The sequence below is a fragment of the Micromonospora sp. SD12 genome (assembly GCF_052068495.1).
Taxonomy (GTDB): Bacteria; Actinomycetota; Actinomycetes; order Mycobacteriales; family Micromonosporaceae; genus Micromonospora; species Micromonospora echinofusca.
This window is the reverse complement of sequence record NZ_JBQHDF010000004.1, coordinates 226,135-341,477: the sequence shown is the minus strand read 5'-3', so window position 1 is coordinate 341,477 and position 115,343 is coordinate 226,135. Positions and strand designations below refer to the sequence as shown.

The window sequence follows — 115,343 nt, the reverse complement described above, 5'->3', positions numbered from 1 at the left end:
GTTGGACATGAAGCTGGTGACCGCGGTCATCAAGCCGTACCAGCTGGACGCGGTGAAGGAGGCCCTGCACGCCCTCGGCGTGGCCGGCCTGACCGTCAGCGAGGTCCAGGGGTACGGGCGGCAGAAGGGGCACACCGAGGTCTACCGGGGTGCCGAGTACACGGTCGAGTTCCTGCCCAAGATCCGGGTGGAGGTGCTCACCGACGAGATGGACGTCGACAAGATCGTGGACGCCGTCGTCGGCGCCGCCCGGACCGGCAAGATCGGCGACGGGAAGGTCTGGGTGACCGCCGTCGAGGAGGTCGTCCGGGTCCGCACCGGCGAGCGCGGCCTCGACGCGCTCTGACCGGGCACCGACCGACATGACCTCGTCGACCAGGAAGGACGCGTCGGCACACACCGGCGGCGCCGGACTCCTGGTCGACGAGGTCGTCGGCGTCGGGGAGGCGGCGCGGGCGGCGCGGGCCGACGCGTACGACCGGTGGTTGCGCGGGCTGCTGCCCCGGCTGCCCGGGGTGGCGCTGATCGCCGTCGGCGGGCTGGGCCGCCGGCAGTGCGCGCCGTACGGCGACCTCGACCTCGTCCTGCTGCACGCCGGGGTGCCCGGCGTGGACGAGCTGGCCGCCTCCGTCTGGTATCCGGTGTGGGACGCCGGACTGCGGCTGGACCACTCCGTCCGGACCGTCGCCGAGGCGCTCTCCGTCGCCCAGGACGACGTGAAGGTGGCCCTCGGGCTGCTCGACGCGCGGCTGGTCGCCGGGGACGCCGCGCTGGCGGACACCCTCGTCCGGACCGCCGTCGACCACTGGCGGCGGACCGCCGTGCGGCAGCTCCCGGCGCTGCGGGAGATCACCGCCGCCCGCTGGGCGGCCCACGGCGAGCTGGCGTTCCTGCTGGAGGGCGACCTGAAGGAGGCGGCCGGCGGGCTGCGTGACGTGGGCATCCTGCGGGCGGTCGCCACCGCCGGGATCACCGACGCGCTGCGCCCCGCCGTCCGCGCCGCGCACCTGCGGCTGCTGGACACCCGCGACGCGCTGCACCGGCAGGTCGGCCGCCGGGTCGACCGCCTGGTCGCGCAGGAGCGCGACGGGGTGGCCGCGCTGCTCGGCCTGCGGCACCTTCCGCCGTCGGACCCCGCGCGGCCGGACACGTCCGACGCTCCGCGTGGGGCCCGGGCCGTCGGGGACGGCGACGCGCTGCTGCGCCGGGTCGCCGGGGACGCCCGGACCGTCAGCCACGCCCTCGACGACGCCTTCCGCGCCGCCGACCGGCTGCGCTCGGGTCGCCGCCGGGGCGCCGACGGGCGGCCGCTGCGCCGACCGGTCGCCCGGGACGTCGTCGAGCACGACGGCGAGCTGGTGCTGGCCCGCACGGCGATCGGAGCGCGCCCCGACCCGAGCCTGTCGCTGCGGGTCGCCGCCGCCGCGGCTGTCACCCGGCTGCCCATCGCGCGGGCCACCTGCGAGTGGCTGGCCGCGTACTGCCCGCCGCTGCCGGCGCCGTGGCCGGCCGAGGCCCGGGCCGCGCTGGTCACCCTGCTCGGCGCCGGTCCCGGCCTGGTGCCGGCCTGGGAGACCTGCGACCGGTACGGGCTGATCGAGGGCTGGCTGCCCGAGTGGACGCGGCTGCGCAGCCTCCCGCAGCACAACCCCGTGCACCGGTTCACCCTCGACCGGCACCTCGTGCAGACCGCGTACGAGGCCAGCCGGCACACCCGCGAGGTGGACCGCCCCGACCTGCTGCTGCTCGGCGGCCTCCTGCACGACGTCGGCAAGGGGCTCCCGGGCGACCACAGCACCGTCGGGGCGCCACTGGCCGAGGCGGTGGCCGCCCGGATCGGCCTGCCCGCCCCGGAGGTGGCGCTGATCGGCACGCTGGTCCGGCTGCACCTGCTCCTGCCCGACGTGGCCACCCGGCGGGACCTCGCCGACCCGGTCACCATCGCGGGCGTGGCCGAACGGGTCGGCGACCCGGCCACGCTGGACCTGCTGCACGCCCTGGTGCGTGCCGACGCCGCCGCCACCGGGCCGGCCGCCTGGTCGCAGTGGAAGGGCCGGCTGGTCGCCGAGCTGGTCGCCCGGGTGCGGACCGCGCTGGACACCGGCGTGCTGCCCGCCCCGCCCGCCCCCGACCCGGCGCTGCTGGCGGGGCCCCTGCCGGTCGTACACCTGACGGCCGACCGGGTGGCGGTGGCCGCGGCGGACCGGCGCGGCCTGCTCGCGACGGTGGCCGGCTGCCTGGCGCTGCACCGGCTGGAGGTGCTCTCCGCCGACGCCTCGACCGTCGACGGCCGGGCCCTGGTCGAGTGCCGGGTGCAGCCCCGCTACGGGCTCGCGCCCGACCCGATCGCCCTCGGCGCCGACCTGCGCCGCGCGGTGAACGGCGACGTCTCGGTCACCCAGCGGCTGCGCGGCCGGGCCCTGGCGGCGCGGGCCGGCGGGGCCGCGCCACGGGTGGTCTGGCACCGGGAGGCGGCCACCGACGCCGTGCTGCTGGAGCTGCGGGCCGCCGACGCGGCCGGCCTGCTCTACCGGGTGACCTGCGCCCTCGACGAGGCCGGCGCCCAGGTGCGCGCGGCCCGCATCTCCACCCTCGGCGGCGACGTCGTCGACGCCTTCTACCTCGTCGGCGGCTGGCCGGCCGAGGCGGACCGGGCCCGGCTGGAGGTCGCGGTGCTGGCGGCGGTGTGAGGAGGGGGCCGGGCTCCGGGGGAGTCCGCCCGGCGTCCGGGCCGGTGTGCGCCGTGGCCCGCGCCGGTCGCCCCGGCTGTGCCCGGCCCGGAGCGGCCGTGCGGCCGGCCGGCTACCCTAGCGGTGGCCGGACACCTCGCCCGGTCGCCGATGTGCCTGCCGGAACACTGACAAACGGGATGTTCGCGTGTTTGACACCTTGAGTGACCGCCTGTCCGGGATCTTCACCAAGCTCCGCGGCAAGGGTCGGCTCACCGACGCCGACATCGACGCCACCGCGCGCGAGATCCGCCTCGCGCTGCTGGAGGCGGACGTCGCGCTGCCGGTGGTCAAGGGCTTCATCGCCAACGTCAAGGAGCGGGCGCGCGGCTCCGAGGTCTCCCAGGCGCTCAACCCGGCGCAGCAGATCATCAAGATCGTCAACGAGGAGCTGATCAACGTCCTCGGTGGCGAGGGGCGGCGGCTCCAGTTCGCCAAGCAGCCGCCGACGGTGATCATGCTCGCCGGCCTCCAGGGTTCCGGCAAGACCACCCTCGCCGGCAAGCTGGCCCGCTGGCTCAAGGCCCAGGGGCACCAGCCGCTGCTGGTCGCCGCCGACCTCCAGCGCCCCAACGCCGTCGGGCAGCTCCAGGTGCTCGGTGGCCGCGCCGGCGTCGAGGTGTACGCCCCCGAGCCCGGCAACGGCACCGGCGACCCGGTGCAGGTGGCCCGCGCCTCGATCGAGCACGCGAAGCGGGCCGCCCGGGACATCGTCATCGTCGACACCGCCGGCCGGCTCGGCATCGACGCCGAGATGATGCAGCAGGCCGCCGACATCCGCGACGCCGTCGACCCCGACGAGGTCATCTTCGTCATCGACGCCATGGTGGGTCAGGACGCGGTACGCACCGCCGAGGCGTTCCGCGACGGCGTGGGCATCACCGGCGTGGTCCTCTCCAAGCTCGACGGCGACGCCCGCGGTGGCGCCGCGCTGTCGGTGCGGGAGGTCACCGGGCAGCCGATCCTCTTCGCCTCCACCGGCGAGAAGCTGGAGGACTTCGACGTCTTCCACCCCGACCGGATGGCCAGCCGGATCCTCGGCATGGGCGACGTCCTCACTCTGATCGAGCAGGCCGAGCAGGCCTTCGACACCGATCAGAAGGAGAAGATGACCGCCAAGCTGATGGGCGGTGAGCAGTTCACCCTGGAGGACTTCCTCGACCAGCTCATCGCGGTCCGGCGGATGGGTCCCATCGCCAACGTGCTGGCCATGATGCCCGGCATGGGGCAGATGAAGGACCAGCTCGCCGAGGTCGACGACAAGCACTTCGACCGGGTCACCGCGATCATCCGGTCGATGACCCCCGCCGAGCGCACCAACCCGAAGATCATCAACGGCTCGCGCCGGGCCCGCATCGCCAACGGCTCCGGCGTCACGGTGATGGACGTCAACCAGTTGCTCAACCGCTTCGCCGAGGCGCAGAAGATGATGAAGCAGATGGGCGGCATGATGGGCCTGCCGGGCGGCGGCCGGCGCAAGGCCACCAAGTCGCCGAAGAACAAGCGCAAGGGCACCAAGGGCGGCAACCGGCCGCGCGCCGGGGCGGGCGCCGGGATGCCGGGCGGCTTCCCCGGCGGTATGCCGCAGCTCCCGCCGGGCATGGACCCGAACGACCTGGCCGCCGGCCAGGGCCTTCCGCCGGGCTTCAAGCTGCCGAAGATCGACTTCAACAAGCTCGGCAAGGGCGGCGACGGCCGGCCCCGCTGAGATGTGTCGCTGACCGCGGGTGACATGATCCGGCGAGTACGAGGCGGTGACCCACACCGAGGACCTCTTCGTCACCGAGCGGCCCCGGAAGGTCTCCGTCGACCTGCCCGCGCTGACGGCACGGCGGGCCGGGTTGCTCGACCGCGCCGGGGACTGAGCGCCCCGCGGTACACACGGGCGGGGCCCGGCCGTCACCGGCTGGGCCCCGTTTCTCGTACGACCGTCAGGACAGCAGGTCCGGCCGGTCGGTGACGCGCAGCGCGTTCACGATCGGCACGCTGTAACCCTTGTGCGTCACGAACCGCACGTTGAGCTGGCCGTCGATCACCCGCACCGTGTACGTCCGGCTCAGCGCGGCGTAGCTGCCCACCTCACCGGCCACGTCCAGCGACGGCAGCACCTCCTGGCCCTCGATCAGCACGTCGAAGACCCGGCGGTCCGGGTACTGCCGCTTCACCTCGGCGAAGTCCAGCTCCACCGTGTAGTAGCCGTCCGCGAGACCGTCGACGCGGTACTCGTACATTCCCTCCCGCTGGCTGGCGAAGCGGGCCGGGTCGTTGGTGCCGGTGATCGGGGTGCTGGTCGTCCGGCGGCTGGAGGTGCCGAGGTAGCCGGCGCCGCCGGCGGTCCAGGCCCGGTCCGGCGACCAGGTCTGGCCCTCGACGTCGGCCCGGGCCGACGTCGCGCCGGCGTCGATCGCCAGGGTGGTGCGCGGCACCACCAGGGTGACCGGGACGTCCAGCACGGGCTGGCGCCCGCTGGCCGAGGAGATCCGCAGCTTGGCCTGGTGGAAGCTGCCGGGGGCCAGGCCGGCGGTGCTGGTCGCCACGCCGACGGTGTGCCGGCCGCCGCTGCCCAGGGTGACGGTGGCACCCGACAGGCCGAGCCAGCTGACGTCCTGCGGCGTGCCGTCGGAGTTCAGCTCGGTGACCGTGACGTCGGTGCCGAGCACCCCCGTGTTGCTGAGGGTGATCTGTCGGCTCCGGGTCTGCTCGGCCCCCGAGACGACGGTCAGCTCGCTCGTCGGGGTGCCGACGCGTGCGGTGCGCAGCGCCGCCGAACGGACCTCGGCCGCGCCGGCCTGCACCGCCACGGAGCCCGACGCCGCCTCGTAGTGCTGCTTGTCGATGGTGAACTCGACCGTGCCGGCGGGGGCCTGGATCAGGTACGTGCCGTCGGCCTCCGTGGTCTGGGTGGCCGTCGCGTCGCCCACCCGGGCGGTCACGGTGGCCCCGGCGACCGGGCGCCCGTCGTTGGCGTCGGTGACCACACCGGAGAGCACCCCGCTGCGGGTGGTGCGGAACGTGATCGCCGTGCCGTCGGCGACCGCCTGGGCGTTGTACGAGTACTCGAAGCCGACGGTGCCGTCGACGTTCTCCAGGCCGATCGTCGCGCCGGTGCCGGTCTCCGCGCCGTCGCCGTCGATGTCGGCGTACCGGTAGGTGATCGAGCCGTCCTCACCGATGGCGGCGCTGAAGGTCAGCCGCATCGACCGGTCGGCGAAGATCGACACGTTGCGCCACTCCACGACGAAGGTGCGGCGCGGCGCGGCACCCGTGACGGCCGTGTAGACCCCCGAGTCCTCCTCCACGTAGAGGTCGTCCCAGAACGGGAAGAGCGCGAGGTCGGGGTTGGTGGTGTTCGGCAGGGCGGTGTTGAGGCGGCTGGTCGACGAGGTGCCGAAGCCGAGCACGCCGTTGGTGCTCACCCACGCCTGCCGGTAGGAGTTGCCGTAGAGCGGGACCCGGAAGGGCAGCGTGACGGGGACGGACCTGTTGTCACCGGTCAACGTCTCCAGCAGCTGGGTGCCGGCGACGAACGAGCCGCCGGCCGGGCCGCAGGCGTACCCGAAGGAGTCGACCCGGTCGGGCAGGGTGACGTCCAGGACGGTGTCCGCGCCGACCTGCGCCGACCTGGTCACCTCGTCCGAGCAGCGGTACGTGTGCGCGAAGCGGACGTCGTACGTGCCGTGCGGCACCGTCACCCGGTAGCGGCCGTCGGCGTCGGCGGTGGCGGTGAGCGGGGTGCCGAGGACGGCGACGGTGGCGCCGCCGGCCGTGCCGTTCGAGGTGCGCACCGTGCCGCTGAGCGTGGCCGAGGGGGCCGCCTCGAGGGCGACGTCCGCGTCGGCCGTCTGGTTCTCGGTGATCGTCACCGAGGCCGTTGCCGTGGTGTAGCCGAACTTGCTCACCGAGACCGTGTAGCTGCCCACCATCAGCCGGTCGAGCGCGTACGAGCCGTCGGCGCCGGTGCTGGTGACGCGGGTCATCGGGCCGGTGACCGTCACGTCCGCCCCGGCCAGCGGGTTGCCGCCGGAGGTGACCCGACCGCCCAGCGCGCCGAGGGCGCCCCGGGGGGTGGCGTCGACCGCCGCGTACGCGTCGAGCCGGCCCTCGCCGAAGACGTTGTTGTCGTCGACGGTGCCGCCGCAGGTGAGCGCGTCGACGTCGATCGCGGTGTCGTCGAGGATGCGCTTGGTCTCGGCGACGTCACCCTGCAGGGCCGGCGAGGCCGACCACATCAGGGCCACGGTCGCCGCGGTGTGCGGGGAGGCCATCGACGTGCCGCTGAGCGCCGAGTAGCCGCCCGGCACCGAGGAGCGGACGTTGGCGCCCGGCGCGGCGATGTTCGGCTTGATGTCGCCGTTCTCGCCGGTGCCCCGGCTGGAGAAGCTGGCGATCGCGTTGTTCACGTCGAACGCGCCGGAGCTGTAGCTGATCGTGTACGACCCGGGGCTGCCCGAGGTGTTGCAGCTCGGGCCGCTGTTGCCGTTGGAGAAGGCCGGGAAGATGCCGGCGGCCACCCACGACGAGACGATCTCGGTGTACCACGGGTCGTAGGCGCTGGAGCCCCAGGAGTTGTTCACGACGTCCGGGGCGAGGTCGGGGCGCGGGTTGGCGCCGTTGAGGTCGGTGGGGGCGACGATCCACTGGCCGGAGGCGAGCAGCGACGCCCGCGAGCAGCCGCTGGTCTCGCAGCCCTTGGCGGCGATCCACCGGGCGCCCGGGGCCACGCCGATCACGTTGGCGCCGTCCGAGCCGACCATCGTGCCCATGGTGTGCGTGCCGTGGTTGTTGTTGTCGCACGGGGCGTCGGTGGGGCAGACGTCGGCCGGGTCGAACCAGTTGTAGTTGTGGTCGAGGGTGCCGTCACCGTTGCGTCCCCGGTAGCTGGCCGCCACGGCGGGGTGGGTGACGTCGACGCCGCTGTCGATGTTGGCGACCACGATGCCCTCGCCGCGCACGTTCAGCTCGTTCCAGACCCGCGGCGCGTTGATCCGGTCGATGTTCCACTCGGTGGCGTTGGTGGTGGGGACGGTCTCGCCGGGCAGCGGCTTCGGGATCTCGACCGGGTCGTCGGCGAGGATCTCGGCGACGTCGGTGCGTACGGCGAGGTCTCCGAGCAACTCGGCGTCGCCGGTCACCCTGATGGCGTTGACCAGCCAGAACGGGGTGAACTCCGCGCCCTTGCGGGTCAGCATGGCGCGCAGGCCGGCCTGGCTGCGCTCGGCGTGGGCGGTCTTGGTGCGGTGCACGTGAGCGGCCTTCTCCGTCTTGCCGCGCAGGCTGGCCGCGCCGGACAGGTCGGCCTTGCTGTCCAGGAAGACCCAGTAGCTGGCCCTGCTCTCGCGGGCGAGCCGGGTGGTGACCTTCCTGTCGACCTTCGCGGCCACCGCCCTGACCTTCGTGTCGGCGGAGTCCGGTGCGGCGGCGGCCGGTGCCGCGGCGCCGATCGGCAGGGTGAGGCCGACCGCCAGGCCGACCGCGGCCATTCGCCATCGTCGTGGTGACACTGTCCCGACGCTCCTTTTGGGTGAGGCGACACTGTGGACGCCCGTGTCCGGGCGCCTGGGAGCATCCTGGTGACGAAGGATCTCTTCATCAAGACATGCGTAAATAAAGAAATCTGTCAATCAACCGTTCGTGTCACCCGGTGGCGAGAGGACTACGCAGCGGAGTCGGGGGTCGCCGCGCCGGGTGGGGCCGGGCGCGGCCGGCGGACCGGCGCATCCGCTGCACCCGGGCGTCCCCGGCCCGTGCCGACCGGGAAGAATGGCGGGCGGACCGCCCCCTTTGCGCGCAGACGGAGGACGCATGGCCTGGCACGTACGCGGCGTGGTGCTGCCCGACGACGAGGTCCGTGACCTGTGGCTGGTCGGCGACCGGGTCACCTTCACCCCGGTCCCCGGCGCGGAGACGATCGCCGACGGCGGGTTCGTGCTGCCCGGCCTGATCGACGCGCACTGCCACATCGGCATCGCCCGCGGCGGCGCCCCGGTCACCTCGCTCGACCAGGCCCGCGAGCTGGCCCGCGTCGATCGCGACGCCGGGGTCCTCGCCATCCGCGACGCCGGGTCGCCGTACCCGTACCCCGAACTCGACGACGAGCCCGACCTGCCGCGGCTGGCCCGCGCCGGCCGGCACGTCGCGCCGCCGAAGCGCTACCTGCGCGACATCGGCGTCGAGGTGGGGGCGGCGGAGGTGGCGGCGACGGTGACCGCGCAGGCGCGCGCCGGCAACGGCTGGGTGAAGCTGGTCGGCGACTGGATCGACCGGGGGGTCGGCGACCTGGCCCCGGCGTGGGACGCCGACACCATGACGGCCGCCGTCCAGGCCGCGCACGCCGCCGGGGTACGCGCCGCCGTGCACACCTTCTCCGAGTCGGCCGTGGAGATCATGGTGCGCGCCGGGGTGGACTCGGTGGAGCACGGCACGGGCCTGAGCCTGGACCTGATCGACGAGATGGCCCGCCGGGGCACCGCCCTGGTCCCCACGATGATCAACATCCGGACGTTCGGCGGGATCGCCGAGCAGGCCCGGGAGAAGTTCCCCGGCTACGCCGAGCACATGCTCGCCCTGCGCGACCGCTTCCCCGAGGTGGTCCGTTCGGCGCACGAGGCCGGCGTGCCGATCTACGTGGGCACCGACGCCGGCGGCGGCATCGACCACGGCCTCGCCGCGGAGGAGATGCTGCTGCTGCACGAGCAGGCCGGCATGTCCACCACGGAGGTGCTCGCCGCCGCGTCCTGGCGGGCCCGCGAGTGGCTCGGCTTCCCCGGGCTGGTCGAGGGCGGCCTGGCGGACCTCGTCGTCTACGCCGAGGATCCGCGCGCCGACCTGCGTGCCGTACGCAGCCCCGCCCGCATCGTGCTGCGCGGCCGCGTCGTGCGCTGACCCCGACGGCCGGTCAGCCGGTCCCGTCGCCCCGGGTGACCGCGTGCACGAGCAGGAACACCGCCAGGTCGGCGAGGGCGGCGGCCGTCTGCGCGACGGGGGCGCCGGGCAGGACGATGTGGCTGATCACCAACCGGACGACCGAGTCCGTGGCGAAGGCGACCGCGTCCCGGTCGGCGCCCGGCAGCACGCGGTCGGCCCACTCCAGCAGCACCTCGGTGGCCTCGGTCAGGACCAGCTCCGACCGGGTGGTGAGGTAGGGCAGCAGCTCGTCCGAGCCGCCCCGGGTGCTGGTCAGCACGGCCTTGATCAGCGGGTCGTTGGCCGCCTCCGCGAGGGTGTGCGAGATGGTGGCGTGCGCGGCGGCCCGTACGTCGTCGCCGTGCGCGTTCAGCAGGGCGCGTACGGCGCCCACGAACCGGTCGACCTCCCACCGGGCGAGCGCCTCGGCCAGCCCCGCCTTGGTGCCGAACTCGTTGTAGACCGTCTGCCGGCTCACTCCCGCCGCGCGCGCGACGGCACCCATCCGGACGCCGTCCCAGCCAGTCGCGATGGTCAACGCCCGGGCTGCCTCGACGATCGCCTCCCGCGAACGGGTGCCCTCCCTCACCTCACCCATGGTGGTCGAATCCTACGACCCGCCACACCGGCCGGCACGGCGGACACCGGCGACGTCGCGCCCGATGGCGTCGTCCCTTCGGCCGACGCATAGGATGTGCGGTCATGGCACGCGTGCTCACTCCCCGTGCGGAGGACTTTCCCCGCTGGTACCAGGACCTGATCGCCAAGGCGAAGCTGGCCGACAACGGCCCGGTCCGGGGGACCATGGTCATCCGACCGGCCGGCTACGCCATCTGGGAGCGGATGCAGGCCGAGATGGACGCCCGGATCAAGGCGGCGGGCGCGGAGAACGCGTACTTCCCGCTCTTCATCCCCGAGAGCTACCTCAAGCGCGAGGCGGAGCACGTCGAGGGCTTCTCGCCGGAACTCGCGGTCGTCACCCACGGCGGCGGCAAGCAGCTCGCCGAGCCTGTGGTGGTGCGCCCCACCAGCGAGACCGTCATCGGCGAGTTCATGGCCAAGTGGATCGACTCCTACCGGGACCTGCCGCTGCTGCTCAACCAGTGGGCCAACGTGGTCCGCTGGGAGCTGCGCCCCCGGATCTTCCTGCGCACCAGCGAGTTCCTCTGGCAGGAGGGGCACACCGCGCACGCCACCCGGTCCGACGCCCGCGCCTACGCGCGCCGGATCCTGCACGAGGCGTACGAGGACCTGATGGTCAACGTGCTCGGCATCCCGGTGGTCGTCGGCCTGAAGACGGCCCGGGAGCGCTTCGCCGGGGCCACCGCCACCTACACCTGCGAAGGCATGATGGGTGACGGCAAGGCCCTCCAGCTCGGCACGAGCCACGAGCTGGGGCAGAACTTCGCCAAGGCCTTCGACATCAGCTACTCCTCCGCCGAGGGCGGCCGGGAACACGCCTGGACGACCTCCTGGGGCACCTCCACCCGCATGCTCGGTGGCCTGATCATGTGCCACGGCGACGACAACGGGCTGCGCGTGCCGCCGAAGCTGGCGCCCGTGCAGGCGTACGTCATGGTGGTCAAGGACGGCGAGGGCGTCGGTGAGGCCGCGAAGAAGCTCTCCGACGCGCTGCGCGACGCCGGGGTCCGGGTCGCGCTCGACGACCGCACCGACACCCCGTTCGGCCGCCGGGCCGTCGACGCCGAGCTGCGCGGCTATCCCGTACGCGTCGAGGTCGGCCCCCGCGACCTGGCCGCCGGCAACGCGGTCGTGGTCCGGCGCACCGACGGCTCGAAGTCCCCGACGCCGGTGGCCGACGTGGTGACCGCCGTGCTGGCCGCCCTCGACGCCGACCAGCGGGCCCTGCACGACCAGGCGCTGGCCCACCGGAAGTCCCGCACCGTCGAGGTGTCGACCCTCGCCAAGGCGATCGAGGCGGCGGCCACCGGCTGGGCCATGGTGCCGTGGTCGGCGGTCGGCGTGCAGGGCGAGGCGGAGGCGAACGGCCAGGGCGTCACCGTGCGCTGCCTGCTGCGCGCCGACGGCTCGGTGCCCGACTCCGAGGACGAGCCCGACCTGGTCGCCATCCTGGCCCGCGCCTACTGACCGACCCGTACGCCGCACGGCCGGTCCCGCCTCGCGGGGCCGGCCGTGCGCGTTCCGGCGCCCGCGGGTCGACGGGGCGGGAGCCCGCCGGGCGCCGGTAGGGTCGGGGCGTGAGATTCGAACCTGGGCGGCTGATCGTGCACCGCAACGTGCGGCGGGGCCGGATCGGCTGGGCCCGCACCGCGCGGGTGGTCAGCGACGACGACCGGGGCCTGCTGCTCTGGGTGCCCCGCGACGCGCCGGTCGCGAGCGAGGTCACCGAGGCCGGGCTGGGCATGCGGGCGGTGCCGTTCACCGAGTGGATCTCCTCGTCGTACGGGCTGGTCACAGGCCGGTGGGACGGCCCGTCCGTGCTGAAGTTCCTGCCCGCCGAAGCCGCCCATTCGGTGTGGTGGTTCCGCGACGCGCACGACCGTTTCGCCACCTGGTACGTCAACCTGGAGGAGCCCGGGGTGCGCTGGGACGACGGCGCGCTCGCCGGCGTCGACATGGTGGACCAGGACCTCGACGTGCTGGTCCGCCCGGACCGCAGCTGGGAGTGGAAGGACGAGGAGGAGTTCGCCGAGCGGCTGGCCTTCCCCGACCACTACTGGGTGCCCGACCCGGACGCGGTGCGGGCCGAGGGCAAGCGGGTGATCGCGCTGGCCGAGGCGGGGGAGTTCCCGTTCGACGGCACCTGGTGCGACTTCACCCCGCCGCCCGACTGGCTGGTCCCCGACGAGTTGCCGCCGGGCTGGGACCGCCCCCCGGTGCGCTGATCCCGCGCCCGCCCGCAGCCGGCGGGCGACTGTGCTTTCGGTCACTTCCGCCGCCGCGCGGGTGACCGGGGGCGGTCCGGTGTGAGAGATCCGGGCCGGATCTGGCAGAATGGCTGGCTGGTATCCGGCGCGCGTCCGGCGCCCTCTAACCCGGGCACGTCGCCAGTCCACCGAGCAGTCTCCGGCCCAACCCCACTGTGCCGGTCGACACTCACCCGTGCACCGCCCGTTCGGGCAGGTGAGATCGCAACAGGAGCGAAACAACTGTGGCCGTAAAGATCCGGCTCCTGCGGATGGGCAAGATCCGCAACCCGCAGTACCGCATCGTCATCGCCGACTCGCGCACCAAGCGCGACGGCCGGGCGATCGAGTTCGTCGGGGTCTACCAGCCGAAGGAAGACCCTTCGGTGATCGAGGTCAAGTCGGAGCGGGTCCAGTACTGGCTGTCCGTCGGCGCCCAGCCGAGCGAGGCGGTGCAGCGGCTGCTGGAGCTGACCGGTGACTGGCAGAAGTTCAAGGGCCTGCCGGCCCCGCCGCCGCTGAAGGTCGCCCCGGAGCGGGTCGACCGCACCGCGGCGTACGAGGCCGAGGCGAAGGCCGCCGCCGGGCTGGCCGAGACCCCGGCCAAGCCGGCCAAGAAGGCCGCCAAGGCGGAGGCTCCGGCCGAGGCGCCGAAGACCGAGGCTCCGGCCGAGGCCCCGGCTGCCGCTGCCGACGCCGGTGAGCAGGCCTGACATGCCTCTGCGTCCGGCCTTGGAGCACCTGGTCAAGGGCATCGTCGACCACCCCGATGACGTACGCGTCCGGATGGTCGACTCCCGTCGGGGCAAGCGGCTGGAAGTCCGCGTGCACCCGGAGGACCTCGGCACGGTGATCGGGCGGTCCGGGCGGACCGCCAAGGCGCTGCGCCAGGTGATCGGCTCCATCGGCGGGCGCGGTGTGCGCGTCGACATCGTCGACTCGTACTGATGCTGCTCATCGTCGGCAGGATCGGTAAGCCGCACGGCATCCGCGGTGAGGTCACCGTGGAGGTGCGGACCGACGAGCCCGAAGCGCGGTTCGCCCCGGGGAAGGTGCTGCGCACCGAGCCCGGGGCGGTCCCGCCGCCGGCCGCGTCCGAGCGCGGGGAGGCCTTCCGGGTGCCCGCCGAACTGGTCGTGGAGTCCGCCCGCTGGCACCAGGGGCGGATGCTGGTCGCGTTCGAGGGCATTCTCGACCGGGACGTCGCCGAGGCGCTGCGCGGCACGCTGATCGGGGTCGACAGCGGCGAGGTCGACGCGCCGGAGGACCCGGAGGAGTTCCACGACCACCAGCTCGTCGGGCTGGCCGTGGTCAACCCCGGCGGCGACCGGCTGGGCGAGGTGGCCCGGATCGAGCACGCCCCCTCCTCCGACCTGCTGGTGCTGCGCCGCCCCGAGGGCGGCACGGCGCTCATCCCGTTCGTCAAGGCGATCGTCCCCGAGGTTGACCTCGCCGGCGGTCGCGTCGTCGTCGACCCGCCGGCCGGTCTGCTCGATCTGTAGAACCGCTGGAGCACCCCCGCATGCGCGTCGACATCGTGTCGATCTTTCCGGAGTACTTCGCCCCGCTCGACCTGTCGCTGATCGGCAGGGCGCGGGCGAACGGCACGCTGCGGCTGGCCGTACACGATCTGCGGATCTGGACCCACGACGTGCACCGCACGGTCGACGACACGCCCTACGGCGGCGGGCCCGGCATGGTGATGCGGCCGGAGCCGTGGGGCGAGGCGCTCGACGCCCTCGCCCCGGCGGAGGTGACCGCGCCCAGGCTGGTGGTGCCGGCGCCGACCGGCGCCCCCTTCACCCAGGCGATGGCGCACGAGCTGGCCGCCGAGCCGCACCTGCTCTTCGCCTGCGGCCGGTACGAGGGCATCGACCAGCGGGTGCTCGACCACGCCGCCACCCGGATGCCGGTGACCGAGGTCTCCCTCGGCGACTACGTCCTCTTCGGCGGGGAGGTGGCCGTGCTGGTGATCCTGGAGGCGGTCACCCGGCTGCTGCCCGGCGTGCTCGGCAACGCGGGCTCGCTGGCCGAGGAGTCGCACGCCCACGGGCTGCTGGAGGCCCCCATGTACACGAAGCCGGCGACCTGGCGCGGGCTGGAGGTGCCGGAGGTGCTCCGCTCCGGTGACCACGGCAGGATCGCCCGCTGGCGGCGCGACGAGGCGCTGACCCGCACCGCGGACCGCCGGCCCGACATGCTCGCGGCGCTGGACCCGGACCGGCTCGACAAGCGGGACGTCGCCGCGCTGGACCGGGCCGGATTTCAGGTGCCGCCGGGGGATGTGGCAAAGTAGGGGGGTTGCCGCAACCGGCCGCGCCGCGGCCGGCTGCGAGGATCCTCGACCGGGGTCGGGTCACCGACCACCACCCGGGGATCAGAATCACCCACCCGCGCACCGATTGACGGTGCGCCGTGAGCCTCACGAGGACGCAGCGATGAACATCCTGGACGCCCTTGACGCCCAGTCGAAGCGCACCGACCTCCCCGACTTCCGTGCCGGTGACACCGTCAAGGTGCACGCCCGGGTCGTCGAGGGCAACCGGTCCCGTGTCCAGATCTTCCAGGGCGTCGTCATCCGCCGCCAGGGTGACGGTCTGCGCGAGACCTTCTCGGTCCGCAAGATCAGCTTCGGTGTCGGTGTCGAGCGCACCTACCCGATCAACAGCCCGGCGATCGACCGGATCGAGGTCGTGACCCGCGGTGACGTGCGCCGGGCCAAGCTCTACTACCTGCGCGAGCTGCGCGGCAAGAAGGCCAAGATCAAGGAGAAGCGCGAGAAGCAGCCCAGCTGACCCTCGCGCTCGCCACGCCGCCCGAGCTGCGCGTATGTCGTACCGACCGGACCGCACTACCCTGGTCGCTACGGGCGCAGCCGGGCGACGTCCCGCCACCACGGCGGAGCGACGGCCACTACCGCCCGGGGAGCCCCGACGGGGTTCCCGGGCGGTAGTGTCATTTCTGCTGACCGGAGAGTGGCGTGGTGCAGACACGTGACGAGGACGGCGCCGTCGACCCGTGGCGACGTCGGGCCCGCCGGCCCCGCCGACAGATGCCCCTCTGGCAGGAGTTGCCGCTGCTGCTCGTCGTCGCGTTCTGCCTTGCGGTGCTGATCCGCACCTTCCTGCTCCAGGCGTTCTTCATCCCCTCCGGCTCGATGGAGGACACCCTCCTCGTCGGCGACCGGGTCCTGGTCAACAAGGTCGTCTACGACGTACGTGACCCGGTGCGGGGCGAGGTCGTCGTCTTCCGGGGCACCGAGCGCTGGGCCCCGCAGGTCGACGAGGAGCCCGAGCCCGGGTTCGCGAGCAAGCTCAGCCGGACCATCGGCGACCTGGTCGGCGTCAGCCGCCCCGGCGAGAAGGACTTCATCAAGCGGGTCATCGGCCTGCCCGGCGACCGGGTGAAGTGCTGCGACGCCGAGGGGCGGGTGCTGGTCAACGGCACCCCGCTCGACGAGTCGTCGTACGTCCTGCGGGACTCGCCGCTCGACATCCCGCCCAACCCCCGCGAGTGCCGCTCCCGGCGCTTCGAGGAGGTCGTGGTCCCGCCCGGGCAGATCTTCGTGATGGGCGACCACCGGATGGTCTCCCAGGACGCCCGCTGCCAGGGGCCGGTGCCGATCGAGAACGTGGTGGGCCGGGCGTTCACGGTGGTCTGGCCGTCGTCGCGGTGGAGCGGCCTGTCAGTGCCCGCGACCTTCGACGACGTCGCCGACCCGCCGGCCGCCTCCACCGGCGCCCCGCCCCCGGTCCGCCCCACGCCGGACGGCGATCTGGTGCTGTTGGCCCCGACCGCTGCCGCGCTCGCCGTTCTCGCGCGTTCCGGACGGTGGCGTCCGGCCGGGCAACGTAGGCTCGTGCCGTGATTGACGAGCAGACCGACAAGCCGCGCAGTTCCTTCTGGAAGGAGCTGCCCATCCTCCTGGGTGTGGCGATCCTGGTCGCGGTGCTGGTGCGTGCCTTCGTGCTGCAGACCTTCTTCATCCCCTCCCCGTCGATGGAGAACACCCTCCAGATCGACGATCGGGTGCTGGTCAACAAGCTGGTCTACGACTTCCGGTCCCCGCACCGGGGCGAGGTGATCGTCTTCAAGGCCCCCCTGGAGTGGAGCGCCAACCCCGACGGCGAGGACTTCATCAAGCGCGTCATCGGCGTCGGCGGCGACCACGTGGTCTGCTGCGACGCGCAGGACCGGCTGGTGATCAACGGCAAGTCGCTGGACGAGCCCTACATCTACCCCGGCGACAAGACCGCCGAGGAGTTCGACATCACCGTCCCGAAGGGCCGGCTCTGGGTGATGGGCGACCACCGCGAGGCCTCGGGCGACTCGCTGGAGCACTGGCAGCAGTCCGGTCAGGACATCACCGTCGCCACGATCCCCGAGGGCGAGGTCGTGGGGCGGGCCTTCACCGTCTTCTGGCCCGTCGGCCGGGCCACCTGGCTGAGCGTGCCCGAGTCGTACGAGGCCATCCCCGAACCATAGGGGCCGCCGGGCGTGGGCGTTGTCGGCGGCGTCTGGCAGGCTGGTGCGGTGACCGTCTACACCCCTCGGCGCGCGGCGCGCGTCCTGCTCGTCGACGCGGCGGGTCGGGTGCTGCTCTTCTGTGGCTCCGACCCGGCCCGCCCCGAGCACGGGCGCTGGTGGTTCACCCCCGGCGGCGGCCTGGACGAGGGGGAGACCTACCCCGAGTGCGCGGCGCGGGAGCTGGCCGAGGAGACCGGGCTGCGGCTGCCGGCGACGGCGTTCGGGGCGCCCGTGCACCGCGACGTGGCGGAGTTCCCCTTCGACGGCGTGTGGTACCGGCAGGAACAGGAGTTCTTCCTGGTGCGGGTGACGGGCCACGAGGTCGACACCGCCGGCTTCAACGACGTCGAGCGGGCCAGCGTCGCCGCGCACCGGTGGTGGCCCCCGGACGAGCTGGTCGCCAGCGGGGAGCGGTACTACCCGCCGGACCTGTCGGCGGTGCTGGCCCGGTCGCTGGCCGCCCCGGCGTCGCCGACGGTCGGGGTGGGCGGGCGCCAGGAGGGCTTCGACGGCCACGAGGACGCGCCGTGCTGACGCCCCCGCGCACCGTGGTGCGCCGCGAGGGCGGGCTCTACGCGCTGGAGCGCGCGTTGCAGCGGCGCGGCTTCCGGCACGTCGCCGGGGCGGACGAGGCGGGTCGCGGCGCGTGCGCCGGGCCGCTGGTCGCCGCCGCCGCGATCCTGCCCGAGGGGCGGCGCGGCGAGATCGACGGGCTGGCCGACTCCAAGCTGCTCACCCCCGCGAGCCGGGAGCGCATCCACGACGAGGTCGTGACCCGCGCGCTCGCGTACGCCGTGGTGGTCGTTCCCGCCGAGGAGGTCGACGAGCGGGGCCTGCACGTGTGCAACCTGGCCGCGATGCGCCGCGCGCTGGCGTCGCTGACGACCCGGCCCGACTACGTGCTGACCGACGGCTTCGGGGTGGACGGCCTCGACGTGCCGGGGCTGGCCGTGTGGAAGGGCGACCGGGTGGCGGCCTGCGTGGCGGCGGCGAGCGTGCTGGCCAAGGTCACCCGGGACCGGATGATGGTCGAGTTGGACGGGGCGTTCCCGGGCTACGGGTTCGCCGAACACAAGGGTTACATCACCGCGGAGCACACCGCGGCGCTGCGGGAGCGGGGGCCGTGCCGGGAGCACCGGTTCTCGTACGTCAACGTGGCGGCGGTGTCCGGTCGCGACGGCGCCCCGCCCCGCGCGCGCCGGCCGGCGGATGCGAGGCGGGACGAGCCGATGGAGCGCTCCTGCCCGCCAGGGGGTACCGTCGGCGTGGCGTTGGGCGAGCAGCCTCGGCCTCCGGCGTCGGTGGGGGAAGATGTGGTCATGGAAGGCGGAGTGCGATGAGCGCGGAAGACCTCGAGAAGTACGAGACCGAGATGGAGCTCCAGCTTTACCGGGAGTACCGCGACATTGTCCGCCAGTTCTCCTACGTGGTGGAGACGGAGCGCCGGTTCTACCTGGCCAACCAGGTCGACCTGCACGTGCGCAACTCCGACGGTGAGGTCTACTTCGAGGTCGAGATGCACGACGCCTGGGTGTGGGACATGTACCGCCCCGCCCGGTTCGTGAAGAACGTCCGGGTGATGACCTTCAAGGACGTCAACGTCGAGGAGCTGGAGAAGCCCGACATCTCGCTGCCCGCCGACTCCGGCTTCGGCGGCTGACCCACCGCCGGCCCCGCCCGACGGTCCCACCGCCGGGCGTACGGCCCCGTCGGCGCCCCCACCGCCGCGCGGCCGTCGTTGCCCTCCGCCCCGGCGGCCGGCCTCAGTCCGACGGCACCACGACCTCGACGCGCTGGACGAGGTTGTTGGCGAAACCGCCCCGGTTCCACCGCTGCTCGACCGGCTGACTGCGGCCGGAGGCGTCGGTGGCACGGGCCCCGAGGACGTGCCTGCCCGGCGTCGCCGTCCACTCGTACCGCCACCGGCACCAGGCGAACTCCCCGCCGACCTGCCCGTCCAGAGTGGCCGGCCGCCAGCTGACCCCGCCGTCGGTGGTCACCTCAACCGAGGCGACGGGGGCGTGGCCCGACCAGGCGCGACCGTCCAGCGTGCACGGACCGGCGCGAAGCACGCGGGTGCGGGACATGAAGTCGGGGAAGCCGGGCGGCCGGACCAGCGCCCGCGGCTCGATCCGGGTCACCGGCACCCCGGGGTCGTCGGCGTCCTCACGCAGCCGGTAGGCCACCGCGTTCTGGTAACCGTCGAACGCCTCGGTGCGTACGTCGATCGCGCGCAGCCACTTGACGTGCGCCATGCCGTACCAGCCGGGCACGATCAGCCGCAGCGGGGCGCCGTGCTGCGGCAGCAGCGGAGTCCCGTTCATCTCGTACGCCAGCAGCACCTCCTCGCGCAGCGCGTCGGCCGCCGGCAGCGCCCGCTGGTAGTCCTGCTCGACGCCGCGCTCCACCCCGTGGTCGGCGCCCGTGAAGACCACGTCCACGGCGTCGGCGGCGATGCCCGCCTCGCGCAGCAGCGGCGCCAGCGGGGTGCCCGTCCACTCGGCGTTGCCGACGGCCTCGACCAGCCACGGCTGACTGACCGGGCGCGGGTGCAGCAGGGCGCGCCCGTTGCCCGCGCACTCCAGCGTCACCCGTCGGGTGACCCGGGGTCGCTCGCGCAGCGCGGCCAGGCCGAGCGTCAGCGGCCGGTCCACCGCGCCGGTCACGGTCAGCGCGTGCGTGTCCGGGTCGAGGTCCGGGATGTCGTAGTGGATGAGCAGGTAGTGCAGGCCGGCCGGGGTCACGTCGTAGCGCAGCGCCTCCAGCGGGATGCCGTGGTTGCGGGCGGCGAGCTGCAACTCCTCGGCGGTGACCCCCTCGCCGGGCTCCGCCACCCGCGAAGGCCCGCTGGCGTCGTCCACAGTGGTCATCGAGGCCTCCCGGGGCCGACGGCGGCGGCTCCGCCGTGCGCCCGTCCCAGCCTAGGGCCGACGCCGCCGCGCCGGGAACGCCGGGTGATTCCCCACGCCGTCACCCGCCGCGCCCTCCGGCTCCGACCGCCTCGCTCCACGGGCTCCGACCGGCGGCCCTCCGGCTCCGACCGTCGTGCTCTGCGGCTCCGCCCGTCGTGCTCGATGGGCTCCGCCGGTCGCTAGCCGAGCAGGGAGGGGTAGCCGCCGGTGTCGTCGGTCGGCGGCTGGTCGGGGCGGTGACGGGCGAAGGCGTCGACCCTGCCCCAGCGGCCGGGAACGTCCAGCAGCGCGATCCGCTGGAAGCTCGGTGGGAGCGCCGCGTCGACGGCGAGGTGCCCCTCGTGCGGGTCGATGCCGAGCATGGCCCGGATGAGGAGCAGGGACGCGCCGCTGGACCACGCCTGGGGGCTGCCGGCGGTGGGGTAGCGGACGGGGTACCGGGTCGTCTGGCGGTCGAAGCCGCCGAAGGCCTCCGGCAGGCGGCCGTGGAAGTAGGTCGCGGCGGCGATGATGCCCTCGGCGATGCGACCGGCCTCGGCGGCGAACCCGTAGCGGCGCAGGCCCCAGGCGATGAACGAGTTGTCGAAGGGCCAGACAGTCCCGTTGTGGTAGCCGAGCGGGTTGTAACGGCCCTGACCCTCGGCGAGGGTGCGTACCCCCCAGCCGGAGAAGAGCGCGGGGCCCATCAGGTGCTCGACGATGCGCGGGGCCCTGTCCGGGGGCACGATGCCGCTCCACAGCAGGTGTCCGATGTTGGAGGACAGGGCGTCCACGGGGGTGCCGTCGTGGTCGAGGGCGAGCGCATAGTAGCCACGCTCGTCGATCCAGAAGTCCCGGTTGAACCGGTCCTTCAGCGCCGCCGCCTCCTGCTCCAGCCGGTCGGCGTACGCGGGGTCGTCCCAGAACGCGCGCGCGAGGCGGGCCGCGCGGACCTTGGCGTCGTACGCGTAGCCCTGCACCTCGCAGGTGGCCCGGGGAAAGCCCGGCAGCCTGCCGTCGGCGTAGGAGACGCCGTCCCAGGAGTCCTTCCAGCACTGGTTCTCCAGGCCCGTGGCGCGGTTGCGTCGTTCGTACCAGACGTAGCCGGTGGAGGTGAGGTCCGCGTACCGGTCGATCCACTCCAGGGCCGCCCGGGCCTCCTTCTCCAACTCCTTGACCAGCGCCCCGTCACCGGTCCACCGCTCGTACTCGTCGAGCAGCACCACGAACAGCGGCGAGGCGTCCACGGTGCCGTAGTACGGCGAGTGGGGCTGCTCCTCGAAGGCGGCCGATTCGCCGTAGCGCAGCTCGTGCAGGATCCGCCCGGGGTCCTCGTCGAGGATGTCGTCCCGGCGACCGCCCTGGAGGAACGCGAGGATGCGCAGCGTCGGCGGGGCCAGCGACGGTGTGACGTGCAGGGTCTGCAGACAGGTCAGCAGGCTGTCCCGGCCGAAGAGGGTCATGAACCAGGGCAGGCCCGCCGCGGGCACGGTGGCGCCGCCGAGGGACAGCGGTGCGAAGCGCAACGCCGCCAGGTCCTCGAGGCTGCGGTGGTACACCTGCCGCAGCGCGCTGTTGTCGGTGTCCAGCCGGGGGGCCTGCGTGACCCACGCGCGTAGGGCGTCCGGCAGGGTCGACTCGTCGGGGCGCATCGCGCGCACCGCCGCGCGCCAGTCGTGGCCGTCGGGACGCAGCACCCGCATCGTCACTCGCAGCTGCGTCGACCACTGCTGTCCGGGCCGCAGCCGGGGCCGGAACCGGACGCCGCGCGCGTCGACGCTGGCCGGCTCACTCGCCGAGACGCACACCTCCCGCCGGAACGTGCCGCGCTGGTAGCCCAGCACCAGTTCGCCGTCACGGACCTCGGAGTAGTAGGTGCCGGCCTTCTCGCGGACGTCGAACTTGATGTCGAAGATGTCGGCGAAGTCGGCGGCCACCTCCAGCCGCACGTCGAGGTCGACGTCGTGCTCGCCGTAGTTGAACACCGTCACCGACTCGGTCAGGTCCGGCCCGATCCGCCGCCGCCGGATCGCCGACACGTCGGCCTGCACGTAGTCGACCTGTCCGCCCGGAACCAGGAAGAACGCCGCCTCGAAGTACTGGCTGTCGTCCACCGACAGCGCGGTCAGCCGCTCGCCGCCGATCGTGAGGATCCAGCGGGACAGGAAGCGCGTGTCGGCGGCGAACAGCCCGGCCGGCGTGGCGGGCGCCGCGTCCACGTCACCGCTGGAGTCCGACACGATGAACGAGTTGCCGTCGATGCACGACACGGTGCCCGCGATGTCCCTCACCTGGCCGCCCCCCGCGTCCGGGGCGCACCGGCCTCGCGCGGCACGGCCGGTGCGGGGAACAGCAGGCCCATCCGCAGCGCCAGGCCGAAGTCGCCGTCGACCATGATCTCGCCGCGCAGGATCGCGGCCAGCCCGTTCAGCTCACCCCGCGCCATGGCGTCCGCGACCTCGGAGGACATGGTGAACACGGCATCGGCGGGACCATCGTCCTGGGAGAGCCGCAGCCTGCCCTGGTCGACGGTCAGCAGCCACTTCCGCACCCGGTCACCGTCGCGGATGTCGAACCGGACGGTGCCGGACATCCGGCAGAGCCGCGGCTCAAACCCCGTGCTCGCCAACTGCTCGAAGAACGCTTCGGTCACCGGAATTCGACCTCCAGCCCCTCTGGCCAGGTGCAGGCGGCGGCATACCCGCCGGGCGAGGGGCTAACCCGCACCGCCCCGACGGGTCGCCGCGGGGCGGCCAAGCGCGTCGAGATCGCCGGCACGCGTGCGGGCCGTCAGTCGACGAACATGAACATCGTCGCGTCGGGCGGCAGGGCCCGGGGTACGTCGAGGAAGCGCTGTGCCCCCACGCCCACGCCGCGCGCCGGAGTGCTGACCGTCCCCGCCGTGAAGCCCTCCCGCTCGAACCAGCCCCGGATGGTCGGGACCAGGTCGGGCTCCCGCCGGTGCCGGGTCCAGACCACCGTGCCGCCGGTCGCGCAGAGCGCCGCGCAGTGCCGCACCGTGGCGCGTACGTCCGCGTCGCTGATGTTGCCGAACACCCCGCAGACCAGCACCAGGTCGGCCGGGACCAGACCGGCGTACGTGTCGGTGCGCGCCGCGTCGCCGGTCACCACCTCCACGGCGGTCAGGCCGGCCGCGCGGACGGCGGACCGGGCCACCTCGGCGTTGCGCGGGTCCCACTCCACCAGTCGGGCCACCACGTCGTCGCGGCGGGGGTGGGCCGCCAGCTCGGGAATCAGGTCACGGCCCTGGCCGGCGCAGAGGCTGATCGCCCGCAGCGGACCGGGCGGGGCCGCGTCGAGCGCCTCCCGCACCCGCAGCCGCACCTCCACGAGCCGGCGGGACAGCGCCGAACCCGCCTCGTCGTAGTCACCGTGCCAGGCGTACCAGTCGCGCGTCACCCGCCGCAGCGTAGCCGCCACCGGCCGTGCCGGCGATCCGTCGTGAGCCTGCCTAGCAGACCGCCCGGCCCTGTGGGGGGCCGTCCACAGGACGACCGTCGTCCACAGGCGACGGTGTCGCCGGTGGCGGGGGCGGGCGGGCGCCGGGCAGGGTGCGCCCATGCGACCTGCCGCCCGTACCGCCGTCGCGCTCTGCGCCGCCCTGCTCTCCCTCGGGCCCGCCGCGCCTGTCCCTCGGCCGCCCGCAGCCGTCGCCCGGCCGCCCGCGCCCGTCGCTCCGCCGCCCGTGCTCGTGGCCCGGCCGCCCGCGCCCGGTTCCTGGCTGTCCACGCCGGTGGTCCGGCCGGTCCCGGCGGCACGGCCGTTCGGTGCGGTCGTGCCGGCCCGTGCGGTGTCGCCCGGGGTGGCGCGGTTCCGGTGGCCGCTCGACGGCGTTCCGCGCCCGGTGCGCCGGTTCGACCCGCCGCCGCGACCGTGGCTGCCCGGGCACCGGGGCGTCGACCTGGCCGCCGCGCCCGGCGCGACCGTGCGGGCCGCCGGCGCCGGCACGGTGCTCTTCGCCGGCCTGGTCGCCGGCCGTCCCGTCGTCACCGTCGGGCACGCCGACGGTCTGCGGACCACCCACGAGCCGGTGTCGCCGGCGGTCCGCCCCGGCGAGACACTGGCGGCCGGGGCACCGCTGGGCGCCCTCCTCGCCGGCCACCCGGGCTGCCCCGCCCCCGCCTGCCTGCACTGGGGGCTGCGGCGCGGCGCCGACTACCTCGATCCGCTGGCCCTGCTCGGCCTGGGACCCGTGCGGCTGCTGCCGCTCGACGGCGCCGACCCGGCCCTCAGCGCTGGGCGAGCAGCGGGGGCAGCCGCACCGAGAGCCGTTCGTACTCGTCCGGGGTGTTGTAGACCTGCGCGCAGAGCCGCAGCCAGCCCCGTCCGTTCCAGGCCATGACGGCGACCTCGGTGGCGAGCCGGTCGGCGATCCGTTCCCGCAGCGCCCGCGCCGCCTCGAACGTGGTGCCGAGGCCCGCCGGCAGCGGCACGATGCGCATGGCGACCCCCGGCCCGCCGGGGTCCGGCAGGTCGGCGGGGGCCACCCCCAGCGCGTCCCCCAGCACCCGCTGGCCGTACGCCGCCAGCGCGGCGTTGTGCCCGCGTACCCGGTCCAGGCCGAGGCTGCGCAGCGTGAACAGGCCCACCGGCGCGGCCAGCCAGCCCGTGTAGTCCTGCGTCGCCGCCCACTCGACCCGGCGGGGAAACCCCGACTCCTGCTCCCACGAGACGGCCAGCGGCTCGATCCGGTCCCGCCACGACGGGGCGACCACCAGCACGGCGGTGCCGCGCGGCGCGTACGCCCACTTGTGCAGGTTGCCCACCCAGAAGTCGGCGCCGACGTCGCTGACCGGCGTCGGCAGCATGCCCGGGGCGTGCGCGGCGTCGACGAGGACCGGAATCCCGTGCTCCCGGGCCACGCCGACGAGCGCGGCGACGGGGAAGAACCGGGCGGTCGCCGAGGCGAGCTGGTCCACGACGAGCAGTCGGGTCCGGCCGGGGCGCAGCCCGGCGCGGACGAGCTGGACGATCTCCTCGTCCGGGGCGGTCAACGGCACGGGCAGCACCCGGGCGACGGCCCCCGTACGCCGGCACTCCCGCGCGATGGAGAGGCCGACCGCGCCGTAGCCGTGGTCCGTGGCGAGCACCTCGTCGCCGGGGCGCAGGCCGAGCGACTGGAGCACCACCGCCACGCCGGTGGTCGCGTTCGAAACCAGGGCGGTGCCGTCGGGGTCGGCACCCAGGAAACCGGCCAGGTGCCGGCGGGCGTGGGCGATCCGGTCGACCAGGCCCTGGGTGAAGAAGCGCAGCGGGTTGGCCTCCATCTCGTCGCGCAGCCGCTGCTGGGCCCGCTGCACCACGAGCGGCACCGCGCCGAAGGAGCCGTGGTTCAGGTGGCTGACCGCCGGGTCGAGCGAGAAGAGCAAACGGGCTGCCACGATCGGCTCGGGCGGCTGCGGCAGGCTCACCCGACGATCGTAGCGACCCGTCGATGTTCCGCCGCCGTTCCGCGGCTGATCCGGGGCCCGGCATCTCCGAACACGGGCAGCCTTGCGCGCCTTCCAGGTCTTCCGCCTGCCAGAGCGCCGCCAGGACTGCGATCAGACCCACCACTTCTCAGACACCTACGCGCGGGGATGGGCCTGGCGGTAGGCGGCGCGGAGCCGCTCCACCGACACGTGCGTGTAGATCTGGGTGCTCGCCAAGGAGGAGTGCCCCAGCAGCTCCTGCACCGCCCGCAGGTCGGCGCCGCCCTCGAGCAGGTGGGTGGCCGCCGAGTGCCGCAGCCCGTGCGGGCTGACCGGAGGCAGGCCGGCGGCCTGCGCGTACCCGCCGACGATCCGCCGTGCCGTCGTCGGGTTGAGCCGTCCGCCGCGGGCACCGAGCAGCAGCGCGTCGCGGGAGCGCGGTGCGGCCAGTGCCGGCCGGCCGTGGCGCAGCCACTCGTCGAGCGCCCGCTGCGCCGGCACCCCGTACGGGACGGCGCGCTCCCGGCCGCCCTTGCCGAACACCCGCACGACCCGGCGCGCGTGGTCGACGTCGGCGACGTCGAGGCCGCACGCCTCGCTGATCCGCACCCCCGTGCCGTAGAGCAGTTCCAGCAGCGCCCGATCGCGCAGCAGCACCGCCTCGGCCGCCCCGTCCGGCGTACGGGACGGATCCGGCGACGCCGGCGACGCGGACCCGGAGCCGTCCTCCCCGGGTGACGTCGGCCGGGGTTCGTCCCGGGTGGGCGGCGTCGGCCCGGGAGCGGCGAGCCGGCCCGGTGCCTCGACCAGGGTGGCAGCCTGGTCGGCGCGCAGCACGGTCGGCAGGTCCCGGTGGGCCCGTGGGCTGGCCAGGGCACCGGCCACGTCGGCGGGGAGCAGCCCGCAGCGGTGCGCCCACGCGCTGAACGTCCGCGCCGAGGCCGCCCGGCGGGCGAGCGTCGTCCGGGCCGCCCCCGTCGTCCGCTGCTTCGCCAGCCAACTGCGCAGCACGGAGAGGTCCAGATCCGGCAACTCGGCGCACCCCATCCGGTGGGCGTGGTCCAGCAGCGACACCACGTCACCGACGTACGCCCGCACGGTGTGGGCGGAACGGTTGCGCACCCCGGCCAGGTGCGCGGCGAAGTCGTCCACCGCATCCCGCATGCCCGGCGGGAGAGCCTCGTGGGCCGCCCGGGTGCCCTTCGCCTCCCGGCTCACCGCGACTCCCTGCCGGGCACCCACCGACCGGCCGGCGCACCTCGCGGCGGCGTCCCGCCCGGTCGAGCGGACGCGGCGGTGCGGGTCGAGGCCGTGACGGCGGTGGACGGCGGATCCTCGGGCGGCACGGGCCCAGCCTACGGACGGCCGGCGGAACCGGCAGGACACCGGGCCGGCGTACCGGGGACGACCCGGGTCGGTGCCGACCTCGCCCCGGGTCGCGCCGTCGGGGTGACGATCTCGGCCGGGTCGCGCGGCCGGGGTGATGGATTGCGCCGGTCGGTGCGCGCAGACTGGTCGTACCGGCGGGCGTGGGCCGTGGTCGTGGTCGCCGCGCGACGGGATCAGGCGCGTCGAAGGGGGACCGGACATGGGGGTGGACGTCGTCCTCTACCGGGCGGTCGGGGCGGGCTCCGGCCGGCACCGCGTCGTGCCGGCCGAGGTGCTGCCCGATCCCGACGACGTGCTGCTGGATCTCGTCCGGCGGGTCCGTGGCGCCGGGCGCACCCCTCTGCTCGACCGGGTGGATCCGGTCGGTGAGCTGGTGGTCCCCGCCGCACAGGTGCCGCAGCTCCTCGCCGAGGTGCGCTGCCTCGCCGAGGTGGCCCGGTCGACGCCGGAGATGACGCACGTGCGCCTACTCGACCGACTGGTGCGGCGCTGCCGGCAGGAGCGCGCGATGGAGATCCGCTTCGAGGGCGACTGACGACGGTTCGTGCTCCGCCCGGCACCTCACGCTCCGTCCGGCGTCGCCGCTCGCCTCGCGGTCTGCTCCCCGGGCGGTGGCGCGAGGGCGTACCCGTCGTCGCGGCGGAGCACCAACGTCAGCTCCTCGAGCATCGACAGCTTCCGCAGCGCGGTACGGACAGGCACTCCCGCCCGCGCGGCGAGGACGTCCACGCCCACCGCGCCCCGGCGGGGCAACGCCTCCACGACGGCCCGCGCGTCGTCGTCGAGCAGGTCGGCCGGCCGCTGGGGGCCACGCGGTACGGGTGCCAGGTCACCGATCCGCCCGACCTCCTCCAGCACCTGCGCGACGCCGGTCACCAGCCGGGCCTTCGGATGCTCCCGCAGCGTCTCGTGGGCGCCGACGGACATCGCCGACGTGACCGGGCCGGGCACCACCATGCTGGGCTTGCCCAGGGCGAGCGCCCGGTGCGTGGTCTGCGTGGCGCCGCTGCGGGCGGCCGCCTCCACCAGCACCGTGCCGAGCGTGCCCGCCGCGATGACCCGGTTGCGGATGAGGAACCGGGGCCGGAGCGGGTCGGCTCCCGGCATCCACTCGCTGACCAGCAGCCCGGTGTCGGCGATCCGGTCGAACAGCGCCGCGTTGCCCATCGGGTACGGGCGGTCCACGCCGCAGGCGAGCACCGCCACGGTGCGCCCACCAGCGTTGAGGGCGCCCCGGTGGGCTGCGGCGTCGATGCCGAAGGCGCCACCCGAGACCACGGTCCAGTCCCGCTCGGCCAGCCCGTAGCCGAGTTCCGTGGCGACGTGCGTGCCGTAGCCGGTGGCGGCGCGGGCACCGACCACCGCCACGGAGCGGTCGAAGGCCTCCCCGAGCGGCCACGAGCCGCGTACCCAGAAGCAGAGCGGGGGAGCGGTCTCGACGTCCACCCGCCGGTAGGCCTCGGGCAGCCGGAGCCGGCGCAGCTCGTCGACCCGGACGGGCCACTCCTCGTCGCCGGGGACGACGAGCCGGGCGCCGAGCCGCTCCGTACGGGCCAGTGCCTCGGCCGCGACGGCCCTGGCGTCGCCGGCCGCGCAACGGGCCGCCACGCTGTTGCGCAGCGTCTCGTCCGGCGCGCCCCCGTCGAGCAGCAGGTCGAGCGCCGCCACCGGGCCCAGCCGGTCGACCAGCCGGTGCACCGACCGGGTGCCCGGCTCGGCGAGCCAGGTGAGCGCCACCCGGGCCAGCGTCTCCTCGTCGATGCTCACGTCGCGTCCCCCGTCCTCAGTTGAATGGCCTCCCGCACGTCCTCCCGGTCGGGACGGTCCCGACCGTCCAGGTCCGCGATGGTCCAGGCCAGGCGGATGATCCGGTCGAAGCCCCGGGCCGACAGCGACCCGGAGTCGAGCCGGGCCCGCAGCTCGGCGGTGTCCGGCGCGGGCAACCGCCAGGGCGGGCGGCGCAGGTACGGGCCGGGTATCTCGGCGTTGACGCGGTGGCCGAGCACCGCCCAGCGCGCGGCCGCCGCCTGCCGGGCCACCGCCACCCGTTCGGCGACGGTGGCGGAGGCCTCGCTGTCGACGGTGGCCTCCATCAGCTCGGCCGCCCGGACGGGCGGCAGCCGCACCTGCACGTCGATCCGGTCCAGCAGGGGCCCGGAGAGCCGGCTGAGGTAGCGCCGCCGGGCCTGCGGCGGGCACTCGCAGTACGCGTCGCCGGCCGGCCTGGCGCACGGGCACGGGTTGGCCGCCAGCACCAGCTGGGTACGGGCCGGGTACTCGGCGCCGCCCCGGCTGCGGGCCAGCCGGACCCGGCCGTGCTCCAGCGGCTGGCGCAGCGCCTCCAGCGCGCCCCTGCTGAACTCGGGTGCCTCGTCGAGGAAGAGCACGCCCCGGTGGGCGAGTGAGATCGCGCCGGGGCGCGCCAGCCCGGACCCGCCGCCGACCAGCGACGGCACCGTCGCCGTGTGGTGTGGCGCCTGGAACGGCGGGCGGCGCAACAACCGGCCGCCCGGCGGCAGCAGCCCGGCGATCGAGTGCAGCGCGGTGACCTCCAGCGCGGCCTCGTCGTCCAGTTCCGGCAGGATCGACGGGAGGCGCTCGGCGAGCATGGTCTTGCCGGCTCCCGGCGGCCCGACCAGTGCCAGGTGGTGCCCGCCCGCCGCGGCGACCTCCAGGGCCCTGCGGCCCAGCCCCTGCCCCGCGACCTCGGCCAGGTCGGGCCCACCGTCAGTCGGTGTCGGGCCGTCCGACCCCGGTTCGATCAGGGGCGAGCCGTCGCGGATGAAGCTGACCAGCCGGTGCAGCGTGTCGACCGCCCGGACCCGGACCCCGGGGACGACCGCCGCCTCTGCGGCGTTGCCGGCCGGGACGATCACCTTCCCGACGCCGGCCCGGGCGGCGGCGGCGACCATCGGCAGCACGCCGCGCACCGGGCGGACCGTGCCGTCGAGCCCCAGTTCGCCGAGGACCACCACGTGTTCCAGCGGCAGCAGCGGCAGCTCACCGGAGCCGCCGAGCAGGGCCGCCGCGATCGCCAGATCGAACGCGGAACCGAACTTCGGCAGGTCGGCGGGGAGCAGGTTGAGCGTGATCCGCCGGTTGGGCCACCGCTGACCCGAGTTGACCACGGCAGCGCGGACCCGGTCCCGGGCCTCGTGCAGGGCGGTGTCCGGCAGCCCCGAGATCACCACGGCCGGCAGCCCGGCCGCCAGGTCGGCCTCGACCTCCACCAGATGCCCGGTGACGCCGACCAGGCCCACGCAGAGCACCTTCGCGTAGCTCACGACGCCGCCCGCAGGCGCCCGCCGCACGATCCCGTCCGGTCACGCCCGCCCATCAGAACGCCCCCTTGAGGTGCTCGACCCGGGCCGCGCCGGCGCCGGTGAGGCGTACCGAGACGACGTCGAAGCGCACCTCGTCGGCGGTGGTGCCGGTGTCGGCGAGCCACCGGGCGGCGAGCCCGCGCAGCCGCCGCGCCTTGGCCGGTACGACCGCCTCGGCCGGCGGACCGAACTGGTCGGACCGGCGGGTCTTGACCTCGCAGAAGGCGAGCACCGGCCCGTCCCAGGCGATGATGTCGATCTCCCCGGCGGCGCATCGCCAGTTACGGGCCACCGGGCGCAGTCCCGCCCCGATCAGGTGCCGGACGGCACACCGCTCCCCGTACGCGCCGACCGCCTGGTTCCGCTTCGTCATGTGCGGCACGGTGCCCCCGGCGGGCGCTGCGGCGCCGCCCCGCGTCCCGTGATCTGTGGACGGCGGACGAGCTGTGGACGAACGCACGATCATGCCCTCGCCGTGCTATGCGGCCGGGCGCCGTCCCTGGGCGTGGCCGTGCGGTGACCCGGTGCGCGGGGGACGCGGGTGCCCAGGGGGCGAATGGCGCCCGTGGAGCCGGTCGCATACGGTGCCGGACGTGGACGGACGACGGAACTTTGTCGAAGATCAGGAGTCGCGCTGGTATCCGGCCGATCGCGACCGTGACCGTGACCGCGAGAGCGGCTTCGGGGAGGCGGACTGGCGCGGCGCGGCGGAGTCCCGCTACCGGGACGACGACCTGAGTGCCCCCGAGCCGCGTCGGGCCGCCGAGGACGCCCGCTACGGCGACGCCGGGGGGACCCGGCGTGGCGAGACAGGACGTTTCGGCGCGTCGGCGGAGCCTGACTCCGGCCGCTTCGGCGCCGTCGAGCCTGACTCCGGCCGCTTCGGCGCCGTCGACGCCGACCGGGGCCGCTTCGGCGGGCCGGAGGACTCGGGTCGGTTCGCGGTCACGGGGCCGGAGGACTCGGGTCGGTTCGCCGTCGGCGGAGCGGAGGAGTCCGGCCGGTTCGCGGTGACCGGCCCCGAGGATTCCGGTCGGTTCGCCGTCACGGGGGCGGAGTCCGGGCGGTTCGGCGACGGCGATTCGGGACGCTTCGCGGCGGTGCCGCCGCTCGGGGACGCCCGGTCGGAGACCGAGGGATACCGGGCGGGCCGCTCGCGTCGGGCCGGGACCGACCCGGACGTCTCCGGGGAACTGCCCGCCGACCGCCCGGGGCGACGCGCCGCCCGGGAGTCGAGGGAGGCCCGCGACGCGCTGTCGACCTCCGGCGTCGACGCACTGGCCGGGGCGGGGCCCGTCGAACGGGCCGTGGACCCGACCCGCCCGGCGCCGCTGGGCGGCTATCCGATCGTCGCGCCCGCCCGGGCGGCCGATGCCGCGAGCGCGGCGGAGACGCCGGTCGACGAGCCCGCCCGGCCGGTCGAGCCCCCGAACCCGCTGGAGATGCCGACCGGGCCGATGACGCCGATCGCGCCCCGCACAGACCTCGCGCCGGGAGAGTTGGCGGCGTACCCCCCGGTGGTCGCCCCGCACCCGGGAGCCCCGGCGGGCGACGGCGTCTACCGGACCCGGCGGCCGGCGCTGGCCGCCCTCTTCACGCTGTTGGTCCTGGTGTTCGAGGTGCCCGCGCTGCGGGTGCTGCTCAGCGGCGTGACCGGCGACCCGGTCTCGGCCGCCGACGTCGTGGTGGGGATCTTCCTGGTCTGCGGCCTGCCGATCTTCGCGATCGGCCTGTACGGGCTGCGCACCGGCGGGCTGTCGCTGGCGGAGGGGAGCCGGGGCTGGCTGCGCCCGCCGACGGCGTACCTGACCGTCGGCCTGGTGCTCTTCGTCGCCGCCGCCCTCGCGGTCGGCTGACCCCCGACCGTCGAGCCGGCCACCCGGGACCGCGGGGCGGCTCCGCGCGGTGCCCACGGAGCGCTGCATCCGCCTCGCCGTCAACGGCGATCAGCAGGCCGCCGGGCAGCGGACCGGCCGCCCGGCAACGCGGCTGGTGCGGCGCCCGCGGGACCGCTCCGCCGACGGCGAGCACCGGTCCGGGCGGGCGCGCCGAGTGCCGGAAATGGGCGATCCGACCCCTTCCCCGCACCCGAGGCATCGGGGGCGGGGAAGGGGCGTACACTGGTCGACTGGCGACCGCCTCGCGCGGTCGACCTCGCGCGCCCTCTCCACGAGCCGTCGTGGGGCGACGGCCTCCCTGGTCCCGATCTTGGTCGGGCCCGCCATGGCCGCCGGCCGGGCGCCAGGACGCCCGGCCGCCTGGCCGGGCGGAACAACCAGGGACCACGAGGAGTACCCCACCATGGCCGTCGTGACCATGCGTCAGCTGCTGGAGAGCGGTGTCCACTTCGGGCACCAGACCCGGCGCTGGAACCCGAAGATGAAGCGCTTCATCTTCACCGAGCGCAACGGTATCTACATCATCGACCTGCGCCAGACCCTCGACTACATCGAGAAGGCCTACGAGTTCGTGCGCGGGACCGTCGCCGAGGGTGGCAGCATCCTCTTCGTCGGCACCAAGAAGCAGGCCCAGGAGGCCATCGCCGAGCAGGCGACCCGGGTCGGCCAGCCCTACGTCAACCACCGCTGGCTCGGCGGCATGCTGACCAACTTCCAGACGGTCTACAAGCGGCTCCAGCGGATGAAGGAGCTGGAGGCCCTGGGTGACCTGAGCGGCACCGCCGCCGGGTACACCAAGAAGGAGACCCTGCAGCTCTCCCGCGAGAAGATCAAGCTGACCCGCACCCTCGGCGGTCTGCGGGACATGCAGAAGCTTCCGGCCGCGATCTGGGTGGTCGACACCAAGAAGGAGCACATCGCCGTCGACGAGGCCCGCAAGCTGGGCATCCCGGTGATCGCGGTCCTCGACACCAACTGCGACCCGGACGAGGTCGACTTCCCGATCCCGGGCAACGACGACGCGATCCGCTCGGCCGAGCTGCTGACCAAGGTCGTGGCCGCCGCCGTCGCCGACGGCCTGATCGCCCGTTCCGGCCGTCGTCGCGGCAGCGACGAGAAGCCGGAGCCGGGCGTCGCCACCGACGAGCCGCTGGCCGAGTGGGAGCGCGAGCTGCTCGAGGAGCCGAAGAAGGCCGACGAGCAGGCCGAGCAGGCCCCGCAGGCGCAGGCTGAGCAGGCCCCGCAGGCGCAGGTCGAGCAGCCGGCGACCGCCGCCGCGGAGTGACCGCACCGCCGCTTCCCCGCCGCCCGTTCTCCCGGGCGGCGGGGAAGCGGCAGGTACGCCGGGCACGTCGCGCCCGGATCCGGGTAACCGGCACCAGGACCAACCCACCCGCAGTCTCAACACCGAAGAGAGAGCCATGTCCAACTTCACCGCCGCGGACGTCAAGAAGCTCCGCGACCTCACCGGCGCCGGCATGATGGACTGCAAGAAGGCGCTGACCGAGGCCGAGGGCGACTTCGACAAGGCCGTCGAGATCCTGCGCGTCAAGGGCGCCAAGGACGTCGGCAAGCGGGCCGGCCGTACGGCCGCCAACGGTCTGATCGCCCACTCCGGCAAGGCGCTGCTCGAGCTCAACTGCGAGACCGACTTCGTCGCCAAGACCGACGCCTTCATCGAGCTGGCCCAGCAGCTGGTGGAGCACGGCGAGCGCAGCGGCGTCGGCACCGCCGAGGAGCTGCTCGCGACCGAGCTGGACGGCAAGACCGTCGCCGACCTGGTGCAGGAGCAGTCCGCCAAGATCGGCGAGAAGCTCGTCCTCAACCGGTTCGCCAAGCTCGACGGCACCACCGCCGTCTACCTGCACCGCAAGAGCCAGGACCTGCCCCCGGCGGTCGGCGTGCTGGTGCAGTACACCAGCACCGCCGGCGACGAGGCGTCCGACTCGGACGCCCGGGGCGTCGCGATGCAGATCGCGGCCATGCGGCCGAAGTACCTCACCCGCGACGAGGTGCCGGCCGACGTCGTCGAGTCCGAGCGGCGCATCGCCGAGCAGACCGCCCGCGAGGAGAACAAGCCCGAGGCGGCCCTGCCGAAGATCGTCGAGGGCCGGGTGAACGCGTTCTTCAAGGACTACGTCCTGCTCGAGCAGGCGTCCGTCGCCGACAACAAGAAGACGGTGAAGCAGCTGCTGGCCGAGGCCGGCATCGACGTCACCCGCTTCGTGCGGTTCGAGGTCGGCCAGGCCTGAGCCGCCCCGGGCGCTTCGCGCGCCACGGGCAGGGGAACGTCGACGAGGAGGCCGCCGGTGTACGTGACAGGCACCGCGGCCTCCTCGTCACATAGGGTCGGCTACGGCAGTTTCGCGGTTACGGGGCGTACGGGACGTGCGCATGGGGAAGGGCGGGCGGATGACGCAGGTTGTGAGTGACCGGAGTCTGGCGGCGGACGATCCGACGGCGCCACCTCCCGGCCGGGCCCGCCGGGTGGTGCTGAAGCTCTCCGGTGAGGTGTTCGGCGGGGGTGCGATCGGGGTGGACCCGGACGTCGTACAGGCCATCGCCCGGCAGATCGCCACCGTGGTCCGCCGCGGCGTGCAGGTGTCGGTGGTGGTCGGCGGCGGCAACTTCTTCCGGGGTGCCGAGCTGCAGAAGCGCGGCATGGACCGGGCCCGGGCCGACTACATGGGCATGCTCGGCACCGTGATGAACTGCCTCGCCCTACAGGACTTCCTCGAGAAGGAGGGCATCGAGACGCGCGTGCAGAGCGCGATCACGATGGCCCAGGTCGCCGAGCCGTACATCCCGCTGCGCGCCATCCGGCACCTGGAGAAGGGCCGCGTGGTGATCTTCGGCGCGGGCGCCGGCATGCCGTACTTCTCCACCGACACGGTGGCCGCCCAGCGGGCGCTGGAGATCCGCGCCGACGTGGTGCTGATGAGCAAGAACGGCGTGGACGGCGTCTACACCGCCGACCCGCGGATCGACCCGACCGCCAGCAAGTTCGACTCGATCACCTTCTCCGAGGTGCTGCGGCGTAACCTGCGGGTGGCCGACGCCGCCGCGTTCAGCCTGTGCATGGAGAACGGCCTGCCGATGCTGGTCTTCGGCGCGCAGGGCGACGACACCATCATCCGGGCCGTGGGTGGCGACAAGATCGGCACCCTGATCACCGCCTGAGCGGTCGCGTGACCCCGACCTCAGCGGTCCCTCCGACACGACAAGCCCACGACGAGCACAGAAGGAGGCGAGGAGACCGGTGATCGACGACACCCTCCTCGAGGCCGAGGAGAAGATGGAGCGTGCCATCGAGCACGCCAAGGAGGAGTTCGGCGCGATCCGTACCGGTCGCGCCAACGCCGCCATGTTCTCCAAGATCATCATCGACTACTACGGCAGCCCGACGCCGCTGCCCCAGATGGCGTCCATCGGGGTTCCCGAGCCGCGCATGGTGATCATCAAGCCGTACGACAACTCGCAGATCAACGCCATGGAGAAGGCGATCCGCGACTCCGACCTCGGCGCCAATCCGAACAACGAGGGCAACCAGCTCCGCATCCTGCTCCCGCAGATGACCGAGGAGCGCCGCCGAGACATGATCAAGGTCGCCCGGCACAAGGGTGAGGAGGCCAAGGTGGCCATCCGCAACATCCGCCGCAAGGGCAAGGAGGAGCTGGACCGGCTCGTCAAGGTCGGCGAGGTCGGCGAGGACGACGGCCGCCGCGCCGAGAAGGAACTCGACGACCTGACCCAGCGCTTCGTCGCCGCCGTCGACGACCTGGTCAAGCACAAGGAGAACGAACTCCTCGAGGTGTGAGTCGTACGCCGGCCTCCGCCGCCGACGACGGCATCGTGGCACCGGCGCTCCGCCGTCCGCTCGGGCGGCGGGGCCCGGTGCCACCGTCGTCCGAGGGCCGTCACGGGCCCGGTCCGACGTGAGGAACCGGTGGGTGCAGTAGGCTCGGCAGGATTCCCGGCCACCCTGCGGTGAACGGTGGGGATCGGCCGGCCGTCGGGCGGGTCAACCGGACGGAACAGTCGCGCGGGTAGGGGAATGGTTGTGGTTGTGCGTCAGTCGGTGGATCTCGTGCCGGTCCCGCTCGGTGCGTGATGTCCCACCTCGAGCCCCACGGTAGCGCCGAGCCCCGCGGCTGGGACCGTCCCGACACCCCCGCCCCCGCACCGGCGCCCGCACTTCCCTGGCCGGAGCCCGAGATCGAGCCGGGCCAGTGGCACCGCGGTCCCGCCGTCCTCCCCGACGCGTACGCCGAGGCGCCGGCCCGCCCCCGCCCGCAGGCCGGGATGCCGGCGGGCGGTGGCGCGGCCGCGTCGAACGGCCACCGCGACCCCGACGACTCCGACTACCCGACCACCCGGCTAGAGCCGATCCGCGACGTCGAGCCGGAGCCGATCCCCGCGCCGCCCCCGGGCCGCCGGCAGCGCGGCCGGCGCCGGGCCGGTCTCGATCGGCCACCCACCCAGCAGCCCGCCCCGAGCCGGGCCGGACGCAACCTGCCGGCGGCCATCGCCGTCGGCGTGGCCCTCGCAGCCCTGGTCGTGGTGCCGCTCTTCTTCTATCCGCCCGTCTTCCTGGTGGTGGTGGCCGCGGCGGTCGGCGTCGGCATCTGGGAGATGGCCCGGGCGGTACGCCGCAGCGGCGCGCACCCGCCGCTGGTGCCGCTGATCGCCGGCGGGGTGCTCACCGTCGGGCTGGCCTGGTTCTCCGGTCCCGACGCGCTGAGCCTCGGCCTGCTGGTGACCGTGCTGGGCACCATGGTCTGGCGACTCGGCGACGGACCGGGCGGCTTCCAGCGGGACCTGACCGCCGCCACCCTCATCGCCGTGTACGTGCCGTTCCTCGGCGGGTTCGCCGCGCTGCTGGCGGCGGCGCCCGAGGACGGGCATCTGCGGGTGCTGGTGACCCTGGCCGCGGTGGTCCTCTCCGACACCGGCGGGTACGCGGCGGGCGTCAACTTCGGCAAGCATCCGATGGCCCCCTCGGTGAGCCCGAAGAAGTCCTGGGAGGGTTTCGCCGGCTCGGTCACCGCCGCGGCGCTGGGCAGCGCCCTGCTGCTCTGGCTGCTGCTCGACGTGGCCCCGTGGTGGGGCGCGCTCTTCGGGCTGGCGGTCTCCGGCGCCGCCGTCCTCGGCGACCTCGCCGAATCCATGATCAAGCGGGATCTCGGGGTCAAGGACATGAGCAACCTGCTCCCGGGCCACGGCGGCCTGATGGACCGGTTGGACTCGATCCTCTTCGCGTTGCCGACCGCCTACCTGCTCCTGGCGGTCTTCGTCCCGGTGCTGGAGTGAGGCGTGAATCACCCGTCGTCAGCGGTCCCGCCCGGGCGGCGGAGGGCGATTCGCCACCTCCGGACAGGTGTGTCGACAGTCCGGCGTGACAGACTGGACGGGCCATGACGAGCCTGCCCCTGATCCCCGCAGACCCCGACGCCCCCGGGCGGCGGCCCGCGATGCCTCCCCGTCACCTCGCCGATCTCGACCTCGCCGGCCGCCGGGCCCTGGTCGCCGAGCTGGGGGAGCCGGCGTTCCGCGCCAAGCAGATCTCCACCCACTACTTCGGTCGCCTGGTGCGCGATCCGGGGCAGATGACCGACCTGCCGGCCGCCACCCGCGAGAAGCTCGCCGACCAGCTGCTGCCCCGGCTGCTCACCCCCGTCCGGGAGTTGGCGTGCGACGACGGCGCGACCCGCAAGGCGCTCTGGCGGCTGCACGACGGCTCGCTGGTGGAGAGCGTGCTGATGGGCTACCCGGACCGCGTCACCGTCTGCATCTCCAGCCAGGCCGGCTGCGGCATGGCCTGCCCGTTCTGCGCGACGGGCCAGGCGGGGCTGACCCGCAACCTCTCCACCGCCGAGATCGTCGACCAGGCGGTCTACCTGGCCGGGGTGGCCGCCTCCGGAGCGGTGGCGGGTTCGCCGCCGCGCCTGTCGCACGTGGTCTTCATGGGCATGGGCGAGCCGCTGGCCAACTACTCCCGGGTGGTCGCGGCGATCCGGCGGCTGGTCGCCCCGGCACCCGAGGGGCTCGGGCTGTCGCAGCGCCACATCACGGTCTCCACGGTCGGGCTGGTCCCGGCCATCCGCCGACTGGCCAGCGAAGACCTCTCGGTGACCCTTGCGCTGTCGCTGCACGCCCCCGATGATGAGCTGCGCGACGAACTCGTGCCGGTCAACCAGCGCTGGAAGGTGTCCGAGGTGCTGGATGCGGCCTGGGACTACGCGGACCGCACGGGGCGTCGCGTGTCGATCGAGTACGCGATGATCAGAGACGTGAACGACCAGCCGTGGAGAGCCGATCTGCTCGGGCGGCTGCTGGCCGGGAAGCTGACCCACGTGAACCTCATCCCCCTCAACCCGACTCCGGGCAGCCGCTGGGACGCCAGCCCGAAGCCCGTCGAGCGCGAGTTCGTCCGGCGGTTGCGGGAGGCCGGGGTGTCGACGACGGTACGGGACACCCGGGGTCGCGAGATCGACGGAGCGTGTGGGCAGCTCGCCGCCGCCGAGGACATGGACACCGACCGGGCCGGGGAGAAGGCGTGACCGGGCGTAGCGAACGAGACCAGGAGACATAGTGGCGAGTCAGGGTCAGCGTTTCCGGCGTAAGGCGCTCCGCCGGGGATACAAGGTCGACGAGGTCGATGCCTTCCTGGACCGGGTCGAGGCGACGCTCGACGGCCGGCCCGTGGGTGCGCCCGTCGCCTCCCAGGAGGTCCACGACGTCGTCTTCCGGGTCCGCTTCAACGGCTACGACGAGTGGCAGGTCGACCTGCACCTCGACCGGGTCGAGCGGCAGCTGGCCGAGCTGGAGGAGCGCGGCGGCGTCGGCGGACGCGGCGGCGACCCCCGGGACGCCGACCGCCTCGGCCCCCCCGACCGCCTCGGCCCCCCCGACCGCCTCGGCCCGCCCGACCGGATGGGGCCCCCCGACCGGATGGGCCCGCCCGACCGCATGGGGCCGCCGGGGCGTGACGATCGCGGCATGTCGCCGGTCCCGCAGCCGATGCCGCCCCGGGCGATGCCGGCGCAGGCCGGGCCGCCCGCCGACCGCTACGGCCGCTACGACGAGCCCACCGGCGCCTTCGCCGGCGGATACGACGGGCCCCGGGGCGGCTACGAGCCGCCGCGCGGCCCGGGCGGCCCCGGCCCGATGGGACCGGGTGGCCCGATGGGCCACGGCGGCCCGCCGCCGCGCGGCCTCCCCGCCGGCCCCACCGGCTACGGCGACGGCCCGGGTGGCGGTTACGGCGACCGTCCGGGTGGCGGCTACGGCGACGGCCCCGGCAAGTACGGCGACGGCCCCGGCGGCGGCTACGGCGACCGTCCGGGTGGTGGTTACGGCGACGGTCCGGGTGGCGGCTACGGCGACCGTCCCGGCAACTACGGCGACGGTCCCGGTGGCTACGGCGACGAGCCGCGTTTCGACGGGTTCGAGGCCGGCCGGCGCGCCCGCGCCGACATGACCGCCGAGATCCGTATGCCGGAACGCGACCTGCGCGACCTGCGGGACCGCGGCCCGGCCGGCCCGCCCCCGCAGCCGGGCTTCGGTGGCCCGCCGAACGCCGGCCCGCCCGTGGGTGGCCCTCCGGTCGGTGGCCCTCCGGTGGGCGGCCCCCCGGTCGGTGGCCCGCCGCCGATGGTCGGTCCGCCGATGGCCGGCCCGCCCGGCAGCGACCTCTACCGCGTCGACCAGATCCGTCGCAGCTTCCAGGTGCGCCGGTTCGGCAGCGGCTACGACCCGGACCAGGTCGACCGGTTCTTCGACACGTTGCTGGGGGGCATGCAGGGCCGAAACGCGATGCCCGTGAACCCGAAGGAGCTGGACACGCTGCGCTTCCCGCTGGTGCCGGGCGGCTACTTCGAGGCCGAGGTCGACGCCGCGCTCAAGGACGTGCAGGACATCCTGTTCGGGCGCTGATCCGCGTACGGCGAGGGCCCGCTCCCCTGTCGGGGGCGGGCCCTCGTGCGTGTGGTCTCCGGCGCGCGGACCGGTGCGACGCCGGCTGGCGCGGGTGCGTCAGGACCGCAGGCCGTTGCGCCGCAGCACGGCGTCGCCGATGACGATGACCAGCAGCAGCACGGCCAGGCCGATCAGCCAGATGTTCTCGACCCTGCCCTCGTGGTTGCCGCAGAGCATCGCCAACAGGGCCAGCGCGGAGACCACCGCACCGATCCGCCCGGACTTGCGGTGCCCGGGCTTGTGCTGGTCTGGCGACGTTACCGGCTCGCTTCCTGCCACTGTCGGTCCTTCCCTCGCGATCGGATCTCCGGTTAGTCTGGCACGCCCCGTGCCGGGCCCGGCGCTGGGTCCGACCGATGGGGCGGACCGCACGATCCGCCCGGTCGGGACGGGCGTCGGCCGGAGGGCGTACGAGGGTGGCAGCCGGGGGACCAAGGTCCGACGTCACCTGGGCGCATCGGCACTACCGGCGTCGCGGGTGGGTTGCCAGACTCCCTCCGGTAGCGTTTCTGGCGTACACCTTGTTTGTCGTTTTGAGGGGGAACTGCGGTGCGAGTGACCGGTACGGGACACGCCAGCATGCGGATCGACACGGCCGCGGGCAGCATCCTGTGCGACCCGTGGGTCAATCCGGCCTACTTCGCCTCGTGGTTTCCGTTTCCGGACAACTCGCTGCTCGACTGGGAGGCCCTCGGCGACGTCGACTACCTCTACGTCTCCCACCTGCACCGGGACCACTTCGACGCGGCCCACCTGAAGCGCTTCGTGTCGAAGGACGCCACCGTGCTGCTGCCCGCGTTCCCCACCTCCGAGATGGAGGACGAGCTGCGGGAACTGGGCTTCACCAGGTTCCTCAAGGCGCCGAACGAGCAGGTCGTGGAGCTGGACGGCGGCCTGAAGATCATGATTCAGGCGCTGACCAGCCCGACCGACGGCCCGATCGGCGACTCCTCGCTCTGGGTGGAGTACGACGGCGTCCGGCTGCTCAACCAGAACGACGCCCGCCCCACCGACCTGGGTGTCTTCGCCGAGCTGGGCCACGTGCACGCGCACATGCTCCAGTTCTCCGGCGCGATCTGGTACCCGATGGTCTACGAGCTGCCGCAGGCGGCGAAGACGGCGTTCGGCAAGCAGAAGCGGGACCGGCAGTTCGACCGCACCTGGCGCTACATCGACGACCTGAAGGCCGACCACGTCTTCCCGATCGCCGGCCCGCCGTGCTTCCTCGACGACGAGCTGTGGCAGTTCAACGACATCCACGGCGACGAGGGCAACATCTTCCCCGACCAGTCGGTCTTCCTGAGCGAGTACGCCAAGGTCGGCGGCACCAACGGCGTCGTGCTGCTCCCGGGCAGCGTCGCGGAGATCACCACCGAGAGCTGCGAGACCAGCCACCCGGTGCCGGTGGAGGAGTTCTTCGCCAACAAGGTGGCCCACCTGGAGGAGATGCGCGAGCGCAAGCGGCCGGTCATCGAGGCGGAGAAGGCGTCCTGGCGCCACCCCGAGGTGGACGTGCTCAAGGAGATGCAGCGCCGGATCGAGCCGCTGTTGGACGAGTCGATCTACCTGGCCAAGGGGGTCGGCGGCCCGGTCCGCTTCGACCTGGTGGGCACCGACGACTCGGGCGGCGAGACGATTGAGTCGATCGTGGTGGACTTCCCCGGCAAGCAGGTCCGCCCGTACGCCGACGAGAAGGTCCGCTACCGGTTCCGTACGGAGCGGGCGCTGATCGAGCACCTGCTGCACATCGGCGAGGTGGACTGGGTCAACTCCCTCTTCCTCTCCTGCCGCTTCTCGGCGGCCCGGATCGGCCAGTACAACGAGTTCGTCTACGCGTTCTTCAAGTGCCTCTCCACCGAGCGCCTCCAGTACGCCGAGGGCTGGTACGACGAGCACGAGCGCTCCAGCGACGCCGAGGACATCACCCTCGGCGACTGGGTGGTGCAGCGGCGCTGCCCGCACCTGAAGGCCGACCTGACCCGGTTCGGCATCGTCGACGGCGACCAGCTCACCTGCCAGCTGCACGGCTGGCGGTTCGACCTGCCCAGCGGCCGCTGCCTGACCAGCGTCGGGCACAAGGTCCGCGCCCACCGCGTCGACGCCGAAACCCCCGCCCCCGCCGGCGAGGCCCTCGGCTAGCTCCCGAAGCGGGGGTCAGCGGGCCAGGTCGGTGAGGATGCGGCGGGCGGCGTTGTGGCCGGCGGCGCCGATGACGCTGCCGGCCGGGTGGCAGCCGGCGCTGCCCGCGTAGACGCCGTCGACGCCGGTGGCGTACGGCATCCGGTCGGTGAACGAGACGGTGTTGTCGACGTGGTGGATGTGTCCGCCGGTGATGCCGAAGTGCGCCTCGATGCCGGGCGGCGGCAGCGGCACCGCGTCGGCGATCAGGTCACCCGTGCCGGGGGCGTACCGCTCGCAGATGCCGACCAGCCGGTCGACGTAGCCGGGCAGCGCCTCGTCCCAGGTGGTGTCGGCCAGCGCGTACGGCACCGACTGTACGAAGAGCGCCGACGAGTGGTGCCCGTGGCCGTCGGACAGCGACGGGTCCACGGTGGTGTGCAGGTACCACTCGATGGTCGGCTCGTCGGGCAGCCGCCCCGCCTGCACGTCCGCCCACATGGCGCGCAGCGCCGCCATCGGCGGCTCCCCGCCCCCGCCGGTCAGCGAGTCCGAGCCGGGCAGCAGGTGGATCGTCGAGCCGAACGGGCTGGGCGCGCCCTCGGGCAGGCAGGAGAACCGGGGCAGACCGGTCAGCGCCAGGTTGAGCTTGAGCGTGGTGCCGGGGCGGCGGACCGCCGTCATCCGCTCGGCCAGCGGCGCCGGGAGCGCGCCGTCGGGCAGCAGGTCCATCAACCGGTACGGGTCGCAGGCGCCGAGCACCACCCGCGCGGCGACCTCCCGCCCGTCGGCGAGCACGATCCCACCGGCCGCGCCGCCGTTCAGGGCGATCGCGCTGACCGGCGTGCCGGTGCGGATCGTCGCGCCGGCGGCGCGGGCGGCGTCGGCGAAGGTACGCGACACGGTGCCCATCCCGCCCTCGGCGATCATCCACGTGCCGTCGGAGCCGGGCAGCCGGCACATGTTGTGCACGAGGAAGTTGTGCCCCGTGCCTGGGTCGTCGGGGCCGGCGTTGAGCCCGGAGAGGCCGTCGGTGACCGCGTACATGCTGACGAGCAGCTCGGAGCGGAAGTCGAAGCGGGCCAGGTGCGCGGCGACCGAGCCCCGGACGAGGTCGACGAAGACCTGCCGCAGCGCCGGCCGGACGTACCGCTCGGCGGTCTCCTCGACGGGCAGCGGCTCGGCCAGCCAGGCGGGGGCGAGGTCGTCGCGCAGCGCGGCCAGCTCGGCCTGGAGGGCGTCGTCGGCAGCCGCGTCGGCGGGGGAGAAGAACTCCGCGAGCTGCGCCCGGGTGGCCGCCGTGTCGCTGCCGAAGAGCAGGTAGGGCGAGCCGGGGCCGCCGGGGGTGGGCAGGAAGTAGTGCGGGTCGCGGCGCAGCACGGGGATGCGCACGTCGAGCGCGGCGAGCAGCTCCGGCGGCATCAGCCCGAGCAGGTACGACCCGGTGGAGTGGCGCAGCCCCGGCACCCGGGGGAACGGGGCCTCCGTCCGGGTGGCCCCGCCGATGACGTCGGCCGCCTCCAGCACCAGCACGTCGAGCCCGGCGCGGGCGAGCAGGATCGCGGACACCAGACCGTTGTGCCCGGCGCCGACGATCACCACGTCGGCCCGGGTCGGCAGCTCGTCACCCATGCCGGGGGAGCCTACTGCCCGCAGGCCCCACCGGTCAGCCCTTCACCACCCGGTCAGCCCTCGGCCGCCGGTCAGCGCTCACCAGCGGTCAGCCCTTCACCGCCGGGGCGGCCGTCGACGGGTCGTCGTCCGTCGGTGGGGCGGCCAGCAGCTGGGCGGTGAACGTCTCCAGCTCCAGCTCGAAGAGCGCCTCGGCGTCGGTGACCGCCCAGTCGAACTGGTGGAAGACCTCCATGGCGACCAGGCCGTAGAGCCGGGTCCAGCCGGCGAGGAAGGCGTACGCGACCTCGACCGGCACCTCGCCGTGGCTGATCCGCAGCGGCTCCAGCCGCCGCCCGCCCAGGCGCTGCCGGAGCAGTTCGGGCGGCGGGGTGCGGAACGGGGAGCGGTGCCACAGGTCGAGGATCGGCTGGATGAAGACCGCGCCGAAGCGCGAACCGGGGTGACCCTGGTCGCCGCCGCCGACCAGCGCGTTGCGGCCGGGGGTGGGGGCACCGAAGATCAGCCCGAACTCGGCCGGGTGCGCCACCGACCAGGCGCGGAACGTCCGGGACATGGTGAGCAGCTGGTCGACCGGGTCGGGGCCGGCGTCGTCCCGGGTCGCCTCCAGCAGCAGCCGCAGCTCGTCGTAGAGGTCGCCGGCCAGCGCCGCGACGAGGGCCTCCAGGCTGGGGAAGTAGCGGTAGATGGCCGGCGCGGTCATGCCCATGTCGCGGGCGATGGCCCGCAGCGAGACGGCGTCGACCCCGCCCGTCACCAACAGCCGCCGAGCCCCGTCCTTGATCTCGGCGACCGTCGCCGAGCGTAGGCGTTCCCGTCGGCTCGGTGCGTCCATCCGGCTGACTCCCTTGACCGAATCGACCGCCGTTGCCATAGTTAACGGCGTTCACTCAAATGAGCGATGGTCACAGCCTAGCCGTCGTCGGAGGGGGAGGCGAATGTTCGCCTGGTGGGGACAGATGGTCGTACGGCTGCGCTGGTCGGTGCTGGCCGCCGCCCTGGTGCTCGTCGCGGTCGGCTCCACCTGGGGGGTCGGGGTCTTCGGGCAGCTCACCGGTGGCGGCTTCGACGACCCGGCGAGCGAGTCCAGCCGGGCCGCCGAGCGGATCACCCGCGAGCTCGGGCCGCAGGGCGCCGACCTCGTCGTGCTCTGGTCCAGCGACGGGCCGACCGTCGATGAGCCCGCCTTCCGTGACCCGGTCGCGGCCACCGTCGCCGGGCTGCGCCAGCGATCGGAGATCACCAGCGTCACCACCTGGTACGACACCCAGGCCCCCGCGCTGCTCTCCACCGACCGCCGGGCCACCTACGCGCTGATCCAGCTCCGGGCCGCCGACAAGGACGACAAGGCCGCCGCGTACGAGGAACTGCGGCCCGCCCTGGCGGCGCCCGGCGTACGGACCGAGGTCGGCGGCGCCACGGCGGCCCTTCAGGAGTCGAACGCGCAGACCACCGAGGACATCACCCGCGCGGAACTGCTCTCCATGCCGGTGCTGCTGGTGCTGCTCGTGCTGATCTTCGGCGGGCTGGTGGCGGCCTCCACGCCCCTGCTGATCGGCGGGCTCGCCATCCTCGGCGCGTTCGTCGCCGTCCGGCTGGTCAACATGGTCACCGACGTGTCGGTGTTCGCGATCAACGTCATCACCCTGATCGGCCTGGGCATGGCGGTCGACTACGCCCTGTTCGTGGTGAGCCGGTTCCGCGAGGAGCTGGCCGCCGGCCGGGACACCCCGGCCGCGATCCGGCGGACGATGGCCACGGCCGGGCGGACGGTGCTGGTCTCCGGGCTCACCATCGCGACCGCCATGGCCAGCCTGTTGATCTTCCCGCAGGCGTTCCTGCGCTCGATGGCGCTCGGCGGGATGGCCGCCGTGCTGGTCGCCATGCTGGCCGCGCTGACCGTGCTGCCGGCCCTGCTCGCGGTGCTCGGCCACCGGATCGACGCGCTGCGCGTACCGCTGCCGTGGCGGCGTGGGGCGCGCGGTGGGCGGCCGGCGGCGGGGGGGACGGGCGGCGCCTGGGCCCGGATCGCGCACAGCGTGATGCGCCGCCCGGTGCGCTACCTGGTCGGGGTGTCCGTGCTGCTCCTGCTGCTGGCCACGCCGATCCTGCGGATGGAGTTCGGCGGGTTCGACGACCGGGTGCTGCCCGCGAGCGCCGAGCCGCGGGTGGTCTCCGAGCGGATCGCCGCGGAGTTCCCCGGCGGCACGATCGCGCCGATCGACGTGCTGGTCTCCGGGGTGTCCCCGGAGCAGGTGCAGCCCTTCGCCGACCGGGTGGCCGCGGTGCCGGGCGTGACCGGGGTGCAGGTGGCGGCCAACCGGGGCACGTCGACGCTGCTGACGGTGACCTACCCGGGCGAGCCGACCGGTGACGCCGCGCACGACGTGGTCCGGGCGCTGCGCGCCCTGCCCGCGCCGGGCGGTGCCGAGGTGCTGGTCGGCGGCCGGCCCGGCGTCGACCTCGACCTGATCGACGGCCTCGCCGACCGGCTGCCCTGGATGGCCCTGCTGATGGCCGCCGCGATCCTGGTCCTGCTCTTCCTCGCCTTCGGCTCGGTGGTGCTGCCGGTCAAGGCGGTGCTGATGAACCTGGTGTCGATCGGCGCGTCGTTCGGCGTGGTGGTCTGGATCTTCCAGGACGGGCACTTCGCCGACCTGCTCGGCTTCACCCCGACCGGGTTCATCGAACCGAGCAACCCGATCCTCATGCTCGCCGTGCTCTTCGGGCTGGCGACCGACTACGAGGTGTTCCTGCTCTCCCGGGTACGCGAGGAGTGGGACCGCACCGGCGACAACACCGCGTCGGTGGCCACCGCGCTCCAGCGCACCGGGCGGATCATCACGGCGGCGGCGCTGCTGCTGATCATCGTGGTGGCCGGCTTCGCCACGGGCGAGATGGCGTACATCAAGCTCATCGGGATCGGCATGATCGTGGCGATCGTGGTGGACGCGACGCTGGTCCGGGCGCTGCTGGTCCCGGCCACGATGCGGCTGCTGGGCCGCTGGAACTGGTGGGCCCCCGGCCCGCTGGCCCGCGTCTACCGCCGCTTCGGCATCAAGGAGTCCGACGACGAGCCCGGGCCGGCGGCTCCGGAGGCCCGTCACCCCGCGTTCACCAAATAGAGGCTTCCATCGATGCCCCGTCGGCCCTAGCGTCGACGGGGCATCGTCCCCGCACCCTCCGGGAGTCTCCGATGGACCGTCGTACCCTGCTGCGCGCCACCGTCGCCGGCGGCGCCGCCTTCGCCGGCAGCCTCTGGGCCGGCGCCGCGCTCGCCGCCCCCGCCCAACCCGGACCCGGCCCGTACGGCGACCTGCTCGGCGCCGACGGCAACGGCCTCCAGTTGCCGGCCGGCTTCACCAGCCGGGTCGTCGCCCGATCCGGGCAGCGGGTGCCCGGCACCTCGTACCTGTGGCACCTGGCCCCGGACGGCGGCGCCTGCTTCCCGGCCGGAGACGGCTGGATCTACGTCTCCAACTCCGAGGTGCCGCTGGTCGGTGGCGCCTCCGCGGTGCGCTTCCGGGCCGACGGCTCGATCGCGGCGGCGTACCGGATCCTCGGCGGGACCAACGTCAACTGCGCCGGCGGGGCAACCCCCTGGGGCACCTGGCTGTCCTGCGAGGAGGTGCCGCTGGGCCGGGTGTTCGAGACCTGGCCGGACGGCAGCCGGGCGGCCGAGGAGCGGACCCGGATGGGCCGGTTCACCCACGAGGCGGCCGCCTGCGACCCGGACCGGCGGGTGGTCTACCTGACCGAGGACGAGGACGACGGCTGCTTCTACCGTTTCGTCCCCGACACCTGGGGCGACCTGCGCACGGGGAAGGTGCAGGTGCTCTGCGCCCCGGCCGACCAGGTGACCGGGCCGGTGACCTGGCGCGACCTGCCGGACCGGGACGGCTTCCCGGTGCCGACCCGCCGGCAGGTCGGCGCGGCCCGCCACTTCGACGGCGGCGAGGGGTGCTGGTACGACCGGGGCACCTGCTGGTTCACCACCAAGGGCGACAACCGGGTGTGGGCGTACGACGCGGTCAACCAGCGTCTCGACCTGGCGTACGACGACTCGCTGGTGCCGGCCGGGGCGGCGCCGCTGACCGGCGTCGACAACATCACCGGCACCGCCGGCGGGGACCTCTACGTCGCCGAGGACGGCGGCGACATGGAGATCAACGTCATCACCCGGGCCGGCGTGGTCGCCCCGTTCCTGCGCGTTCTCGGCCAGTCCGGCTCGGAGATCACCGGCCCGGCGTTCTCCCCGGACGGGTCACGCCTCTACTTCTCGTCCCAGCGCGGCGCCTCCGGCAGTTCCATCGGCAGCGACGGGATCACCTACGAGGTCACCGGCCCCTTCCGGCCCTGACCGTCGGCCCGCTCAACCGGTGCGGCGGCGCGGCGGTCGCGCCAGCGGGAGAGGGCGAGGGTGGCGGAGTAGCCCGCCAGCACGATCACGTGGAAGAGGTAGAGCCAGAGCAGGACCGCCACCCCCGCGCCGATCTCGTCGAAGCCCCCGAACGGCACCCCCAGGTCGATCGGGAGCGAGGCGAAGAGCACGAAGCCGTGCAGGAAGCCCGACAGGTTGGCCGCGGTGAACGACCCGACGACCAGCGCGGAGAGCCAGTCCGGCGACGCGGGGCCGACCACCCGGAACACCCAGAGCAACACCGGGGTGAGTACCAGCCAGACCGCCAGGAAGGACAGCACCACCCCCAGCGCGCCGGTCCAGCCGCCCTGCCGTACCAGCCCGGTGGTGGTGGGCAGCGCGAGCAGGATCGACAGCAGCAGGGCCGGGGCCGGCGCCAGCAGAGGCAGCAGCAGCAGCCGGCCCCGCCAGCCGACCAACGACTCCTCGCTGCGCGGCACGGCGACCGAGACGAAGGCGCGGCGCAGCCCCTCGCCGTAGAGCGACGCCGGCAGCAGCGACGCCAGGGCCAGCAACGGGGTCAACCCCACCCCGGCCCCGACCAGCGCCTGCACCGCGTGGGGCGCGCCGATCGCGTCCGGCAGCGTGTCCACGGCGTACGAGGTGAGCCGGCGCACCCGCTCGCCTCCCGCCAGCAGCGACGTCAGCCAGATCGCCAGCAGGGCCACCGGCACCACGGCGATCGCCCCGTAGAAGGTGATGGCGGCGGCGTGCAGGGACAGGTCCCGCCCCCGCAGCGGGCGGAACGCCGCACTGGTGATCCGCTTCGCCCGTCGCCATCCGTCGCCCATCGCGGGTTCTTTCCCCGTACCGCCCCGCGTCACGCACGAGATCGCCGCCCGCGTGGGTGCCGTGCGGCACGTCGCCCCCGGCAGCCGGGGCCGTGGACCCGGCCCCCGTCGCGTCTGAGTGGGGAGCGCTCGTCGTCCCCGGGGCGGCAGCGCTCACTAGGATCGCCGGAATGGGGATCTTCGCCACGCAACGCCTGGTCGTGCGGAACTGGACCGCCGACCCGGCCGACCTGACCCGGATCTTCGACATCTACTCCCGTCCCGAGGTCACCCGCTGGCTGGGCGCGCCCGGCCTGCCGCTGACCGCGCCGGGGCAGGCCGCCGACCGGCTGGCGACGTGGCGCGAGCGGCACGCCGACCACGGCGACCGGTACGGCACGTGGGCGATCGAGGTGCGCGACACCGGCGTGGTGGTCGGCACGCTGCTGCTCAAGCCGCTGCCCGGGCGGGACGAGGGCGTGCCGACCGAGGACATCGAGGTGGGCTGGCACCTGCACCCCGACTCGTGGGGTCACGGGTACGCCACCGAGGCCGCCCGGGCGGCGGTGGCGCGGGAACTGGCCGCCGGCACCCGCGAGGTCTACGCGGTGGTGGCGCCGGGCAACACCGCGTCGATGGCGGTGGCCCGCCGGCTCGGCATGACCCACGTGGGCCGCCGCTCGGACTGGTACGGCGGCGAGTCCCTGGAGACCTTCGTGCTGACCGCTGCCGGGGACTGAGCCGTTCAACGACCCCGCCCGCCGCGGCTGTCCGTACGACGGGACGCTCCGGCCCCGGTCCGCGTCGAGATCTTGGCAGGAATCGGCCCCCGGAGAGGCACTTTCCCACCAAGATCTCCACGCGCCTCCGGCGGAGCCGGGCGGGGCGCGCTAGGCCACCTCGACGAAGTCGAGTTCGGCCCAGCGGCTCAGGTGGGTGAACCGGAGCGTGTTGAAGCCCGCGTTGAGCGTGACGTCCACCCCCACCTGCCGCCAGACGTCCCAGCCCGTGGCGGGATAGGTGACGACCTTCGGGTTCGCGCCGTTGACCGTCAGCGTGTGCTGGGCGTCGCCGTAGCCGGCGGCGTAGGCGACGTGGACGCGGTACCCGCCGGCCCTGGGCGCGAAGACGGTGACGTCGACCCAGCTGTCCGCGTGGTCGATGTAGGCCACCACCTGCCCCTGGGAGGTGTTGGGCGCGGCGCGTACCGCGCAGTTGCTGAGCGAGCCGCGTTCGGCCTCGTACCGCACCCGGCTGCCCCGCACCACGGGGTTGCCGCCGGCCCAGCCCAGCGCCGCCACGTACATGCCGCGCGCGGAGTAGTTGTTGATCCAGCCGTGGAACACGATGTGGTCGCCGCCGGCCTCGCGGACCACGTCCGCGCCGCCCGACCCCCGCACGGCCGAGTCCAGCGACGCCGTGGTCATCAGCGAGCGGTACGCCTTGGTGTACGGGCCGGTCAGCGAGGTCGACGTGGCGTAGCTGGTCTGGTAGCCGTCGCCGCCGTAGCCGCCGAGCGAGTAGAAGAGCACGTACTGCGCGCCGACCTTGGTCAGCACCGGCGCCTCGATGATGCCGCCCTCCTCGGCGCGACCGCTGCGCAGCAGCTCGACGCGGGCGCCCTGGAGGGTCACGCCGTCGGCGGCGACCCGTTGCAGCCAGAGGCTCGTCGGCTGGCCGATGGCGTTGCCGTCGTCCTTGTAGAGCAGGTAACGCAGCCCGGTGCTGTCGGTGAAGCTCGCCGCGTCGATGTCGCCGCCCTCGCCGGCGTTGCAGACCAGCGGCTGGGTGCCGACGGAGGCGAACGGCCCGAGCGGTGACGTGGCCAGCGCGGCGCCGATGCACTGCCGGCCGGTGGCCCGGCTGCGGGCGGTGTAGTAGAGCAGGTAGCGCCCGTCGGCCCGCTGCGACACGTCGGGTGCCCAGGTGAGGCCCCCGTTGGCCCAGGCGCCGAGGGTCGGCATCGCGTCTGGTCGCCTGGTCCACGCCCCGGTCAGTGAGCTGGCCGTGGCGACGGGAACGTTGCCGTGCCCGTTGTTCGTCGAGTACGCGTAGTAGATGCCGCCGAACTTGACGACGTCGGGATCGGGGAAGTCGCTGGCGATGACCAGCGAGGGTGTGGTGGTCGCGGCCTGGGCCACGCCCGGGCTGACGAGCAGGGGAGCGGCGACCAGCAGGGCCGCCAGCCAGACGAGACCTCTTCGCATGCCGGGATTCAACCATGGCGATCGATGCAATGAAAGAAAGCTGCGTGCGCGCGGCCCGTCTTCCGGGGGTGCGGGGGCACTGGTCCGGGAGCGGCCGGCCGGCGTGAGAGATCCGCTTCCGCTCCGGCGCGCCCCGCGCCGGGCCGGGGGGCAGCCGGCGTCGGACCCGGTGTGCGATCCCCTGCGGCGGGGACTGCGGCGGCTAGGCTGACCTGAGCAGAATGTCCGCTGAGGGGGTGAGCCCGGATGGCCCAGGCAGCTTTCGCGCCGGAGCCGGCGCCGCAGCAGGCCGAACCCGCGTCGCAGTCCACCGAGCCGTCGTTCGACGTGCTGCGGTGGCGCGACGAGCCGTGGACCGCCCAGCTCGCCCTCGACCTGTTGCCGGAGACCAACGGCCCCAAGGTTGAGGTCCTGAGCGGAAGCGTGATCGTGACGCCACATGCCGGTTATGACCACCAGGACGCGGAGTTGGATCTCGCGTACCTGCTCAAGCAGGCGGCCCGCCGCGCGAAGCTGTGGCTCTACCTCGAGGCGAACGTCGTCTCGGGCGACGATCTCTTCATTCCGGACATCGTCATTCTCGATGTTCCGGGTGGCGGGCGTACGACGATGGACATCAGGCACGCCGTGCTGCTCGGTGAGATCGTTTCGCCCGGCAATCGGCGCAAGGGCATCATTGACCGGCCCCGGGAGTACGCGGCCGTCGGCGTGCCGTTCTTCCTCCGCGTCGACCTGCGCAACCGGGTGCCCACCATCGCGTTGTTCGAGCTTGCCGAGGGGGAGTACCGGCCGGTGGCAGCCGCTGCCGCCGGTACCCGGTTCGTCATGCGGGAGCCGTTCGAGTTCTCCATCGACCCGGCCGACCTGCTCGGGGAGGCGGCACCGGACGAAGGCAAGGAAGCGCCGGAGGAAGGCGGGGAAAGCCCGGAGGGGCAGGTCGACGCGGAGGGCTGAGGCTCCCGGCGGGCGGCCGGCGGCGCTGGGGAAGAATGGCCCGGTGACGTCCCCACGTGATCTTGTTCTCCTCGGCTCCACCGGCTCGGTCGGCACACAGGCCGTCGACATCGTCCGGCGCAATCCGGACCGGTTCCGGGTGGTAGCGCTCGGCGCCGGTGGCGGCAACGTCGAGCTGCTCGCCGCCCAGGCCCTCGAACTGCGCGTCGACGCGGTCGGCGTGGCCAAGGCGTCCGCCGCGCAGGACCTGCAGCTCGCCTTCTACGCCGAGGCGAGCCGGCGCGGCTGGGCCACCGGCGACTTCAAGCTGCCCAAGATCGTGGCCGGCCCGGACGCGATGGCCGAGCTGGCGCAGTGGCCCTGCGACGTGGTGCTCAACGGCGTGGTCGGCTCACTCGGGCTCGCGCCGACCCTGGCCGCGCTGCGCGCCGGGCGTACGCTCGCGCTCGCCAACAAGGAGTCCCTCGTCGCCGGCGGCTCGCTGGTGAAGGCCGCCGTGACGCGGCCGGAGCAGATCGTCCCCGTCGACTCGGAGCACTCGGCGCTGGCCCAGTGCCTGCGCGGCGGCGCCCGGGGCGAGGTGCGGCGGCTCGTCGTCACCGCCAGCGGCGGCCCGTTCCGGGGCAGGCGGCGCGACGAGTTGACGCGGGTCACGCCCGAGCAGGCGCTGGCCCACCCGACCTGGAACATGGGGCCGGTCGTCACGATCAACTCCGCCACGATGGTCAACAAGGCGCTGGAGGTGATCGAGGCGCACGAGCTGTTCGACGTGCCGTACGCCGACATCGCCGTGATGGTGCACCCGCAGTCGGTGATCCACTCGATGGTCGAGTTCACCGACGGATCCACCCTCGCCCAGGCCAGCCCGCCCGACATGCGGCTGCCGATCGCGCTGGGCCTCGGCTGGCCCGACCGGGTGCCCGACGCCGCCGCCGCCGTCGACTGGACGAAGGCCCACACCTGGGAGTTCGCGCCGCTGGACGACGAGGCGTTCCCGGCGGTGGCGCTGGCCAAGGCCGCCGGCGAGGCCGGGCGCTGCCGGCCGGCCATCTACAACGCGGCGAACGAGGAGTGCGTGGCGGCGTTCGTGGCCGGCCGGCTGCCCTTCCTCGGCATCGTCGACACCCTCCGGCGGGTGCTGGAGGACGCTCCCGACTTCGACGAACCAGGTACCGTCGAGGACGTGCTCGCGGCGGAGTCGTGGGCGCGCGCGCACGCGCAGGAGATCATCATCGCGGGTTCGGTGGAAGGAGCTTGATGGCGTACCTGCTCGGGGTGGTGCTCTTCGCCCTCGCGATCCTCGTCTCGGTGAGCCTGCACGAGGCGGGGCACATGCTCACCGCCAAGGCCTTCGGCATGAAGGTCACCCGCTACTTCGTCGGCTTCGGCCCCACGCTCTGGTCGTTCAAGCGGGGCGAGACCGAGTACGGCGTCAAGGGCATCCCGCTCGGCGGCTTCTGCAAGATCGTCGGGATGACCCCCCAGGACGACGACGTCGACCCGGCCGACGAGCCGCGCGCCATGTGGCGCTACCCGGTCTGGAAGCGGACGATCGTGATGTCCGCGGGCTCGATCACCCACTTCGCCCTCGCCGTGATCGCCCTCTGGATCATCGCGATCAGCGCCGGCCTGCCCAACCCGGAGTTCCCGAGCACCGAGGCGGAGATCCGCAAGGAGCCGGCCGTCATCGCGCTGTCGAAGTGCGTGGTCCCGGAGAACACCCTGCGCGAGTGCACCACCGCCGACCCGGCCAGCCCCGCCGCCCAGGCGCAACTGCGCGACGGCGACCGGATCACCGCCATCAACGGCACGCCGATCAACGACTACGGGCAGTTGCTCACCACGCTGCGCAGCCTCAAGCCGGGCGACACGGCACAGATCGCGTACGTGCGCGACGGGCAGCCGGCCACGGCCAGCACGGTGCTCGCGCAGACCCAGCGGCCCCCGCTCGACGACCCGAAGGGCCAGGTCGCCCCGGTCGCCGCGCTCGGCGTCGGCCTCGTGCCCAGCACCCCGACCCGGGTGACGTACGGGCCGGTCGGCGCGGTCGGCGCGACCGCCGACTTCACCGGCGACATGGCGGTCAACACGTACGAGGCGATGAAGCGCATCCCGCAGAAGGTCCCCGCGCTGTGGGCGGCGATCACCGGCGAGGAGCGGGACATCGACACCCCGATCAGCGTGGTCGGCGCCAGCCGGCTCGGCGGCGAGGCCGTCGAGAACGACGCCTGGCTGCTGTTCTTCATGCTCTTCGTCTCGCTGAACTTCTTCATCGGCGTGTTCAACCTGCTGCCGCTGCTGCCGCTCGACGGCGGGCACATCGCCATCGCCTGGTTCGAGCGGGCCCGCTCCTGGCTCTACGCCCGCATCGGCCGCGCCGACCCCGGACGCGTCGACTACCTGAAGCTCATGCCCCTCACGTACGCGGTGATCCTGATCGGTGGCGTGTTCACGCTGCTGACCATCACCGCGGACGTCGTCAACCCGATCACGCTCTTCTCAAGGTGAGTGCCTGAAGTGACCGCTGTCAGTCTCGGTATCCCCGCCGTGCCGCCCCCGCCGCTCGCCCCGCGTCGGCTCAGCCGCCAGATCATGGTCGGCTCGGTCCCGGTGGGTGGGGGCGCGCCGGTGTCGGTGCAGTCGATGACCACCACCCTCACCTCCGACGTCAACGCCACGCTCCAGCAGATCGCCGAGCTGACCGCGTCCGGCTGCCAGATCGTCCGGGTCGCCGTGCCCAGCCAGGACGACGTGGAGGCGCTGCCCGCGATCGCGAAGAAGTCGCAGATCCCGGTGATCGCCGACATCCACTTCCAGCCGAAGTACGTCTTCGCCGCGATCGACGCCGGCTGCGCGGCGGTCCGGGTCAACCCGGGCAACATCCGCCAGTTCGACGACAAGGTCAAGGAGATCGCCAAGGCGGCCGGCGACGCGGGCGTACCGATCCGGATCGGCGTCAACGCCGGCTCGCTGGACAAGCGGCTGCTCGCCAAGTACGGCAAGGCCACCGCCGAGGCGCTGGTCGAGTCGGCGCTGTGGGAGTGCTCGCTGTTCGAGGAGCACGGCTTCCGCGACATCAAGATCTCGGTCAAGCACAACGACCCGGTGGTCATGATCCGGGCGTACCGCCTGCTGGCCGAGAAGTGCGACTACCCGCTGCACCTGGGCGTCACCGAGGCCGGCCCGGCCTTCCAGGGCACCATCAAGTCGGCGGTCGCCTTCGGCGCGCTGCTGGCCGAGGGGATCGGCGACACGATCCGGGTCTCGCTGTCGGCGCCGCCGGTGGAGGAGATCAAGGTCGGCAACCAGATCCTTGAGTCGCTCGGCCTGCGTGAGCGGGGCCTGGAGATCGTCTCGTGCCCGTCCTGCGGCCGCGCCCAGGTCGACGTCTACAAGCTCGCCGAGGAGGTCACCGCCGGCCTGGAGGGGCTGCCGGTGCCGCTGCGGGTCGCCGTGATGGGCTGCGTGGTGAACGGCCCGGGCGAGGCCCGCGAGGCCGACCTCGGGGTGGCCTCCGGCAACGGCAAGGGCCAGATCTTCGTCAAGGGCAAGGTGGTCAAGACCGTGCCCGAGGCGCAGATCGTGGAGACCCTGATCGAGGAGGCGCTGCGCATCGCCGACGAGATGGGCGCCGAACTGCCCGAGGAGCTGCGCGGCCTGCTCCCCGGCGCCACCGTCAGCGTGCACTGACCCGTCCCGCAGTCGGCCCGTCCGGTGCCGGTGCCGTGGTCCCACTCGTCACTCGGCCCGCGCGGCACCGGGCGGATCTGGCAGGCTGGTATCCGTGCTGACGGTGCCGGTTCGTCAACTGGGGGAGTCGGAGCGCCGCGCGGTCGAGCGGCTGCTCGACCTCGACCCGTTCGCGGGCGCGCAGGTCGCCGAGCGGATCACCGCGCGTGGCCTGGCCTGGTGGCGCGCCGAGGGACGGGTGCTGGGCTACGGCAGCCGCCGCAACCTGGAGTCGATCTGCTGGCTGGGCGGCAACCTCACCCCCGTGCTCGCCACCGAGCCGGCCGTCGCCGCCTACGCCGACCTGCTGGCCGGCGAGGAGCGGCTCTGCTCGTCGATCGTGGGCCGGGCCGACGCGGTGCTCGGCCTCTGGGACCGGCTCTCCGCCGTCTGGGGGCCGGCCCGGGACGTACGCCCCAACCAGCCGTTGCTGGGGACCGAGGCGCTGCCCGCGCTGCGGGCGGACCCGCAGGTGCGGCTGGTGCGCGCCGGCGAGATCGACCGGCTCTTCCCGGCGGCGGTGGCGATGTACACCGAGGAGGTCGGCGTGTCGCCGCTCGCCGACGACGGCGGGCGCGGCTACCGGCGGCGGGTCACCGACCTGGTCCGGACGGGCCGGGCGTACGCCCGGTTCGTCGACGGTCAGGTGGTGTTCAAGGCCGAGCTGGCGGTGGTGACCCGCCGGACCGCCCAGGTGCAGGGCGTCTGGGTGGCCCCCGAGTGGCGGGGCCGGGGCATCGCGTCGGCGGCCATGGCGGCGGTGGTGCGCGACGCGCTGCTGCGGGTCGCCCCGACCGTCAGCCTCTACGTCAACGACTTCAACCTCCCGGCGCGCCGGGTCTACGAGCGCTGCGGGTTCCGCCCGGTCGGCACGCTCGCCACCGTGCTCTTCTGAGCCACGGGCCACGGCGGCGACCTGGACGCGCTGCGGACGCGGGCGCGCACGGCGTCCGCCCGCAGGTCGGGCCCCGATGTCGCGGCCGGCGCAGCCCCGAGCCCGGCCGGCGCACGCCCTCGGCACCGGCGTCCGGGCAGGTGAACGGCCGGTAAATGCGTTGAGCCGGCCGGCTCCACCGACCAGGCTGGATGCTCCGCCCTGCTTTGCCCGAAGGGACTCCGTCATGCGTCTGCTCCGGGACATGTGGGCCACCTCGCCCCGCCGAATGGCGATCGTGACCTGCCTGATCGTGCTCGGCGCCGGCGGTCAGGCCGCCGCCGCCGCGCTGGCGGGCCCCGTCCTGGTGCACCGCGCCGCCGGGTTCTTCGCGCTGCTCGCCGTCGCGCTGGTCGCCGCCGTCCTCACCGACCTCGCGGTGAGCCTGCTGATGGCCGGGCTGACCGCCGACTGGTCCGCCGACGTGCGCCGCCGGCTGTGCCGGGTCGCGCTCGGGCAGGACCTGCCGACCCTGGAGACCACCCCGGTCGGCGAGCTGCTCGACCGCATCGACGGCGACGTCTACCAGGTCGCCGCCGCGGTGCGCAACCAGGGCGTACGGATCGCGCAGGGCCTCGGCGCGGGCGTGCTGTCGACCGTCGTCGCCCTCGCGGTGTGGTGGCCGGCCGGCGTCGGGATGCTGGTGCTGACCGTGCTGCTGGCCCTCGGCCTGCGCAAGCCCACGGCACGGATCGGTCCGGCCCGGATGGCCGAGGAGGAGGCCTGGTCCGACCTCGCCGCGGTGATGGAGGAGGCCATCCACGGCCAGGACGACGTACGCACCAGCCTGGCCCGGCCGTACGTGCTGCGCCTCTACGCCCGGCGGGCCGCCGAGGTGCTCAGTCGCGGGGTGCGCGTGTGGCGGATGTCCGCCCAGGTCACCACCGTGGCCGCCGGCGTGATCCGGGCCGGGATCGCGGCCGTGGTGCTCGGCGGCGCGTGGGCGCTGGTCACCGGCCGGGTCGACGCCGCCCGGCTCACCGCGATCTGGCTGCTGGCCATCGGCTTCGGCATGACCGTCGAGCACGTCAGCCGGATGGTCCCCGAACTCCAGTACGCCCTAGGTGCCTGGGGGCGGGTGCAGCTGCTGGCGGGCTCCCGGCAGGAGCCCGTGGGCGGGGGCGTCCCGGCCGAGGGCGACCTGGTGGTGCGGGGCCTCACCTTCCACTACGGGGGCGCCGACGACGGGCGTGGCCCCGCGCTGCGCGACGTCGACCTGACCTTCACCCGGGGCCGCTCGTACGCGCTGGTCGGCCGGACCGGCTCCGGCAAGTCCACCCTGGCGAAGGTGCTCACCCGGGCCGTCGACGTGCCGCCGGGCACGGTCTTCCTGGCCGGCGACGACGTGTGCGGCCTCGACGTCGAGGCGCTGCGCCGGTGGATCGCCGTGGTGCCCCAGCGCACCGAGATCCTCGCCGGGACCCTCGCCGAGAACGTCGCGCTGTTCGATCCGGAGCTGCTCGACGCCGCCGCCCGGGCGCTGCGCGAGCTGGGGCTCGACGGCTGGATCGCCGAGCTGCCCGCCGGGTTGCAGACCCGGCTGGGCGACGGCGGGCACGTGCTCTCGGCCGGGCAGGAGCAGCTGGTCGCCTTCGCCCGGATCCTGGTGCGCGACCCGCACGTGGTGATCCTCGACGAGGCCACCGCCCGCCTCGACCCGGTCACCGAGGCGCGGGTGCAGCAGGCCACCGAGCGGTTGCTGCGTGACCGGATCGGCATCGTCATCGCCCACCGCCTCTCCTCCGTACGCCGCTGCGACGAGGTGGTGGTGATGGCCGACGGAGCGGTCGTCGAGGCCGGGCCGCTGGACTCCTCGGAACGCTTCGCCGAGCTGCTCGCCACCAGCCACGCCACCGCGTACGCCCACGCGGCGCCGGGCGGCCGCTCCGGCGGGGTCGACCTGCTGACCGGCCCGTCGGACCCGTGGCCGACCACCGGCCGGGACGAGTCCCTCCCACCGGAGGCCCCCCTTCCCGGCCCGCCGGCCGTCTCGTCGGCCACGTCCTCGGCCGTGCCGCCGATCGAGGCGTCGGCCGTCCCGCCGGTCGGGTCGGTCCCCGCGACCCCGACGGAGTCGGTCGGGTCGGTCGACGGCCGGACGGGTGGGGGCGGGTCCGCAGCCTCCGGGGACCCGGCGCCGACGTCCCCGCGCGGGCTGCGCGAGCTGCGGGAGATCCTGCGGCTGTGCCTCAACGACGCGCGGTACGGGCTGGCCTCGCTGGCGTTGTTCCTGCTGCTCGTGCTCCTCGGGCTGGAGGGGCCGGTGCTGCCGTGGCTCTGGGCGGACGTCGTCGACGGCACCGGTGACCCGTGGAAGCCCGCGCTAGGGATCGTCGTCGGCCTGCTGGTGACCCTGCCGGTGCCGTACTTCAACGGCCTGCGCTTCCCGCAGTGGTGGGTCCGGCAGATGCTGCGGATCAGCCTGCGCCTGGTGCACGGCCAGACCGGACCCCGCCGGGTCAGCCGGCACACGCCGGCGGAGGTGGTGGCCCAGGGCGGCGACACCGAACGGGTGGTGCAGCTCGCCGACAACCTGATGGACCAAGGGCTCTCGCTGCTGCTCCTGGTCACGATGACCGCCGTCACCGGCAGCGTGGTGCCGGGGCTCTTCTTCGCGGGCACGATGCTGGTCTCCGGGCTGGCCGCGACGCTGTTCGGCCCCCACCTGGAACGTTCCGCGCGGGCCACCGTCGCGGCGCGGGCCGCGTTCGCCACCGCGCTGGTCTCCTCGTTGTCGGCCGCCCGTACGGTCAAGCTCGCCGGCGCCACCCGCCCGGTGCTGACCCACCTGGCCGACCTCGACGTGGTGCGCAGCGACCGGCAACGCCGGGAGATCTCCGTGCAGGTCTGGTCCCGGTCGACCCCGTCGCTGGTCAGCGGCCTGCTGCCGATCGGCGCGTGGGCGCTCTTCCTGGCCGGGCACCTCTCGGCCGGCGCCACCCTGGTCGCGGTCGCCACCCTGGCCGCCGCCCGCTGGTTCGCCTGGACGACGGCCTCGCTGATCTCGCAGATCCCGTCGGCGCGGGTGTGGACCCGGCGGACGGTGGCGATGGCCGGGGTGGAGGCGTACTCGGCGTCGGTGCCGGGGGTGGACCTCGGCACGGGGACGGCCCCGGCGCCCGTCGTGCCGCCCCGGCACCCGCTGCGCCGGCTGGAGCTGACCGGCTTCGGCGTCCGGCACACCGACGGGACGGTGGCCGTACGCGACGTCGACCTGACGGTGGAACGCGGGCAGCTGGTGCTGGTCGTGGGCCCGGTCGGCTCGGGCAAGTCGTCGCTGCTGCGGGCGCTGGCCGGCATCGCCCCGCACACCGGGCGGCTGACCTGGAACGGCGACCCCGTCACCGAGCCGGAGCTGTTCCTGCGCCCCCAGCAGGTGGGCTACGTCGGCCAGCTGCCCCGGGTGCTCTCCGGCACGGTGGCCGACAACATCACCCTCGGCCATCAGGTGGACGCCGCGGCGGCGGTGTCGACCGCCCAGCTCGACCACGACCTGGCGGCGGCCGGCGGCGGGCTCGGGCTGCTGATCGGGCACAAGGGCACCCGGCTCTCGGGCGGTCAGTTGCAGCGCCTCGCGCTGGCCCGGGCGCTCGCCCCGCGTACGGAGCTGCTGGTGGCCGACGACGTCTCCTCGGCGCTGGACGTCACCACGGAGCTGGCGCTGTGGCAGGCGCTGCGCGAGCACGGGGTGACCGTGGTGGGTTCGACGTCGAAGCGGGCCGCCCTGGTGCGGGCCGACCACGTCGTGGTCCTGCGCTCCGGCACGGTCGCCGCCCAGGGGCCGTGGCACGACCTGGAACCCCAGTGGTCCCACCTGGCCGGCTGACCCCACCCACCCTCGCGGCCCCGGTCACGGGGCTGCCGGCACCGATGCGGAGATCGACAGCGCCGCCAACCCCGTGACCGGGGAGGACCAGCGGGGGGTCAGGCGCGGGCGTACTGGGCGGGCCAGGCGGGGGTGGCGCCGAGCTTGGCGGCCGCCCGGTGCGGCCAGTACGGGTCGCGCAGCAGCTCCCGCCCGAGCAGGACCAGGTCGGCGTCGCCGGACGCGACGATCTCCTCGGCCTGCTCCGGCTCGACGATGAGGCCGACCGCGCCGGTGGCGATCCCCGCCTCCCGGCGTACCCGGGCGGCCAGCGGCACCTGGTAGCCCGGGCCGACCGGGATCCTCGCGGTGGCCGAGGCGCCGCCCGAGGAGCAGTCGACCAGGTCCACCCCGGCGGCGGCCAGCTCGCCGGCGAGCACCACACTGTCCTCGGGCGTCCAGCCCGCCGGCTCCCAGTCGGTGGCCGAGATGCGGGTCAGCACGGGCACGTCCTCGCCGACGGCCGCGCGGACCGCCCGCGCCACGTCCAGGGTGAGCCGCATCCGGCCGGCCCGGTCCCCGCCCCAGCCGTCGTCGCGGTGGTTCGTCAGCGGGGAGAGGAACTCGTGCAGCAGGTAGCCGTGCGCGGCGTGGATCTCCACGGCCGCGAACCCCGCGTCGACCGCCCGACCGGCCGCCGCCGCGAACGCCTCGACCACGCCGGCGATCCCCGCCTCGTCCAGCGCCGTCGGCACCCGGTAGTCCGGGACGAAGGGCGCGGCCCCCGGGCCGACCGGCGTCCAGCCGCCCTCGGCGTCGGGCACCCCGCCCCGCCGGGGCGCCCACGGCCGGTACGTCGACGCCTTGAACCCGGCGTGCGCGAGCTGCACGACCGGCACCGCGCCGTGCGCGGCGACGAACGCGGTCACCGGCCGCCAGGCGTCGACGTGCACCCCGGACCAGAGCCCGGTGTCCTGCGGGCTGATCCGCCCCTCGGGCAGCACGGCGGTGGCCTCGGTCATCACCAGGCCGGCGCCGCCGACCGCGCGGGCGCCCAGGTGCACCAGGTGCCAGTCGGTGGGCAGGCCGTCCGGGCCGGCCGTGTACTGGCACATCGGCGCCAGGGCGATCCGGTTGGGCAGGGTCACCGTGCGCAGGGTCAACGGGGTGAACAGGACACTCATGTGGTCATCCTCTCCGGAGGCGGGGAGGGCCCGCGGTGGGGCCCTCCCCGGGTCGTCGGGTCGCTCGGTGCGGCGGGTGGCTCAGGCCGGTACGGGGGCCGGTTGCTCGGCCCGGCGCGGACCGGTGTCGGTGTCGGCGTCGGTCGGGGCGAGCAGCGGGCGCCGGCCGGCCGAGTCGTACGCGGCCCGGTCCAGGGTGCCCTCGCGGGCGGCGACGATCGTCGGCACCAGCGCCTGACCGGCGACGTTGGTGGCGGTGCGGATCATGTCCAGGATCGGGTCGATCGCCAGCAGCAGGCCGGCGCCGGCCAGCGGCAGGCCCAGCGTGCTCAGGGTCAGGGTGAGCATCACGATCGCGCCGGTCAGGCCGGCGGTGGCGGCCGAGCCGACCACCGACACGAAGGCGATCAGCAGGTAGTCGGTGATCCCGAGCTGCACCCCGAAGACCTGGGCGACGAAGATCGCCGCCAGCGCCGGGTAGACCGCCGCGCAGCCGTCCATCTTCGTGGTGGCGCCGAACGGCACCGCGAACGAGGCGTACTCGCGGGGGACGCCGAGGCGCTCGACCGAGCGCTGGGTCACCGGCATCGTGCCCACCGAGGAGCGGGAGACGAAGGCCAGCTCGATCGCGGGCCAGGCGCCCGCGAAGAAGCGCAGCGGGTTGAGCCGGCCGGCGCCCACCAGCAGCAGCGGGTAGACCACGAAGAGCACGATCGCGCAGCCGACGTAGACGGCGGTGGTGAACCTGGCGAGCGGGGCCACCAGGTCCCAGCCGTACGAGGCGACGGCGTTGCCGATGAGGCCGAGCGTGCCGATCGGGGCGAGCCGGATGACCCACCACAGCGCCTTCTGGACGATCTCCAGCAGCGCGCGGTTGATCGCCACGAACGGCTCCGCGGGCTCGCCCACCAGCAGCGCCGCCGCGCCGACGACGAGGGCCAGGAAGACGATCTGGAGCACGTTGCCGTCCACGAACGCGCCGACCGGGTTGGTCGGCACGATGCCGGTGAGGAAGTCGGTCCACGAGCCGGTCTTCGCCGGCGCGGTGGCGCCGGCGGTGTCGAGGGTGACGCCCCGGCCCGGGTCGGTGAGCACGCCGAGCCCGATGCCGACGCCCACCGCGATCAGCGCGGTGACGCCGAACCAGAGCAGGGTCTTGAGCGCCAGCCGGGCGGCGTTGGTCACGCCGCGCAGGCTGACCACGCTGACCACGATGGCGGTGAAGACCAGCGGCGGCACGGCCAGCTTGAGCAGTTGGACGAAGAGGCCGCCGACGGTGTCGAGGGTGCTGGTGAGCCAGCTCAGGTCGTTGGCGCGGGCGAGGAAGCCGAGCGCCACGCCGAGGACGAGACCGAGCAGGATCTGCACGGAGAAGGGGATCTTGCGCAGGGCGGAAGCCATGAGGGTGTGTCCCAGGTCTGGAGGGTCGGTACGGGCAGCGTCAGGAGAGCGGCTGCGCCGGACAGACGCCGCTGGCCTGCAGTCGGAGGTCGACATACAGGCGCACGGTCAGGTGCCAGACGTTGGTCATCGTCGCCGAGGCTAACGCCGGCCGTCGATGCAGCGGAAGGAGCCCGTGCGGTGACGCTCCTTACAGCGTGGCCCGGGACGGATCTCCCCGGCGCGGGGCGTCGACCGGGGTGGCCCCCGCCTACCGGCGGAGCGCGACGGCGGTCGCGGTGGCCGCGCCCCACAGGACGGCCACCAGCAGCAGCAGCCGCTCCAGGACGGCGATCAGGCCGCCGCGCCCCACGAAGACCAGGGCCACGGCGGTCGCGCCCGCCAGCGGCAGGGCCGCCGCCAGGGCCACCGCGCCCAGCCGGCGCAGCGCCGACGGCGCGGCCCGGGTGAGCGTGACCGCCAGCATCGCGAGGACCACCGCGGCCACCGCGAGGATGCTCGCCGCGCCGTGCACCAGGTCCGCCGTGGTCGCCCGTTCGAACGGCGGCAGCGGGCAGCCGGCGCTGCACGTCACCGCCCCGGAGACCAGCGCGAAGACGCTCCCGGCCGCGAGCAGCCCGGCCGCCGCCCGCAGCACCGGGGGCAGCGCCGTCGCGAGCAGCAACAACCCGGCCGCCAGGGCGAAGACCCCGATCCGGTACGCCGGGGCGTACGCGCTGTCGGTGACGCCCGCCTCGCTGACGTACCCGGTCAGGCCCGGCCCCGGACCGGCGACCACGGCGACGGTCACCGCGACCGCGCCCCCGACCACGCAGGCGGCGGAGGCCGACGCGGCGGCGGCCCGGGGCGGTGTGGCGCGCGGACCGGCCCGGCGCGGCTCAGCCACGCCCGTGCGGCGTGGTCCAGCCGGAGGTGTCGGGGCCGAGCGGGACGATCCCCGTCGGGTTGATCGCCGCGTGGGTGCCGTAGTAGTGCCGCTTGATGTGGTCGAAGTCGACCGTCTCGCCGAAGCCCGGCGTCTGGAACAGGTCCCGCGCGTACGCCCAGAGCACCGGCATCTCGGTCAGCTTGTGCCGGTTGCACTTGAAGTGACCGTGGTACGCCACGTCGAAGCGGACCAGGGTGGTGAAGAGCCGCACGTCGGCCTCGGTGATGGCGTCGCCCATCAGGTAGCGCCGGCCCGCGAGCCGCTGCGACAGCGCGTCGAGCCGCGCGAAGAGGGCCGTGAACGCCTCCTCGTACGCCGCCTGGGAGGTGGCGAAGCCGCACCGGTAGACGCCGTTGTTGACGTCGCGGTGGATCTCCGCCATCAGGGCGTCCAGCTCCGGGCGCAGCGCCTGCGGGTAGAGGTCCGGCGCCCCCGGCCCGTGCAGGCCGCGCCACTGCGTGGACAGGTCCAGGGTGAGCTGCGGATAGTCGTTGGTGACCACCCGGCCGGTGCGCGTGTCGACCAGCGCCGGCACGGTGACCCGCCCGGTGTAGTCGGGGTCGGTGGCGAGGTAGGCCTCGGAGAGGAAGCCGACGCCGAGCACCGGGTCGAACCCGTCCGGGTCGAGGGCGAACCGCCAGCCCCGCTCGTCGCGGATCGGGTCCACGGTGCCGAGGGAGATCGCGTCCTGAAGGCCGAGCAGGTCGCGTACGATCCGGGCCCGGTGCGCCCACGGGCAGGCCCGGCACCAGATCAGCCGGTAGCGTCCCGGCTCCAGCGGCCAGCGGCCCTGCGCGTCGGGCCCGCCTCCGGGCGGGGAGTCGGAGTCCGGGGTGACCCGACCGGTGAACCGGTTGGGCTGGCGGACGAACTCGCCGCCGACACTGGTCTCTGCGCTGAACTGGGCCCGGGCCATGCCGCCAACCTATCCGCTGCCCGCGCGGATATCCTGGCTGCCGGGCGTCCCCGCGACCCGGAACCGCCCCGCCCCCGCCCTTCCCACCCCCCCGAAGGATCGCGCTGATGACCGTGGCATACCTGGTGGCCGGTGTCCGCACCCCGATCGGCCGGTACGCCGGCGCCCTCGCCGGCGTCCGCCCCGACGACCTGGCCGCGCACGTGATCCGCGAGCTGGTCGGCCGGCACCCGTCGGTGGACTGGGCGCGGGTGGACGACGTGGTCCTGGGCTGCGCCAACCAGGCCGGCGAGGACAACCGCAACGTGGCCCGGATGGCGGCGCTGCTCGGCGGGCTGCCCGAGGAGGTGCCCGGCAGCACCGTCAACCGGCTCTGCGGCTCCGGCCTGGACGCCCTCGCCACGGCGGCCCGCTCCGTCGTCGCCGGCGAGGCCGACCTCGTGGTGGCCGGCGGGGTGGAGAGCATGAGCCGCGCCCCGTTCGTGATGCCGAAGGCAACCACCCCGTTCTCCCGCACCGCCGAGGTCTACGACACCACCATCGGCTGGCGGCTGGTCAACCCGCTGATGAAGAAGCAATGGGGCATCGACTCCATGCCGGAGACGGCGGAGAACGTCGCCGCCGAATACGGCGTCAGCCGCGCCGAGCAGGACGAGTTCGCGTACCGCTCGCAGCAGCGGGCCGCGAAGGCACAGGCCGACGGTCGGTTCGCCGAGGAGATCGTCGGCGTGACCGTGCCGGCGGGCCGGCGCGAGACGAAGCTCGTCGAGGTCGACGAGCACCCCCGGGAGACCTCGCTGGAGAAGCTCGCCGCGCTGCCCACCCCGTTCCGCGAGGGCGGCACGGTGACCGCCGGCAACTCCTCGGGCGTCAACGACGGCGCGGTGGCGCTGCTGGTCGCCTCGGAGGCGGCCGTGGCCCGCTACCACCTGACCCCGCTGGCCCGGGTCGCCGGGGCCGCCGCGGCCGGCGTACCGCCGCGCGTGATGGGCGTCGGGCCGGTGCCGGCCACCCGGAAGCTGCTCGACCGCCACGGCCTCGGCCTCGACGCGGTCGACGTGATCGAGCTGAACGAGGCGTTCGCCGCGCAGTCCGTCGCGGTGCTGCGCGAGCTGGGCCTGCCGACCGACGCCGAGCACGTCAACCCGAACGGCGGGGCGATCGCGCTCGGGCACCCGCTCGGCGCGAGCGGAGCCCGGCTGGCGCTGACGGCCGCACTGGAGCTGCGCCGCCGGGGCGGCCGGCGGGCGCTGGCCACCATGTGCGTCGGCGTCGGCCAGGGCATCTCGCTGCTGCTCGAGGCCGCCTGACCCACGTGGGCCGGGCTCCCGGGCACCTGCGGGGGTTCCGGCCCGCGCGTGCGCGTCGGGTGCCCCGACCGTGACGGGTCGGTTCCGTCCGTCGTACGGACCGTGACGAGGGCCGGAAGGGCCGACGAAGTGGGTCATGGGACCTCCCGGAGCCGGGAGTTCGCGGCCTAGAGTGGTGAGCACCACACGACCCGCGGGTCGGCCGGTGCCCCGCGTGCCCCAGGCACCCCGGCGCCGGTCCCCTCCCGCACCGCGGCGACGACCATGAGGTGCAGCAGTGCAGAAGCCGGACGGACTTCCCGCCGAGATCGACCTGTCCCGGCCGAGCGCGGCCCGGGTCTACGACTACTTCCTCGGCGGAGCGCACAACTTCGAGATCGACCGGCAGCTCGCCGAGCAGATCGCGAGCATGACCCCGAACCTGGCGGCGACCATGCGCGCCGGTCGGGAGTTCCTGCGCCGCGCCGTACGGACGCTGCTCGACGCCGGCATCGACCAGTTCCTCGACATCGGCTCCGGCATCCCCACCGTCGGCAACGTGCACGAGGTCGCGCAGGCGGCCAACCCCAAGGCCCGGGTGGTCTACGTCGACATCGACCCGGTCGCGGTGGCGCACAGCCGCGAGCTGCTCGCCGGCGACGACCTGACCGGGGTGATCCACGCCGACCTGCGCGAGCCGGAGCGGATCCTGGCGGGGGCCCGTGACCTCGGGCTGCTCGACTTCAACCGGCCGCTGGGCATCCTGCTCGCCGGGGTGGTGCACTTCATCCCCGACGCCGACCGCCCCGGCGACGTCCTGGCCACCCTCCGGGCCGCCGCGGCCCCGGGCAGCCACCTGGTCGTCTCGCACTCCACGTTCGAGGACCAGCCGCAGGAGATGCTCGACGCGCAGCGCCTCTCCGCGCGTACCGACACCGAGATCACGCTGCGCTCCCGTGCCGAGGTGACGAGCTTCTTCGGCGACTGGACGCTGCTGGAGCCGGGCGTGGTGCACATGCCGCTGTGGCGCCCCGACTCGCCCTCCGACGTGGACGAGCACCCGGAGCGGTTCGGCGCCTTCGGCGGCGTCGCCCGGTACGACCAGCCCACCGCCTGATCCGATGGCCGCCGTCCCGGAGCCCGGCGGCGACGACCTCAGCCGGTCGGGCGCCCAGCGTTACGCGGCCGAGTGGGCCCGGACGGTGCGCCGACTCGGTTTCGTGCCGCTCAGCGCGGCCGAGACCGAACGGCTGCTGCACCTGCACACCGTCCGGCTCGCCCAGGCCCTGCTGGCCGAGCCGTTCTCGGCCCTGCCGGCCGAGGAGGTGGGGCGCGCGCTGGTCGAGGAGCACCTGACCGAGCCCCGGGTGCTCGACTGGTCGGTGCGGGCCCTCGGCGACCGGTTCGCCGCCCGGGTGCTGCCGGGCCGGGCCCACCGGGACGAGACGGCGGAACGGGTCGCGGCGTTGCAGGGCGGGCTCGCCGCCGGCTTCGCCCGGGCGCTGCGCGACCGTACCTTCGCCCAGCAGGAGCGGATCGCCCGCTCCGCCTGGCAGGCCCGCGACGACGTGGAGCAGGCCCTGCGCGACAGCGAGGCCCGGTTCCGGGCGGTCTTCGTGGGCGCGGCCACGGGGATCGGCATCGCCGGGGTCGACGGTCGGATCATCGACGTCAACCAGGCGTTCGCGGACATGCTCGGCTACTCCATCGAGGAGCTGAGGCAGACCAACGTGGCCGCGCTGTTCCACCCCGACGACGCGGCCGGGATGTGGGAGCTCTACCAGGAGCTGACCGAGGGCAAGCAGGACAGGGCCCGGGTGGAGAAGCGCTACTACCGCAAGGACGGCAGCGTGGTCTGGACGGACCTGTCCGTCTCGTTGATCCGCCACGACGACGGCCGGCCCCGGTTCACGGTCGCGATGATCGAGGACATCACCGAGCGGTACGAGCTCCAACAGCGGCTGCGCTTCCAGGCGCTGCACGACCCGCTCACCGGGCTGCCCAACCGGACCCTGTTCTTCGAGACCCTGGGCCGGGTCTTCGACGTCGCCGACGCGACCCAGCGCGTCGGGGTCTGCTTCCTCGACCTGGACGGCTTCAAGGCGGTCAACGACAGCCTCGGCCACGACCTGGGCGACCGGCTGCTCGTGGTGATCGCCCGGCGGCTGGCCGACTGCGTCGCCGGCCGGGGCCACCTCGTCGCCCGGATGGGCGGGGACGAGTTCGTCATCCTGGTCGACGACGGCGCCGGGATCGACGACGCGGTGCAGGTCGCCGAGGTGGCCCTGGCCGCGGTGTCCGCCCCGGTCCGCATCGGCGAGCACCAGCTCGCGGTGTCGGCGAGCGTCGGCATCGTCGAGTGCCCGGTCGGCGGGACGAGCGCCTCGGAGCTGATGAAGGCCGCCGACACCACGCTCTACTGGGCCAAGGCGGAGGGGCGCGGCCGGTGGGCGGTCTACGACCCGGAGCGCGGCGCCCGCGACATCGCGCGCTCCGCCCTCGCCGCCGGGCTGCCGGCGGCGCTGGACCGGGGCGAGTTCGTGGTGCACTACCAGCCGATCGTGTCCCTGCTGGAGGGCTCGATGCTGGCCGTGGAGGCGCTGGTCCGCTGGCAGCACCCCGAGCTGGGGCTGATCGGGCCGGACCGGTTCATCGGGCTGGCCGAGGAGACCGGCCTCATCGTCCGGCTCGGCGAGTGGGTGCTGCGGCAGGCCTGCCGGGACGCCGAGGCGTGGCGGCGCGAGTTCCCCCGGGCCCAGTTGGTCGTCAGCGTCAACCTGGCCGCCCGGCAGGCCGACGACCCGGGGATCGTCGACACCGTCGCCGACGCGCTGACGTCCACCGGGCTGCCGGCGGACCTGCTGCAACTGGAGCTGACCGAGAGCGCGGTGATGGGCACCGCCGGGGAGCCGCTGCGGTCGCTGCACCGGCTGGCCACCCTCGGCGTACGGATGGCCATCGACGACTTCGGCACCGGCTACTCCAACCTGGCGTACCTGCGCCGGCTGCCGATCCACTGCCTGAAGCTGGCGGGGCCGTTCGTCGAGGGCATCCGGGGCGAGGACGCCGACGCGACGGCCGACCACCGCGACGAGCGGATCGTGGACGCGCTGGTCCGGCTGGCGCACGCGCTGGAGCTGTGGGTGACCGCCGAGGCGGTGGAGACCGGGGCGCAGGCGGAGCGGCTGCGCGCGCTGCGCTGCGACACCGGGCAGGGACGGTTCTTCGGCCCACCCGCCCCGGCGAACGAGATCACCGAGCGGCTGCGCGCCGAGGACCGGGGAGCGACGGCATGAGCCTGACGGACAGCGAGGCGGCGGTCGGCGTACTCGCCGGGATCGCGATCCTCGCCGGGCTCGCCGGCGTGGTGGTGCCCGGCCTGCCGGCGCTGCCGCTGTGCTGGGGCGGGGTGCTGATCTGGGCGGTCTTCGGCGGCGCCGGGCCCGGCCGCTGGGCGGTGCTCGCCGCCGCGACCGTGGTCGTGGCCGGCGGCACCGTCGTCAAGTACGCCTGGCCGGGGCGGAACCTGAAACGTACCGGCGTGCCCACCTCTTCGCTGCTCGCCGGGGGGCTGCTGGGGCTGGTCGGCTTCTTCGTGATCCCGGTGCTCGGGCTGGTGCTCGGCTTCGTCGGCGGGGTGTGGGCGGCCGAGCGGCTGCGCCTGGGCGACTCCCGGCTGGCCTGGCCCGCGACGAAGCAGGCGGTGGCGGCGGCCGGCCTGTCCATGCTGGTCGAGTTCCTCGCCGGCCTGCTCGTCGCCGGGCTCTGGGTGGCGGGCCTGCTGCTCACCTGAGACGGCGCGGTGCGGGCGCAACGCGGTGCGGCGACGGCGCGGGGCGGGCGTCGGGTACGGCGCAGCGCCGTACGGGTGAGAGAGAGGTGACGTGCCCCGCGCCGCCGCGTGCCGGGCGGTCCGAGCGCCCGGCGGTGGCCCGTCGCGATCGGGCCTGGTCACGGGCTCAAGCATGCGGCGCACGCGCCGCCACGGCAACGCAATTTGCCCGGTCGCCGGGCCGACCGGTGGGCCGCTGCCGAGCCTCTCGGTGGCGGCCGCCGGGCGGGACGACTGCGCGCGACGGGCACCGCGTCGGCGGAGGCGTCCGGCGGTCACACCCGGCGGCCCCCGGCGCGGTTGCCGGGACGCCGGGCGGGGCATTGACGGGCATCCGGTAAGCCAGTAGACCTTGGTGATGGAGGCCCGCCGATGAGAAGAGCTCCGCTCACGTTGGAACAGCTGCGGGTCGCCGTCGCAGAGGGTGAGATCGACACCGTGGTGCTGGCCCTGGTCGACATGCAGGGCCGGTTGCAGGGCAAGCGGTTCCACGCGCCCTACTTCCTCGACGAGGTGGCCGCCCACGGCAGTGAGGGCTGCAACTACCTGCTGGCCGTCGACGTCGACATGAACACCGTGGACGGGTACGCGATGTCGAGCTGGGAACGCGGCTACGGCGACTTCGCCATGGTGCCGGACCTCGACACGCTGCGCCGGGTGCCCTGGCAGCCGGGCAGCGCGCTCCTCCTGGCCGACCTGGCCTGGCTGGACGGCTCCCCGGTCGTCGCCTCGCCCCGGCAGATCCTGCGCCGGCAGCTCGACCGGCTGGCCGCGCACGGGCTGACCGTGTACGCCGGCACCGAGTTGGAGTTCGTGCTGTTCCGCGACTCGTACGAGGAGGCCTGGCGGCGCGGCTACCGCGACCTGACCCCGGCCAACCAGTACAACGTGGACTACTCCCTGCTCGGCACCGCCCGGGTCGAGCCGCTGCTGCGCCGCATCCGGCGGGAGATGGCCGGGGCGGGACTGACCCCGGAGAGCGCCAAGGGGGAGTGCAACCTCGGCCAGCACGAGATCGCCTTCCGCTACGACGAGGCGGTGGCCTGCGCCGACCACCACGTGATCTACAAGAACGGGGCGAAGGAGATCGCCGCCCAGGAGGGCATGTCGATCACCTTCATGGCCAAGCCGAACGAGCGCGAGGGCAACTCCTGCCACATCCACTTCTCGCTGCGCGACGCCGACGGCCGCTCGGCCATGCTCGGCGACGGGCCGGCGCACCTGTCGACGACCGGGCAGCGGGTGCTGGCCGGGCTGCTGGCGACCATGCGCGAGTTCAGCCTCCTGTTCGCGCCGAACATCAACTCGTACAAGCGCTACCAGCCCGGGTCGTTCGCGCCCACCGCGCTGCGCTGGGGCACGGACAACCGCACCTGCGCGCTGCGGCTGGTCGGGCACGGGCAGGGCATGCGGGTGGAGAACCGGGTGCCGGGCGCGGACGTGAACCCGTACCTCGCCATCGCCGCGCTGGTCGCGGGCGCAGTGCACGGCATCGAGCGGGAGCTGGAGCTGGGCGAGGAGTGCACCGGCAACGCGTACGACGACGCCACCGCCGAACGGGTCCCCGGCACGCTGCGCGACGCCCTGGCTCTCTGGGAGGGCTCGACGCTGGCCGCCGAGGCGTTCGGGGACGAGGTGGCGGCCCACTACGCCAACCAGGCGCGGGTCGAACTGACGGCCTTCGACGCCGCCGTGACCGACTGGGAACTCCAGCGTGGCTTCGAACGCCTCTGACCCCGCCCCCTCCGGCGGTCGATCATGGAGTTCCGGTGGGCGATCGAGGATGATGGGCGGCTCTGACGAGGCACAACTGCATGATCGACGCCGCGAAGGGGTGGGTACGTGAGTGAGGTGGTGGATCCGGCCACCGGGGAGGTCGTGGGGCGGGTGGCTGCCACGTCGGCCGAGGAGGTCGACGCGGCCATCGCGCGCGCGGACGCGGCCTTCGTACGGTGGCGCGCGGTGGCGCCGGGGGAGCGGGCGCGGGTGTTGCGGCGCTTCGCGGCGGTCGTCGACGCGCACCTGGAGGAACTGGCGCGGCTGGAGGTACGCAACTCCGGGCACACCATCGGCAACGCGCGGTGGGAGGCGGGCAACGTCCGCGACGTCCTCGACTACTACGCGGGCGCGCCGGAGCGGCTGACCGGGCGGCAGATCCCGGTGCCGGGCGGGCTGGACGTGACGTTCCACGAGCCGCTCGGCGTGGTCGGCGTGATCGTGCCCTGGAACTTTCCGATGCCCATCGCCGCGTGGGGCTTCGCGCCGGCGCTCGCGGCGGGCAACACCGTGGTGCTCAAGCCCGCCGAGCTGACCCCGCTGACCGCGCTGCGCCTGGCCGAGCTGGCGCGCGAGGCGGGGGTGCCCGACGACGTGTTCACCGTGCTGCCGGGCGCCGGGTCGGTGGTGGGGGAGCGCTTCGTCACCCATCCCGCCGTACGCAAGGTCTGCTTCACGGGCTCCACGGAGGTGGGCACCCGGATCATGGCCGGCTGCGCCGCGCAGGTGAAGCGGCTGACGCTGGAGCTGGGCGGCAAGAGCGCCAACCTCGTCTTCGCCGACGCCGACCTGGAGCGGGCGGCGGCCACCGCCCCGTACGCCGTCTTCGACAACGCCGGGCAGGACTGCTGCGCACGCTCGCGGATCCTGGTGCAGCGCCCGGCGTACGACCGGTTCCTGGAACTGCTCGAACCGGCGGTGCGCGCGCTGCGGGTGGAGGACCCGGCCCGGGAGACCGCCGAGATGGGCCCGCTGATCTCCGCCGCCCAGCGCGACCGGGTGGCCGGCTACGTCGAGGGGGCGAACGTGGCCTTCGCCGGCTCCCGCCCCGACGGCCCCGGCTTCTGGTACGCCCCGACGGTGCTGCTCGCCGACTCGCCCGCGGACCGGCACTGGCGCGAGGAGATCTTCGGCCCGGTCGTCTCGGTGCTGCCGTTCGACGACGAGGCCGACGCGATCCGGCTGGCCAACGACACCGAGTACGGGCTGTCCGGCTCGGTCTGGACCCGGGACGTGGGCCGGGCGGTGCGGGTGGCGCGGGCCGTGGAGGCGGGCAACCTCAGCGTCAACTCGCACTCCTCGGTGCGGTACTGGACGCCGTTCGGCGGGATGAAGCGCTCCGGGCTGGGCCGCGAGCTGGGCCCGGACGCGCTGCACGCCTTCACGGACGTCAAGAACGTGTTCATCGCGACGGAGGAGTGATCAGGTGCGGGGTCGACTTGAGGACCGGGTGGCGGTGGTCACCGGAGCGGGCAGCGGGATCGGGCTGGCCACCGTGCGGCGCTTCGCCGCCGAGGGGGCCCGGGTGGTCTGCGTGGACGTCGACCCGGAGGCGGGCGGGCGGGCCGCCGAGGAGATCGGCGGGGAGTTCGTCGCCACGGACGTCGCGGACGAGTCGGCCGTGCGGGACCTCTTCGACGGGGTGGCCGAGCGGCACGGGCGCATCGACGTGGCGTTCAACAACGCCGGCATCTCCCCGCCCGAGGACGACTCGATCCTGACCACCGGCCTGGACGCCTGGGAGCGCGTGCTGCGGGTCAACACCACGAGCGTCTACCTCTGCTGCAAGTACGTCATCCCGCACATGCGCCGGCAGGGACGGGGCTCGATCATCAACACCGCGTCGTTCGTGGCGCTGATGGGGGCGGCCACCTCGCAGATCGCGTACACGGCGAGCAAGGGCGGGGTGCTGGCGATGACCAGGGAGCTGGGCGTGCAGTTCGCCCGGGAGGGCGTGCGCGTCAACGCGCTCTGTCCCGGCCCGGTCGCCACCCCGCTGCTGCTGGAACTCTTCGCCGCCGACCCGGAGCGCGCCGCCCGCCGGCTGGTGCACGTGCCAATGGGGCGGTTCGGGAAACCGGAGGAGATCGCCGCCGCGGTGGCGTTCCTGGCCAGCGACGACTCGTCCTTCATGACCGCCGCGCAGTTCGTCGTGGACGGCGGCATCACCGGCGCGTACGTCACGCCGCTGTGAGCCGGCCACTGATCGGGATCACCGCGTACGTCGAGCCGGTCGGCTGGGGCGTGTGGCGGGACGTGCCGGCGGTGCTGCTGCCCGAGGCGTACGTCCGGGCGGTCACCGCGGCCGGCGGCCGGGCGGTGGTGCTACCGCCGGACGACCGCGACGCCGACGTGCTGCGGGTGCTCGACGGGCTGCTCCTGGCCGGCGGCGCGGACGTCGACCCGGCCCGGTACGGCCAGCTGCCGGCGCCCCGCACCGAGAGCCGCCCCGGGCGCGACGCGGGCGAGTTGGCCCTGCTCACCGCCGCCCTCGACACGGACCTGCCGGTGCTCGGCGTCTGCCGGGGGATGCAGTTGCTCGCCGTCGCCGCCGGCGGGTCGCTGCACCAGCACCTGCCGGATGTCCTGGGGCACGACCTGCACCGTCCCGCCCCCGGCGTCTACGGCGGGCACGGCGTGCGGTTCGCCCCCGGCAGCCTGGCCGCGACGGTGCTGGCCGGCGTGGTCCGGGTCAACTCGTACCACCACCAGGCGGTGGCCGACCCGGGCCGGCTGACGGCGACGGGCTGGTCCGACGACGGGGTGGTCGAGGCGGTCGAGGATCCGCACCGCCCCTTCCTGCTCGGCGTGCAGTGGCATCCGGAGAACGAGCCCGACCCCCGGCCGATCGCCGCCCTGGTCCGGGCGGCCGGGGAGCACCGGTCGGCCCGGGAGCACCGGGCCGGTCCGGCCCTTCGGTGACGTCCCTGCCCGGCCGGGCGTGCCGCCGGCGACGTCCCTCGACGGCGTGGTGGGCCGTCGGCGACGTTCCTCCTCAGCGCGGTGGGCCGTCGATGGTGGCCCGGCGCGGGACGCCAGCACGCAGGTAGGTGTCGCAGATCACAGTCGCGTGTCGAGGGGTGCGGGGTGGTCCCGGTGTGGTCCCGTCGGCGGGACTGAAAGGCCGCGCTGGTGGGGATTCGGGCGAGCGCCGTCGCGTGTGGATCGGGCCGCGCGACGCCGCCGCGAGGGGCCGACGGCCCGGTGCGGCGGACGTAACCAGCGCACGGCGGGCGGTATGCGTTACGTTGCTCGTCCGTCGGGGTACCAAGCGGGGCACGGCCGGTTGGATCACCGGGCCGAGGCGGTGATGGCCGGAGCGGGAGGAACTATGAGCTCGGCCCAGGGGGGCGTGGACGAGGGTTGCCCGGCCGAGGGAGGGCAGGACGCCGAGTTCCCCCCGATGCTGGCCGCCGCCTTCGCCGGCGGCGGCGAGATGGGCGAGCTGATGCGCCGCGTCGACTGGTCGGCCCATCCGCTCGGCACGCCCGACCGCTGGCCGGCGACGCTCTGCTCGGCGATCGGCCTGATGCTCGCCTCGAGCGCGCAGATCGTCATCTTCTGGGGCGAGGATGAACTCGCCTTCTACAACGACGCCTACCGCCCCACGATCGGCGACAAGCACCCCGACGTGCTGGGCCGGCCGGCCCGCGAGCACTGGGTGGAGACCTGGAGCGTACTCGGGCCCCTGCTGGAGGGTGTCCGGCGCGTCAGCCGGTCGTACCGCGCGCAGGACCACCCCTTCCCGCTCGACCGCCGCGGCTTCTTGGAGGAGACGTACTTCGACGTCTCCTACGACCCGATCCTGGGCACCGACGGCACGGTCGACGGCGTCTTCTGCATCGTCAACGAGACCACCGGCCGGGTGGTCGGGGAGCGCCGGCTGCGGCTGCTGGCCGAGCTGGGCACCGTGCTGGCCGAGGTCGACAGCAGCCCCGCGCTGGGCCGGGCGGCCACGGCGGTGCTCGACCGGCACCGGTCGGACGTGCCGTTCGCGTTGGTGCACCTGCCCGGCGGAACCGGCGACGTCGTGCTGGCCGGGTGCAGCGGCGTCGATCCCGGGGCGGTCGTCATGTCCCCGCCGGCGCGGCTCGCCGAGGTCGTCGCTTCCGGCACCGCCACCACCGTCGCGGTGACCGACCTGCTCGCCGAGGCCCCGGACGATGCGACCGGTGAGGCACTGGTGCTGCCGGTCACCGCCGGGAACGAGACCGTCGGCACGCTGGCGGTCGGCGTGGCCCGCCGGCAGCCGCTCACCGAGGAGTACCGGGACTTCTTCGACCTGGTCGCCGCGCAGATCTCCCGGGCCGTCGGGCGGCAGCGGGCGTACGAGCAGGAACGCGCCCGCGCTGCCGAGCTGGCCGCCCTCGACCGGGCCAAGACGAACTTCTTCGCCAACGTCAGCCACGAGTTCCGCACCCCGCTGACCCTGGTGCTCGGCCCGCTGGAGGACCTGCTGGCCGACCCGGCGCTGCCCGAGGCCTACACCGACCGGCTCACCACCATGCACCGCAACGCGCTGCGGCTGCTCAAGCTGGTCAACACGGTGCTCGACTTCTCCCGGCTGGAGTCCGGGCGGCTGACCGCCCGCTACCAGCCCACCGACCTCGCCGACTACACCGCCCGCCTGGCCAGCACGTTCCGGTCGGCCACCGAGCGCACCGGGCTGCGCCTGGTCGTGGACTGCCCACCGCTGCCGGCGCCGGTCTTCGTGGACCGGGACATGTGGGAGAAGGTCGTGCTCAACCTCGTCTCGAACGCGGTGAAGTTCACCTTCGACGGCGAGATCCGGGTACGGGTCCGCGCCGTCGACGGGGCCGCGCGGCTGGAGGTCACCGACACCGGCGTCGGCATCGTGCCGGAGGAGCTGCCGCAGATCTTCGAGCGCTTCCACCGGGTGCCCGGGATGCGCTCACGCAGCCACGAGGGCACCGGCATCGGCCTGGCGCTGGTCCGAGAGCTGGTCGAGATGCACGGCGGCGAGGTGGCCGTGCGCAGCCGCGTCGACGAGGGCAGCACGTTCACGGTGACCGTTCCGTTCGGCGCCGGGCACCTGCCGGCCGAGCGGATCGCCCACGCCGAGGCGACGGCGCGGCTCGATCTGGCGCACGCCGACCTCTACGTCGCGGAGACGGGGCTCTGGACGAGCGCCGCCGGCCCCGTCGACGGGGCCGGGGGGACGCGGGGGACCGGCGCCGCCGGGCGGATCCTGGTCGCCGACGACAACGCCGACCTCCGCGAGCACGTCACCCGGCTGCTCTCGCCGTCCTGGGAGGTGGTCGCGGTCACCGACGGAGTGGAGGCGCTGCGGCAGGCCGTCGACGGCTCGTTCGACCTGGTGCTGACCGACGTGATGATGCCCCGGCTGGACGGGTTCGGCCTGGTCGCCGCGCTGCGCGCGGATCCGCGTACCCGCCACGTGCCGATCGTGCTGCTCTCCGCCCGCGCCGGCTCCGCCGAGGAGGTCGCCGGGCTGGCGGTGGGTGCCGACGACTACCTGACGAAGCCCTTCTCCGGCCAGGAGCTGACCGCCCGGGTGCGGGCCAACGTCGAGCTGGGCCAGCTCCGTGGCCAGATCATCCGGGGGTTGCGGGCCCTGGCCGACGCGGCGGTGGCGGTCAACACCGCCCGCTCCACGGCCGACGTGCTCCAGGTCGCCGCGCGGCACGCCCTGAGCCTCGCCGAGGCCGCCCGGGTGGTGGTCTCGGCCACCGGGATGCGCTTCGAGGCCGACGGCGGCGGGCTGGCCTCGATCGAGCCGTCCTTCGTGCTGCCGCTGACCGGCACCGCCGGCGAACGGCTCGGCGAGCTGCGGGTCTGGCGCCCGGACGGCGACGGGGCCCACACCGACGAGGCCGCGCTCACCCAGCTCGCCCGGCTGGTCGGGGTGCGGCTGGAGAACGCCCAGCTCTACGAGGCCGAGCACCGCATCGCCACCACGCTCCAGCACAGCCTGCTGCCCCGGTCGCTGCCGCAGCTGCCGGGCGCCCTGGTGGCCAGCCGCTACCTGCCGGGCAGCGCCGACGTGGAGGTCGGCGGAGACTGGTACGACGTGATCGCGCTCGGCGACGACGAGCTGGTGCTGGCGATCGGCGACGTGGTGGGCAAGGGCGTACCGGCCGCCGCGGCGATGGGCCAGCTGCGCAACGGGCTGCGGGCGTACCTGCTGGAGGGCTTCGACCCCGGTGAGTCGCTGACCCGGCTCAACCGGCTCGTCGGCACGACCGAGGGGCGGTCCTTCGCGACCGTCTTCTGCCTGTGGTTCAGTCCGCGCACCGGCCGGATGCGGTACGCCAGCGCCGGTCATCCGTCCCCCCTGCTGATCCGAGGAGACGACGTGGCGTTCCTGCACGGCCGGGCGCTCGGGCCGCCGGTCGGGGCGATCCCCGACACGACCTACGGGACGGTCGAGGGGGAGCTGACCGCCGGGAGCCGGTTGCTGCTCTACACCGACGGGCTCATCGAGGACCGGCAACTCGGCATCGACGCCTCGTTGGACCTGCTGCGGCAGGACGCGGCCACCCCCGGCGAGCACGTGACCGACCTGATCGACGCCGTGGTGGAGCGCGTCGCCGGCCGGCCCCTGCGCGACGACGTCGCGGTGCTCGCCCTGGAGGCGGCGGAACTCAACCGGTTCGCGCTGCGGCTGCCGGCCGATCCCACCCGGCTCAGCGTGCTGCGCAAGCGGTTGGAGGACTTCCTCGTCGCGCACCAGGTCACCGAGACGGACCTGTTCGACCTGACCGTCGCCATCTCCGAGGCGGCGGCCAACGCCATCGAGCACCCCGTCGAGCCGGCCGAGCCGACGATCAGCGTCGAGGTGACCATTCACGACCGCACGGTGGTGGCCTCGGTGCGCGACAGCGGCCGGTGGCGGGAGTCGACCGGCTCGGGCTTCCGGGGGCGGGGGCTGTCCCTCATCGAGGCGCTGGGGGAGCTGTCGGTGACCCGTACCGCCGAGGGGACCGAGGTGACGTTGCGCCGGCGGCTGTCGGACTGAGCGCGCGACCGACGGCGTCGCCCGGCGCGGGGCTCAGGCCGGTCGGAGCCAGGCCTGGTCGCCCAGGCCGGAGATCTCCAGCACCCGGTGGACCTGCCGCGACGGCAGCACGGCGAGCGTGCCGGGGAACTGCTGGGCCAGCCGGACCACCGCGTGGATCGCCGCCGAGTCGAAGAAGGTGACCGCCCGCAGGTCGAGCGTCACCCGCTCGGCCGGCTCCCGCAGCGCGGTCTGGTACATGACGTCGGCGGTGGCCATGTCGACCTCGCCGGTCACCAGGACGCGAAGGTGGGCGCCGTCGATCTCCGCGCTGGCGGAGAAGACGGGAGACGTGCCGCCCCCTTGATCCACGGAGCCACAATGGCACAGCGAACCTTGCACGGCAACAACCGTTCCCGGCGGGCGGTGGCGGGGGTCACCATCGTCGCGGCGATAAACTCGGGCCATGACCGTCCGTGCGCCGCTGACCCCAGGCACGCTCTCCCCGCTGCGGCCCGTGCCCGCCCACATCGTCCGCCCGGAGTACGTGGGCAAGAAGCGTCCCCAGGAATGGCGCGGCTCGCACGTGCAGACACCGGAGACGATCGAGAAGATGCGGGTCGCCGGCCGGCTCGCCGCGCAGGCCACCCAGCTCGCCGGCGAGCACTGCAAGCCCGGCGTGACCACCGACGAGATCGACCGGGTCGTGCACGAGTTCCTCTGCGACCACGGCGCCTACCCCTCGACGCTGGGCTACAAGGGCTTCCCCAAGTCCTGCTGCACCAGCCTCAACGAGGTGATCTGCCACGGCATCCCCGACTCCACGGTGCTGGCCGACGGCGACATCATCAACGTCGACGTCACCGCGTACCTCGACGGCGTGCACGGCGACACGGACGCCACCTTCTGCGTGGGCGAGGTCGACGAGGAGGCCCGGCTGCTGGTCGAGCGGACCCACGAGGCGATGATGCGCGGCATCCGCGCGGTCGCCCCCGGCCGCCAGATCAACGTGATCGGCCGGGTCATCGAGTCGTACGCGAAGCGCTTCGGCTACGGCGTCGTACGCGACTTCACCGGCCACGGCATCGGCGAGGCCTTCCACAGCGGGCTCTACGTGCCGCACTACGACAGCCCGCGTCCCACGGACGTGATGGAGCCGGGGATGACCTTCACCATCGAGCCGATGATCACCCTCGGCACCCACCAGTACGACATGTGGGACGACGGTTGGACCGTGGTGACGAAGGACCGCCGCTGGACGGCCCAGTTCGAGCACACCATCGTGGTGACCGAGGACGGTCACGAGATCCTCACCCTGCCGTGACGGACACTCCGGCGGCGCTGCGTGAGGCGCACCACGCGGACGTCTCCGGCGGCTGGCTGCGTCCGGCCGTCTTCGGGGCGATGGACGGTCTGGTCACCAACATCGCCCTGATCGCCGGCGTGGCGGGTGGCGGGGTGTCGCCCCGCAGCGTCGTGCTCACCGGCGTGGCCGGCCTGGTCGCCGGCGCCATCTCGATGGGGCTGGGGGAGTACACGAGCGTCCGCTCGGCCAACGAACAGGTCGCCGCCGAGGTCGCCAAGGAACGCCGCGAGCTGGAGCGGCACCCCGAGGCCGAGGCACGCGAACTGGCCGCGGCGTGGGTCGCCCGGGGGCTGGCCCCCGATCTCGCCATGCAGGTCGCCGAGGCCGTCCGCCGCAACCCGGACGAGGCCCTGCGGGTGCACGTCCGGGAGGAACTCGGCGTCGACCCGGACGACCAGCCGAGCCCCTGGGCGGCGGCCATCTCGTCGTTCCTGTTCTTCTCGGTCGGGGCGCTGGTGCCGCTGCTGACCTACCTGTTCGGCGCGACCAGCCTGTGGCTGGCACTCGCGGTCGGCGGGCTCGGGCTCTTCCTGGCCGGGGCGGTGGTCGCCCGCTTCACCGCGCGCTCCTGGTGGTCCGGGGGCCTGCGTCAGCTCCTGCTCGGCGCGGCGGCGGCCGGCGCGACATACCTGATCGGCGCCCTCATCGGCGTCCAGGGTGGCCTCGGCTGAGCGTGGAGCCCGGTCGGCCGGGCCGGGCGTCCCCTGCCGCTGCTTCCCGAGCCGGGCGGTGCGCGGGGGCGGGATCACCGTCCTCATCTGGCTGCCATGGTCGACAGGACGGGCCCTAGGCGGACTCGAGGACGAAGAAGAGGAAACACATGAAGGACCCGGAGTTCATGTCGGGTGGGAGCAGTTCCGCGGGAGTGTCCGGAGAAGGGGGCGGCTCGCTGATCGTCGCGATGCGGAAGCCGGCAGCAGCAAAAGCATCTGCGATGGCGTGCAGCGGCCGGTGCCAGTAGGTCAGCCACACGGTCTGGCCGTCCATGACGTAGTCCTCGGAGTACTTCGTCAGCGCAAAGTAGTCGGCCTTGGGATACGCGATCGCATAGACGGCGGGGTGGATGACCGAGAGGATCAGGCGACCGCCCGGCTTCAGCACGCGACGCAGTTCGGCGAGGGGACCGGACCAGTCCTCCAGGTAGTGCAGGACCAGGGACGCGACGACGTCGTCGAACTCGGCGTCTGCGAACGGCAGTGGCGCGCTCAGGTCCGCCACGTGCAGGTCGGCGTCTTCACCCAGCCTCCGGCGGGCCAGGTCGACCATGGCCGCACTCGCGTCAAAGCCGGTGACCACGGCCCCCTTGGCGCGCAGCGCGGCTGACAACGGGCCGGTACCGCAGCCCGCGTCGAGGATCCGGCGGCCTCGTACGTCGCCGGCGAGACGGAGCATCTCAGGTCGCTCGTAGTACGCGTTGAAGAGGTTGGACTCGTTCTCCGCCGAATAGGCGTTCGCAAATCTGTCGTAGTCACTTGTCGTCACCGTGACCCCATTCCCATGAGAGGCAAGGATGCGTTCCTGCCAAAGCCGCGTGGGTGCGACATGCAAGCACCAGTTCGTGCGCGTGGGCCGGGGTCCGATCCCACGTCCCGTCCGCCCGGCACCGTCAGCCGGCGAGCAGGTCGTCGACCGTGCCGTCGACGGGGCGGCCCCGGGCCGCCAGCTCGTCCGCCTGGCGGGCCAGGACGGCGCCCACCTCCGTCATGTCCGCGCCCGCCAGGCCGGTGCGGCGTACGGCGTCGCCCGGGTCACGGAAGTAGGTGCGGCTGAGCAGGCCGTTGACCGTGGCCGCCGCCAGTCGCGCCTCGCCGAGCATCAGCAGCGCCTGGTCGGTCTCGTACCACTCGGCCAGCCGGGCGGCCCGGGCGTGCGCCGCGCCGCCCCGGTACCAGGCCCGGCGGGCCGCCGTGCTGAACTCGCCCGGCCGGGCCCGGGCCAGCCGGCCTAGATGCTCGTCGCGCAGCGTGCGCAGCCAGCCGGTCGGATCGTGCAGGGCGCGGGTGCTGACGTACCGGTCGGCGGTCAGCGGCCAGAGCGAGGAGATCACCCGGGCCTGGCGCAGGTAGTCGTCCGCGCCCGCCACGGTCAGGTCGACCAGCACGCCGTCGACGCGCCGGGTCGCCGGCGAGGGACCGCCGCCGGGCCGGTACGTCACCACCAGCAGCCCGACCTCGCCGTCTCCGCCGCCGTCGTCGTCGCCGTGCGCCAGCGGGCCGTGCACCGCGACCGCCAGCACGTCGGCCGGGAACCGTCGGCGCACGGCGTCGGCGACCCGCCCGGCCACCGCCCACCGTGGATCGTCGGGGTGGGGTTCGCCGTCGGCGCCGGTCACCGCGCCAGCCTATGCGGGGGCGCCCGGCCCGCCCGGCACGCCGCGCCCGGTGGGCACCAGCCGGAAGACGAGGATCTCCCGACCGCCGGCCCGCCGCGCGTACGCCCGGTAGGCGGGCCACTCGGTGACCAGCAGGCGCCAGAGGCGGTCCCGTTCGGCGCCGGTGGCGACCTCCGCGCGCACCGGCACGCGGCGACCCTTGACGGCCACCTCGGCGGCGGGATCGGCGCGCAGGTTCATCGCCCAGCCCGGCTGGTGGGCCTGGCCGAAGTTGGAGCCGACCACCACGTACGCGTCGCCGTCGGGCACGTAGAGCAGCGGGTTGCTGCGCGGCCTGCCGGAGCGGCGGCCGGTGGTCGTGATGACCAGCGACGGGATGAGCCCGAGCGCGACCACCCGGCCCCGGGTGAGCCGCCCGACCATCCGGTCGGCGGGGACGAGCAGGCGGACGGCGGCGCCGAACCAGCGGTGGTGGCCGACCCGGCGGGTGAGGGCTCCCAGTACGGGCACGGCAACCAGTGTGCCCCCTGCCCGTCCGTCAGTCGAGACGTCGCTCGACCGGCAGCCGGGAGCGGGTGAACAGTCCCGCGCCGAGCATCGCGACCAGCGGCACCACCACCAGGACGCCGAGCGTGGCCCACGGGACCACCACCGGGTACGGCTCCGGGACGGGCCACAGGCTGGCGTAGCGGCGGTTGAGGGCGGTCAGGATGATCAACGCGGAGCCGAGGCCGGCGGCGATGCCGAGCACGGAGCCCAGCACGGCGATCACCCCGGACTGGCAGAGCGAGAGCAGCCGGCGCAGCCCCGGCCCGGCGCCGACCGCCGCGAGGGTCGACAGGTCCGCCCGACCCTCGGCCGCGGCCAGCCCGGTGGCGATGCCGGCGGCGCCCACCGTGACGACCCCGGCGGCGACGGCCAGCAGGAGCAGCAGCGGCCGTCCCGCGTCGCGCTGGGTACCCCGGTCGATCTCGACATACGCGCGGAGCGGACGTACGGCGGCGACGAACCGGCCCTGCCGGTCCTCGTCGGGCACGCCGTCGGCGGCGATCGCCCAGCCGCGCGGCTGGACGCTCAGGCCGAGCCGCTGGGCGGCCGCCGGGGAGAGCAGCAGCCGGTCCGCCTCCAGCCCGGTGGGCAGCGGATACCCGGCGACGGCGGTGACGGCCGGGGGGTGGGGCCGGGCCTGCCCGGGGCGGGTCACCCGCACATCGACCCGCCCGTCGCGCACGTAGCGCGGATCGGTCACCACCGCGCCGCCGGCCCGCAGCACGGCGGTGGCGGCGGCGACGTCGGCGGGGGCGGCGCCGGTGAGCACCGGCAGGGCCGTCCCGTCGTCCACCAGCACGTGGAAGGTCCCGCCGAGATGGTCCTCGGGTTCCGCGCAGCGGGCGTCCGCGCGGGCCCGACGCTGCTGCGCCGGGGTGAGCCGGTCGCCCGGCGTCCACGGGCAGACGCGCTCGGCGGGCAGCACCGGCGAGACGATGCACAGCCCGGTGTCCGGCCCGCACCGGGGCTCCACCAGCGGCGCCACCGTGCGGGCCCCCAGGTGGTCGCGCGCGGCCTCGCTGACCCGGGACAGGTCGGGTGGGCGGTCCGGGTCCGACCCGGTGACCAGCACCGTGGCGGACGGCAGGGTCGGCAGGTAGATCGTCGCCGACCGGGCGTCGTCGCTGGCCAGGTACACCCCGACGGCGACGCTGCCGGCGACCGCCGCCATCACGGCGGAGATCGCGGGCGCGGTCGACGACCGGTTGCGGCTGGCGTCGCGCAGCGCGATCCGGGGCGCCAGCGGCAGCGACCGCCCGAGGCGGGCGAGCACGCCGACCAGCGTCGGGGTGGCGAAGACCAGGCCCAGCTCGCCGAGGACGAGGCCGGCCAGGATGACCGCCGGCGCCGTCCGGGCCGCCCCGAACGCGGCCACCGCGGCCCCGCCGACGGCCAGGACCGCCCCGACGGTCAGCCAGCGCCGCCGGTGTGCCGGCGGGGTGCGCCGGCCGGCCAGCCCCGCCACCACGTCCTGCCGGGCGGCCGTCCAGGCCGGGGCCAGCGCGGCCAGCACCCCGGCCAGCACCGCGACGGCGGCGATCGCCGCGAGCGCCTCCGGCCAGCAGCGGTACGCGCCGAAGCGCGCGCCGAAGAGGTGCTGCTCCACCAGGGGGCGGCCGGCGAACGCGGCGGCGACGCCCAGCGCGACCCCGACGGCGGCGCCGACGGCACCCAGCACCACGCCGTCGGCCAGCACGATCCGGCGCAGGTGGGCGTCGTCCCCGCCCGCCACGGCGACCAGCGCGAGGTCCCGGCGCCGCCGCCGTACGCCGACCGCGAAGGCCGGCCCGACGAGCAGCACCACCTCCAGCAGCCCCAGCCCGCCGACGAGCACCGAGACGCTCATCCCCTCCACGTCCATGGCGGAGCGGCCGTACGGCGCGAACGTGACGGTGTCCGACGCCGGGGCGGGGACACGGGCGTGCACCACGACGCCGTGCGCGTTGAGCCGGCGGAACAGCGCCTCGTCGGCGGTCCCGGGCAGGTCGACCAGCCAGCTCGTGCCCGGCTCGGTCTCCATCCGCCCTTCCGACGGGTGCAGCGTCACCACCGGGCCCAGGTCGTCGGGGTACTCGACCACGCCGACCACCCGCCAGGAGCGGGTGCCGTCGCCGGAGGTGACGCTGCCGCCGAGGCGGGCGTCGAGGCGGCGCAGGGCCGCCGGGCTGACCGCGATCTCGTCCGGCCCGGCCGGCGCCCGTCCCGAGTGGAACCGGACCAGCCCGCGGCCGAGCGGATCGCCGAGGTCCACGGCGCGTCCCGTGAGGCCGTCGTCGACCCGCTCGCCGACCCGGGCGTCGAACGACACCCAGCGGCGCAGCGGGACCACCCGGCTCCCGGGCGGCAGGAGGGCGGTCACCTGCCCGGCGGTGACGGGTCCGGCCGAGGGAACGTCCTCCGGGTCGGAGCGCCAGGTTTCGGCCCAGGCGCTCTGCACGATCGGGACCCGCACCACCCAGCTCAGCTCCGCGTCGGCCGCGCCGAGCTGGCGGTCGGCCCGCTCGACCGGCGTCAGCTCGGACATCCGCCAGCTCACCGCGGTGAAGGTCAGCACCAGCACCGGCAGCGTGATCATCGCCAGCACCAGCGCCGTACGCCCCCGGGCCCGCCGGGCCTCCCGCCGGGCGATCCGCAGCGCCGCCCACCAGGAGCCGGCCGCCCGGGCGAGCCGGCCGCCCCGGCCCGTGCTCACCGACCGCTGCCGCTCAGCAGTTGCTCCACGCTGCCCAGCGGGGCCGTCGTGTCGACCAGCACCCCGTCGCGCAGGAAGACCACCCGATCGGCCCAGGCGGCGTGCCGCGCCTCGTGGGTGACCAGCACGGCGGCGGCCCCGGCGTCGACCCGCCGGCGCAGCAGGTGCAGCACCGCCTCACCGGTCTGCGAGTCCAGCGCGCCGGTCGGCTCGTCGGCGAGCACCAGCCGCCGTTCGCCGACGAGCGCGCGGGCGATCGCCACCCGCTGCTGCTGCCCGCCGGAGAGCTGGTCGGGGAACCGGTCGCCCAGCTCGGGCAGACCCACCTCGGCCAGCGCGTCGAGCGCCAGGCGGCGGGCCCGCCGTACGCCCGTGCCGTCGAGTTCGAGGGGGAGGGCGACGTTCTCCACGGCGCTCAGGCTGCCGAGCAGGTTGAGATCCTGGAAGACGTAGCCGATCCGCCGTCGTCGCACCTGGGCCAGCCGCCGCCGGTCCAGGGCGCCGAGCGGCTCGCCCTCGACGTACACCTCGCCCGCGGTCGGGCCGTCCAGCCCGCCGGCCAGGGCGAGCAGGGTCGACTTCCCGGAGCCGGACGGGCCCATCACGGCGACGAGCTCCCCCGCGCGCACGGCGAGACTCACCCCGCGCAGGGCGTGCACGGCCGCCGCGCCGGCGCCGTGGGTGCGGTGCACGTCACGTACGTCGAGCACGGGCGTGGTCGGGCTTCCGGCCGCGGGCCCGTTCCCCGTGGTCACCGTCGCGCCTCCTCGTCGGCCCGGTCCACCGCCTCGGCAGGCGTCGTCGGGACGCGCCCGGGCTGCGCCGGACGGTAGCGCACGAGGCTGGTCTCGCAGTGGTCCAGCCAGCGCACCTCGGCCTCGGCCTGGAAGACCATGGCGTCCAGCACGAGCCGCCACGGCAGGTCCTCGGGGCGGTCGCTGGCGTACTTCAACCGCGTCAACTCCTGCAACGCCCGCATGGTCGCGCTGCGCTGGGTCTGCACCACCGACCGGACGTCGACGCCGGGGGTGGTCAGGGCGAGGGCCAGCTTGATCGCCAGCTCGTCCCGGGGCCGGTCGGTGCGGCTGATCGGTGTGGCGAACCACAGGGCCAGGTCCGCCCGCCCGGCGTCGGTGATCTCGTACGGGCGTTGCCCGGCCTCACTCTCGGGCAGCGACCGGACCAGCCCGTCCCGCTCCAAACGGGACAGCGTGGTGTAGACCTGCCCGATGTTCAGCGGCCAGGTCGAGCCGGTCGACTCCTCGAACGCGGCGCGCAGCTGGTAGCCGTACATCTGGCCGCGTTCGAGCAGGGCGAGCAGCCCGTGACGGATGGACATGGCAACGGAGTATGCATACCTGGTATGCGACCCGCAACCGGAGCGGGGTCGACGGGGTCGGGCCGGTCAGGCCGGGCGACCCGGGAACGGCACCGTCAGCGGGGTGATCCCGGCCATCCGTCGCCACCGGGTGGCCCGCAGGGCGTACTCGACCAGGGCGGCCAGGGCCCGGTCCCGGTCGGCGCCGGTGGTGGCCGGCACCGCCGCCCGCCAGAACGCGGCCGTGCGCTCCTCCACCTCGACGGCCAGCCGCAGCGCGCTCGCCTTATCGGTGACCGGGAACGGCAGCGTGTAACCGGCCCGGTCCGCCGGGACGCTCCCGCCGCCGGTGCTCAACTGCACGATCAGCTCGTCGCGGCGGCGCCGGTGGGCGGCCTCCGCCTCCCTCGCGGCGGTCCGGGCGGCGCCGGTGAGACGTACCCCGATGGGCCCGTACGCCCAGATCGCGGCGTACTCGGCGGTGAGGGCGGCGGCGAGCGCCCCGGCGGGTCCGGCCGGTGTCGGTGTGGTCACTTCAACGCCTCCACGTGCGTGGCCCGGGCGGCGACGATCGAGGCGAGCAGCGCGGCCCGCTCCGCCGGGGCCGCCGCGCAGGCCCTGGTCGCCGTCTCCCGGCCGGCCCGTTCACTCTCGCGCAGGGCGGCCCGCGCCGCCGCCGGGTCGCCCGGCGTGGCGGTCGTGGCGGGGGCGGATCCCGAGGGCAGCGGTACGCCGACGAGCCGGGCCAGCTCCGCCGCGTGCGCGCGGTGCGCCTCGGCGATCGGGGTGAGCAGGGCGGCGAGGGCGGGGTGCGCGGCGGCGGCGTCCCGGTGCCCGGCGGCGAGCCGGAGCGACTCGTCGAGCAGCGGCGTGAGCGGGTCGGGCTCGGGGGCGGGTTCGTCGCCGCGGTCGAGCAGACCGCAGCCGGTCAGCGGCGCCGCAGCCCCGCCGAGCGCCAGGAGCGCCCCGGCGCGCAGCACGTTGCGCCGGGAATGCCCGGTTGTCTCGCCGCGTCGTGTCGTTCTGCCCCTCGCCACCGGACAAGTCAACACCATCACCGGCCGTACGTGGGCCACCGGCGTCGGTGCGCCGCCCGGCCCGGCGCCCGGTAGGCGCGTTACGCTCTGCGCAGCCACCGGCGCGTCAGCTCCGGTGGCGTGCCGGCATGGCGGCCGACCGGGTGCCGTCGATCAGCAGGAGGGTGCGGAGATGACGCAGCGTGGCCGTGCCACGAGGTCGACGGGTCCGGCGGGGAGGCCCCGACGCGCCGACGCCCCCCGGGGCGGGGAGCGTGCCGGCGGCCCGCGCGGCGACCTCGCCGCCCGGCGGGCCCGGCTGCGTGACGTGATCGAGCCGGTGGTCACCGCCGCCGGCTACGACCTGGAGGAGCTCTCCGTCTCCCGGGCCGGCCGACGGCACGTGGTGCGGGTGATCGTGGACGCCGACGGCGGGATCAGGCTGGACGCCGTCGCCGAGGTGTCCCGGGCCGTCTCGGCGGCCCTCGACGCGGCCGAGGAGTCCGGGGGCGACATCGTCGCCGGGGAGTACCAGCTGGAGGTCAGCTCCCCGGGCGTGGACCGGCCGCTGACGCTGCCCCGGCACTGGCGGCGCAACGTCGGTCGGCTGGTGAAGGTGACCGCGCGCGGCGCGGGCGCCCAGGCCGAGCAGGCCGCCGGCGACCGGCAGGTCACCGGCCGGGTGGTCGAGGCCGACGACGAGCGCGTGGTGCTGGAGACCGACGCCGGCCGCGCCACCTGGACGTACGCAGAGCTCGGCCCCGGCCGGGTGCAGGTCGAGTTCCACCGCCTCGACGAGATCGAGGAGACGGACGAACCCGACGACATGGACGACACCGACGACTTCGACGACGAAGATGATGTGGAGGACGAGGAGAGGTGAACATCGACCTCGCGGCGCTGCGCGCACTCGAGCGCGAGCGGGAGATCCCGTTCGACACGATCCTCGCGGCGATCGAGACCGCGCTGCTGACCGCCTACCGGCACACCGAGGGGGCGGAGTCGCACGCCCGGGTAGAGATCGACCGCAAGTCCGGCGCGGCCCTGGTCTACGCCCAGGAGTTGGACGACGACGGCACCGTGGTGCGGGAGTGGGACGACACCCCGCACGACTTCGGCCGGATCGCCGCCATGACCGCCAAGCAGGTGATCCTCCAGCGGCTGCGGGAAGCCACCGACGAGGTGCATTTCGGCGAGTACGTCGGCCGCGACGGTGACCTGGTCACCGGCGTGGTGCAGGCGCACGAGGCGCGCAGCGAGAAGGGCATCGTCAGCGTCGATCTCGGCAAGCTGGAGGGCGTCCTGCCGCAGTCCGAGCAGGTCCCCGGCGAGCGCTACGCGCACGGCGAGCGGATCCGCTGCGTGGTGGTGCACGTGGCGAAGGGGATGCGCGGCCCGCAGATCACCCTCTCCCGGTCGCACCCGGCGCTGGTGAAGAAGCTCTTCGCGCTCGAGGTGCCGGAGATCGCCGACGGCACGGTCGAGATCGGCGCGATCGCACGTGAGGCAGGTCACCGCACGAAGATCGCGGTCCGCTCCACGACCCAGGGCGTCAACGCCAAGGGCGCCTGCATCGGGCCGATGGGGCAGCGGGTCCGCGCGGTGATGAGCGAGCTGCACGGCGAGAAGATCGACATCATCGACTGGTCGGACGACCCGGCGACCTTCGTCGGCAACGCCCTGTCGCCGGCCAAGGCCCTGCGGGTCGAGGTGGTCGACCTGGCCAGCCGCACCGCCCGGGTCACCGTCCCGGACTTCCAGCTCTCCCTCGCTATCGGCCGGGAGGGGCAGAACGCCCGACTTGCGGCCCGGTTGACCGGTTGGCGGATCGACATCCGGTCCGACGCCGAGCAGGCTGGCGGCTCCGGCCGGGCCGGGGCTGATCACGTCCCGGAGCCGGGCGGCGCGATCTCGGGCGCCTAGGGGTAGACTTTCTCCAGTGGTACGACGCGCGCTGCCGGAACGCACCTGTGTGGGTTGCCGGCGACGTGCGCCGGCCAGCGAATTGCTGCGGATCGTCGCGGTCGGCGACGAGGCTGGTCACAGCCTTCGGCCCGATCCGGCCCGCAGGCTGCCGGGTCGGGGAGCGAACATGCACCCGGATCCGGCCTGCTTCGCGCAAGCGGTGCGGCGACGCGCCTTCGGGCGTGCGCTGCGCATCACCGGGGTCCCCGACCACGGTGAGCTCGCGGAGCACGTCGATGCGCCAACCACTACGTCCGGTCAGCCCGATCGGACGAGGGTCGCTAGCAGGGTAGGACGACCGACATGAGCACACGATGAAGTCCCTGAAATGACCAGGCTTCAAGTGCACGAGTGAGGTCGCTGCGGGTGCTGCCCGCACGACCTCGGAGTGAGGAGTGCAGTGGCAGGTAAGGCCCGCGTACACGAGCTTGCAAAAGAGCTCGGGGTCGAAAGCAAGACCGTTCTCGCCAAGCTCAAGGAGATGGGCGAGTTCGTGAAGTCCGCGTCCAGCACCGTCGAGGCGCCCGTCGCCCGACGGCTGCGCAGCGCGTTCGTCGCCTCCGCCGGTTCTCCGGCACCGGCCGCCCCGCCGGCGGCCGCCCCGGCGCCGACCCCGACCCCGACGCCCTCCCCGGCCCCCGGTGGGCCCCGGGTCTCGGCCAAGCCGATGCCGCCCCGGCGGCCGGCCGCGCCGACGCCCGGCCCGAAGCCCAAGGGCCCGGTGCCCGGTCCGCCGCAGCCCGCGGCCCCGGTCGCCAAGCCGGCGAGTGCCCACGACATCGAGGTGGCGGCCGCCGAGGCGCGTGCCGCCGCGCTGAAGGCCGAGCAGGAGGCGGCGGTCAAGGCCGCCCAGGCCGCTCGGCAGCAGCAGCGTGACAACGTCCGCCGGGAGCCCCCGGCCGACGGTGGCAACCGTCCCGGTCCCCGACCGGGTCCGGGTGCCATGCCGCCCCGCCCGGGTTCCCCGGCCGCCGGTCGTCCCGGCGCGCCGACGCCGGGCCCGGGTGGCCGTCCGGGCGGGCGTCCGCCGGCGCGCGGCGCCGGTAACAACCCGTTCGGCATCCAGGGCAGCCAGCAGCAGCAGCGGCCCCCGGCCGCCGGTGCGGGTGGTCCCCGGCCCAGCCCGGCCGGCATGCCGCCGCGTCCGAGCCCGGCCTCCATGCCGCCCCGTCCGAGCCCGGCCTCCATGCCGAGCCAGCGCCCCGCCACGGGTCGCCCCGGCCCCGGTGGTGCCGGTCGCGGTCCCGGCGGCGGCGCGGGTCGTCCCGGTGGCGGCGGTGGCGGTGGCTTCCGCGGCGGTCCCGGTGGCGGCGGCGGTGGCGGTGGCTTCCGCGGCGGTCCCGGTGGCGGCGGCGGTGGCGGTGGCTACCGTGGCGGTCCCGGTGGCGGCGGCGGTGCTCCGGGCGGCGGTTTCCGTCCGGGCGCTCCGGCCGGTGGCGGCGGTCGCCCCGGTGGCGGCGGTCGTGGCCGTGGCGGCGGCGCCGCGGGTGCCTTCGGGCGTCCGGGTGGCCGGCCGACGCGTGGTCGCAAGTCCAAGAAGCAGCGCAGACAGGAGTTCGACAACCTGTCGGCCCCGACCATGAGCTCGGGTGCTCCCCGGGGTCAGGGTCAGGTCGTCCGGCTCTCCCGTGGCGCCTCGCTGTCGGACTTCGCCGACAAGATCAACGCCAACCCGGGTTCGCTGGTCCAGGAGATGTTCAACCTGGGCGAGATGGTCACGGCGACCCAGTCGTGCTCCGACGACACCCTGCTGCTGCTGGGTGAGCACCTCGGCTTCAACGTGCAGATCGTCAGCCCGGAGGACGAGGACCGCGAGCTGCTCGCGCAGTTCAACATCGACCTCGACGCCGAGGTCGCGGAGGACCGCCTGGTCAGCCGTGCGCCGGTCGTGACCGTCATGGGTCACGTCGACCACGGTAAGACCAAGCTGCTCGACGCGATCCGCAAGGCGAACGTCGTGGCCGGCGAGGCGGGTGGCATCACCCAGCACATCGGTGCCTACCAGGTCCACGTGCCGCACGAGGGCGAGGACCGCGCGGTGACCTTCATCGACACCCCGGGTCACGAGGCGTTCACCGCCATGCGTGCCCGTGGTGCCCAGGTCACCGACATCGTGGTGCTGGTCGTCGCGGCCGACGACGGCGTCATGCCGCAGACGATCGAGGCGCTGAACCACGCCAAGGCGGCCGACGTGCCGATCGTGGTGGCGGTCAACAAGGTCGACAAGCCGGAGGCGAACCCGGACAAGGTCCGCCAGCAGCTGACCGAGTACGGCCTGGTCGCCGAGGAGTACGGCGGCGACACCATGTTCGTCAACGTGGCGGCGAAGCCGGGCATCGGCATCGACGAGCTGCTCGAGGCGGTCCTGCTGACCGCCGACGCGTCGCTGGAGCTGACCGCTCCGATCGACGGGCCGGCCCAGGGTGTGGCCATCGAGGCGCACCTGGACAAGGGGCGCGGTGCGGTGGCGACGGTGCTGGTGCAGAAGGGCACCCTGCGGGCGGGCGACTCCATCGTCGCCGGTGGGGCGCACGGCCGGGTCCGGGCGATGCTCGACGAGAACGGCAACCAGGTCTCCGAGGCCGGTCCGGCGCGTCCGGTCCTGGTGCTCGGTCTGACCGCGGTGCCCGGTGCCGGCGACACGTTCCTGGCGGCCGAGGACGACCGCACGGTGCGCCAGATCGCCGAGCAGCGGCAGGCACGGCGGCGGGCGGCGTCCTTCGCCAACTCCCGCGGCCGGGCCACCCTCGAGACGCTCATGGAGCAGCTCAAGGAGGGCGAGAAGACCTCGCTCAACCTGGTGCTCAAGGGCGACGTCTCCGGTTCCGTGGAGGCCCTCGAGGACGCGCTGTTCAACCTCGACATCCCGGAGGAGGTCCAGCTCAGGATCATCCACCGGGGCGTGGGCGCGATCACCGAGAGCGACGTCATGCTCGCGAGCGCGTCGTCCGAGCCGGTCACGATCATCGGTTTCAACGTGCGGGCCGCCAACAAGGTCCGCGAGATTGCCGACCGCGAGGCAGTGGAGATCCGGTACTACACCGTGATCTACCAGGCCATCGAGGAGATCGAGGCGGCGCTCAAGGGCCTGCTCAAGCCGGAGTACGAGGAGGTCGAGCTGGGCACCGCGGAGATCCGCGACGTCTTCCGCTCGTCCAAGATCGGCAACATCTCCGGTTGCATCGTCCGGTCGGGCATCATCCGGCGCAACGCCAAGGCGCGCCTGCTGCGCGACGGCTCGGTGGTGGCGGACAACCTCACCGTCAGCTCGCTCAAGCGGTTCAAGGACGACGCCACGGAGGTGCGCGAGGGCTTCGAGTGTGGTCTGACCCTGGGTGGTTACAACAACGTCCAGGTCGGCGACATCATCGAGACCTTCGAGATGCGGGAGAAGGTTCGCGCCTGATCCGGTGAACCACTGATCGGGGGGTTTACGCCGCAGGGCGTAAACCCCTTGATCATGTGGGGGTCCGTACGGGTATCGTCCGGGGCGATGTTCACCGGAACCGCGGTCTTCGACCTGCTGCTGCCGGGCGACTCCCGGTCGCTCAAGGCCAAGAGATCATACGTACGGCCGATCGTCGCGGCGTTGCGCCGCTTCGAGGTGTCGGCCGCCGAAGTGGGAGCGCTCGACCTGCACGGTCGGGCCGAGATAGCCGTGGCCGTGGTGGCCGCCGAGGCGTCGCACGTCCGCGAGGTGCTGGACTCCTGCGAGCGCCTGGTGGCCGGCCGGCCGGAGACCGAGCTGCTCTCGGTGCGCCGGCGGCTGTACGGCGAAGAGGACTGACCGGCGGCGCTGTCCGCCGAAGCCGGGACGGAGCCGGCGCCGCGCGACGCGGGTGGCCGCGCGGGTAGTGTTCGAGTTGTTGGGCCGTCGGCTCCGGGGCGCTCCGCGTCGCCGGACGGCGGCCGGGAGCGGGACGCCGTGGAGGTGGCGAGATGTCGGATCCGGCCAAGGTACGCCGGCACGCGGAGCGGGTGCGTGAACTGGTCGCGTCGGTGGTGCGTAGCCAGATCAAGGACCCCCGGCTCGGCATGATCACGATCACCGACGCCCGGATCACCGCCGATCTGCGCGACGCCACCGTCTTCTACACGGTGCTCGGCGACGCGGCGGCCCAGGCGGGCACGGCGGCGGCGCTGGAGAGCGCCAAGGGCATGCTGCGCAGCACCGTCGGCAAGGCGCTCGGTCTGCGGCACTCGCCGACGCTGACCTTCGTCCTGGACGACGTGCAGGATCAGGTCAAGCACATCGACGACCTGCTCGCCCAGGCCCGCAGCGCCGACGCCGAGGTGCAGCGCATCGCCGCCCGGGCCGAGTACGCGGGCGAGCCCCAGCCGTACCGGCTGGACGAGGACGAGGACGCCGACGAGGCGACCGCCGAGGACGCCGACGAGACCCCCTCGCGGGGCGGGGAAGCGCGGTGACCGAGCCCTCCGGCGGCCCGGCCGGTGGCGCCCTCGCCGAGGCGGCGCCACCGCTCGACGCCGGCCCGACCGAGGCGGACTGGACCGCCGCCGTCGCGGCCGTGCGGGACCTGCCGCCGGACGGGCGGGTGCTGCTGATCTGCCACGTCAACCCGGACGGGGACGCGCTGGGCAGCATGCTGGGCTTCGGGCTCGGGTTGCGCCGGCTCGGGGTGCGGCGGATGCAGGCGACGTTTCCCGGCCCGCCGGAGGTGCCGGAGCCGTTCCGGGGGCTGCCCGGGCTCGACCTGCTGGTGCCGGCGACCGAGGCGTACCCGGACCCGGACCTGGTCATCTGCTTCGACGCGGCCAGCGGGTCGCGCCTCGGCGAGCTGGTCGACCGGCTGGAGACCGCCCGCGCCGCGCTGGTGCTCGACCACCACGCGTCGAACACCCACTTCGGCCGGATCAACCTCGTGGACCCGCACGCGGCGGCCACCTCGGTGGTCGCCGAGGGGCTGCTCGGCCGCCTCGGCGTCGAGCTGGACGCCGGGATCGCGGAGTGCCTCTACGTCGCGCTGAGCACCGACACCGGCTCATTCCGGTTCGAGGCGACCACCCCGGCGGTGCACGAGCTGGCGGCACGCCTGCTGACCACCGGCATCCGGCCCGGTGACATCTCCCGCCGGGTCTTCGACACCCGGCCGTTCGGCGCCGTCCGCCTCTTCGGCGAGGTGCTCGGCCGGGCCCGCCTGGAGCCCGCCGTGGCCGCGGGGCACGGTCTGGTGTGGACGTACGCGACCCAGGACGACCTGGCCCGGCACGAACAGCGCCCGTACGTGCTGGAGCCGCTCATCGACTCGGTCCGGTGCACCGCCGAGGCCGACGTGAGCTGTGTGGTCAAGGAGACCGCGACCGGAGACTGGGCGGTGTCGATGCGCAGCAAGGGCGCGGTGGACGTCAGCCGGGTGGCGGTCGCCCTGGGCGGCGGCGGGCACCGCTTCGCCGCCGGCTTCACCGGTTCCGGCACGCTCGACGAGGTCGTCGGCCGGATCCGCGCGGAACTCGACGGCGCGCTGACCGGCGCCGGCCGGCACTGACCCGGACAGGCGGGCGCGGGAAGATCAGGGTGAGCCCGGGGAGTGTCCGTCTTCCCGGTTGCGGCGAGTACGGGGAGAATCGCGGGATGGAACAGCCCCACGACCTCACCGTCGAGGCGCCCCGCGCCTGGGACCGTCCCGCCGTCGCCGTGCCGGTGCTCGTCTGCCTCTCGTTGGTCGGCGGCCGGTTCCCGTCGTTCTCGACCGAGGCCAATCTCTGGACCCTCGGCACCGGCGGGGTGCTGATCTGGTTGGGCCTGAGCAACCGGGTGCCCCGGCGGCCCGCGCCGCGCCGGTTGGGCGCCCCGGCCGCCTGGTGGGCCCTGCCGGTGGTGGTCTTCGGGGTCTTCGAGGGGACCACGTTCGTCCTGGCGGCGGGGGACGACTTCCCCACCTTCTCGCGGCTGGCCGATCCGCTGCTGGAGGACCGCCTGGTCCGCTCGGCGGCCTGGCTGGGCTGGCTGGCGGCGTTCTGGGGACTGGTGCGGCGATGATGCGGATGTTGGCCATCGGTGGCTTCCTGGTCTCCCTGGTGCTCTTCGCCGCCGTCGAGTGGGCCGCCCGCCGCGAGGGCTCCCGGATCCCCACGCTCGGCGAGGTCTGCGCCTACGTGATGCGCTACGAGGTGGGCCCGGTGCCGGTCGGCCGGATCGGCCTGTTCGGCTTCTGGTGGTGGCTGGGCTGGCACTTCCTGGCCCGCTGAGCCGGCTCCACCCTGCCGGCCGGCGCCGCGCGGGCCGCCCCCGCCTGCGCGCTCGCCGGCCTGGCTCCGCGTCCCGGAAGAGCCGGCTCCGCGCTCGCTGACCTGGCTCCGCGCCCGCTGAGCCGGCTCCGCGTCCCGTGGGAGTGCCGTGCCGCGCGCCGGCTCCGGGCGAACATGAGTCCAGATCGCGGGAACACCGGGCAGTATGTGGAACTGAACGATAGCTTGGGAATCGGCCGGCGTCGTATGGCGGCGCTGGCCGTGGGCGGTGTCGCCACACCCGGCGGCGCCTCCCTCCAGGGTCGGACCGACCCGGGCTAACGCTGCCCACCAGCCGCTCCGGTGACCCCGGGCCGCTGCCGGGCGCAGAGCACGACCGCCCGTGAGGGCTGCCGCCCGACGGCTGCCCGCGCCCTGGAAGGGGACCACCATGCCCAGCAAGCCCAAGCCGCAGACCACCGACGAGGCCCGCGAGCAGATGCGCCGCGCACTGCAGACGTCCATGGACACCCGTCAGTGACATACGCCGACCGGCGGTGACGCTGCCGGCCTGCCGCGCCGACAGCGTCACCCCGCACCGGCCCTGAGCGCCATCCCCGCCCCACTCCGGGCCACCTCGTCCCACACCCTTCGTGCCCGTCCCGGCGCCCGCATGCCCAGCACGGGAGCCCGCGCCTCCTGGTGGCCCGGCCCGCGTGCCCGCCACGGAAGCCCGCGCCTTCTGGTAGCCCGGCACCGGGGCTGCGCCGACGGCCTGCCGCCTGCTTGGTGCCCTGCCGCTATGCCACACGCCCCGTCTGAGGCTGAGCCACGTCTGCGACGGCGGACGAACTCGGCGTAGAGCGCGGTCACCACCTGCTCGGTGCTCTGCCACCCGTCGCCTGCTGCCCGCTGCCCGCTGGCCGCCGCCCACCGTCTGCTGGCCGCCGCCCGCTGCCGTCCGATGCCTGCCTGTCGTCGGCTGGCCGCCTGCCGCCTGCCGCCTGCCGCCTGCCGCCTGCCGCCTGCCGCCTGCTGCCCGTCCCATGCCCGCCGGTCGTCGGCTGGCCGCCTGCCTGCCGCTGCCGCCACCCGCCTGCTGCGGGCCGGGTGGAATGTCCGCCCGCTGGGCGCTGGCGCAGTCGAGAGCGCTGGAACGCCCCGTGATCAGGACGCCATGGACCTGAAGGAGGCCGGGTAACGTCCATGGCGTCCTGATCACGGGGGCGCTCGCGCGGTGTCAGGCGGGGCGGTGGGGCTCGGGTCGGGTGAGGGGTCCCAGGACGGCCCTGGTCGCGCTGGTCGGGTTGCCGTCCGCGTCACGCGACACAGCGACGGGGTCGGCGGCCCGGCCGTGCCCGTCGGCCCCTGGTCCGCCCGTACCACGGCGGGGGCGCAGGCACCCAGGGCGGCACCGTCCCGTCCTGCTGCACGCCGGTCGTCGCCGGCGGCGGTGCCGCCGCGTCGTCTCATCGGCGCAGATGCCCGGGGAGACGGGGAGACGGGGAGTCGGTGAAGCGGCACCCAGGCGGAGCCGCGCGCCGCCGTACTGCTCGCGGGCTGGCTCGTCGGGGAGCCGTCGCCCGCGCCGGTGGCTCGTCGGGGGAGCGCGTCCAGTTCGGGCCGTGGAGGGGCGTCCAGCCGGCTCCGGACGGGCCGGCTCCCGGTAAGTGATCGGCTAGCTTGCGATCCTTACCGGTGCCGTGCCAGGATCGGCGGCGATGAGCCAATCCGTCGCCCTCGACCGGGCCGCCGCGCCCCGCCGGATCGCCGCGCTGGCCCTGCCGGCGCTGGTGGTGCTGGCCGCCGAACCGATCTACGTGCTCGTGGACACGGCGGTGGTCGGGCATCTCGGTCGGGTGCCGCTGGCCGCCCTCGCCGTCGGCGGGACGGTGCTGACGCTCATCGCCTGGCTCGGCACCGTCGTCGCGTACGGCACCACGGGGCGCTCGGCCCGACGCTTCGGGGCGGGTGACCGGGCGTCCGCCGTCGCCGAGGGCGTCCAGGCGTCGTGGCTCGCCCTGGCGGTGGGGGTGCTCGTCGCCCTCGGCATGCAGGTCGGCGGTGGGGCGTTGGCGCGTACCCTCGCCGGAGGCCCCGGCGAGGTGGCCGACGCCGCCGCGCAGTGGCTGCGGGTCGCGGCGCTCGGCGCGCCCGGCCTGCTGCTCGCCGCCGCCGGCAACGGCTGGCTGCGCGGCGTGCAGGACATGCGCCGACCGCTGGTGTTCGTGCTCGGCCCGAACCTGCTCTCCGCCGTGCTCTGCCCGCTGCTGGTCTATCCGGCCGGGCTGGGCCTGGTCGGCTCCGCCGTGGCCAACGTCATCGCGCAGACCATCTGCGGGGCGCTCTTCGCCGGGGCGCTGGTCGCCGAACGGGTGTCGCTGCGGCCCCGGCCCCGACTCATCGGGCAGCAACTGGCGCTCAGCCGGGACCTGCTGATCCGGGGCGTCGCGTTCCAGGCCAGCTTCCTCTCCGCCACCGCCGTCGCCGCCCGCTTCGGGGCCGCCGCCGTCGGCGCGCACCAGATCGCCCTGCAACTGTGGTTCTTCACCGCCCTGGTGCTCGACGCGCTCGCCATCGCCGCCCAGTCGCTGGTCGGCGCGGCCCTCGGGGCCGGCGACGCCGCCGCGGCCCGGGACGTCGCCCGCCGGATCGGGCTGCTCGGCGGCGTCTGCGGCGTGGCGTTCGCCGTGCTCATCGCCGCCGGCGCCGGCGTGGTCCCCGGCTGGTTCAGCTCCGATCCGCAGGTACGCGAGCAGGCCATGCTCGCCTGGCCGTGGTTCGTGGCGATGCAGCCGCTGGCGGGCGTCGTGTTCGCCCTCGACGGTGTGCTGATCGGCGCCGGGGACGTCCGCTACCTGCGCAACCTCACCATCGTGGCCGCGCTCGGCGGCTTCCTGCCCGCCATCTGGCTGGCGTACGGGCTCGGCCTCGGCCTCGGCGGCATCTGGGCGGGGCTCACGCTGTTCGTGGTGATCCGGCTGGTGGCCCTGCTGCTGCGGCTGCGCTCCGGGGGCTGGGTCGTGGTCGGCGCGGTGCGCTGAGCCGCGCCCCGGCGACCAGGACGGGCGTCCAGGACGTGGACGCCGCGACGGCTGTCCGCCCGACCCCGTACGGCGGCGGCGGGGCGTCCGGCCCGGTCTGGCAGGCTTGGGTGTCGTGAGCACAGACGGTCTGATCGTGGTCGACAAGCCCGGCGGCATGACGTCGCACGACGTGGTGGCGCGCATCCGCCGGTTGGCGCGGACCCGCCGGGTGGGGCACGGCGGCACCCTCGACCCGATGGCGACCGGCGTCCTGGTGATCGGGGTCGGGCGGGCCACCCGCCTGCTCACCTACGTGATCGGCGCGCACAAGAGCTACACCGCCACCGTCCGGCTCGGCCAGGCCACCGTCACCGACGACGCCGAGGGCGACGTGATCGCCACCACGCCCGCCGGCACGGTCACCGACGAGGCGATCCGGGCGGCGCTGGCCGCGTCGACCGGGGAGATTGACCAGGTGCCGAGCGCGGTCAGCGCCATCAAGATCGACGGGCAGCGGGCGTACAAGCGGGTGCGCGAGGGGGAGAGCGTCGAGCTGCCCGCCCGCCGGGTCACCGTGTCCCGGCTGGAACTGCTGGCGGTACGCCGCGACGCGCCGGACGTCGTGGACGTGGACATCGACGTGACCTGCTCCTCGGGGACGTACATCCGGGCGATCGCCCGCGACGCGGGCCTGGCGCTCGGGGTGGGCGGCCACCTGACGGCGCTGCGCCGTACCGCCGTCGGGAACTTCGCCCTCGCGGAGGCCGCCACCCTCGACGAGCTGGAGCAGCGCGCCCCCGAGGTGGTGAACCTGCCGCTGGCCGCGGCGGCCGACCGGTTCTTCCCGCGCCGCGACGCCGGCGCCGACGAGGCGAAGGTGCTCTCCCACGGCGGGCCGCTCGACCCGGCGGGCATCGCCGGCCCGTACGCGGTCTTCGGCCCCGACGGCGGGCTGATCGCTATCGTCAGCGAGCGGGACGGCCGGGCCCGCGCGGAGATCGTGCTCGCCCCCGCCTGACGGGCACGGGGCGAAGGACCGGCGGCCGGCGCGGGCCGCCGCGGAGGCAGGGGAGGAGCGGCATGCAGCGGTGGCGGGGGTACGACGCGGCGCCCGGTGGCTGGGGGCGGTCGGTCGTCACCATCGGCGTCTTCGACGGCGTGCACAAGGGGCACCAGGCGACCATCGGGCACGCCGTGTCCCGGGCGCGCGAGCTGGGCGTGCAGTCGGTGGTGGTCACCTTCGACCCGCACCCGGCCGAGGTGGTGCGCCCCGGCTCGCACCCGGCGGTGCTCACCGAGACCGCCCGCAAGGCGGAGCTGATCGAGGCGCTCGGCGTGGACGTGCTCTGCGTGGTGCCGTTCACCCCGGAGTTCTCCCGGCTGCCCGCCGAGGCGTTCGTGCACGACATCCTCGTCGAGCACCTGCACGCCGCCCTGGTCGTGGTGGGCGACAACTTCCGCTTCGGGCACAAGGCCGCCGGCGACGTGGCGCTGCTGGAGCGGCTCGGGCGCACCTTCGGCTTCGGCGTGGAGGGGGCGCCGCTCGTCGCCGAGGCGGGCACCGTCTTCTCCTCCACGTACATCCGCTCCTGCGTCGACGCCGGGGACGTGACGGCCGCCGCCGCCGCGCTCGGCCGCCCCCACCGGGTGGAGGGCGTGGTGGTCCGCGGCGACCAGCGGGGCCGCGAGCTGGGCTTCCCCACCGCCAACCTGCTCTGCCACCGGTACGCGGCGATCCCCGCCGACGGCGTCTACGCCGCCCGGCTGGTGCGCCGGGGCCACCCCGAGCCCCTGGCGGCGGCGGTGTCGGTCGGCACCAACCCGACGTTCTCCGGACGGGAGCGGCGGGTGGAGGCGTACGTGCTCGACTTCACCGGCGACCTGTACGGCGAGCGGCTGGCGCTGGACTTCGTGGCGCACCTGCGCGGGCAGATCCGCTACGACGCGATCGAGCCCCTGATCGCCCAGATGAACCAGGACGTCGAGCGGACCCGGCGCGTGCTCGGTTGACCGCGTCGCGGCCCTTGACAGGCCGCCATCCGGCCGGGCTGGTAGTCTGGCTGCGACGTCGGCTGACCGACGTGGGGCCTCGCGTGCCTGCACGACGCCGCGGGTGCGAGGTACCGGTCCGTTTCCGGTCCACTGACCGAGCCGACGGACATCATCGAACAACCCACGAAACAGGGAGAACATGGCGCTCGACCAGGAAGCCAAGGCCAAGATCCGCGCGGAGTACGCGACCGCCGAGGGCGACACCGGTTCGCCGGAGGTGCAGGTCGCGGTCCTCACCAAGCGGATCGCCGAGCTGACCGAGCACCTGAAGGTGCACAAGCACGACCACCACAGCCGCCGTGGGCTGCTGCTGCTGGTCGGCCGTCGCCGTCGGCTGCTCAACTACGTCCAGAAGAAGGACATCAACCGCTACCGGTCGCTCATCGAGCGGCTCGGTCTGCGCCGGTGACGTGACGGGGGAGTGGCCCGACCGGGCCGCTCCCCCGCTTCGCCGCCACACGAAAACCGGGCCGCGCGACCACCTGAAAAGGGAGCCGGTCAGCGTACCGGTCTCCGGTAGTGGCCCCCGGGCACCCCGGCCTCGCGCCGGCCACCCGGGCGCTTCGATCGAAGACCGGCCGTCTGAGCAGCTTCCCGCGTCGTGGGCCCCCGATGCGAAGGAGCACGACAGCACCATGACCGAGACCAACCTCGGCACCGAATCCCGCACCGCCGTGATCGACAACGGGTCCTTCGGCACCCGTGAGATCACCTTCTCCACCGGCCGGCTTGCCCGTCAGGCCGCCGGCTCCGTCGTCGCCCAGCTCGGCGAGACGGTCGTCCTCTCCGCCACCACCGCCGGCAAGCAGCCGAAGGAGCAGTTCGACTTCTTCCCGCTGACCGTCGACGTCGAGGAGCGGATGTACGCCGCGGGCCGCATCCCCGGCTCGTTCTTCCGCCGCGAGGGTCGCCCCAGCGAGGACGCGATCCTCACCTGCCGGCTGATCGACCGGCCGCTGCGCCCGTCGTTCGTCAAGGGCCTGCGCAACGAGGTCCAGGTCGTCGAGACCATCCTCGCGCTCGACCCGCAGCACCCCTACGACGTCGTGGCGATCAACGCCGCCTCGATGTCGACCAAGCTCTCCGGCCTGCCGTTCTCCGGCCCGATCGGGGCGACCCGGGTCGCGCACATCGATGGCCAGTGGGTCGCCTTCCCGACCCTGGAGGAGCTGGCCCGGGCCACCTTCGACATGGTCGTGGCCGGCCGCTCGCTGCCGGACGGCGACGTCGCGATCATGATGGTCGAGGCCGAGGCGACGCCGAACGCCGTGACCCTGATCGCGGGCGGCGCGACCGCGCCGACCGAGGAGATCGTGGCCAGCGGCCTGGAGGCCGCGAAGCCGGCGATCCGCGAGCTGTGCCGCGCGCAGGCCGAGCTGGCCGAGGTGGCCGCCAAGCCCGTCGCCGAGTTCCCGGTCTTCCTCGACTACCAGGACGACGTCTACGAGGCGGTGGCCGACCTGGCCCGCGCCGAGGTCGCCGAGGCCCTCCAGATCGCCGGCAAGGCCGACCGCGAGGAGGCCCTCGACCGGATCAAGGCCAAGGTCGCCGAGGAGCTCGGCGGTCGCTTCGAGGGCCGCGAGAAGGAGCTCGGCGCCGCCTTCCGGTCGCTCACCAAGTCCGAGGTGCGCAACCGGGTGCTGCGCGAGCAGGTCCGCATCGACGGCCGCGGCCCGCGCGACATCCGCCCGCTGACCGCCGAGGTCGGCGTGCTGCCCCGGGTGCACGGTTCGGCGCTGTTCGAGCGTGGCGAGACCCAGATCCTGGGCGTCACCACCCTCAACATGCTGCGCATGGAGCAGATGGTGGACACCCTGTCCCCGGAGAACCGCAAGCGCTACATGCACAACTACAACTTCCCGCCGTACTCGACCGGTGAGACCGGCCGGGTCGGCTCGCCGAAGCGGCGCGAGATCGGCCACGGCGCGCTCGCCGAGCGGGCGCTGATCCCGGTGCTGCCGTCGCGCGAGGAGTTCCCGTACGCCATCCGGCAGGTCTCCGAGGCGCTCGGCTCCAACGGCTCCACCTCGATGGGCTCGGTCTGCGCCTCGACGCTGGGCCTGCTCTCCGCCGGTGTGCCGCTGAAGGCGCCGGTGGCCGGCATCGCCATGGGCCTCATCTCCGACGAGGTGGACGGCAAGACCCAGTACGTGACGCTGACCGACATCCTCGGTGCCGAGGACGCGTTCGGCGACATGGACTTCAAGGTCGCCGGCACGCCGGAGTTCGTCACCGCGCTCCAGCTCGACACCAAGCTCAACGGCATCCCGTCGGACGTGCTGGCCGCCGCGCTTCAGCAGGCGTACGAGGCCCGGCAGACCATCCTCGACGTGATGCAGGCGGCGATCGAGGGCCCGGCCGAGATGTCGGAGTACGCCCCGCGGGTCACCACCGTCAAGATCCCGGTCGACAAGATCGGCATGGTGATCGGCCCGAAGGGGCAGACCATCAACGCCATCCAGGACGAGACCGGCGCCGAGATCTCCATCGAGGACGACGGCACCATCTACGTCGGCGCCACCAACGGCCCGTCGGCCCAGGCGGCGGTGGACCGGATCAACGGGATCGCCAACCCGACGCTGCCGAAGGCCGGGGAGCGGTTCCTCGGCACGGTGGTCAAGACCGCCGCGTTCGGCGCGTTCATCTCGCTGCTGCCGGGTCGGGACGGCCTGCTGCACATCTCCAAGGTGGGCGACGGCAAGCGGGTCGAGAAGGTCGAGGACTTCCTCAACGTCGGCGACCGGGTCGAGGTCGAGATCGCGGACATCGACGCCCGCGGCAAGATCTACCTGGACAAGGTCCGCCCGGAGGGCGCCGAGGCGCCGGCCGCCGGCGAGGCCGCCGGTGGCGAGCGTCCGGCCGGCCGGGACCGCGACGACCGGGCTCCGCGTGACCGGGGCGACCGGGAGCGCGGCGGCGACCGGGGCGGTCGTGGCCCGGGCGGCGGCGAGCGCGGCGAGGGCGGCGGCGAGGGTGGCGAGGGCGGCGAGCGTCCGCGCCGCCGCACCCGACGCAGCTGACCCACCGCACCATCGCATCACCCACCCCTCGTCGATCTGGGAGCAACACGTGAGTCGGGCCGTCAGCGCGCCGTTTCCGCCGGATCGACGAGGGGTGGCGTCCGTCCCGGGCCCCGCGGGGGCCTTGCGCCGCAGCACCGGGGCGGCCCGCTCCGGCGGCGCCGCCCGGGCGGTGACCCGCACGATCAGCGACGACCCGCTGGGCGGCACGGTACGACGTACCGTGCTGCCCAGCGGGCTGCGCGTGCTTACCGAGGCGATCCCGGCGATGCGCAGCGTCTCGTTCGGCGTCTGGGTCGCGGTCGGCTCGCGCGACGAGACCGGCCCGCAGGCCGGCGCGGCGCACTTCCTGGAGCACCTGCTGTTCAAGGGCACCAACAAGCGCAGCGCGCTCGACATCTCCGCCGAGATCGAGGCGGTGGGCGGCGAGACCAACGCCTTCACCACCAAGGAATACACCTGCTACTACGCCCGCGTGCTGGACGAGGACCTGCCGCTGGCCATCGACGTCATGTGCGACGCGGTCGCCGACTCGCTGCTGGAGCCGGCCGACGTGGAGACCGAGCGGGGCGTGATCCTCGAGGAGATCGCCATGCACGACGACGAGCCCGGCGACGAGGTGCACGACCTCTTCGCCCGCGCCGCCTACGGCGACCATCCGCTGGGCCGGCTGATCTCCGGCACCGAGGAGACCGTCACGCCGATGACCCGGCGGCAGATCCAGGGCTTCTACCGCCGCCACTACACGCCGTCGCGGATCGTCATCGCCGCTGCCGGCAACCTCGACCACGCCACGGTGGTCAAGCTGGTCCGCCAGGCGCTGCGCGGCACCCCGCTGGACACCGACCCGGCGGCGCCCGCGTCGCACCGGTCGGCCACCCCGGCCGTACGCACGAAGCCCGCCACCACGCTGGTGGAGCCGAAGGAGACCGAGCAGGCGCACGTCATCCTCGGCTGCCCCGGCATCGACCGGCTCGACGAGCGGCGCTTCGCCCTCGGCGTGCTCAACAACATCCTCGGCGGCGGCATGTCGAGCCGGCTGTTCCAGGAGATCCGCGAGCGGCGCGGCCTCGCCTACTCGGTCTACTCCTACGCCAGCCAGTACGCCGACACCGGCCTCTTCGCCGTCTACGCCGGCTGCGCGCCCGGCAAGGTCGACGAGGTGCTGGAGCTGACCCGGGCGGAACTCGCGCGGGTGGCGGCCGACGGCCTGACCGAGGCCGAGGTGGCCCGGGGCAAGGGTATGAGCAAGGGCTCGTTCGTGCTGGGCCTGGAGGACACGGGCTCGCGGATGAGCCGGCTCGCCAAGGGCGAGCTGCTCTACGGCCATCTGATGCCGGTCGACGAGCTGCTCGGCCGGGTCGACGCGGTCACCGTGGCCGACGTCAACACCCTGGCCGCCGAGCTGCTGAGCCGGCCGATGTCGCTGGCCGTGGTCGGCCCGTTCGGCGCGAACGACTTCGCCACCCGCTGACCCGTCCCGCGCTCCTGCCCGGCACCGGCCCGCGCGGATGCGCGTCCCCGGCGGCTGACGGTCGGCCCGGGTGGGTTCGTGCCGGCGGCTGACGGTGATCGCGGGTGGGTGCGTGCCGGCGGCTGACGGTCCGCCCGGATGCGCGCGTCCCGATTGGGATAGGTTGTGCCCCGTGAGTGACGAGCAGGAGAAGAGCCCGGACGAGCTGATCCGGGTCGGCGTGCTGGGCGCCCGGGGGCGCATGGGCGTCGAGGTGTGCCGGGCCGTGGACGCCGCCGCCGACATGGAACTGGTGGCCATGGTCGACCAGGGCGACGGCCTCTTCGCCGCGTCCGACGCCGGGGCCGAGGTGGTCGTCGACTTCACCACCCCCGACGTCGTCATGGACCACCTGCACTGGTGCATCGACCAGGGCATCAACGCCGTCGTCGGCACCACCGGCTTCACCGAGCAGCGGCTGGAGCGGGTGCGCGGCTGGCTGGCCCACAAGCCCGGGGTGGGCGTGGTGATCGCCCCCAACTTCGGCATCGGCGCGGTGCTGATGATGCAGTTCGCCGCCCGCGCCGCCCGGCACTTCGAGTCGGTCGAGATCGTCGAGCAGCACCACCCCCGCAAGCTGGACGCCCCGAGCGGCACCGCCACGCACACCGCGCGGCTGGTCGCGGCCGCCCGCGCCGAGGCTGGGCTCGGCCCCGTCCCGGACGCCACGAAGGACGAGGTCGCGGGCGCCCGGGGCGCCGACATCGACGGGGTACGCGTGCACGCCGTGCGCGCCACCGGGCTCGTCGCCCACCAGGAGGTGCTCTTCGGCACCGTGGGGGAGACGTTGACGATCCGGCACGACTCGTACGACCGGGTCTCGTTCATGCCGGGCGTGCTGCTGGCCGTCCGCGCGGTCCGCACCCGGCCCGGGCTGACGGTCGGCCTGGACGCCCTGCTCGACTGACGGTAAACCCTTCGCGGAGCACCCGGGCCGTCCCTAGGCTGCCCGGGTGATCGAATCTGGACTCTCCGACGGGGCCGGGCGCCGGGTCACCCTGCGCCCCGTGGACGACGACAACTGGCGGGCGGTGGCCGATGTCGCCCCGCGTGACGACCAGCGGGCGTGGGTCGCGGCGCTGGCCGCCCGCTACCTGCTGCTGACCACGCGCTCCGACGTGTGGAACTCGCTGGCGGTGTACGCGGACGACACCGTCGTCGGGCACGTCATGTGGGGCGTCGACGACGACGGGTCGCGCTGGATCGGCGGCATGGTGATCGACGCGGCCGAGCAGGACCGGGGCGTCGGCCGGGCGGTCGTGCGCACCCTGGCCGCGTGGCTGGGCGACCAGGACGGTGGACACCCCGTCCGGCTCTCCTACCATCCCGACAACGCCCAGGCCGCCCGCCTCTACACGAGCCTCGGCTTCGTGCCCACGGGGGCGATGGAGGACGACGAGCTGGTCGTCGAGCTCCCGCCGTCCGCGCGGAGCTGAGCTGACCGCGCACCTGGCCCGACCCGGCCTGGGCTCGCCCTGACCGCCCGGGCCCGGCCTCGCCCGCCCGGGACGGCGGGTCAGCCCTCCTCGATCACGGACAGGATGTTGCCGGCCGGGTCGGTGAACCACGCGATCGTCGGCCCGTTGTCGCGCATCACGCCCCGCTCGTCCTGGGGCATCCCGGGATAGCGCGCGAACCGGACCCCGCGCGCGGTCAGCTCGTCGACGGCCCGGTCGACGTCCTCGACGGGGAAGTTGAGGACCGTGTAGGCCGCCGGGGTGTGGTCCGCCTTCGGATAGACCATGACGTCCCGGCCGCCGGCCAGGTGCAGCGTCAGCAGGCCGCCCATGGCGTCGTCGCGCGACACCCGCAGCCCGAGCGTGTCGGTGTAGAACCGCTCGGCCTGCCCGGCGTCGTCCACCGAGAAACTGCTCCACGCCCTCGTGTCCGTGAACATGCCCGATGCCTCCCTGTCGTGGACGCCGTCACCGCGACCATGAGGTCACCGTAGGCGACGCCCACGACGGTTTCCGGCGGAACGTGGGCACCGCGTGGCGTGCTCCGGGAACGCCGGTCGGTCAGTCCCCGGGCGTCGCGGGCGACGACTCGTCGGGCCGCAGGTCCGGTAGCGTCGCCTCGGCGGGCGTCGCGTCCGCCGGGTCCGCGTCACCGGGCACCGCCACGTGCAGGCGCACCTGCCCGACGAGCATGTCCTCCACGTCCAGCGCGCGGGCCGCCCCGTCGAGCTCCCAGCCGGTGCTGGTGAGGAACTTCCGGGTCGCCGCGTCGCCGTCGAAGGCCCAGGCCAGCGCGCGGGTGAACCCGTCGGCACGCCACAGGTCGACGGTCGCGGCGAGCAGCCGGCTGCCGTGCCCCCGCCGGCCCCAGCGCGGCTCCACCAGCAGGTCCGTCACCGCCGCGACGTCCGGCCCGAGGACCTCCGCCGGCTCGCCCGGCGCGAGCGCCTCGGCGTCGGCCGGACCGGAGGCGGCGAACCCCACCAGATACGATTGCTCGGCCTGTTCGACGGCGACCAGCACCCGATGGGCGCCGGAGGGCGGCTCCTGCACGGCCGCGCTCCACCGACGGGCGAGCCACGCCTCGTCCAGGTTGTCGAGCACGTGCCGGGGCAGGATCCGGCGATAGGCGACCCGCCAGGTCGCGAGTTGGATGCGTGCGATCTCGCCGGCGTCTTCCGGACGCGCCGGGCGGACGTACCCGAGAGCCATGGGACGGAAGCCTACGCAGGGCCAGGGAGGCGATGGTGGCGCAGGGTGCCAGAAGGACGATCGGGCAGGTCACCGGCGTCGTCGGGCTCGCCGCTGCGGTGAGCGCCTTCCTCTCCGTGGCCGCCGTCCGGCACGGCTTCTTCGACCTCAAGGTCTACTACGGCGCGCTGACGTGGTGGGTGCACGACGGCGGCGAGATCTACGACTTCCTCAAGCCCGGCACCCAGTACGGCTTCACCTACCCGCCCTTCGCCGCCCTGGTGATGCTGCCCATGGCGTACCTGCCGTGGACGGCGGCGATCGCGGTCAGCGTGGCGGCCAGCGTGGTGGTGACCGCCGTGCTGTTCTGGTGGCTGGTCGACCCGATCTCCCGCCGCTGCGGCTGGACCCGCTGGTTCGCCCTCGCCGTGGCGCTCTGCCTGGCCGCCGCGTACGAGCCGATGCGCGAGACGGTCAACTTCGGCCAGGTCAACATGCTGCTGCTCTTCCTGGTCGCGATCGACCTGCTTCGGCTGCTGCCGGCCGGCAGCCGGTGGGCGGGCGTGGGCATCGGCCTGGCCACCGCGATCAAGCTGACCCCGGGCATCTTCATCGTCTACCTGCTGGTGACCCGCCGCTGGCGGGCCGCGGTCACCTCGATGGCCGCCGCGGCCGGCACGACGCTGCTGGCCGCCGCGCTCTTCCCGGACGCCTCGCGGGAGTTCTGGACGGAGGCGCTGTGGAACACCGGCCGGGTCGGTGAGCTGGCCTTCGTCTCCAACCAGTCGCTGCGCGGCGTGGTCGCCCGGCTGAACCCGGAACACCCGAGCACCCTGGCCTGGCTGGCCCTGGTGCTCGCCACCCTGGCGCTGTGGGCCTGGCGCTCCCGCGCCGCCGTGGCCGCCGGCGACGAGGCGACCGGCCTGGCGCTCACCGGCGCGGTGATGTGCCTGGTCAGCCCGGTCACCTGGGTGCACCACCTGGTCTGGCTGCTGCCCGCGCTGATCCTGCTGGTGGACAACGGGATGGCCGCGTCCGCGGGCAGCCGCCGGCGCCGCGTCCTGCTGGGCGCCGCGATCGTCGGGTACGGCTTCCTGATCAGTCGGATCGTCTGGGCCTGGGAGAAGGACTTCACGGGCCTCGACGGCTTCCTCGGCAGCAACACCTACGTCTGGATCAGCCTGGCGCTGCTGGCGTTCCTGCCCATCCGGCGCCGGGCGACGGCAGCCGACTCAGCCGTCGCCGGGCGGAGCCGGCCGGGTCAGCCGTCGAGACGGCCGGCGTACCGCAGCTCGATCAGTCCGACCGGCGCAGCCCCGCCGGCCAGCGGCACCGGATAGGTCGAGCGCTCACCGTCCGGTGACAGCCCGGCCCGCTCGTAGAACCGGCGGGCCCGGTGGTTGGCCTCCAGCACCCAGAGCCGGTAGTCCGACCAGCCCCGTGCGACCAGCCCGGCCCGCGCGGCGGTCAGCAGCGCCCGCGCCGTGCCGTCGCCCCAGTACGCCGGCTCGACGTACATCGCCACCACCTCGCCGTGCGCGGCGTCGAGGTCGCCCCGGTCCTGGTTGTTGCGGTACGGGCCGAACGTCGTGAACCCGACCAGCGCCCCGTCGACCTCGGCGAGCAGGGTGGTGAACGGGTGCTCCGGGTCGGCGGTGCCGACGTCCCGGCGGCGCTGTGCCCAGGCCGTGACGTTGAGCCGCCGCAGCACCTCCTCGGGCATGATGCCGGCGTAGCCGGCCTGCCAGCCGTGGATGTGCACCCGGGCGACCGCCTCGGCGTCGTCGGGCTCCTCGCGACGGATCGTGAGCATGCGTCCGTTGTATGCCCCGGCGGGACACCGGTCCAGCGTCCGCACCGGTGTCGTACGTCTGGATTAGGGTGCCCGACGATGACCGCGCCGGAATCGCTCTCGCTCGCCCAGGCACGCCGGGTGGCGCTCGCCGCCCAGGGCTTCGCCGACCCCGCGCCCACCGGGGTGCCCACCCGCCGGCACCTGCGCCGGGTGCTCGACCGGGTCGGGCTGATCCAGATGGACTCGGTCAACGTGCTGCAACGGGCGCACTACCTGCCGCTCTACAGCCGTCTCGGGCCCTACCCGACGTCGCTGCTCGACGCCGCCGCCTACCGCCGCCCCCGGGAGCTGTTCGAATACTGGGGGCACGAGGCGTCGCTGGTGCCCGTCGGGCTGCACCCCGCGCTGCGCTGGCGGATGGCCCGGGCCCGCGCGGAGGCCTGGGGCGGGATGCGGCGCATCGTCGAGGAGCAGCCCGACCTGGTCGCCTGGGTCCGCGACGAGGTGGCCGCCCGGGGGCCGCTCACGGCCGCCGACATCGAGCACGACGCGCCCCGGGAGACCGGCAACTGGGGGTGGAACTGGTCCGCGGTGAAGCGGGCGCTGGAGTTCCTGTTCTGGGCGGGGGAGGTGACGGCCGCCGACCGCACCACGTCGTTCGCCCGCCGCTACGACCTGCCGGAGCGGGTGCTGCCGGCAGCGGTGCTCGACGCGCCCACGCCGACCGACGCGGAGGCCCACCGCGCGCTGGTGGGCATCGCCGCGCGGTCGCTCGGGGTGGCCGCCGAGCCGGAGCTGCGCGACTACTTCCGGCTGCCGGTGGCCGGCGCCCGGCAGGCCATCGCCGAGCTGGTCGAGGCGGGTGAGCTGCTGCCGGTCGCCGTGCAGGGTTGGCGGCGGCCCGCCTGGCTGCACGCCGGGATGCGCCTGCCCCGCTGGGTGCGCGGCAACACCCTGGTCAGCCCGTTCGACCCCCTGGTCTGGGAGCGGGCGCGCACCGAGCGGCTCTTCGACTTCAGCTACCGCATCGAGATCTACGTGCCGGCGGCGCAGCGGGTGCACGGCTACTACGTGCTGCCCTTCCTCCAGGGGGAGCGGTTCACCGCCCGGGTCGACCTGAAGGCCGACCGGAAGGCCGGCGTGCTGCTGGTGCCGGCCGCGTGGGGCGAGCCGGGCGTCGACCGGGGCGAGACCGCCCTGGCGCTCGCCGCCGAGCTGCACCGCCTCGCCGGCTGGCTGGGGCTCGACGCGGTGGCCCCGCCCGCCGCCGGCGACCTGGCCGCGCCGCTGGCCGCCGCGCTGGTGGGCGTGGCCGGTGTACGGTGAGCGACGTGACGAGCGTTGACGGACCGGCCTCCCCGTCGCATCCGCAGACGGGCGGGCTCGACGCCCCGCCCCAGGCGGGCCAGGCGGCACCGGCCGGCGGACGGCCCACGGACCAGGCGCCGCCCCACCCGGGTTCGCCCTATCCGGATTCGCCCCACCCCGGGGCGGCCTACCCGGATTCGCCCCACCCCGGGGCGGCCTACCCGGGGGCGGCCTACCCCGTCGCCGAGCCCGACCGGCTCACCCGCTTCGTCGTCCGCCTCTACGACCGCTCACCGCGCTGGGCCGTGCCGCTCGCCGCGCTCGGCTGCGTCGCCGCCGGCATCGGCTACGCGCTGATCAGCGACCCCACGCGCTCCGCGTCGGACGCCGCGCCGACCTGCCTGCTCAAGCTCACCACCGGGCTGGACTGCCCGGGCTGCGGCGGCACCCGCGCGCTCTGGTACGTCCTGCACGGCGACCTGCCGGCCGCCGCCCGGCACCACTTCCTCTTCGTCTTCGCGCTGCCCTTCCTGGCCTACCTCTTCGTCGCCTGGGCCGGGAAGCAGGCGTTCGGCTGGCGCCTGCCCGAGCTGCGGATCAGCTCCCGGGTGATCGGCGTCTTCCTGGCCGCCTGGCTCGCGTTCACGATCCTGCGCAACCTGCCCTGGGCGCCTTTCACCTCCCTCTACGTCTGACCCTCGACCCGCGCCTGGCCCGACGTCCACGCCTGCCGGCCGGCGGTGGCGCTGGGCCCGACGTCCGCGCCTTCGCCGGCCGGTCGCGCCTACGAACCTGCCGCCACCCCGCTCGCCCCGCCCACTCCGCCGGGCTACCGTGATCCGGCCGCCGGTGCCGTCCGTCCGCCCGGTGACCGATCGCCGCACGCGCCCTTTCGAGCTGAATCGTCTACGACATCAGCAGCCGCGACCCGCCCTCCCCGTGGGGCCACGGGCGATGGACCCCGTCCGGCATCCCGGCGGCGGTGCGCCCGTCCGGCGTACGTCGTGGGCAGCCACGCCGGTCGCGCAGGCGGCGTGTGCGCGGGCGACCGGTGCGCGTCCCGCCGGCGCGAGGTCCTCCGCCCGGCCGCCTGCGTGGGGTCCCGCCGCCGGCTGTCCGCGTGGGTCCCTCCCGTCGTGCCGCCGGCCGCCCGCGTCGGGTTCGAGCGCCGACGCGCGTGATGTCGTAGACGACTCAGCTCGAAAGGGCACGTACGAACCCTGCCGCCACCCCGCTCACCCGGCCGGTCGACCGTGATCCGCCCGTCGGTGCCGTCCGTCCGCCGGTGACCGACATTGCACCCGGCGAGCCTGGCTTGGGCGGCCCGGGGCGCCGCCGCTACAGTCCCAGGAATGCCGGAGATGGTGCAGCCCCAGGTCAAGCTCATCGCGTGGACCCACTTCGAGGCCCCCGACGAGGTGCCGTGGTCGACCGACGCCGAGGGCGGCCAGGCGCTCGCGGAGTTCGCCGGCCGGGCCTGCTACCAGAGCTGGAAGAAGCCCAACCCCGCCACCGCCACCAACGCCGGCTACCTCGCGCACATCCTCGAGGTGGGGCACCTGAGCGTGCTGGAGCACGGCTCGGTCAGCTTCTACTTCAGCGGGGTGTCCCGCTCCTTCACCCACGAGCTGATTCGGCACCGGCACTTCTCGTACTCGCAGCTCTCGCAGCGGTACGTGCCGGAGCGCGACGCCGCCATGGTCGAGCCCTCGGTGATCGCCGACGATCCGGAGCTGCACAAGAAGTTCGTGGAGGCCGCCGAGGCGAGCGTGCGCGCGTACAACGAGCTGTTGGAGGGGCTGGAGCGGCGCTTCGCCGACGTGGAGAACGCCACGCTGCGGCGCAAGCAGGCCCGCCAGGCGGCCCGCGCCGTGCTGCCCAACGCCACCGAGACCCGCATCGTGGTCACCGGCAACTACCGGGCCTGGCGGCACTTCATCGCCATGCGTGCGACGGAGCACGCCGACGTGGAGATCCGTGAGCTGGCGGTGGAGTGCCTGCGGCAGCTCCAGGGCGTCGCCCCGAACGTCTTCGCCGACTTCGTCATCTCGGCTCTGCCCGACGGCACCGAGGTCGCGGCGAGCCCGCACGCCGAGCTGTCCTGAGGCCTTCCCCGGCGGGGCGCCGGTGGTCGTCCGCTAGGTTGGTGGCATGACGCACGACCACCCTGACACGCCCGCCCGGGCGGTGTCCCGCCCCTTCGGGCGAGTGCTCACGGCCATGGTGACCCCGTTCACCGCCGACGGCTCGCTCGACCTCGACGGCGCCGCGCAGCTCGCCAGCTACCTGGTCGACGAGCAGGGCAACGACGCGCTGGTGGTCAACGGCACCACCGGCGAGTCGCCGACCACCACCGAGGCGGAGAAGGAACAGCTCATCCGGACCGTCGTGGAGGCCGTCGGTGACCGCGCCAAGGTCGTGGCCGGGGTCGGCACCAACGACACCCGGCACACCATCGAGCTCTCCGTGGCCGCCGAGAAGGCCGGCGCCCACGGCCTGCTCGTGGTCACCCCCTACTACAACAAGCCGCCGCAGAGCGGCCTGCTGCGGCACTTCACCGCCGTCGCGGACGCCACCGGCCTGCCGGTGATGCTCTACGACATCCCGCACCGGGCGGGCGTGCCGATCGCCACCGAGACGATGGTGCGCCTGGCCGAGCACCCCCGGGTCGTCGCGGTCAAGGACGCCAAGGGCGACCTGACCGCCACGAGCTGGGTGACCAGCCGGACGAACCTCGCCTTCTACAGCGGCGAGGACTCGCTCACCCTGCCCGCGCTGGCCGTGGGCGGCGTCGGCGTGGTCGGCACCTCGACCCACTTCACCGGCGCGCTCACCAAGCAGATGATCGAGGCGTACGACGCGGGGGACACCGCCACCGCGCTGAGCCTGCACCGGCGGCTGCTGCCGCTGTACACCGGCATCTTCCGTACCCAGGGCGTGATCCTGGTGAAGGCGGGCCTGGCGGCCGCCGGCAAGCCCGCCGGACCGGTGCGTTCGCCGCTGGTGGACGCGACCGACGACGAGATCGCCCAGCTCCGCGCCGACAGCGCGGCGGCGGGCCTGGAACTGCCCGAATGACCGAACGACACGACGGACGCCGAGTGACGGCGTCCCAGAATGAGGTGGACGCGTGACCGAGGCGCACTTCGAGACGGAACTGCCCCCGCCGCTGCCGGAGGGTGGGCTGCGGATCATCCCGCTCGGCGGGCTCGGCGCCATCGGTCGCAACATGACCGTCTTCGAGTACGACGGCAAGCTGCTGGTGGTCGACTGCGGGGTGCTCTTCCCCGACGTGGAGCAGCCCGGGGTCGACCTGATCCTGCCCGACTTCGGTCCGATCCTGGACCGGCTCGACGACGTCCAGGCGATCGTGCTGACCCACGGCCACGAGGACCACATCGGCGCGGTGCCGTACCTGCTCGCGCACAAGCCCGACATCCCGCTGGTCGGCTCCCAGTTCACCCTCGCCCTGGTCGAGGCGAAGCTGGCCGAGCGGCGGATCCAGCCCTACACGCTGACCGTGCGGGAGGGGGGCCGGGAGCGGCTCGGTCCGTTCGAGTGCGAGTTCTTCGCGGTCAACCACTCGATCCCCGACGCGCTCGCGGTGGCCATCCGTACGCCCGCCGGCCTGGTGCTGCACACCGGCGACTTCAAGATGGACCAGCTCCCGCTGGACGGCCGGATCACCGACCTGGCCGGGTTCGCCCGGCTCGGCGCCGAGGG

101 protein-coding genes and 1 pseudogene (1 of these 102 running past the window's edge) are annotated in these 115,343 nt (G+C 74.2%); 70 read left to right on the top strand and 32 right to left on the bottom strand.

Annotated features, from left to right (window positions below; genetic code table 11):
• The first annotated feature begins 7 nt into the window (after positions 1–7).
• The 3 genes from ACTMS2_RS11430 (at position 8) to ffh (ending at position 4,437) form a co-directional block, all read left to right on the top strand.
• Positions 8–346 (top strand): P-II family nitrogen regulator, encoded by a 339-nt coding sequence (locus ACTMS2_RS11430; RefSeq protein WP_172896701.1) that lies wholly within the window; start codon positions 8–10, stop codon positions 344–346.
• 16 nt (positions 347–362) lie between these two features.
• Positions 363–2,690, top strand: coding sequence for a [protein-PII] uridylyltransferase (locus tag ACTMS2_RS11425; RefSeq protein ID WP_441175370.1), 2,328 nt, complete (start codon positions 363–365; stop codon positions 2,688–2,690).
• Positions 2,691–2,877: 187 nt separating this feature from the next.
• Complete coding sequence (gene ffh / locus ACTMS2_RS11420; RefSeq protein ID WP_441175369.1) at positions 2,878–4,437, top strand: signal recognition particle protein; 1,560 nt, start codon at positions 2,878–2,880, stop codon at positions 4,435–4,437.
• 223 nt (positions 4,438–4,660) lie between these two features.
• Here the strand turns inward: ffh and ACTMS2_RS11415 are convergent, their stop codons facing one another.
• Entirely contained in the window at positions 4,661–8,209 is a 3,549-nt protein-coding gene (locus ACTMS2_RS11415) for a S8 family serine peptidase (protein ID WP_441175368.1), read from the bottom strand.
• 322 nt (positions 8,210–8,531) lie between these two features.
• On the opposite strand from ACTMS2_RS11415, the gene ACTMS2_RS11410 reads away from it, so the two are divergent.
• The gene (locus ACTMS2_RS11410) at positions 8,532–9,611 is read left to right on the top strand and encodes an amidohydrolase family protein (RefSeq protein WP_441175367.1); all 1,080 of its coding nucleotides are present in this window, start codon (positions 8,532–8,534) and stop codon (positions 9,609–9,611) included.
• 13 nt (positions 9,612–9,624) lie between these two features.
• Here the strand turns inward: ACTMS2_RS11410 and ACTMS2_RS11405 are convergent, their stop codons facing one another.
• On the bottom strand, positions 9,625–10,230 hold the full coding sequence (locus ACTMS2_RS11405; protein ID WP_363903394.1) for a TetR family transcriptional regulator: 606 nt from the start codon (positions 10,228–10,230) through the stop codon (positions 9,625–9,627).
• Between the two features lie 104 nt (positions 10,231–10,334).
• Here ACTMS2_RS11405 and proS point away from each other — a divergent pair, with 104 nt between their 5' ends.
• The 12 genes and pseudogenes from proS (at position 10,335) to ACTMS2_RS11345 (ending at position 18,707) form a co-directional block, all read left to right on the top strand.
• Complete coding sequence (gene proS / locus ACTMS2_RS11400; protein WP_441175366.1) at positions 10,335–11,741, top strand: proline--tRNA ligase; 1,407 nt, start codon at positions 10,335–10,337, stop codon at positions 11,739–11,741.
• 110 nt (positions 11,742–11,851) lie between these two features.
• Entirely contained in the window at positions 11,852–12,499 is a 648-nt protein-coding gene (locus ACTMS2_RS11395; RefSeq protein WP_441175365.1) for a DUF402 domain-containing protein, read from the top strand.
• Positions 12,500–12,765: 266 nt separating this feature from the next.
• Positions 12,766–13,233 (top strand): 30S ribosomal protein S16, encoded by a 468-nt coding sequence (rpsP, locus tag ACTMS2_RS11390; RefSeq protein WP_357719697.1) that lies wholly within the window; start codon positions 12,766–12,768, stop codon positions 13,231–13,233.
• On the top strand, positions 13,208–13,468 hold the full coding sequence (locus ACTMS2_RS11385; protein ID WP_172862164.1) for an RNA-binding protein: 261 nt from the start codon (positions 13,208–13,210) through the stop codon (positions 13,466–13,468). Before rpsP ends, ACTMS2_RS11385 begins: the two co-directional genes overlap by 26 nt.
• Before the next feature lie 2 nt (positions 13,469–13,470).
• The gene (gene rimM, locus ACTMS2_RS11380) at positions 13,471–14,022 is read left to right on the top strand and encodes a ribosome maturation factor RimM (protein ID WP_441175492.1); all 552 of its coding nucleotides are present in this window, start codon (positions 13,471–13,473) and stop codon (positions 14,020–14,022) included.
• Positions 14,023–14,042: 20 nt separating this feature from the next.
• Entirely contained in the window at positions 14,043–14,816 is a 774-nt protein-coding gene (trmD, locus tag ACTMS2_RS11375; protein ID WP_441175364.1) for a tRNA (guanosine(37)-N1)-methyltransferase TrmD, read from the top strand.
• 142 nt (positions 14,817–14,958) lie between these two features.
• A complete protein-coding gene (gene rplS / locus ACTMS2_RS11370) occupies positions 14,959–15,315 on the top strand; it encodes a 50S ribosomal protein L19 (protein WP_089001547.1) in 357 nt (118 codons plus the stop codon).
• 185 nt (positions 15,316–15,500) lie between these two features.
• A pseudogene (lepB, locus tag ACTMS2_RS11365) lies at positions 15,501–16,375 on the top strand (signal peptidase I).
• A 9-nt stretch (positions 16,376–16,384) separates the two neighbouring features.
• A complete protein-coding gene (gene lepB, locus ACTMS2_RS11360; protein WP_363903405.1) occupies positions 16,385–17,005 on the top strand; it encodes a signal peptidase I in 621 nt (206 codons plus the stop codon).
• Between the two features lie 48 nt (positions 17,006–17,053).
• Positions 17,054–17,581: an NUDIX hydrolase gene (locus tag ACTMS2_RS11355; protein WP_441175363.1), complete on the top strand. Its 528-nt coding sequence runs from the start codon at positions 17,054–17,056 to the stop codon at positions 17,579–17,581.
• A complete protein-coding gene (locus ACTMS2_RS11350; protein WP_441175362.1) occupies positions 17,575–18,387 on the top strand; it encodes a ribonuclease HII in 813 nt (270 codons plus the stop codon). Before ACTMS2_RS11355 ends, ACTMS2_RS11350 begins: the two co-directional genes overlap by 7 nt.
• The gene (locus ACTMS2_RS11345) at positions 18,384–18,707 is read left to right on the top strand and encodes a DUF2469 domain-containing protein (RefSeq protein ID WP_007075222.1); all 324 of its coding nucleotides are present in this window, start codon (positions 18,384–18,386) and stop codon (positions 18,705–18,707) included. Before ACTMS2_RS11350 ends, ACTMS2_RS11345 begins: the two co-directional genes overlap by 4 nt.
• Before the next feature lie 103 nt (positions 18,708–18,810).
• Here ACTMS2_RS11345 and ACTMS2_RS11340 read toward each other — a convergent pair whose 3' ends face one another.
• The 4 genes from ACTMS2_RS11340 to ACTMS2_RS11325 all read right to left on the bottom strand — a co-directional run bounded on the left by ACTMS2_RS11340 (position 18,811) and on the right by ACTMS2_RS11325 (position 23,358).
• Positions 18,811–19,917, bottom strand: a complete 1,107-nt coding sequence (locus ACTMS2_RS11340; RefSeq protein ID WP_441175361.1) for a sulfite oxidase — start codon at positions 19,915–19,917, stop codon at positions 18,811–18,813.
• A 221-nt stretch (positions 19,918–20,138) separates the two neighbouring features.
• A complete protein-coding gene (locus ACTMS2_RS11335) occupies positions 20,139–22,229 on the bottom strand; it encodes an amylo-alpha-1,6-glucosidase (RefSeq protein WP_441175360.1) in 2,091 nt (696 codons plus the stop codon).
• Positions 22,226–22,591 carry an SCP2 sterol-binding domain-containing protein gene (locus tag ACTMS2_RS11330; protein WP_441175359.1) on the bottom strand — a complete coding sequence of 122 codons (366 nt, stop codon included), beginning with the start codon at positions 22,589–22,591 and terminating at the stop codon, positions 22,226–22,228. Before ACTMS2_RS11330 ends, ACTMS2_RS11335 begins: the two co-directional genes overlap by 4 nt.
• Before the next feature lie 137 nt (positions 22,592–22,728).
• Positions 22,729–23,358, bottom strand: coding sequence for an SAM-dependent methyltransferase (locus ACTMS2_RS11325; protein ID WP_441175358.1), 630 nt, complete (start codon positions 23,356–23,358; stop codon positions 22,729–22,731).
• Positions 23,359–23,518: 160 nt separating this feature from the next.
• Here ACTMS2_RS11325 and ACTMS2_RS11320 point away from each other — a divergent pair, with 160 nt between their 5' ends.
• Positions 23,519–24,301 (top strand): murein hydrolase activator EnvC family protein, encoded by a 783-nt coding sequence (locus ACTMS2_RS11320; RefSeq protein ID WP_441175357.1) that lies wholly within the window; start codon positions 23,519–23,521, stop codon positions 24,299–24,301.
• Here the strand turns inward: ACTMS2_RS11320 and ACTMS2_RS11315 are convergent.
• Together ACTMS2_RS11315 and ACTMS2_RS11310 are read right to left on the bottom strand one after the other, a co-directional pair.
• Positions 24,189–25,370: an aminotransferase class V-fold PLP-dependent enzyme gene (locus ACTMS2_RS11315; protein WP_441175356.1), complete on the bottom strand. Its 1,182-nt coding sequence runs from the start codon at positions 25,368–25,370 to the stop codon at positions 24,189–24,191. The two genes, ACTMS2_RS11320 and ACTMS2_RS11315, sit on opposite strands and share 113 nt — an antisense overlap.
• A gap of 156 nt (positions 25,371–25,526) precedes the next feature.
• Positions 25,527–26,534 (bottom strand): tyrosine recombinase XerC, encoded by a 1,008-nt coding sequence (locus tag ACTMS2_RS11310; RefSeq protein WP_441175491.1) that lies wholly within the window; start codon positions 26,532–26,534, stop codon positions 25,527–25,529.
• A gap of 424 nt (positions 26,535–26,958) precedes the next feature.
• Here ACTMS2_RS11310 and ACTMS2_RS11305 point away from each other — a divergent pair, with 424 nt between their 5' ends.
• On the top strand, positions 26,959–27,294 hold the full coding sequence (locus tag ACTMS2_RS11305; RefSeq protein WP_441175355.1) for a hypothetical protein: 336 nt from the start codon (positions 26,959–26,961) through the stop codon (positions 27,292–27,294).
• Positions 27,295–27,320: 26 nt separating this feature from the next.
• Here ACTMS2_RS11305 and ACTMS2_RS11300 read toward each other — a convergent pair whose 3' ends face one another.
• Genes ACTMS2_RS11300 through ACTMS2_RS11290 form a run of 3 tightly spaced genes read right to left on the bottom strand, consistent with a single transcriptional unit; the run spans position 27,321 to position 30,455 of the window.
• On the bottom strand, positions 27,321–28,526 hold the full coding sequence (locus ACTMS2_RS11300; protein ID WP_441175354.1) for a DNA-processing protein DprA: 1,206 nt from the start codon (positions 28,524–28,526) through the stop codon (positions 27,321–27,323).
• A complete protein-coding gene (locus ACTMS2_RS11295) occupies positions 28,523–30,043 on the bottom strand; it encodes a YifB family Mg chelatase-like AAA ATPase (protein ID WP_441175353.1) in 1,521 nt (506 codons plus the stop codon). Before ACTMS2_RS11295 ends, ACTMS2_RS11300 begins: the two co-directional genes overlap by 4 nt.
• Positions 30,044–30,095: 52 nt before the next feature.
• Positions 30,096–30,455, bottom strand: a complete 360-nt coding sequence (locus tag ACTMS2_RS11290) for a YraN family protein (protein ID WP_441175352.1) — start codon at positions 30,453–30,455, stop codon at positions 30,096–30,098.
• Positions 30,456–30,666: 211 nt separating this feature from the next.
• Here ACTMS2_RS11290 and ACTMS2_RS11285 point away from each other — a divergent pair, with 211 nt between their 5' ends.
• The 8 genes from ACTMS2_RS11285 (at position 30,667) to ACTMS2_RS11250 (ending at position 39,915) form a co-directional block, all read left to right on the top strand.
• On the top strand, positions 30,667–31,938 hold the full coding sequence (locus ACTMS2_RS11285; protein WP_441175351.1) for a hypothetical protein: 1,272 nt from the start codon (positions 30,667–30,669) through the stop codon (positions 31,936–31,938).
• A 445-nt stretch (positions 31,939–32,383) separates the two neighbouring features.
• On the top strand, positions 32,384–33,265 hold the full coding sequence (gene rpsB, locus ACTMS2_RS11280; protein WP_441175350.1) for a 30S ribosomal protein S2: 882 nt from the start codon (positions 32,384–32,386) through the stop codon (positions 33,263–33,265).
• 136 nt (positions 33,266–33,401) lie between these two features.
• Entirely contained in the window at positions 33,402–34,232 is an 831-nt protein-coding gene (gene tsf, locus ACTMS2_RS11275) for a translation elongation factor Ts (protein WP_089001536.1), read from the top strand.
• 160 nt (positions 34,233–34,392) lie between these two features.
• Positions 34,393–35,160 carry a UMP kinase gene (gene pyrH / locus ACTMS2_RS11270; protein ID WP_089001535.1) on the top strand — a complete coding sequence of 256 codons (768 nt, stop codon included), beginning with the start codon at positions 34,393–34,395 and terminating at the stop codon, positions 35,158–35,160.
• Positions 35,161–35,239: 79 nt separating this feature from the next.
• A complete protein-coding gene (gene frr, locus ACTMS2_RS11265; protein ID WP_441175349.1) occupies positions 35,240–35,797 on the top strand; it encodes a ribosome recycling factor in 558 nt (185 codons plus the stop codon).
• A 293-nt stretch (positions 35,798–36,090) separates the two neighbouring features.
• Positions 36,091–37,290 (top strand): phosphatidate cytidylyltransferase, encoded by a 1,200-nt coding sequence (locus tag ACTMS2_RS11260; RefSeq protein ID WP_441175348.1) that lies wholly within the window; start codon positions 36,091–36,093, stop codon positions 37,288–37,290.
• Between the two features lie 104 nt (positions 37,291–37,394).
• On the top strand, positions 37,395–38,540 hold the full coding sequence (rlmN, locus tag ACTMS2_RS11255) for a 23S rRNA (adenine(2503)-C(2))-methyltransferase RlmN (RefSeq protein WP_441175347.1): 1,146 nt from the start codon (positions 37,395–37,397) through the stop codon (positions 38,538–38,540).
• Positions 38,541–38,571: 31 nt separating this feature from the next.
• Complete coding sequence (locus tag ACTMS2_RS11250; protein ID WP_441175346.1) at positions 38,572–39,915, top strand: DivIVA domain-containing protein; 1,344 nt, start codon at positions 38,572–38,574, stop codon at positions 39,913–39,915.
• A gap of 99 nt (positions 39,916–40,014) precedes the next feature.
• On the opposite strand, the gene ACTMS2_RS11245 is transcribed toward ACTMS2_RS11250, so the two are convergent.
• Positions 40,015–40,236, bottom strand: a complete 222-nt coding sequence (locus tag ACTMS2_RS11245; RefSeq protein ID WP_101414599.1) for a DUF2631 domain-containing protein — start codon at positions 40,234–40,236, stop codon at positions 40,015–40,017.
• Positions 40,237–40,506: 270 nt separating this feature from the next.
• On the opposite strand from ACTMS2_RS11245, the gene ACTMS2_RS11240 reads away from it, so the two are divergent.
• Entirely contained in the window at positions 40,507–42,096 is a 1,590-nt protein-coding gene (locus ACTMS2_RS11240; protein ID WP_441175345.1) for a Rieske 2Fe-2S domain-containing protein, read from the top strand.
• A 15-nt stretch (positions 42,097–42,111) separates the two neighbouring features.
• Here ACTMS2_RS11240 and ACTMS2_RS11235 read toward each other — a convergent pair whose 3' ends face one another.
• Positions 42,112–43,707 (bottom strand): phytoene desaturase family protein, encoded by a 1,596-nt coding sequence (locus ACTMS2_RS11235; RefSeq protein WP_441175344.1) that lies wholly within the window; start codon positions 43,705–43,707, stop codon positions 42,112–42,114.
• Positions 43,708–43,795: 88 nt separating this feature from the next.
• Complete coding sequence (locus ACTMS2_RS11230) at positions 43,796–44,542, bottom strand: TetR/AcrR family transcriptional regulator (protein WP_441175343.1); 747 nt, start codon at positions 44,540–44,542, stop codon at positions 43,796–43,798.
• Between the two features lie 103 nt (positions 44,543–44,645).
• Here ACTMS2_RS11230 and ACTMS2_RS11225 point away from each other — a divergent pair, with 103 nt between their 5' ends.
• Positions 44,646–46,832 carry an MMPL family transporter gene (locus ACTMS2_RS11225; RefSeq protein ID WP_441175342.1) on the top strand — a complete coding sequence of 729 codons (2,187 nt, stop codon included), beginning with the start codon at positions 44,646–44,648 and terminating at the stop codon, positions 46,830–46,832.
• Between the two features lie 71 nt (positions 46,833–46,903).
• Positions 46,904–48,067, top strand: a complete 1,164-nt coding sequence (locus tag ACTMS2_RS11220) for an alkaline phosphatase PhoX (RefSeq protein WP_441175341.1) — start codon at positions 46,904–46,906, stop codon at positions 48,065–48,067.
• Here ACTMS2_RS11220 and ACTMS2_RS11215 read toward each other — a convergent pair.
• Positions 48,037–48,918: a YhjD/YihY/BrkB family envelope integrity protein gene (locus tag ACTMS2_RS11215; RefSeq protein WP_441175340.1), complete on the bottom strand. Its 882-nt coding sequence runs from the start codon at positions 48,916–48,918 to the stop codon at positions 48,037–48,039. The two genes, ACTMS2_RS11220 and ACTMS2_RS11215, sit on opposite strands and share 31 nt — an antisense overlap.
• A 170-nt stretch (positions 48,919–49,088) precedes the next feature.
• Here ACTMS2_RS11215 and ACTMS2_RS11210 point away from each other — a divergent pair, with 170 nt between their 5' ends.
• The gene (locus tag ACTMS2_RS11210; protein ID WP_441175339.1) at positions 49,089–49,637 is read left to right on the top strand and encodes a GNAT family N-acetyltransferase; all 549 of its coding nucleotides are present in this window, start codon (positions 49,089–49,091) and stop codon (positions 49,635–49,637) included.
• 150 nt (positions 49,638–49,787) lie between these two features.
• Here the strand turns inward: ACTMS2_RS11210 and ACTMS2_RS11205 are convergent, their stop codons facing one another.
• Complete coding sequence (locus ACTMS2_RS11205; RefSeq protein ID WP_441175338.1) at positions 49,788–51,104, bottom strand: family 43 glycosylhydrolase; 1,317 nt, start codon at positions 51,102–51,104, stop codon at positions 49,788–49,790.
• A gap of 246 nt (positions 51,105–51,350) precedes the next feature.
• On the opposite strand from ACTMS2_RS11205, the gene ACTMS2_RS11200 reads away from it, so the two are divergent.
• From ACTMS2_RS11200 to ACTMS2_RS11175, 6 genes are all read left to right on the top strand, one after another.
• Positions 51,351–52,058 carry a Uma2 family endonuclease gene (locus ACTMS2_RS11200; RefSeq protein ID WP_441175337.1) on the top strand — a complete coding sequence of 236 codons (708 nt, stop codon included), beginning with the start codon at positions 51,351–51,353 and terminating at the stop codon, positions 52,056–52,058.
• A gap of 43 nt (positions 52,059–52,101) precedes the next feature.
• Entirely contained in the window at positions 52,102–53,316 is a 1,215-nt protein-coding gene (gene dxr / locus ACTMS2_RS11195; protein ID WP_441175336.1) for a 1-deoxy-D-xylulose-5-phosphate reductoisomerase, read from the top strand.
• On the top strand, positions 53,316–54,566 hold the full coding sequence (locus ACTMS2_RS11190) for a M50 family metallopeptidase (RefSeq protein ID WP_441175335.1): 1,251 nt from the start codon (positions 53,316–53,318) through the stop codon (positions 54,564–54,566). The genes dxr and ACTMS2_RS11190 overlap by 1 nt, the downstream gene beginning before the upstream one ends.
• 9 nt (positions 54,567–54,575) lie before the next feature.
• Complete coding sequence (gene ispG, locus ACTMS2_RS11185) at positions 54,576–55,748, top strand: flavodoxin-dependent (E)-4-hydroxy-3-methylbut-2-enyl-diphosphate synthase (protein WP_441175334.1); 1,173 nt, start codon at positions 54,576–54,578, stop codon at positions 55,746–55,748.
• A gap of 94 nt (positions 55,749–55,842) precedes the next feature.
• A complete protein-coding gene (locus ACTMS2_RS11180; protein WP_441175333.1) occupies positions 55,843–56,682 on the top strand; it encodes a GNAT family N-acetyltransferase in 840 nt (279 codons plus the stop codon).
• Between the two features lie 226 nt (positions 56,683–56,908).
• Positions 56,909–60,547: an ATP-binding cassette domain-containing protein gene (locus ACTMS2_RS11175; protein ID WP_441175332.1), complete on the top strand. Its 3,639-nt coding sequence runs from the start codon at positions 56,909–56,911 to the stop codon at positions 60,545–60,547.
• A 98-nt stretch (positions 60,548–60,645) separates the two neighbouring features.
• Here ACTMS2_RS11175 and ACTMS2_RS11170 read toward each other — a convergent pair whose 3' ends face one another.
• From ACTMS2_RS11170 to ACTMS2_RS11155, 4 genes are all read right to left on the bottom strand, one after another.
• Positions 60,646–61,710, bottom strand: coding sequence for an NADH:flavin oxidoreductase/NADH oxidase (locus ACTMS2_RS11170; protein WP_441175331.1), 1,065 nt, complete (start codon positions 61,708–61,710; stop codon positions 60,646–60,648).
• A gap of 81 nt (positions 61,711–61,791) precedes the next feature.
• Positions 61,792–63,099: a dicarboxylate/amino acid:cation symporter gene (locus tag ACTMS2_RS11165; protein ID WP_441175490.1), complete on the bottom strand. Its 1,308-nt coding sequence runs from the start codon at positions 63,097–63,099 to the stop codon at positions 61,792–61,794.
• Between the two features lie 262 nt (positions 63,100–63,361).
• Positions 63,362–63,997, bottom strand: a complete 636-nt coding sequence (locus ACTMS2_RS11160) for a DUF998 domain-containing protein (RefSeq protein WP_441175330.1) — start codon at positions 63,995–63,997, stop codon at positions 63,362–63,364.
• Entirely contained in the window at positions 63,990–64,955 is a 966-nt protein-coding gene (locus ACTMS2_RS11155) for a glutathione S-transferase family protein (RefSeq protein ID WP_441175329.1), read from the bottom strand. Before ACTMS2_RS11155 ends, ACTMS2_RS11160 begins: the two co-directional genes overlap by 8 nt.
• A gap of 107 nt (positions 64,956–65,062) precedes the next feature.
• On the opposite strand from ACTMS2_RS11155, the gene pcaF reads away from it, so the two are divergent.
• The 9 genes from pcaF to ACTMS2_RS11110 all read left to right on the top strand — a co-directional run bounded on the left by pcaF (position 65,063) and on the right by ACTMS2_RS11110 (position 78,852).
• Positions 65,063–66,265 (top strand): 3-oxoadipyl-CoA thiolase, encoded by a 1,203-nt coding sequence (pcaF, locus tag ACTMS2_RS11150; RefSeq protein ID WP_441175328.1) that lies wholly within the window; start codon positions 65,063–65,065, stop codon positions 66,263–66,265.
• A gap of 277 nt (positions 66,266–66,542) precedes the next feature.
• Positions 66,543–67,361 (top strand): SAM-dependent methyltransferase, encoded by an 819-nt coding sequence (locus tag ACTMS2_RS11145; protein ID WP_441175327.1) that lies wholly within the window; start codon positions 66,543–66,545, stop codon positions 67,359–67,361.
• Between the two features lie 4 nt (positions 67,362–67,365).
• Positions 67,366–69,540, top strand: coding sequence for a putative bifunctional diguanylate cyclase/phosphodiesterase (locus ACTMS2_RS11140; protein WP_441175326.1), 2,175 nt, complete (start codon positions 67,366–67,368; stop codon positions 69,538–69,540).
• A complete protein-coding gene (locus tag ACTMS2_RS11135) occupies positions 69,537–70,037 on the top strand; it encodes a DUF456 domain-containing protein (RefSeq protein ID WP_441175325.1) in 501 nt (166 codons plus the stop codon). Before ACTMS2_RS11140 ends, ACTMS2_RS11135 begins: the two co-directional genes overlap by 4 nt.
• 411 nt (positions 70,038–70,448) lie before the next feature.
• Entirely contained in the window at positions 70,449–71,810 is a 1,362-nt protein-coding gene (locus tag ACTMS2_RS11130) for a glutamine synthetase family protein (RefSeq protein ID WP_441175324.1), read from the top strand.
• A gap of 108 nt (positions 71,811–71,918) precedes the next feature.
• Positions 71,919–73,274 (top strand): aldehyde dehydrogenase family protein, encoded by a 1,356-nt coding sequence (locus tag ACTMS2_RS11125; protein WP_441175323.1) that lies wholly within the window; start codon positions 71,919–71,921, stop codon positions 73,272–73,274.
• Between the two features lie 4 nt (positions 73,275–73,278).
• Entirely contained in the window at positions 73,279–74,046 is a 768-nt protein-coding gene (locus ACTMS2_RS11120) for a 3-oxoacyl-ACP reductase (RefSeq protein WP_441175322.1), read from the top strand.
• Positions 74,043–74,774, top strand: a complete 732-nt coding sequence (locus ACTMS2_RS11115; protein ID WP_441175321.1) for a gamma-glutamyl-gamma-aminobutyrate hydrolase family protein — start codon at positions 74,043–74,045, stop codon at positions 74,772–74,774. Before ACTMS2_RS11120 ends, ACTMS2_RS11115 begins: the two co-directional genes overlap by 4 nt.
• Positions 74,775–75,183: 409 nt before the next feature.
• On the top strand, positions 75,184–78,852 hold the full coding sequence (locus ACTMS2_RS11110) for a SpoIIE family protein phosphatase (RefSeq protein ID WP_441175320.1): 3,669 nt from the start codon (positions 75,184–75,186) through the stop codon (positions 78,850–78,852).
• 33 nt (positions 78,853–78,885) lie between these two features.
• Here ACTMS2_RS11110 and ACTMS2_RS11105 read toward each other — a convergent pair whose 3' ends face one another.
• Positions 78,886–79,203, bottom strand: coding sequence for an STAS domain-containing protein (locus ACTMS2_RS11105; RefSeq protein ID WP_441175319.1), 318 nt, complete (start codon positions 79,201–79,203; stop codon positions 78,886–78,888).
• Between the two features lie 94 nt (positions 79,204–79,297).
• Here ACTMS2_RS11105 and map point away from each other — a divergent pair, with 94 nt between their 5' ends.
• Together map and ACTMS2_RS11095 are read left to right on the top strand one after the other, a co-directional pair.
• Positions 79,298–80,155, top strand: a complete 858-nt coding sequence (map, locus tag ACTMS2_RS11100) for a type I methionyl aminopeptidase (RefSeq protein ID WP_101414626.1) — start codon at positions 79,298–79,300, stop codon at positions 80,153–80,155.
• A complete protein-coding gene (locus ACTMS2_RS11095; protein ID WP_089001501.1) occupies positions 80,152–80,868 on the top strand; it encodes a VIT1/CCC1 transporter family protein in 717 nt (238 codons plus the stop codon). Before map ends, ACTMS2_RS11095 begins: the two co-directional genes overlap by 4 nt.
• Before the next feature lie 115 nt (positions 80,869–80,983).
• On the opposite strand, the gene ACTMS2_RS11090 is transcribed toward ACTMS2_RS11095, so the two are convergent.
• From ACTMS2_RS11090 to ACTMS2_RS11055, 8 genes are all read right to left on the bottom strand, one after another.
• Complete coding sequence (locus tag ACTMS2_RS11090) at positions 80,984–81,679, bottom strand: class I SAM-dependent methyltransferase (protein ID WP_441175318.1); 696 nt, start codon at positions 81,677–81,679, stop codon at positions 80,984–80,986.
• Positions 81,680–81,803: 124 nt separating this feature from the next.
• Complete coding sequence (locus ACTMS2_RS11085; RefSeq protein ID WP_441175317.1) at positions 81,804–82,529, bottom strand: nucleotidyltransferase domain-containing protein; 726 nt, start codon at positions 82,527–82,529, stop codon at positions 81,804–81,806.
• A 9-nt stretch (positions 82,530–82,538) separates the two neighbouring features.
• Positions 82,539–83,039, bottom strand: coding sequence for a nitroreductase/quinone reductase family protein (locus tag ACTMS2_RS11080; protein ID WP_441175316.1), 501 nt, complete (start codon positions 83,037–83,039; stop codon positions 82,539–82,541).
• Positions 83,040–83,067: 28 nt separating this feature from the next.
• On the bottom strand, positions 83,068–85,770 hold the full coding sequence (locus tag ACTMS2_RS11075; RefSeq protein WP_441175315.1) for an FtsX-like permease family protein: 2,703 nt from the start codon (positions 85,768–85,770) through the stop codon (positions 83,068–83,070).
• Positions 85,767–86,525 (bottom strand): ABC transporter ATP-binding protein, encoded by a 759-nt coding sequence (locus ACTMS2_RS11070; RefSeq protein ID WP_441175314.1) that lies wholly within the window; start codon positions 86,523–86,525, stop codon positions 85,767–85,769. Before ACTMS2_RS11070 ends, ACTMS2_RS11075 begins: the two co-directional genes overlap by 4 nt.
• The gene (locus tag ACTMS2_RS11065) at positions 86,522–87,109 is read right to left on the bottom strand and encodes a PadR family transcriptional regulator (RefSeq protein WP_363897347.1); all 588 of its coding nucleotides are present in this window, start codon (positions 87,107–87,109) and stop codon (positions 86,522–86,524) included. Before ACTMS2_RS11065 ends, ACTMS2_RS11070 begins: the two co-directional genes overlap by 4 nt.
• A gap of 66 nt (positions 87,110–87,175) precedes the next feature.
• Positions 87,176–87,622: a ferritin-like domain-containing protein gene (locus ACTMS2_RS11060; protein WP_441175313.1), complete on the bottom strand. Its 447-nt coding sequence runs from the start codon at positions 87,620–87,622 to the stop codon at positions 87,176–87,178.
• The gene (locus tag ACTMS2_RS11055; RefSeq protein WP_441175489.1) at positions 87,619–88,068 is read right to left on the bottom strand and encodes a hypothetical protein; all 450 of its coding nucleotides are present in this window, start codon (positions 88,066–88,068) and stop codon (positions 87,619–87,621) included. The genes ACTMS2_RS11060 and ACTMS2_RS11055 overlap by 4 nt, the downstream gene beginning before the upstream one ends.
• A 229-nt stretch (positions 88,069–88,297) precedes the next feature.
• On the opposite strand from ACTMS2_RS11055, the gene rimP reads away from it, so the two are divergent.
• From rimP to ACTMS2_RS10970, 17 genes are all read left to right on the top strand, one after another.
• On the top strand, positions 88,298–88,987 hold the full coding sequence (gene rimP / locus ACTMS2_RS11050; RefSeq protein WP_441175312.1) for a ribosome maturation factor RimP: 690 nt from the start codon (positions 88,298–88,300) through the stop codon (positions 88,985–88,987).
• Positions 88,984–90,027, top strand: a complete 1,044-nt coding sequence (nusA, locus tag ACTMS2_RS11045) for a transcription termination factor NusA (RefSeq protein WP_357719650.1) — start codon at positions 88,984–88,986, stop codon at positions 90,025–90,027. Before rimP ends, nusA begins: the two co-directional genes overlap by 4 nt.
• Positions 90,028–90,043: 16 nt before the next feature.
• Complete coding sequence (locus ACTMS2_RS11040; protein WP_363621200.1) at positions 90,044–90,376, top strand: YlxR family protein; 333 nt, start codon at positions 90,044–90,046, stop codon at positions 90,374–90,376.
• A gap of 93 nt (positions 90,377–90,469) precedes the next feature.
• Positions 90,470–93,475, top strand: a complete 3,006-nt coding sequence (gene infB, locus ACTMS2_RS11035) for a translation initiation factor IF-2 (protein WP_441175311.1) — start codon at positions 90,470–90,472, stop codon at positions 93,473–93,475.
• An 87-nt stretch (positions 93,476–93,562) separates the two neighbouring features.
• On the top strand, positions 93,563–93,856 hold the full coding sequence (locus tag ACTMS2_RS11030) for a DUF503 domain-containing protein (protein ID WP_101414636.1): 294 nt from the start codon (positions 93,563–93,565) through the stop codon (positions 93,854–93,856).
• 152 nt (positions 93,857–94,008) lie between these two features.
• Entirely contained in the window at positions 94,009–94,497 is a 489-nt protein-coding gene (rbfA, locus tag ACTMS2_RS11025; protein ID WP_441175310.1) for a 30S ribosome-binding factor RbfA, read from the top strand.
• Positions 94,498–94,598: 101 nt separating this feature from the next.
• On the top strand, positions 94,599–95,576 hold the full coding sequence (locus ACTMS2_RS11020) for a DHH family phosphoesterase (protein WP_441175488.1): 978 nt from the start codon (positions 94,599–94,601) through the stop codon (positions 95,574–95,576).
• A gap of 86 nt (positions 95,577–95,662) precedes the next feature.
• Positions 95,663–96,070, top strand: a complete 408-nt coding sequence (locus tag ACTMS2_RS11015; RefSeq protein ID WP_441175309.1) for a hypothetical protein — start codon at positions 95,663–95,665, stop codon at positions 96,068–96,070.
• The gene (locus ACTMS2_RS11010; protein ID WP_207913944.1) at positions 96,070–96,279 is read left to right on the top strand and encodes a DUF6186 family protein; all 210 of its coding nucleotides are present in this window, start codon (positions 96,070–96,072) and stop codon (positions 96,277–96,279) included. Before ACTMS2_RS11015 ends, ACTMS2_RS11010 begins: the two co-directional genes overlap by 1 nt.
• Before the next feature lie 1,700 nt (positions 96,280–97,979).
• Positions 97,980–99,302, top strand: a complete 1,323-nt coding sequence (locus ACTMS2_RS11005; protein ID WP_441175308.1) for an MATE family efflux transporter — start codon at positions 97,980–97,982, stop codon at positions 99,300–99,302.
• A 97-nt stretch (positions 99,303–99,399) separates the two neighbouring features.
• Complete coding sequence (gene truB / locus ACTMS2_RS11000; RefSeq protein WP_441175487.1) at positions 99,400–100,302, top strand: tRNA pseudouridine(55) synthase TruB; 903 nt, start codon at positions 99,400–99,402, stop codon at positions 100,300–100,302.
• A gap of 62 nt (positions 100,303–100,364) precedes the next feature.
• Positions 100,365–101,294 (top strand): bifunctional riboflavin kinase/FAD synthetase, encoded by a 930-nt coding sequence (locus tag ACTMS2_RS10995; RefSeq protein ID WP_363621189.1) that lies wholly within the window; start codon positions 100,365–100,367, stop codon positions 101,292–101,294.
• 181 nt (positions 101,295–101,475) lie between these two features.
• Entirely contained in the window at positions 101,476–101,745 is a 270-nt protein-coding gene (gene rpsO / locus ACTMS2_RS10990; RefSeq protein WP_043962418.1) for a 30S ribosomal protein S15, read from the top strand.
• A gap of 226 nt (positions 101,746–101,971) precedes the next feature.
• Entirely contained in the window at positions 101,972–104,356 is a 2,385-nt protein-coding gene (locus ACTMS2_RS10985) for a polyribonucleotide nucleotidyltransferase (protein ID WP_441175307.1), read from the top strand.
• Positions 104,357–104,405: 49 nt separating this feature from the next.
• Positions 104,406–105,830, top strand: coding sequence for a M16 family metallopeptidase (locus tag ACTMS2_RS10980; protein WP_441175306.1), 1,425 nt, complete (start codon positions 104,406–104,408; stop codon positions 105,828–105,830).
• A gap of 172 nt (positions 105,831–106,002) precedes the next feature.
• A complete protein-coding gene (gene dapB / locus ACTMS2_RS10975) occupies positions 106,003–106,776 on the top strand; it encodes a 4-hydroxy-tetrahydrodipicolinate reductase (protein ID WP_089001479.1) in 774 nt (257 codons plus the stop codon).
• Positions 106,777–106,822: 46 nt separating this feature from the next.
• Positions 106,823–107,305, top strand: coding sequence for a GNAT family N-acetyltransferase (locus tag ACTMS2_RS10970; RefSeq protein ID WP_441175305.1), 483 nt, complete (start codon positions 106,823–106,825; stop codon positions 107,303–107,305).
• 80 nt (positions 107,306–107,385) lie between these two features.
• On the opposite strand, the gene ACTMS2_RS10965 is transcribed toward ACTMS2_RS10970, so the two are convergent.
• Both ACTMS2_RS10965 and ACTMS2_RS10960 read right to left on the bottom strand, forming a co-directional pair.
• Positions 107,386–107,766, bottom strand: coding sequence for a VOC family protein (locus ACTMS2_RS10965; protein WP_441175304.1), 381 nt, complete (start codon positions 107,764–107,766; stop codon positions 107,386–107,388).
• Positions 107,767–107,887: 121 nt separating this feature from the next.
• A complete protein-coding gene (locus tag ACTMS2_RS10960; protein ID WP_441175303.1) occupies positions 107,888–108,538 on the bottom strand; it encodes an N-acetyltransferase family protein in 651 nt (216 codons plus the stop codon).
• 35 nt (positions 108,539–108,573) lie between these two features.
• Between ACTMS2_RS10960 and ACTMS2_RS10955 the strand changes: the two genes are divergently transcribed.
• Positions 108,574–109,857, top strand: a complete 1,284-nt coding sequence (locus ACTMS2_RS10955; protein ID WP_441175302.1) for a glycosyltransferase 87 family protein — start codon at positions 108,574–108,576, stop codon at positions 109,855–109,857.
• On the opposite strand, the gene ACTMS2_RS10950 is transcribed toward ACTMS2_RS10955, so the two are convergent.
• On the bottom strand, positions 109,779–110,330 hold the full coding sequence (locus ACTMS2_RS10950; RefSeq protein WP_441175301.1) for an N-acetyltransferase family protein: 552 nt from the start codon (positions 110,328–110,330) through the stop codon (positions 109,779–109,781). The genes ACTMS2_RS10955 and ACTMS2_RS10950 overlap by 79 nt on opposite strands.
• Before the next feature lie 78 nt (positions 110,331–110,408).
• Between ACTMS2_RS10950 and ACTMS2_RS10945 the strand changes: the two genes are divergently transcribed.
• The 5 genes from ACTMS2_RS10945 to ACTMS2_RS10925 all read left to right on the top strand — a co-directional run.
• Positions 110,409–111,638, top strand: a complete 1,230-nt coding sequence (locus ACTMS2_RS10945; protein WP_441175300.1) for a winged helix-turn-helix domain-containing protein — start codon at positions 110,409–110,411, stop codon at positions 111,636–111,638.
• Positions 111,635–112,315 (top strand): DUF2752 domain-containing protein, encoded by a 681-nt coding sequence (locus ACTMS2_RS10940; RefSeq protein WP_441175299.1) that lies wholly within the window; start codon positions 111,635–111,637, stop codon positions 112,313–112,315. The genes ACTMS2_RS10945 and ACTMS2_RS10940 overlap by 4 nt, the downstream gene beginning before the upstream one ends.
• 666 nt (positions 112,316–112,981) lie before the next feature.
• On the top strand, positions 112,982–113,725 hold the full coding sequence (gene thyX, locus ACTMS2_RS10935) for an FAD-dependent thymidylate synthase (protein WP_357872338.1): 744 nt from the start codon (positions 112,982–112,984) through the stop codon (positions 113,723–113,725).
• 46 nt (positions 113,726–113,771) lie between these two features.
• Positions 113,772–114,698, top strand: a complete 927-nt coding sequence (gene dapA, locus ACTMS2_RS10930; RefSeq protein ID WP_441175298.1) for a 4-hydroxy-tetrahydrodipicolinate synthase — start codon at positions 113,772–113,774, stop codon at positions 114,696–114,698.
• Positions 114,699–114,750: 52 nt separating this feature from the next.
• A protein-coding gene (locus ACTMS2_RS10925) for a ribonuclease J (protein WP_089001472.1) crosses the window boundary here: on the top strand, positions 114,751–115,343 show its 5' end (the start). Its footprint extends 1,096 nt past the window's final position; only the first 593 of its 1,689 coding nucleotides appear in the window; it begins with the start codon at positions 114,751–114,753; the stop codon falls past the right edge of the window.

Bases quoted from the DNA above. Each gene is read 5' to 3' on its own strand.
- rimP (WP_441175312.1), top strand. From the start codon at position 88,298: ATGACGCAGCGTGGCCGTGCCACGAGGTCGACGGGTCCGGCGGGGAGG.
- ACTMS2_RS10965 (WP_441175304.1), bottom strand. From the start codon at position 107,766: ATGTTCACGGACACGAGGGCGTGGAGCAGTTTCTCGGTGGACGACGCC.
- ACTMS2_RS11215 (WP_441175340.1), bottom strand. From the start codon at position 48,918: ATGGGCGACGGATGGCGACGGGCGAAGCGGATCACCAGTGCGGCGTTC.
- ACTMS2_RS11005 (WP_441175308.1), top strand. From the start codon at position 97,980: ATGAGCCAATCCGTCGCCCTCGACCGGGCCGCCGCGCCCCGCCGGATC.
- ACTMS2_RS11170 (WP_441175331.1), bottom strand. From the start codon at position 61,710: ATGAGTGTCCTGTTCACCCCGTTGACCCTGCGCACGGTGACCCTGCCC.
- ACTMS2_RS10950 (WP_441175301.1), bottom strand. From the start codon at position 110,330: ATGCTCACGATCCGTCGCGAGGAGCCCGACGACGCCGAGGCGGTCGCC.
- ACTMS2_RS11415 (WP_441175368.1), bottom strand. From the start codon at position 8,209: ATGGCCGCGGTCGGCCTGGCGGTCGGCCTCACCCTGCCGATCGGCGCC.
- ACTMS2_RS11340 (WP_441175361.1), bottom strand. From the start codon at position 19,917: ATGACCACTGTGGACGACGCCAGCGGGCCTTCGCGGGTGGCGGAGCCC.
- rpsB (WP_441175350.1), top strand. From the start codon at position 32,384: ATGGCCGTCGTGACCATGCGTCAGCTGCTGGAGAGCGGTGTCCACTTC.
- ACTMS2_RS11140 (WP_441175326.1), top strand. From the start codon at position 67,366: ATGGCCGCCGTCCCGGAGCCCGGCGGCGACGACCTCAGCCGGTCGGGC.
- ACTMS2_RS11305 (WP_441175355.1), top strand. From the start codon at position 26,959: ATGGGGGTGGACGTCGTCCTCTACCGGGCGGTCGGGGCGGGCTCCGGC.
- ACTMS2_RS11205 (WP_441175338.1), bottom strand. From the start codon at position 51,104: ATGCGAAGAGGTCTCGTCTGGCTGGCGGCCCTGCTGGTCGCCGCTCCC.
- pyrH (WP_089001535.1), top strand. From the start codon at position 34,393: ATGACGCAGGTTGTGAGTGACCGGAGTCTGGCGGCGGACGATCCGACG.
- ACTMS2_RS10995 (WP_363621189.1), top strand. From the start codon at position 100,365: ATGCAGCGGTGGCGGGGGTACGACGCGGCGCCCGGTGGCTGGGGGCGG.
- ACTMS2_RS11155 (WP_441175329.1), bottom strand. From the start codon at position 64,955: ATGGCCCGGGCCCAGTTCAGCGCAGAGACCAGTGTCGGCGGCGAGTTC.
- thyX (WP_357872338.1), top strand. From the start codon at position 112,982: ATGGTGCAGCCCCAGGTCAAGCTCATCGCGTGGACCCACTTCGAGGCC.
- rlmN (WP_441175347.1), top strand. From the start codon at position 37,395: ATGACGAGCCTGCCCCTGATCCCCGCAGACCCCGACGCCCCCGGGCGG.
- ACTMS2_RS11130 (WP_441175324.1), top strand. From the start codon at position 70,449: ATGAGAAGAGCTCCGCTCACGTTGGAACAGCTGCGGGTCGCCGTCGCA.
- ACTMS2_RS11175 (WP_441175332.1), top strand. From the start codon at position 56,909: ATGCGTCTGCTCCGGGACATGTGGGCCACCTCGCCCCGCCGAATGGCG.
- trmD (WP_441175364.1), top strand. From the start codon at position 14,043: ATGCGCGTCGACATCGTGTCGATCTTTCCGGAGTACTTCGCCCCGCTC.
- ACTMS2_RS10985 (WP_441175307.1), top strand. From the start codon at position 101,972: ATGACCGAGACCAACCTCGGCACCGAATCCCGCACCGCCGTGATCGAC.
- ACTMS2_RS11260 (WP_441175348.1), top strand. From the start codon at position 36,091: ATGTCCCACCTCGAGCCCCACGGTAGCGCCGAGCCCCGCGGCTGGGAC.
- rpsO (WP_043962418.1), top strand. From the start codon at position 101,476: ATGGCGCTCGACCAGGAAGCCAAGGCCAAGATCCGCGCGGAGTACGCG.
- map (WP_101414626.1), top strand. From the start codon at position 79,298: ATGACCGTCCGTGCGCCGCTGACCCCAGGCACGCTCTCCCCGCTGCGG.
- ACTMS2_RS11425 (WP_441175370.1), top strand. From the start codon at position 363: ATGACCTCGTCGACCAGGAAGGACGCGTCGGCACACACCGGCGGCGCC.
- pcaF (WP_441175328.1), top strand. From the start codon at position 65,063: ATGACCGTGGCATACCTGGTGGCCGGTGTCCGCACCCCGATCGGCCGG.
- ACTMS2_RS11010 (WP_207913944.1), top strand. From the start codon at position 96,070: ATGCGGATGTTGGCCATCGGTGGCTTCCTGGTCTCCCTGGTGCTCTTC.
- ACTMS2_RS10960 (WP_441175303.1), bottom strand. From the start codon at position 108,538: ATGGCTCTCGGGTACGTCCGCCCGGCGCGTCCGGAAGACGCCGGCGAG.
- ACTMS2_RS10945 (WP_441175300.1), top strand. From the start codon at position 110,409: ATGACCGCGCCGGAATCGCTCTCGCTCGCCCAGGCACGCCGGGTGGCG.
- ACTMS2_RS11320 (WP_441175357.1), top strand. From the start codon at position 23,519: ATGCGACCTGCCGCCCGTACCGCCGTCGCGCTCTGCGCCGCCCTGCTC.
- ACTMS2_RS11110 (WP_441175320.1), top strand. From the start codon at position 75,184: ATGAGCTCGGCCCAGGGGGGCGTGGACGAGGGTTGCCCGGCCGAGGGA.
- ACTMS2_RS11410 (WP_441175367.1), top strand. From the start codon at position 8,532: ATGGCCTGGCACGTACGCGGCGTGGTGCTGCCCGACGACGAGGTCCGT.
- ACTMS2_RS11015 (WP_441175309.1), top strand. From the start codon at position 95,663: ATGGAACAGCCCCACGACCTCACCGTCGAGGCGCCCCGCGCCTGGGAC.
- ACTMS2_RS11030 (WP_101414636.1), top strand. From the start codon at position 93,563: ATGTTCACCGGAACCGCGGTCTTCGACCTGCTGCTGCCGGGCGACTCC.
- ACTMS2_RS11220 (WP_441175341.1), top strand. From the start codon at position 46,904: ATGGACCGTCGTACCCTGCTGCGCGCCACCGTCGCCGGCGGCGCCGCC.
- ACTMS2_RS11065 (WP_363897347.1), bottom strand. From the start codon at position 87,109: ATGTCCATCCGTCACGGGCTGCTCGCCCTGCTCGAACGCGGCCAGATG.
- ACTMS2_RS11225 (WP_441175342.1), top strand. From the start codon at position 44,646: ATGTTCGCCTGGTGGGGACAGATGGTCGTACGGCTGCGCTGGTCGGTG.
- proS (WP_441175366.1), top strand. From the start codon at position 10,335: ATGGCACGCGTGCTCACTCCCCGTGCGGAGGACTTTCCCCGCTGGTAC.
- ACTMS2_RS11190 (WP_441175335.1), top strand. From the start codon at position 53,316: ATGGCGTACCTGCTCGGGGTGGTGCTCTTCGCCCTCGCGATCCTCGTC.
- ACTMS2_RS11345 (WP_007075222.1), top strand. From the start codon at position 18,384: ATGAGCGCGGAAGACCTCGAGAAGTACGAGACCGAGATGGAGCTCCAG.
- dapA (WP_441175298.1), top strand. From the start codon at position 113,772: ATGACGCACGACCACCCTGACACGCCCGCCCGGGCGGTGTCCCGCCCC.
- ACTMS2_RS11405 (WP_363903394.1), bottom strand. From the start codon at position 10,230: ATGGGTGAGGTGAGGGAGGGCACCCGTTCGCGGGAGGCGATCGTCGAG.
- ACTMS2_RS11235 (WP_441175344.1), bottom strand. From the start codon at position 43,707: ATGGGTGACGAGCTGCCGACCCGGGCCGACGTGGTGATCGTCGGCGCC.
- rbfA (WP_441175310.1), top strand. From the start codon at position 94,009: ATGTCGGATCCGGCCAAGGTACGCCGGCACGCGGAGCGGGTGCGTGAA.
- rplS (WP_089001547.1), top strand. From the start codon at position 14,959: ATGAACATCCTGGACGCCCTTGACGCCCAGTCGAAGCGCACCGACCTC.
- tsf (WP_089001536.1), top strand. From the start codon at position 33,402: ATGTCCAACTTCACCGCCGCGGACGTCAAGAAGCTCCGCGACCTCACC.
- ACTMS2_RS11310 (WP_441175491.1), bottom strand. From the start codon at position 26,534: ATGCGGGATGCGGTGGACGACTTCGCCGCGCACCTGGCCGGGGTGCGC.
- ACTMS2_RS11135 (WP_441175325.1), top strand. From the start codon at position 69,537: ATGAGCCTGACGGACAGCGAGGCGGCGGTCGGCGTACTCGCCGGGATC.
- ACTMS2_RS11210 (WP_441175339.1), top strand. From the start codon at position 49,089: ATGGGGATCTTCGCCACGCAACGCCTGGTCGTGCGGAACTGGACCGCC.
- ACTMS2_RS11230 (WP_441175343.1), bottom strand. From the start codon at position 44,542: ATGGACGCACCGAGCCGACGGGAACGCCTACGCTCGGCGACGGTCGCC.
- ACTMS2_RS11200 (WP_441175337.1), top strand. From the start codon at position 51,351: ATGGCCCAGGCAGCTTTCGCGCCGGAGCCGGCGCCGCAGCAGGCCGAA.
- ACTMS2_RS11290 (WP_441175352.1), bottom strand. From the start codon at position 30,455: ATGACGAAGCGGAACCAGGCGGTCGGCGCGTACGGGGAGCGGTGTGCC.
- ACTMS2_RS11430 (WP_172896701.1), top strand. From the start codon at position 8: ATGAAGCTGGTGACCGCGGTCATCAAGCCGTACCAGCTGGACGCGGTG.